Annotated in this window: 112 protein-coding genes, 1 pseudogene and 1 riboswitch (2 of these 114 only partly in view); of the genes and pseudogenes, 71 read left to right on the top strand and 42 right to left on the bottom strand. The window is 63.0% G+C overall.

The window, feature by feature from the left end:
• From gcvP to GC125_RS02430, 5 genes are all read right to left on the bottom strand, one after another.
• Positions 1-1,848, bottom strand: partial view of an aminomethyl-transferring glycine dehydrogenase gene (gcvP, locus tag GC125_RS02410; protein ID WP_151983783.1) — the 5' portion only. Its footprint begins 1,002 nt before the window's first position; 1,848 of the gene's 2,850 nt are visible here — the first part of the coding sequence; it begins with the start codon at positions 1,846-1,848; the stop codon falls past the left edge of the window.
• A gap of 6 nt (positions 1,849-1,854) precedes the next feature.
• Positions 1,855-2,217 (bottom strand): glycine cleavage system protein GcvH, encoded by a 363-nt coding sequence (gene gcvH, locus GC125_RS02415; protein WP_151983785.1) that lies wholly within the window; start codon positions 2,215-2,217, stop codon positions 1,855-1,857.
• Positions 2,218-2,242: 25 nt separating this feature from the next.
• The gene (gene gcvT, locus GC125_RS02420) at positions 2,243-3,385 is read right to left on the bottom strand and encodes a glycine cleavage system aminomethyltransferase GcvT (protein WP_286165333.1); all 1,143 of its coding nucleotides are present in this window, start codon (positions 3,383-3,385) and stop codon (positions 2,243-2,245) included.
• 182 nt (positions 3,386-3,567) lie between these two features.
• Positions 3,568-3,666, bottom strand: a riboswitch (glycine riboswitch).
• A 109-nt stretch (positions 3,667-3,775) separates the two neighbouring features.
• Positions 3,776-6,490 (bottom strand): methyl-accepting chemotaxis protein, encoded by a 2,715-nt coding sequence (locus tag GC125_RS02425; protein WP_151983787.1) that lies wholly within the window; start codon positions 6,488-6,490, stop codon positions 3,776-3,778.
• Positions 6,491-6,525: 35 nt separating this feature from the next.
• Positions 6,526-7,728: an ABC transporter substrate-binding protein gene (locus tag GC125_RS02430; RefSeq protein ID WP_151983789.1), complete on the bottom strand. Its 1,203-nt coding sequence runs from the start codon at positions 7,726-7,728 to the stop codon at positions 6,526-6,528.
• A gap of 287 nt (positions 7,729-8,015) precedes the next feature.
• Between GC125_RS02430 and GC125_RS02435 the strand changes: the two genes are divergently transcribed.
• Positions 8,016-8,438 carry a metallopeptidase family protein gene (locus tag GC125_RS02435; RefSeq protein WP_126007468.1) on the top strand — a complete coding sequence of 141 codons (423 nt, stop codon included), beginning with the start codon at positions 8,016-8,018 and terminating at the stop codon, positions 8,436-8,438.
• Positions 8,439-8,460: 22 nt separating this feature from the next.
• On the opposite strand, the gene GC125_RS02440 is transcribed toward GC125_RS02435, so the two are convergent.
• The gene (locus GC125_RS02440) at positions 8,461-8,667 is read right to left on the bottom strand and encodes a DUF1737 domain-containing protein (protein WP_151983791.1); all 207 of its coding nucleotides are present in this window, start codon (positions 8,665-8,667) and stop codon (positions 8,461-8,463) included.
• Positions 8,664-9,590, bottom strand: coding sequence for an HpcH/HpaI aldolase/citrate lyase family protein (locus tag GC125_RS02445; protein WP_151983793.1), 927 nt, complete (start codon positions 9,588-9,590; stop codon positions 8,664-8,666). Before GC125_RS02445 ends, GC125_RS02440 begins: the two co-directional genes overlap by 4 nt.
• Positions 9,591-9,643: 53 nt before the next feature.
• Here GC125_RS02445 and GC125_RS02450 point away from each other — a divergent pair, with 53 nt between their 5' ends.
• The 9 genes from GC125_RS02450 (at position 9,644) to GC125_RS19885 (ending at position 17,738) form a co-directional block, all read left to right on the top strand.
• Positions 9,644-10,834, top strand: a complete 1,191-nt coding sequence (locus tag GC125_RS02450) for an NAD(P)/FAD-dependent oxidoreductase (protein WP_286165334.1) — start codon at positions 9,644-9,646, stop codon at positions 10,832-10,834.
• 80 nt (positions 10,835-10,914) lie between these two features.
• The gene (locus GC125_RS02455) at positions 10,915-11,166 is read left to right on the top strand and encodes a hypothetical protein (RefSeq protein ID WP_151983797.1); all 252 of its coding nucleotides are present in this window, start codon (positions 10,915-10,917) and stop codon (positions 11,164-11,166) included.
• Positions 11,167-11,277: 111 nt separating this feature from the next.
• Positions 11,278-11,883 (top strand): 3-isopropylmalate dehydratase small subunit, encoded by a 606-nt coding sequence (gene leuD / locus GC125_RS02460; protein WP_151983799.1) that lies wholly within the window; start codon positions 11,278-11,280, stop codon positions 11,881-11,883.
• 44 nt (positions 11,884-11,927) lie between these two features.
• The gene (locus tag GC125_RS02465; RefSeq protein ID WP_199864404.1) at positions 11,928-12,161 is read left to right on the top strand and encodes a DUF2798 domain-containing protein; all 234 of its coding nucleotides are present in this window, start codon (positions 11,928-11,930) and stop codon (positions 12,159-12,161) included.
• Positions 12,162-12,276: 115 nt separating this feature from the next.
• Positions 12,277-15,051: a DNA translocase FtsK gene (locus GC125_RS02470; protein WP_151983801.1), complete on the top strand. Its 2,775-nt coding sequence runs from the start codon at positions 12,277-12,279 to the stop codon at positions 15,049-15,051.
• 101 nt (positions 15,052-15,152) lie between these two features.
• Positions 15,153-15,833, top strand: a complete 681-nt coding sequence (locus GC125_RS02475; protein WP_151983803.1) for a LolA family protein — start codon at positions 15,153-15,155, stop codon at positions 15,831-15,833.
• 100 nt (positions 15,834-15,933) lie between these two features.
• Positions 15,934-16,743, top strand: a complete 810-nt coding sequence (locus tag GC125_RS02480; RefSeq protein WP_151983805.1) for an exodeoxyribonuclease III — start codon at positions 15,934-15,936, stop codon at positions 16,741-16,743.
• An 87-nt stretch (positions 16,744-16,830) separates the two neighbouring features.
• Complete coding sequence (locus GC125_RS02485; protein ID WP_199864405.1) at positions 16,831-17,490, top strand: exopolysaccharide biosynthesis protein; 660 nt, start codon at positions 16,831-16,833, stop codon at positions 17,488-17,490.
• A gap of 77 nt (positions 17,491-17,567) precedes the next feature.
• The gene (locus GC125_RS19885) at positions 17,568-17,738 is read left to right on the top strand and encodes a hypothetical protein (protein WP_199864406.1); all 171 of its coding nucleotides are present in this window, start codon (positions 17,568-17,570) and stop codon (positions 17,736-17,738) included.
• Between the two features lie 67 nt (positions 17,739-17,805).
• Here the strand turns inward: GC125_RS19885 and GC125_RS02490 are convergent, their stop codons facing one another.
• From GC125_RS02490 to GC125_RS02500, 3 genes are all read right to left on the bottom strand, one after another.
• Complete coding sequence (locus GC125_RS02490) at positions 17,806-18,153, bottom strand: hypothetical protein (protein WP_151983807.1); 348 nt, start codon at positions 18,151-18,153, stop codon at positions 17,806-17,808.
• Positions 18,154-18,224: 71 nt separating this feature from the next.
• Positions 18,225-18,683, bottom strand: coding sequence for a cyclic nucleotide-binding domain-containing protein (locus tag GC125_RS02495; protein WP_151983809.1), 459 nt, complete (start codon positions 18,681-18,683; stop codon positions 18,225-18,227).
• 25 nt (positions 18,684-18,708) lie between these two features.
• Complete coding sequence (locus GC125_RS02500) at positions 18,709-19,392, bottom strand: response regulator transcription factor (RefSeq protein ID WP_151983811.1); 684 nt, start codon at positions 19,390-19,392, stop codon at positions 18,709-18,711.
• Positions 19,393-19,514: 122 nt separating this feature from the next.
• Here GC125_RS02500 and GC125_RS02505 point away from each other — a divergent pair, with 122 nt between their 5' ends.
• Positions 19,515-20,054 (top strand): L,D-transpeptidase family protein, encoded by a 540-nt coding sequence (locus tag GC125_RS02505; RefSeq protein WP_286165335.1) that lies wholly within the window; start codon positions 19,515-19,517, stop codon positions 20,052-20,054.
• A gap of 4 nt (positions 20,055-20,058) precedes the next feature.
• Here the strand turns inward: GC125_RS02505 and GC125_RS02510 are convergent, their stop codons facing one another.
• The 5 genes from GC125_RS02510 to tsaD are packed head-to-tail and all read right to left on the bottom strand — an operon-like array spanning position 20,059 to position 23,644.
• Positions 20,059-20,730 (bottom strand): class I SAM-dependent methyltransferase, encoded by a 672-nt coding sequence (locus GC125_RS02510; RefSeq protein ID WP_151983813.1) that lies wholly within the window; start codon positions 20,728-20,730, stop codon positions 20,059-20,061.
• Positions 20,731-21,159 (bottom strand): EVE domain-containing protein, encoded by a 429-nt coding sequence (locus GC125_RS02515; protein ID WP_151983815.1) that lies wholly within the window; start codon positions 21,157-21,159, stop codon positions 20,731-20,733. It abuts the gene before it with no gap.
• Between the two features lie 2 nt (positions 21,160-21,161).
• Complete coding sequence (locus GC125_RS02520; RefSeq protein ID WP_151983817.1) at positions 21,162-21,458, bottom strand: YciI-like protein; 297 nt, start codon at positions 21,456-21,458, stop codon at positions 21,162-21,164.
• 42 nt (positions 21,459-21,500) lie between these two features.
• Entirely contained in the window at positions 21,501-22,553 is a 1,053-nt protein-coding gene (locus tag GC125_RS02525) for an NAD(P)H-dependent glycerol-3-phosphate dehydrogenase (RefSeq protein ID WP_151983819.1), read from the bottom strand.
• Entirely contained in the window at positions 22,550-23,644 is a 1,095-nt protein-coding gene (gene tsaD / locus GC125_RS20195; RefSeq protein ID WP_151983821.1) for a tRNA (adenosine(37)-N6)-threonylcarbamoyltransferase complex transferase subunit TsaD, read from the bottom strand. The genes GC125_RS02525 and tsaD overlap by 4 nt, the downstream gene beginning before the upstream one ends.
• A gap of 85 nt (positions 23,645-23,729) precedes the next feature.
• Between tsaD and hemC the strand changes: the two genes are divergently transcribed.
• The 7 genes and pseudogenes from hemC to GC125_RS02565 all read left to right on the top strand — a co-directional run bounded on the left by hemC (position 23,730) and on the right by GC125_RS02565 (position 30,637).
• The gene (hemC, locus tag GC125_RS02535; RefSeq protein WP_151983823.1) at positions 23,730-24,659 is read left to right on the top strand and encodes a hydroxymethylbilane synthase; all 930 of its coding nucleotides are present in this window, start codon (positions 23,730-23,732) and stop codon (positions 24,657-24,659) included.
• A 4-nt stretch (positions 24,660-24,663) separates the two neighbouring features.
• Positions 24,664-25,362, top strand: a complete 699-nt coding sequence (locus GC125_RS02540) for a uroporphyrinogen-III synthase (protein ID WP_151983825.1) — start codon at positions 24,664-24,666, stop codon at positions 25,360-25,362.
• Between the two features lie 79 nt (positions 25,363-25,441).
• Positions 25,442-26,737, top strand: a complete 1,296-nt coding sequence (locus GC125_RS02545) for a COG4223 family protein (RefSeq protein ID WP_151983827.1) — start codon at positions 25,442-25,444, stop codon at positions 26,735-26,737.
• A 35-nt stretch (positions 26,738-26,772) separates the two neighbouring features.
• Positions 26,773-28,203 (top strand): annotated as a pseudogene (locus GC125_RS20200) (heme biosynthesis protein HemY); the annotation flags it as partial.
• 824 nt (positions 28,204-29,027) lie between these two features.
• A complete protein-coding gene (locus GC125_RS02555) occupies positions 29,028-29,486 on the top strand; it encodes a tellurite resistance TerB family protein (RefSeq protein WP_151983831.1) in 459 nt (152 codons plus the stop codon).
• A gap of 8 nt (positions 29,487-29,494) precedes the next feature.
• Positions 29,495-30,262, top strand: coding sequence for a glutamine amidotransferase (locus tag GC125_RS02560; protein ID WP_151987462.1), 768 nt, complete (start codon positions 29,495-29,497; stop codon positions 30,260-30,262).
• A gap of 84 nt (positions 30,263-30,346) precedes the next feature.
• Complete coding sequence (locus tag GC125_RS02565) at positions 30,347-30,637, top strand: YggT family protein (RefSeq protein ID WP_151983833.1); 291 nt, start codon at positions 30,347-30,349, stop codon at positions 30,635-30,637.
• A gap of 102 nt (positions 30,638-30,739) precedes the next feature.
• Here the strand turns inward: GC125_RS02565 and ppa are convergent, their stop codons facing one another.
• The 4 genes from ppa to GC125_RS02585 form a co-directional block, all read right to left on the bottom strand.
• A complete protein-coding gene (gene ppa, locus GC125_RS02570) occupies positions 30,740-31,267 on the bottom strand; it encodes an inorganic diphosphatase (RefSeq protein WP_151983835.1) in 528 nt (175 codons plus the stop codon).
• 161 nt (positions 31,268-31,428) lie between these two features.
• The gene (locus tag GC125_RS02575; RefSeq protein ID WP_151983837.1) at positions 31,429-31,935 is read right to left on the bottom strand and encodes a GNAT family N-acetyltransferase; all 507 of its coding nucleotides are present in this window, start codon (positions 31,933-31,935) and stop codon (positions 31,429-31,431) included.
• A 255-nt stretch (positions 31,936-32,190) separates the two neighbouring features.
• Positions 32,191-34,020: a translational GTPase TypA gene (gene typA / locus GC125_RS02580; RefSeq protein WP_151983839.1), complete on the bottom strand. Its 1,830-nt coding sequence runs from the start codon at positions 34,018-34,020 to the stop codon at positions 32,191-32,193.
• 125 nt (positions 34,021-34,145) lie between these two features.
• Positions 34,146-36,203: a M3 family metallopeptidase gene (locus tag GC125_RS02585; protein WP_151983841.1), complete on the bottom strand. Its 2,058-nt coding sequence runs from the start codon at positions 36,201-36,203 to the stop codon at positions 34,146-34,148.
• 131 nt (positions 36,204-36,334) lie between these two features.
• Between GC125_RS02585 and GC125_RS02590 the strand changes: the two genes are divergently transcribed.
• Positions 36,335-36,811, top strand: a complete 477-nt coding sequence (locus GC125_RS02590; RefSeq protein WP_151983843.1) for a MarR family winged helix-turn-helix transcriptional regulator — start codon at positions 36,335-36,337, stop codon at positions 36,809-36,811.
• Complete coding sequence (locus GC125_RS02595) at positions 36,808-38,088, top strand: multidrug effflux MFS transporter (protein WP_151983845.1); 1,281 nt, start codon at positions 36,808-36,810, stop codon at positions 38,086-38,088. Before GC125_RS02590 ends, GC125_RS02595 begins: the two co-directional genes overlap by 4 nt.
• Before the next feature lie 5 nt (positions 38,089-38,093).
• Here GC125_RS02595 and GC125_RS02600 read toward each other — a convergent pair whose 3' ends face one another.
• A complete protein-coding gene (locus GC125_RS02600) occupies positions 38,094-38,597 on the bottom strand; it encodes a GNAT family N-acetyltransferase (RefSeq protein ID WP_151983847.1) in 504 nt (167 codons plus the stop codon).
• Between the two features lie 3 nt (positions 38,598-38,600).
• Positions 38,601-39,827, bottom strand: a complete 1,227-nt coding sequence (locus GC125_RS02605) for an argininosuccinate synthase (protein ID WP_151983849.1) — start codon at positions 39,825-39,827, stop codon at positions 38,601-38,603.
• A gap of 170 nt (positions 39,828-39,997) precedes the next feature.
• On the opposite strand from GC125_RS02605, the gene GC125_RS02610 reads away from it, so the two are divergent.
• Positions 39,998-40,639, top strand: a complete 642-nt coding sequence (locus tag GC125_RS02610) for a LysE family translocator (RefSeq protein WP_151983851.1) — start codon at positions 39,998-40,000, stop codon at positions 40,637-40,639.
• Between the two features lie 65 nt (positions 40,640-40,704).
• Here GC125_RS02610 and GC125_RS02615 read toward each other — a convergent pair whose 3' ends face one another.
• From GC125_RS02615 to GC125_RS02625, 3 genes are all read right to left on the bottom strand, one after another.
• Positions 40,705-41,202: a hypothetical protein gene (locus GC125_RS02615; protein WP_151983853.1), complete on the bottom strand. Its 498-nt coding sequence runs from the start codon at positions 41,200-41,202 to the stop codon at positions 40,705-40,707.
• Between the two features lie 10 nt (positions 41,203-41,212).
• Positions 41,213-42,448 carry a dual-specificity RNA methyltransferase RlmN gene (gene rlmN / locus GC125_RS02620; RefSeq protein WP_151983855.1) on the bottom strand — a complete coding sequence of 412 codons (1,236 nt, stop codon included), beginning with the start codon at positions 42,446-42,448 and terminating at the stop codon, positions 41,213-41,215.
• Positions 42,449-42,601: 153 nt separating this feature from the next.
• The gene (locus GC125_RS02625) at positions 42,602-43,105 is read right to left on the bottom strand and encodes an invasion associated locus B family protein (RefSeq protein WP_151983857.1); all 504 of its coding nucleotides are present in this window, start codon (positions 43,103-43,105) and stop codon (positions 42,602-42,604) included.
• Positions 43,106-43,484: 379 nt separating this feature from the next.
• Between GC125_RS02625 and GC125_RS02630 the strand changes: the two genes are divergently transcribed.
• A complete protein-coding gene (locus GC125_RS02630) occupies positions 43,485-44,060 on the top strand; it encodes a sigma-70 family RNA polymerase sigma factor (protein WP_151983859.1) in 576 nt (191 codons plus the stop codon).
• An 18-nt stretch (positions 44,061-44,078) separates the two neighbouring features.
• On the opposite strand, the gene GC125_RS02635 is transcribed toward GC125_RS02630, so the two are convergent.
• The 4 genes from GC125_RS02635 to GC125_RS02650 all read right to left on the bottom strand — a co-directional run bounded on the left by GC125_RS02635 (position 44,079) and on the right by GC125_RS02650 (position 46,232).
• Entirely contained in the window at positions 44,079-44,486 is a 408-nt protein-coding gene (locus GC125_RS02635) for a YkvA family protein (protein WP_353617032.1), read from the bottom strand.
• Positions 44,487-44,549: 63 nt separating this feature from the next.
• Entirely contained in the window at positions 44,550-44,843 is a 294-nt protein-coding gene (locus tag GC125_RS02640) for a 4a-hydroxytetrahydrobiopterin dehydratase (protein ID WP_151983861.1), read from the bottom strand.
• A gap of 39 nt (positions 44,844-44,882) precedes the next feature.
• Positions 44,883-45,476 carry an RNA 2',3'-cyclic phosphodiesterase gene (gene thpR, locus GC125_RS02645; RefSeq protein WP_151983863.1) on the bottom strand — a complete coding sequence of 198 codons (594 nt, stop codon included), beginning with the start codon at positions 45,474-45,476 and terminating at the stop codon, positions 44,883-44,885.
• 111 nt (positions 45,477-45,587) lie between these two features.
• Positions 45,588-46,232, bottom strand: a complete 645-nt coding sequence (locus tag GC125_RS02650; protein WP_151983865.1) for an arylesterase — start codon at positions 46,230-46,232, stop codon at positions 45,588-45,590.
• 84 nt (positions 46,233-46,316) lie between these two features.
• On the opposite strand from GC125_RS02650, the gene GC125_RS02655 reads away from it, so the two are divergent.
• The 4 genes from GC125_RS02655 (at position 46,317) to GC125_RS02670 (ending at position 51,258) form a co-directional block, all read left to right on the top strand.
• Complete coding sequence (locus GC125_RS02655) at positions 46,317-47,039, top strand: ABC transporter ATP-binding protein (protein WP_151983867.1); 723 nt, start codon at positions 46,317-46,319, stop codon at positions 47,037-47,039.
• Positions 47,036-49,606, top strand: a complete 2,571-nt coding sequence (locus tag GC125_RS02660) for an ABC transporter permease (protein WP_151983869.1) — start codon at positions 47,036-47,038, stop codon at positions 49,604-49,606. Before GC125_RS02655 ends, GC125_RS02660 begins: the two co-directional genes overlap by 4 nt.
• Before the next feature lie 208 nt (positions 49,607-49,814).
• Positions 49,815-50,549 (top strand): Bax inhibitor-1/YccA family protein, encoded by a 735-nt coding sequence (locus GC125_RS02665; RefSeq protein WP_151983871.1) that lies wholly within the window; start codon positions 49,815-49,817, stop codon positions 50,547-50,549.
• A 139-nt stretch (positions 50,550-50,688) separates the two neighbouring features.
• Positions 50,689-51,258 (top strand): GNAT family N-acetyltransferase, encoded by a 570-nt coding sequence (locus GC125_RS02670; RefSeq protein WP_151983873.1) that lies wholly within the window; start codon positions 50,689-50,691, stop codon positions 51,256-51,258.
• 21 nt (positions 51,259-51,279) lie between these two features.
• Here GC125_RS02670 and GC125_RS02675 read toward each other — a convergent pair whose 3' ends face one another.
• The 3 genes from GC125_RS02675 to acnA form a co-directional block, all read right to left on the bottom strand.
• Complete coding sequence (locus tag GC125_RS02675; RefSeq protein WP_151983875.1) at positions 51,280-51,651, bottom strand: DUF2794 domain-containing protein; 372 nt, start codon at positions 51,649-51,651, stop codon at positions 51,280-51,282.
• A 373-nt stretch (positions 51,652-52,024) separates the two neighbouring features.
• Positions 52,025-52,777 carry a DUF1223 domain-containing protein gene (locus GC125_RS02680; RefSeq protein ID WP_151983877.1) on the bottom strand — a complete coding sequence of 251 codons (753 nt, stop codon included), beginning with the start codon at positions 52,775-52,777 and terminating at the stop codon, positions 52,025-52,027.
• 211 nt (positions 52,778-52,988) lie between these two features.
• Entirely contained in the window at positions 52,989-55,679 is a 2,691-nt protein-coding gene (gene acnA / locus GC125_RS02685; RefSeq protein WP_151987466.1) for an aconitate hydratase AcnA, read from the bottom strand.
• A 299-nt stretch (positions 55,680-55,978) separates the two neighbouring features.
• On the opposite strand from acnA, the gene ccmA reads away from it, so the two are divergent.
• Genes ccmA through GC125_RS02710 form a run of 5 tightly spaced genes read left to right on the top strand, consistent with a single transcriptional unit; the run spans position 55,979 to position 58,849 of the window.
• Positions 55,979-56,599, top strand: a complete 621-nt coding sequence (gene ccmA, locus GC125_RS02690) for a heme ABC exporter ATP-binding protein CcmA (protein ID WP_151987468.1) — start codon at positions 55,979-55,981, stop codon at positions 56,597-56,599.
• Positions 56,596-57,255, top strand: a complete 660-nt coding sequence (gene ccmB, locus GC125_RS02695) for a heme exporter protein CcmB (protein ID WP_151983879.1) — start codon at positions 56,596-56,598, stop codon at positions 57,253-57,255. Before ccmA ends, ccmB begins: the two co-directional genes overlap by 4 nt.
• Before the next feature lie 47 nt (positions 57,256-57,302).
• Positions 57,303-58,055, top strand: a complete 753-nt coding sequence (locus GC125_RS02700; RefSeq protein WP_151983881.1) for a heme ABC transporter permease — start codon at positions 57,303-57,305, stop codon at positions 58,053-58,055.
• 9 nt (positions 58,056-58,064) lie between these two features.
• The gene (gene ccmD, locus GC125_RS02705; RefSeq protein ID WP_151983883.1) at positions 58,065-58,235 is read left to right on the top strand and encodes a heme exporter protein CcmD; all 171 of its coding nucleotides are present in this window, start codon (positions 58,065-58,067) and stop codon (positions 58,233-58,235) included.
• Positions 58,232-58,849: a DsbE family thiol:disulfide interchange protein gene (locus GC125_RS02710; RefSeq protein WP_151983885.1), complete on the top strand. Its 618-nt coding sequence runs from the start codon at positions 58,232-58,234 to the stop codon at positions 58,847-58,849. The genes ccmD and GC125_RS02710 overlap by 4 nt, the downstream gene beginning before the upstream one ends.
• 6 nt (positions 58,850-58,855) lie before the next feature.
• Here GC125_RS02710 and GC125_RS02715 read toward each other — a convergent pair whose 3' ends face one another.
• The 5 genes from GC125_RS02715 to GC125_RS02735 form a co-directional block, all read right to left on the bottom strand.
• On the bottom strand, positions 58,856-59,533 hold the full coding sequence (locus GC125_RS02715; RefSeq protein ID WP_151983887.1) for a septation protein A: 678 nt from the start codon (positions 59,531-59,533) through the stop codon (positions 58,856-58,858).
• A 78-nt stretch (positions 59,534-59,611) separates the two neighbouring features.
• Positions 59,612-61,042 (bottom strand): signal recognition particle-docking protein FtsY, encoded by a 1,431-nt coding sequence (ftsY, locus tag GC125_RS02720; protein WP_151983889.1) that lies wholly within the window; start codon positions 61,040-61,042, stop codon positions 59,612-59,614.
• Positions 61,043-61,076: 34 nt separating this feature from the next.
• Positions 61,077-62,357: a tRNA (N(6)-L-threonylcarbamoyladenosine(37)-C(2))-methylthiotransferase MtaB gene (gene mtaB, locus GC125_RS02725; RefSeq protein WP_151983891.1), complete on the bottom strand. Its 1,281-nt coding sequence runs from the start codon at positions 62,355-62,357 to the stop codon at positions 61,077-61,079.
• Positions 62,354-63,244: a diaminopimelate epimerase gene (dapF, locus tag GC125_RS02730; protein ID WP_286165336.1), complete on the bottom strand. Its 891-nt coding sequence runs from the start codon at positions 63,242-63,244 to the stop codon at positions 62,354-62,356. Before dapF ends, mtaB begins: the two co-directional genes overlap by 4 nt.
• Before the next feature lie 70 nt (positions 63,245-63,314).
• A complete protein-coding gene (locus GC125_RS02735) occupies positions 63,315-64,352 on the bottom strand; it encodes an MBL fold metallo-hydrolase (RefSeq protein ID WP_502706031.1) in 1,038 nt (345 codons plus the stop codon).
• Between the two features lie 175 nt (positions 64,353-64,527).
• Between GC125_RS02735 and GC125_RS02740 the strand changes: the two genes are divergently transcribed.
• The 16 genes from GC125_RS02740 (at position 64,528) to GC125_RS02810 (ending at position 78,309) form a co-directional block, all read left to right on the top strand.
• On the top strand, positions 64,528-65,058 hold the full coding sequence (locus GC125_RS02740; RefSeq protein ID WP_151983893.1) for a MarR family winged helix-turn-helix transcriptional regulator: 531 nt from the start codon (positions 64,528-64,530) through the stop codon (positions 65,056-65,058).
• A gap of 95 nt (positions 65,059-65,153) precedes the next feature.
• Complete coding sequence (locus GC125_RS19890) at positions 65,154-65,318, top strand: hypothetical protein (RefSeq protein WP_199864407.1); 165 nt, start codon at positions 65,154-65,156, stop codon at positions 65,316-65,318.
• Positions 65,319-65,327: 9 nt separating this feature from the next.
• On the top strand, positions 65,328-66,620 hold the full coding sequence (locus GC125_RS02745) for a sensor histidine kinase (RefSeq protein ID WP_151983894.1): 1,293 nt from the start codon (positions 65,328-65,330) through the stop codon (positions 66,618-66,620).
• Entirely contained in the window at positions 66,599-67,960 is a 1,362-nt protein-coding gene (locus GC125_RS02750) for a sigma-54-dependent transcriptional regulator (protein WP_151983896.1), read from the top strand. Before GC125_RS02745 ends, GC125_RS02750 begins: the two co-directional genes overlap by 22 nt.
• A gap of 251 nt (positions 67,961-68,211) precedes the next feature.
• Entirely contained in the window at positions 68,212-68,694 is a 483-nt protein-coding gene (locus tag GC125_RS02755) for a hypothetical protein (RefSeq protein ID WP_151983898.1), read from the top strand.
• A 244-nt stretch (positions 68,695-68,938) separates the two neighbouring features.
• Positions 68,939-70,519 carry a signal recognition particle protein gene (gene ffh / locus GC125_RS02760; protein ID WP_151983900.1) on the top strand — a complete coding sequence of 527 codons (1,581 nt, stop codon included), beginning with the start codon at positions 68,939-68,941 and terminating at the stop codon, positions 70,517-70,519.
• A gap of 10 nt (positions 70,520-70,529) precedes the next feature.
• The gene (locus tag GC125_RS02765) at positions 70,530-70,868 is read left to right on the top strand and encodes a chorismate mutase (RefSeq protein WP_151983902.1); all 339 of its coding nucleotides are present in this window, start codon (positions 70,530-70,532) and stop codon (positions 70,866-70,868) included.
• 68 nt (positions 70,869-70,936) lie between these two features.
• Positions 70,937-71,344, top strand: a complete 408-nt coding sequence (rpsP, locus tag GC125_RS02770) for a 30S ribosomal protein S16 (protein WP_151983904.1) — start codon at positions 70,937-70,939, stop codon at positions 71,342-71,344.
• 92 nt (positions 71,345-71,436) lie between these two features.
• A complete protein-coding gene (rimM, locus tag GC125_RS02775; RefSeq protein WP_286165337.1) occupies positions 71,437-72,045 on the top strand; it encodes a ribosome maturation factor RimM in 609 nt (202 codons plus the stop codon).
• Positions 72,045-72,746 carry a tRNA (guanosine(37)-N1)-methyltransferase TrmD gene (trmD, locus tag GC125_RS02780; protein ID WP_151983906.1) on the top strand — a complete coding sequence of 234 codons (702 nt, stop codon included), beginning with the start codon at positions 72,045-72,047 and terminating at the stop codon, positions 72,744-72,746. Before rimM ends, trmD begins: the two co-directional genes overlap by 1 nt.
• 172 nt (positions 72,747-72,918) lie before the next feature.
• On the top strand, positions 72,919-73,431 hold the full coding sequence (rplS, locus tag GC125_RS02785) for a 50S ribosomal protein L19 (RefSeq protein ID WP_151983908.1): 513 nt from the start codon (positions 72,919-72,921) through the stop codon (positions 73,429-73,431).
• A gap of 144 nt (positions 73,432-73,575) precedes the next feature.
• Complete coding sequence (locus GC125_RS02790) at positions 73,576-74,379, top strand: transporter substrate-binding domain-containing protein (RefSeq protein ID WP_151983910.1); 804 nt, start codon at positions 73,576-73,578, stop codon at positions 74,377-74,379.
• Positions 74,380-74,432: 53 nt separating this feature from the next.
• Complete coding sequence (locus GC125_RS02795; protein WP_151983912.1) at positions 74,433-75,287, top strand: amino acid ABC transporter permease; 855 nt, start codon at positions 74,433-74,435, stop codon at positions 75,285-75,287.
• Positions 75,266-75,475 carry a hypothetical protein gene (locus GC125_RS02800; RefSeq protein WP_151983914.1) on the top strand — a complete coding sequence of 70 codons (210 nt, stop codon included), beginning with the start codon at positions 75,266-75,268 and terminating at the stop codon, positions 75,473-75,475. The genes GC125_RS02795 and GC125_RS02800 overlap by 22 nt, the downstream gene beginning before the upstream one ends.
• A gap of 68 nt (positions 75,476-75,543) precedes the next feature.
• Complete coding sequence (leuC, locus tag GC125_RS02805) at positions 75,544-76,953, top strand: 3-isopropylmalate dehydratase large subunit (protein ID WP_151983916.1); 1,410 nt, start codon at positions 75,544-75,546, stop codon at positions 76,951-76,953.
• A gap of 105 nt (positions 76,954-77,058) precedes the next feature.
• A complete protein-coding gene (locus GC125_RS02810; RefSeq protein WP_151983917.1) occupies positions 77,059-78,309 on the top strand; it encodes a GGDEF domain-containing protein in 1,251 nt (416 codons plus the stop codon).
• Here GC125_RS02810 and GC125_RS02815 read toward each other — a convergent pair whose 3' ends face one another.
• From GC125_RS02815 to GC125_RS02825, 3 genes are all read right to left on the bottom strand, one after another.
• On the bottom strand, positions 78,310-79,173 hold the full coding sequence (locus GC125_RS02815; RefSeq protein ID WP_151983919.1) for a COG3904 family protein: 864 nt from the start codon (positions 79,171-79,173) through the stop codon (positions 78,310-78,312). It lies immediately after the preceding gene.
• 4 nt (positions 79,174-79,177) lie between these two features.
• Entirely contained in the window at positions 79,178-80,536 is a 1,359-nt protein-coding gene (locus GC125_RS02820; RefSeq protein WP_286165338.1) for a hypothetical protein, read from the bottom strand.
• Positions 80,537-80,661: 125 nt separating this feature from the next.
• Positions 80,662-81,147, bottom strand: a complete 486-nt coding sequence (locus tag GC125_RS02825) for a hypothetical protein (RefSeq protein ID WP_151983921.1) — start codon at positions 81,145-81,147, stop codon at positions 80,662-80,664.
• 339 nt (positions 81,148-81,486) lie between these two features.
• Here GC125_RS02825 and sdhC point away from each other — a divergent pair, with 339 nt between their 5' ends.
• Genes sdhC through GC125_RS02850 form a run of 5 tightly spaced genes read left to right on the top strand, consistent with a single transcriptional unit; the run spans position 81,487 to position 86,017 of the window.
• A complete protein-coding gene (gene sdhC, locus GC125_RS02830) occupies positions 81,487-81,888 on the top strand; it encodes a succinate dehydrogenase, cytochrome b556 subunit (RefSeq protein ID WP_151983923.1) in 402 nt (133 codons plus the stop codon).
• A gap of 9 nt (positions 81,889-81,897) precedes the next feature.
• Positions 81,898-82,278, top strand: coding sequence for a succinate dehydrogenase, hydrophobic membrane anchor protein (gene sdhD / locus GC125_RS02835; RefSeq protein WP_151983925.1), 381 nt, complete (start codon positions 81,898-81,900; stop codon positions 82,276-82,278).
• A gap of 7 nt (positions 82,279-82,285) precedes the next feature.
• Complete coding sequence (gene sdhA / locus GC125_RS02840; protein ID WP_151983927.1) at positions 82,286-84,136, top strand: succinate dehydrogenase flavoprotein subunit; 1,851 nt, start codon at positions 82,286-82,288, stop codon at positions 84,134-84,136.
• 15 nt (positions 84,137-84,151) lie between these two features.
• Positions 84,152-84,931, top strand: coding sequence for a succinate dehydrogenase iron-sulfur subunit (locus GC125_RS02845; protein ID WP_151983929.1), 780 nt, complete (start codon positions 84,152-84,154; stop codon positions 84,929-84,931).
• A gap of 6 nt (positions 84,932-84,937) precedes the next feature.
• Positions 84,938-86,017, top strand: coding sequence for a glycosyltransferase family 4 protein (locus GC125_RS02850; RefSeq protein WP_151983931.1), 1,080 nt, complete (start codon positions 84,938-84,940; stop codon positions 86,015-86,017).
• A 61-nt stretch (positions 86,018-86,078) separates the two neighbouring features.
• On the opposite strand, the gene GC125_RS02855 is transcribed toward GC125_RS02850, so the two are convergent.
• Positions 86,079-86,516 carry an OsmC family protein gene (locus GC125_RS02855; RefSeq protein ID WP_151983933.1) on the bottom strand — a complete coding sequence of 146 codons (438 nt, stop codon included), beginning with the start codon at positions 86,514-86,516 and terminating at the stop codon, positions 86,079-86,081.
• A 152-nt stretch (positions 86,517-86,668) separates the two neighbouring features.
• Here GC125_RS02855 and msrA point away from each other — a divergent pair, with 152 nt between their 5' ends.
• From msrA to GC125_RS19895, 11 genes are all read left to right on the top strand, one after another.
• A complete protein-coding gene (msrA, locus tag GC125_RS02860; protein WP_151983935.1) occupies positions 86,669-87,292 on the top strand; it encodes a peptide-methionine (S)-S-oxide reductase MsrA in 624 nt (207 codons plus the stop codon).
• A 156-nt stretch (positions 87,293-87,448) separates the two neighbouring features.
• Complete coding sequence (locus tag GC125_RS02865) at positions 87,449-87,985, top strand: protease inhibitor Inh/omp19 family protein (RefSeq protein ID WP_151983936.1); 537 nt, start codon at positions 87,449-87,451, stop codon at positions 87,983-87,985.
• A 58-nt stretch (positions 87,986-88,043) separates the two neighbouring features.
• A complete protein-coding gene (zapE, locus tag GC125_RS02870; protein ID WP_151983938.1) occupies positions 88,044-89,204 on the top strand; it encodes a cell division protein ZapE in 1,161 nt (386 codons plus the stop codon).
• A 160-nt stretch (positions 89,205-89,364) separates the two neighbouring features.
• Positions 89,365-90,327 carry a malate dehydrogenase gene (gene mdh / locus GC125_RS02875; RefSeq protein WP_151983939.1) on the top strand — a complete coding sequence of 321 codons (963 nt, stop codon included), beginning with the start codon at positions 89,365-89,367 and terminating at the stop codon, positions 90,325-90,327.
• A gap of 47 nt (positions 90,328-90,374) precedes the next feature.
• Complete coding sequence (gene sucC / locus GC125_RS02880; RefSeq protein ID WP_151983941.1) at positions 90,375-91,568, top strand: ADP-forming succinate--CoA ligase subunit beta; 1,194 nt, start codon at positions 90,375-90,377, stop codon at positions 91,566-91,568.
• 21 nt (positions 91,569-91,589) lie between these two features.
• On the top strand, positions 91,590-92,501 hold the full coding sequence (sucD, locus tag GC125_RS02885; RefSeq protein WP_151983943.1) for a succinate--CoA ligase subunit alpha: 912 nt from the start codon (positions 91,590-91,592) through the stop codon (positions 92,499-92,501).
• A 147-nt stretch (positions 92,502-92,648) separates the two neighbouring features.
• Positions 92,649-95,660 (top strand): 2-oxoglutarate dehydrogenase E1 component, encoded by a 3,012-nt coding sequence (locus GC125_RS02890; RefSeq protein WP_151983945.1) that lies wholly within the window; start codon positions 92,649-92,651, stop codon positions 95,658-95,660.
• A 56-nt stretch (positions 95,661-95,716) separates the two neighbouring features.
• Positions 95,717-96,958, top strand: coding sequence for a 2-oxoglutarate dehydrogenase complex dihydrolipoyllysine-residue succinyltransferase (odhB, locus tag GC125_RS02895; RefSeq protein WP_151983947.1), 1,242 nt, complete (start codon positions 95,717-95,719; stop codon positions 96,956-96,958).
• A gap of 78 nt (positions 96,959-97,036) precedes the next feature.
• Positions 97,037-97,792 carry an SDR family oxidoreductase gene (locus GC125_RS02900; protein WP_151983949.1) on the top strand — a complete coding sequence of 252 codons (756 nt, stop codon included), beginning with the start codon at positions 97,037-97,039 and terminating at the stop codon, positions 97,790-97,792.
• Between the two features lie 41 nt (positions 97,793-97,833).
• The gene (gene lpdA, locus GC125_RS02905; RefSeq protein WP_151983951.1) at positions 97,834-99,240 is read left to right on the top strand and encodes a dihydrolipoyl dehydrogenase; all 1,407 of its coding nucleotides are present in this window, start codon (positions 97,834-97,836) and stop codon (positions 99,238-99,240) included.
• 158 nt (positions 99,241-99,398) lie between these two features.
• On the top strand, positions 99,399-100,508 hold the full coding sequence (locus GC125_RS19895) for a transferrin-binding protein-like solute binding protein (protein WP_199864408.1): 1,110 nt from the start codon (positions 99,399-99,401) through the stop codon (positions 100,506-100,508).
• A gap of 45 nt (positions 100,509-100,553) precedes the next feature.
• Here GC125_RS19895 and GC125_RS02915 read toward each other — a convergent pair whose 3' ends face one another.
• Both GC125_RS02915 and GC125_RS02920 read right to left on the bottom strand, forming a co-directional pair.
• Positions 100,554-101,621 carry a TraB/GumN family protein gene (locus tag GC125_RS02915; RefSeq protein ID WP_151983953.1) on the bottom strand — a complete coding sequence of 356 codons (1,068 nt, stop codon included), beginning with the start codon at positions 101,619-101,621 and terminating at the stop codon, positions 100,554-100,556.
• A gap of 133 nt (positions 101,622-101,754) precedes the next feature.
• A complete protein-coding gene (locus tag GC125_RS02920; RefSeq protein WP_151987476.1) occupies positions 101,755-102,654 on the bottom strand; it encodes a tyrosine recombinase XerC in 900 nt (299 codons plus the stop codon).
• A 211-nt stretch (positions 102,655-102,865) separates the two neighbouring features.
• On the opposite strand from GC125_RS02920, the gene GC125_RS02925 reads away from it, so the two are divergent.
• The 8 genes from GC125_RS02925 to GC125_RS02960 form a co-directional block, all read left to right on the top strand.
• A complete protein-coding gene (locus GC125_RS02925; protein WP_286165339.1) occupies positions 102,866-103,759 on the top strand; it encodes a GNAT family N-acetyltransferase in 894 nt (297 codons plus the stop codon).
• Positions 103,760-103,872: 113 nt separating this feature from the next.
• A complete protein-coding gene (locus GC125_RS02930) occupies positions 103,873-104,565 on the top strand; it encodes a response regulator transcription factor (RefSeq protein ID WP_151983957.1) in 693 nt (230 codons plus the stop codon).
• Positions 104,555-107,032 (top strand): extracellular solute-binding protein, encoded by a 2,478-nt coding sequence (locus GC125_RS02935; protein ID WP_151983959.1) that lies wholly within the window; start codon positions 104,555-104,557, stop codon positions 107,030-107,032. The genes GC125_RS02930 and GC125_RS02935 overlap by 11 nt, the downstream gene beginning before the upstream one ends.
• Before the next feature lie 222 nt (positions 107,033-107,254).
• Positions 107,255-108,208 (top strand): Bug family tripartite tricarboxylate transporter substrate binding protein, encoded by a 954-nt coding sequence (locus GC125_RS02940; protein WP_286165340.1) that lies wholly within the window; start codon positions 107,255-107,257, stop codon positions 108,206-108,208.
• Between the two features lies 1 nt (position 108,209).
• Positions 108,210-108,740: a tripartite tricarboxylate transporter TctB family protein gene (locus tag GC125_RS02945; protein WP_151983961.1), complete on the top strand. Its 531-nt coding sequence runs from the start codon at positions 108,210-108,212 to the stop codon at positions 108,738-108,740.
• A gap of 104 nt (positions 108,741-108,844) precedes the next feature.
• The gene (locus GC125_RS02950) at positions 108,845-110,374 is read left to right on the top strand and encodes a tripartite tricarboxylate transporter permease (protein ID WP_151983963.1); all 1,530 of its coding nucleotides are present in this window, start codon (positions 108,845-108,847) and stop codon (positions 110,372-110,374) included.
• A gap of 82 nt (positions 110,375-110,456) precedes the next feature.
• Complete coding sequence (locus tag GC125_RS02955) at positions 110,457-111,701, top strand: 3-methyl-2-oxobutanoate dehydrogenase (2-methylpropanoyl-transferring) subunit alpha (protein WP_151983965.1); 1,245 nt, start codon at positions 110,457-110,459, stop codon at positions 111,699-111,701.
• A 91-nt stretch (positions 111,702-111,792) separates the two neighbouring features.
• Positions 111,793-112,423 carry the 5' portion of an alpha-ketoacid dehydrogenase subunit beta gene (locus GC125_RS02960; RefSeq protein WP_151983967.1) on the top strand. The gene runs 383 nt beyond the window's last position, so only the first 631 of its 1,014 coding nucleotides appear in the window; its start codon is at positions 111,793-111,795; its stop codon lies beyond the right edge, outside the window.

The following is a 112,423-nucleotide window of genomic DNA, read 5'->3' on the forward strand; positions in this document are numbered from 1 at the left end:
GGCGGCCGCGACGACGACGACCTTCATGCCGACCATCTGCGCGGACGCCGGGTTGGTGCCATGCGCCGAGGTCGGGATAAGGCAGACGTCGCGGTGGGCGTTGCCGTTCGCCAGATGATAGGCGCGGATCGTGAGAAGCCCCGCATATTCGCCTTGCGCGCCGGAGTTCGGCTGCATGGAAATCGCGTCATAGCCGGTGATCTGGCAGAGCTTCTTGGACAGGTCGTCGATCAAATGACGGTAGCCGAGCGCCTGATCGGCAGGCACGAAGGGATGCAGTTCAGAAAATTCCGGCCAGGTGATCGGCAGCATTTCCGCCGTTGCATTCAGTTTCATCGTGCAGGAGCCGAGCGGGATCATCGAGCGGTCGAGCGCCAGGTCCCGGTCCGACAGCCGGCGGATGTAGCGCGTCATCTCGCTTTCGGCGCGGTTCATGTGGAAGATCGGATGCGTCATGTAGTCCGACTTGCGCAGGTGCTTGTCCGGAATGCGCCAGCCCGACTTGCCATCCGCCTTCATCTCCCCGCCAAAGGCGCGCCAGACTTTCTCGATGACGCCCGGCCGGGTGCGCTCGTCGAGCGTGATGGCGATGCGATCCTTGCCGAGCGGGCGCAGATTGATGCCGGCTTCGAGCGCGGAGCGGATGATTGCGCCCTGCAGGCGACCGACATCGACGCTGATCGTGTCGAAGAACACGTCCTGGTCGATCGTGTAGCCGATCTTTTCCAGCCCTTCGGCCAGCATCACAGTGCGCTCGTGCACGCGCTGTGCGATCGCCTTGATGCCGAGCGGGCCGTGGAAGACGCCGTACATGGACGCCATCACCGCCAGCAGCACCTGCGCGGTGCAGATGTTGGAGGTCGCCTTTTCGCGGCGGATGTGCTGCTCGCGCGTCTGCAAAGCCAGGCGATAGGCACGGTTGCCGCGGGCATCCACCGAAACGCCCACGAGCCGGCCGGGGATCGACCGCTTGTACTGGTCCTTGACGGCCATATAGGCGGCATGCGGGCCGCCATAGCCCATGGGCACGCCAAAGCGCTGCGTCGAGCCGTAGGCGATGTCGGCGCCCATTTCGCCCGGCGTCTTCAGGAGCGCCAGCGCCAGCGGATCGGCGGCGACGATGGCGATGGCATTTTCGCCGTGCAGCTTCGAAATCACATCGGTGAAATCGCGGACCTGCCCGTTCGTGCCGGGATACTGGAAGATCGCGCCGAACACCTCAGCCGGATCGAGATCGGTCATGGAATCGCCGATGACGACGTCCCAGCCGAGCGGCTCGGCGCGGGTGCGCACGACGGCGATCGTCTGGGGATGGCACTCGGCATCGACGAAGAAGGTCGTCTTCTTCGACTTGGAGACGCGCTCGGCCATGGCCATGGCTTCGGCAGCCGCCGTCGCCTCATCAAGAAGCGATGCATTGGCGACATCCAGGCCCGTCAGATCGCAGACCATCGTCTGGAAGTTGAGCAGCGCCTCCAGCCGGCCCTGGCTGATTTCCGGCTGGTAGGGCGTGTAGGCCGTGTACCAGGCGGGGTTTTCCAGAATGTTGCGCTGGATGACCGGCGGCGTGATGGTGCCGTGGTAACCCTGGCCGAGCAACGAGACCAGGTTGCGGTTCATGTTGGCGGTTTCGCGCAGCCGGTCCAGCGCCTCGCGCTCGGTCATCGGCGCGCCCCAGGCGAGCGGCTCGGCCTGGCGGATCGCCTTCGGGACCGTTTCGTCGATCAGGGCATCGAGGCTTTCCGCCCCCACGACCTTCAGCATCTCGGCCATTTCTTCGGGTGAGGGGCCGATATGGCGTCGGTTGGCGAAATCGTAAGGCTGGTAGTCGGTGCGCTTGAACGTCATGGCGTTTTATCCAATCAGCTTTTCGTAGGCGTCCTGGTCGAGCAGGCTGTCGGCGGCGGACGGATCGGCAAGCTTCAGCTTGAACATCCAGCCGGCGCCGGTCGGGTCGGAATTGACGAGAGACGGATCGTCGACGATCGCCTGGTTCACCTCGGTGATTTCGCCGGCGAGCGGCGCATAGACTTCGGATGCTGCCTTGACCGATTCGACGGTTGCGGCATCGCCGCCCTTTTCGAAGCTGGCGCCGACATCCGGCAGTTCCACGAAAACGAGATCGCCGAGCTGCTCGGCGGCGTGTTTGGTGATGCCGACGGTGGCGGTATCACCTTCGATCTTCAGCCATTCGTGGTCTTCGGTGAATTTCAACATGGTGCTGTTCCCTGGATGCTCGGTGTTATCGTTTGTAGGTTTGGGTGACGAAGGGCAGGGGCGAGATGACGACCGGAAGGCGCTTGCCGCGCACTTCGGCATAAAGCTTCGTGCCGGCATTGCTCGTCTCGGTCGGAACGAGCCCCATGGCGATCGGACCGTCGACGCTCGGGCCAAAACCGCCTGAGGTAACGCGGCCGATCGGCGCGCCGCCTTCTGCCTCGGCAAAGAGCGGAGCTCCATCGCGCACGGGGGCGCGGCCTTCGGGTTTCAGGCCAACACGGCGGCGCGATGCGCCTTCGTCCAGCTGCATCAGGATGATGTCGGCGCCCGGAAAGCCGCCTGCGCGCTCGCCGCCGGTGCGGCGCGGTTTCTGGATAGCCCATTCGAGGCTCGCCTCGACGGGGGTCGTCTCCTTGGTGATGTCGTTGCCATAGAGGCAAAGCCCGGCTTCGAGCCGCAGCGAATCGCGGGCGCCGAGACCGATCCAGGCGACGTCGTCATGGTCGAGCAGGCGCTGGGCCAAGACGGGCGCATCGGAGGCAGCGACGGAGATCTCGAAGCCGTCCTCGCCCGTGTAGCCGGACCTCGAGACGATGGCGGAAATTCCGGCAAGGTTCGCATCGCGCACATCCATGAACACCATGTCGGCGACGGCCGGATCGAGCGTAGCCAGGACGTCCGCGGCTTTCGGACCCTGGAGTGCGAGCAGGGCACGGTCGTCACGCACGCGCATCTCGCAGCTGTCAGCGAGGTGACGCTCAAGATGGGCGATGTCGGCCGCCTTGCAGGCTGCGTTGACGACGAGGAAGAGATGATCGCCGCGATTGGCCACCATCAGATCGTCGAGGATGCCGCCATTCTCGTCGGTGAACAGCGCGTAACGCTGACGGCCGGGTTTCAATGCGAGGATCGAGACGGGGACCAGCGTTTCAAGCGCACGCATCGCGCTTTCGACCGCGCCGTCCTTAGGGTGAAGTTCGACCTGGCCCATGTGGGACACGTCGAAAAGACCCGCCTTCTGGCGCGTGTGGAGATGCTCGCGCATGACGCCGGTGGCATATTGAACTGGCATGTCGTAGCCAGCGAAGGGGACCATGCGCGCGCCGGCGGCCACATGCATCGCGTGAAGCGGGGTCTTCAAAAGGGGTGCTGCTGCGTCGCCCAAGCGTCATCTCCGGACTGCGCCGGAAGCCCGTGACCCCGAAAAAGGGCGGCAAGGCTCATACGACCGGCGTCGGTTCAACACGAAGGCGGAATGCCTTCGAAACGACGCCCCCTCTGTCCCTTTGCCTGAGATTGTTATCCCTTCGGCGGACGCTTGAGTGAGCGCCTCTCTCCAGAGTCTGTCGGTACCCGATGGTCCTTTTGCCTGAGAGTTTCCGGGGGCGATTGCTCCTTCGGCACCGGTGCTCCCAAGCAGGGTCCGGCTTCTCCCATCGAGTGGCCGCACGTTATGCGAAACCGACGCAAATGCAAGAGCGGATGACGCAAACGGGCGGGCGATCCGCGATCGCCCGCCCGCAGTATTTTTCAAGCTTGCCGCTTCGTCGGTCGTTCAGGCTGCGCGGCGCTGTGTGCTGCGTGCCGGTGCGTCGATGACGAACTGGGCGACGAGCTCGCGCAGCGCTTCGGCCTCGCCGGCCAGCGTATGCGTCGCGGCGGTGGTTTCCTCCACCATCGCTGCGTTCTGCTGGGTCATCTGGTCCATGTGATTGACGGCGTGGTTGATCTCGCCGAGACCCGCCGACTGTTCGCGGGCGGCCGTCGCGATGGTCGCCACTGCGGCGTTGACCTGGACGACATGCTGCTCGATCTCGCTCAGCGCATCGCCGGTCGCACGCACCAGCTTGACGCCGGCCCCCACTTCCGTGCCGGAGCGGTTGATCAGTTCCTTGATCTCCTTGGCCGCGCCGCTTGCACGCCCTGCCAGATCGCGGACTTCCTGGGCGACCACGGCAAAGCCGCGGCCTGCATCACCGGCACGGGCGGCCTCGACACCGGCATTGAGCGCCAGAAGGTTGGTCTGGAAGGCGATCTCGTCGATGACGCCGATGATGCGGGCGATCTGGCCCGAAGCATCCTCGATACGGGCCATGGCCGAGATCGCGTCCTCGACCACGATGCGGGAGCGTTCCGCGCCGGCCTTGGCTTCATCGGCCATGCGGCGGGCGTTGTCGGCTTGCGTTGACGAGTTGCGCACCGTCGCAGTGATTTCCTCGAGCGCCGCTGCGGTTTCTTCCAGCGATGCGGCCTGCTGCTCGGTGCGGCGCGACAGGTCATCCGTGCCGGCCCGCATCTCGGCCGACGCGCTGCTGATCGAGTGGGCGTTCTCCCGCACCATTTCGAGCGTTTCGCTGAGCTTGTGCATGGAGCTGTTGAAGTGGAGACGCAGGCTTTCGAGGCTTGCGACGAATGGCTCGTCGATGCGCACAGAGACGTCGCCCTCTGCAAGACGGGCAAGCCCCTCGCCGAGCGCGTCGACGGCAATCTGCGTCACCCGGGCATCCTCTGCCTTGATGCGCTCGCGTTCCATGCGGCTTGCCTCGCGCTCCGCACGGGTGCCTTCCGCATCCGCCTCCATGCGCGCCTTCTCGATCGCGTTTTCGCGGAAGACGCCAAGCGCGCGGGCCAGCTGGCCGAGCTCGTCGCTGCGGCCGTCATGGGCAATCGTCACGTCGAGCTTGCCATCGGCAAGGTCACGCGTCGCGCCGATCAGGCTGGTCAACGGACGGGCGATACCGCGAGATATGACGAAGAAGCCGATGAGGCCGGCCATGACGAGCACGGCTGCGCCGAGGGTCATGAGAAGATAGCCGCGGGCCTGCAGGCTTTCGGCGAGCGCGGTCGAGTCGGCCGCAATTGCAGCACGTCGTGTGTCCACGACCTGCGCGATCAGGCCGTTCATCGCCACGGTGTCGGTGAAGACCGTATCCACGATCGTGCCGACCTCCTGCGTGATGCCAAGTTGCTGTCCGCGCAGCGCGATCAGGCCATTGGTGCTGTCGGCGAAGGTCTGCAGCTGCGGCAATTGTCCAGCGTCATCCGAGTAACCCGTCGCCTGCATCTTGGTGCCGAGCGTCAGGAACAGGCCGAGCGCGCGATCCTGGAGTGCGCGGATCGCTTCCGGATCGTTCGTCAGCGCGCCTTGAACGATGAGCGCGGTGAATTCGCGCAGCGTCGAGATCATCTCCAGCGTCTCTTTGAGCTGCTTCACCTGGTTGTCGACCAGCTCCGTGATGGTCGCGGTGCTGCGTTCGACGGCCCGCTCGCCGCCGATCGTCAGGTCGAACAGCATGTCGTCGACGGCGTCGATCAATGCGAGGTCGACAGAGTGTCCGACATCGATGAGCTGGGACATGAAGCGGCGAGTCTCAGGCGAACCGCTTGCGAAGAGCGGGTCGCGGCGCATGGTGCGCGCAGCCGTCGGCATGTCGGCCAGCATGGCAAGCTCGGCTTCGATCGGCGGCAGATTGCCCGATGCCTGCAATTGCTCGATGAGGAGCTTCAGGCGATCCGAAGCTGCGATCATGCGATCGTCGAAAGTGCGGGCGAGCGCTCCGTCTTCCGTCAGAAGGTAGCCCGACGTCGCCGCGCTGGTGGACCCGGCTTCGATGCGCAGGCTGAGCAGGCGGCGGAACGTCTGCATGTCGTCGTTGAGGATGCCACCGATGACGTCGCTGGCTTCCACTGCAGCGGACTCGCCGTCGAAGATCAGCGTGTAATAGGCATCGTCGGCAAGCGGCTGAAGCGCCAGCGCAAGGCTGTCATGGAGCGCGAACAGTTCGACGAGGCGCCGGTCGCGTTCCTCGCGGATGACGATGTTCTGACGCGTCAGGCCGTCGAGCTCGTCGAGATTTGCTTCGAAAGCATGTGCGCGCTCGCGCAGCTCGACGACCGCGGGCGCGCTGTCGGCGGAACTGCCCTGGGCCTCCGCGCTCGAGATCAGAGTGCCGAAGGCGGCGGTCAGTCTCTCGAAAGCTTCGGTGCGCTCGGCCTCTTCTTCGGCATTGATGAGTTGCGACGAAGCAATGGTCACGTCGGTGCTGAAGGTGGCAAGCTCGCCGGCGCTGATGACCTGCGGAACCTGCTCTTCGTTGAAGCGCTTGAATTCCGATTGCGCGCCCTGGAACGACACGACAGCAATGCCGATGGCCACCACCGTGAGCACCGAAATGCCGGCGACCGCTGCCGTCAGCTTGCCACGCACGCCTAGCCCGCCGCGCCGCGTTGCGCCGGTTGAAACTGCCTTGGTCTCGTTACGAGTTGCCATGATTTTGGGTCCTGATGGAGTGTCGGGCAAAGCGATCAGCTTTGTGGGCCGGCGAGCGGGCGAAACGCACCGTCAGGGCCGATTTCGGTCAAGAAGACGTCGTCCAGCCCCTGGTTGTCGTCGGGGCCGAACTGCAGCGTGAGGCCATCCATCTCGAAGCTGCCGCGCTGGTGGATGCCGTTCAAAAACGCTTCGCGTGTCGGCTCGGGACCTGCTTCCTCGATCGCCATCGCAGCGAGGCGCCCGGTGATATAGCCTTCCAGGCTGACGAAGCTCGGCTTCGCTTCGCCATTCACCTCGGCAAGCGCTGCCTGGTAGGCTGCGACCAGCGGGTTGGCGTCGTCCCACGGGAAAGGAACGACCTGCGAGACGATGACGCCTTCCCCTTCACCCTCCAGCGCGGAAGCGAGTGCATCCGAGCCGACGAAGGAGATGTTGACGAATGTCGGATCGAAGTCGATGGAGCGGGCGACCTTCACGAATTCCGCGATCGGCAGATAGGCGCCGACCATCACGACGGCCTGTGCGTTGGCCTTGCGCAACTCCAGCAGCGCAGCCTTCACGGCCGTCGTGTTGCGCTGGTAGGTGCCGCGCGCCACAAGCTCCATCTCGCGGCGTTCCAGGGCGGCGACCGCGCCGCTCAGGCCCGCACGACCGAAGGCGTCATCCTGGTAGAGTATGGCGATGCGCTTCAGCTTGCGCTCATCGACGAGAAGCTTCATCCAGGTTTCGGTCTCGGCGTCGTAGGACGCGCGGATGTTGACCACGTTGGCGAGCTTCGGATCGCGCAGGAAGCCGGCGCCGGTAAAGGCGCCGATGAACGGGACGTTGGTTTCCATGGCGATCGGCTGCGTCGCTGCCGACGTCGGCGTTCCGACCGGACCGATCAGACCGAAGACCTTGTCCTGGCCGATGAGGCGCCGGACTTCTTCAATGGATCGTGCCGGTTCGTACTGGTCGTCGCGGCTGATCAGTTCGAGCTGTCGCCCATGGACGCCGCCGGCCGTGTTGATTTCGTGAAATGCCGCCTGGATGCCGAGTTGCATACCGAGCCCGAGCGCACTGGCCGGGCCTTCCAGCGGAGCCGCCTGACCGAATAGGATGCGGTCGGCGAACACGCCGTTTTCGCTCGTTCTTGGCGATGCTTCCTGCGCGAAAGCGGTCGTCGATGCGAGCAGCGCTGTCGAAATGAAGGCTGCAATGGTTCGTGCGCCGCGAAGGCGCCGTGCATGCGACATGAGATTCCCCGAGGATAGCGTGTGTGCAGCATCCCGGGCACGCCGGAGTATCGGCCAACAATCATGTATTCGGAGAGCCCATACCGTCCGAAGCCGACCGGGCTATTGAATGAAATGCATCCTAAAAAAGAATAAACGCGCTACCCATGAATTGATGTCGGTCAATTTACCCGCGAAACGAGCATCTTCGGTCTCGCAGTTCGGGTCCTGTGAGCGGTCCGACGGCGCGCTTTGCCTCTCGCACTACCTGATGCAATCGCCTATATGGCCCCAAAGAAAGGGCACCGATGGCGGAAATGGACCAAACGAACGACTGGACGAGGGCTTATGCGCCTTCGCTTGCGGAATTCGAGTCACTGGCACGCGAAGCCTTCGCACGCCTGCCCGACGAGTTCCGTGCGTTGACCGGCGACGTGATCATCCGGCTGGACGACTTTCCGTCTGACGAAATCTTCGAAGACATGGCCCTCGAAACGCCGTTCGACCTGCTCGGCCTGTTCGAAGGGCGAGGTGTCGGTGAGCGTTTCTCGCTGGAAACCGGTGAGTTCCCCAATCGCATCACGCTCTACCGTCGTCCCATTCTCGATTATTGGGCGGAGAACGAAGAGACCCTCGGCGATATCATCGCACATGTCCTCATCCACGAGATCGGCCACCATTTCGGGTTGAGCGACGACGACATGGAACGGATCGAAGAAACGGTCGACTGACCGGTCGACCCGAAGCCCGCCGTTATTGTTCGCCGAGCTTCATCTCCGGAACGTAGTCGACGCCTTTGACTTCCTTGTAGACGGCCTGCGCGCACTTCATGGTCTTCGTTTCCGCGTCGAAGGCGTAGGCCGGCGAGCCGCTCAGGAGCCAACCCTTGTTCAGCGCCGCCGTCACCTTGTGGCAGAAGCTTGCATCGTCCGGTCCGGTCAGCAGTCGATAGAGTTTCATGTCCGTGCTCCCTTGCGCTCGTTGATTGCGCTGGCCTTGGTCAGCAGGCGTTGCGCATCGATGAGATGCAGCCGTTCCACCATCCGGCCGTCGATTTCAATGACGCCCCTAGTCGCGTTTTCTGGCTGATCGAACGCGGCGACGATGCGTTCCGCATCCTGCCGCTCCTGCGCGCCGATGCCGAAGGCGTCGTTGGCGGCTTCGATCTGGGCCGGATGGATCAGCGTCTTGCCGTCGAAACCCATGTCGCGACCCTGGCGGCACTCGTCGGCGAAACCTTCTGAATCGCGGAAGTCATTGTAGACGCCGTCGACTACATCGAGGCCGAAGGCGCGCGCGGCGAGCAGGATCTGCATCAGCCAAGGCACGAGATACGGCCGGCCCGGGGTCCCACGGACGCCGGTGTCCTTCGCGATATCGTTCGGCCCGACGACGAAGCAGTCGAGCCGCGATCCATACGTTCTGGCCGCAGCGGCAACATGGCCGGCGTTCATGATGCCTTTCGGCGTCTCGATCATGGCCCAGAGGCGCATCGTCTCCGCTGCGTCGGTCTGATCGAGCGCGGAAGCGGCCGTTTGGATGGCTGCCGGATCCTCGACCTTGGGAAGCAGGATCGCGTCGACACCGCCTGCGCGCGCTGCCAGCAGATCTTCGGTTCCCCACCGCGTCTCGAGCCCGTTGATGCGAACGATGCGTTCGCGGCCCTGCAGATCCAGATCGCGCAGCACCTGCCGCAAATTCTCGCGCGCCCCATCCTTCTGATCGGGCGCGATGGAATCCTCCAGATCGAAGATCACGACGTCGAAGGCGAGCGACGGCAGCTTGGCGATGGCACGCTCATTGACCGCCGGCACATAGAGAACGCTTCGACGCGGACGGACGGGACGGGACGGCGGCTGTTCGGCGGATGAGCGATTTGACATGGCGCTGTTTTGCCTTTCAGGCTGCAGCCACGCAAGAGCTTGAGCGAGCACCCGTGATTCTTCCGACGAGCACTTCCACTTCCTCCCGCTTCGACGTCGTCGTCGCAGGCGGCGCGATCATGGGCAGCATGGTAGCGCTCTTCCTGCGGGAAGAGGGTTTTACCGGTTCGATCGCCATCGTCGAGCCAGACCCCACCTATTCGAAGGCTTCCACGACCCTGTCGGCCGCTTCGATCCGCCAGCAATTCTCCGAGCCGGAGAACATCGCGTTGTCGCTGTTCGGGCTGGACTTCATCCGTGGCCTCGTCGATCGCTTCGGGGCCGATGCCGATGTGGGGCTGACGGAGAACGGGTATCTCATTCTCGCAAGCGCCGAGGGTCAGGCGCAGATCGAAGCCAACCATGCCGTTCAGATGGCAGCTGGTGCCGATATAGCCCTGCTGCATTCGGCCGAGCTTGCTGCGCAGTTCGATTGGCTGAACACGGAAGGCCTCGCGGCCGGAGGCTTCGGGCGGAGCGGTGAGGGCTGGTTCGATGCGCATCGCTTGCTGGCGGTCATCCGCGGGGAGTTGCGGCGCCGCAATGTCACCTTTCTGCAAGCGCGGGTCGTCGGGATCGATGTGCAGGATGGCCGCGTGCAGACCTGCCGCCTGGACGACGGGTCGGTGCTCTCTTGTGGAACGCTGGTGAACGCAGCCGGTCCGTCGGCCGGCCGGGTTGCAGCTTTTGCCGGCATCGATCTTCCGGTGGAGCCGCGCAAGCGCACCGTGTTCGTTTTTTCAGCACGCACGATGTTGCCAGCCATGCCGCTGACCGTCGATCCGAGCGGTGTCTATGTTCGGCCGGAAGGAAGCCTCTTCATCACCGGTACGACGCCGCCCGGCGACAAGACTGCCGAGGCCGACGATTTCGAGCCGGATTATCATTTGTTCGACGAGATCATCTGGCCGGTGCTCGCCCATCGCATTCCGGCGTTCGAGGCGATCCGGTTCGAGCGTGCATGGGCAGGTCACTACGAATACAACACACTCGACCAGAATGCGGTGATCGGCCCGCATCCCGAGATCGCGAATCTCCATTTCATCAACGGGTTCTCGGGGCATGGCCTGCAACAGGCGCCGGCGGCCGGCCGGGCGGTCGCCGAAATGATCGTGCATGGTGCATACCGCACCATCGACTGCAGCGCTTTCGGGTTCGGCCGCATCCCGCAGGGCCGGCCGTTTCTGGAGCGCAATGTCATATGACATGTTCGTGAGCCCAACTGCCATTGAAGCGCCTTGATTGCACCTCCACATTGGGAGTGTTGAAACAGGATACCCAATTGATGGACACGCTGCGCAACGCGATCCAAACCGTCATCGGCCTCACCCTGGCCGTTGCATCCTTCGCCATCATGGCCGCTCTCGGTCTCGCCTTCGTCGGCATCGTGCTGGTCGTTGGCCTCAGCGCCGCTCTCGCACTCAAGGTTTTTGGTTCCAACCAGAACCGCCCGGCGATGGCGCGGACGCAGGATGCCCGTCGCAATCGCGAGCCGCGCATCTGGAACGACGGCCGCGGGACGATCATCGACCAATAAGCCTTCGGTACTTCGAGGTTCTCTCCTTCGAGGCGCTAGCGACGTCAAACCTCTTCATTTTCCGGCCGGGCTTTGCTAAAGCGGGCCGGAATTGAAGCGGAGATCAATCCTTTGGAAAAGTTCGACAAGCTCACCGGTGTCGCGGCGCCCCTGCCGATCGTCAATATCGACACCGACATGATCATTCCGAAGGACTATCTGAAGACCATTAAGCGCACCGGTCTCGGCGTCGGCCTATTCTCGGAAATGCGCTATCTGGAAGACGGGTCCGAGAACCCGGACTTCGTCCTCAACAAGCCCGCCTACCGAAATTCGAAGATTCTCGTTGCTGGCGACAATTTCGGCTGCGGTTCGTCGCGCGAGCATGCGCCGTGGGCGCTTGCCGATTTCGGCATCCGCTGCATCATTTCCACGAGCTTTGCTGACATTTTCTACAACAACAGCTTCAAGAACGGCATTTTGCCGATCGTCGTGTCCAAGGATGACCTCGAAAAGCTGATTGACGATGCCGAGCGCGGCTCCAACGCGACACTGACGATCGATCTGGAAGCACAGGAAATCCGTGGCCCGGATGGTGGCGTCATCCGCTTCGAGCTGGATTCGTTCAAGAAGCATTGCCTGCTCAACGGACTCGACGACATCGGCCTGACGATGGAGCGCGCGTCGGCGATCTCCGGCTACGAGACCAAGCTCGCCGAAACCCGTCCCTGGGCCTGAACAATGATGCGGCCCATTGGTGTCGATGCGGAAGAGGTCACGCGGTGACGCCTTTCGTCCCGCGCTGGGCCGCGCCCATCCTGTTTGCCGTCGTGGTCACCTGCATCATGACGTGCATCGTTTCCGGTATCTCCACCGTCTCGGCGGTGGGGTTGTCGGACCCAAGGCTCGGAGCCCTCTGGTTTCAGGCTTGGATACCCTCCTGGCTGGTCGCAGCCCCGATCATGACCGTCGTCGCGCCGCTCGTCAGGGGCGCCATCCAGCGCATGACGCTCTAGAGCTTCAGACACGCTCCCTCTCGCTTCCACACCTCAGTTAAGTGGCCATTAACCATGGCGCGGCTAGTGTTTGCCCGTAATTTGCGCCAATTGCGGCGCGCAATGCGGGTGTGGCATGCGACGAGCAATCGAAGTTGAAAACGGCAGTTTCGGCGGACGCGGACGTGAGAAACCGGGCTACAGCCAACTGGCTGCCCGGCAGAATCAGCGATCGATCTTTCGCATTCCGCCGCTTCTGAAGACACCGCTGCGCATCACCGGCGCGCTGACGATCGTCGCTCTCCTCGCATTCGCGGTAGGCGCATTGGCGACCTGGAACGTCAACGATCCGAGCTTCTCCTACGCCCATGGCGGGCGGCCCACCAATGCGCTCGGCTTTGCGGGTGCCGCGTTCGCCGATCTCGGCATGCAGTTCTTCGGTCTCGGCGCAGTCTTTGCGATGATAGCGCCCGTCTTCTGGGCGATCTTCCTGTTTCGTGGCGTGCCGCTCGTTCCGATCTTCCGCCGCATGATCGCTTGGATCTTCGGCGCGGCTCTCTTCTCCGCAGTGCTGGCCTGCATCACCCCGCCGGCACACTGGCCGCTGCCCACGGGTATTGGCGGCGTTTTCGGCGATATGGTGCTGCGGGTGCCCGCGTCTCTCATCGGCGGCTTTCCGTCCGGCATCTATTCGGTGCTGGTCGGGCTGGTGCTGATCGGCCCTGCAGTCTGGTTGTCGATGTATGCCGCAGTGCTCGTCGATCGCCGCGACGTCTTCGAGGCCGACGACCAGGAAGACTTCGTCGAGGCCGACGAAGAGGATGAGGACGATTTCGAGCCGGAAAGCGGCCGCCTGCTCGCGCTCGGAGCGATGGCACACTGGTGGTACTCGATGCGGGCGACCGCGCGCCGGATCAGCGGCGGTCGGATCGGGAAGGACCGCGGTCGCGACGAGTTCGAAGAGCCCTACGATTTCAACGACGACACCTTCGTCACCCTGGATGGCCGGCGCGAGCCGGAGATGACCGCGCGGGTCGCGACCGTTTCGGCCCGCCGTGCGGAACCTTCGATCGAATTCGATGACGCCATCGATGACGAAGACGCGCTCGATTTCGCCCCCGGTGTTCGCCGTGCCCCGGCACGTCCCGTGGAACCCGCATTCGATGATCCGATGCTCGGCAACGAGCGCGATGATCTGGATGACGATGTCGATCTCGACGACGGGATGATCGAGCCGGACTGGGCGCCTGCGGCTGCGCCGCAGCGCCAGCCGGCCCGACCCGTAGCGGAAGCGCCGGTGGCCCGTGCGGCTGTTCCTGTCCAAAAAGTTCGCAAACCGGTCAAGATCGACCGGGAAGCTCTGGCGAATTCGGGCGACGACGGTTTCGATCTGCCGTCGCTCGAGCTTTTGAATGAGGCGCAGAACCTCGGACGCGACGCGAGCCTCTCCGACGAGATCCTCGAACAGAACGCACGGATGTTGGAGGGCGTGCTGGAGGATTTCGGCGTCAAGGGCGAGATCATCCAGGTGAAGCCTGGCCCTGTCGTGACACTCTACGAGCTGGAGCCGGCGCCCGGCATCAAATCCTCCCGCGTCATCGGCCTTGCCGACGATATCGCCCGCTCGATGAGCGCGATCGCCGCCCGCGTGGCCGTCGTGCCCGGACGTAACGCGATCGGCATCGAACTGCCGAACGCCCGGCGCGAGACGGTCTATCTGCGCGAAATCATCGCCAGCCGCGATTTCGAACAATCCAAGGCGAAACTCGCGCTTGCGCTCGGCAAGTCGATCAATGGCGATGCCGTGGTCGTGGACATCGCCAAGATGCCGCACGTGCTCGTCGCCGGTACCACCGGTTCGGGCAAGTCGGTCGCCATCAACACGATGATCCTGTCGATCGTCTACCGCATGTCGCCGGAGAAGTGCCGGTTGATCATGATCGACCCCAAGATGCTCGAGCTTTCCGTCTATGACGGGATTCCGCATCTGCTGACGCCGGTGGTCACCGATCCGAAGAAGGCCGTCGTCGCGCTCAAATGGACCGTCCGGGAGATGGAAGAGCGCTACAAGAAGATGTCGAAGATCGGTGTGCGCAACATCGATGGCTTCAACCAGCGCGTCGAGCAGGCTTTGAAGAAGGGCGACATCATCTCGCGCACCGTCCAGACTGGCTTCGACCGGGAAACCGGCGAGGCCGTCTACGAGACGGAAGAGTTCGCGATGGAGGCGATGCCCTATATCGTCGTCATCATCGACGAGATGGCCGACCTGATGATGGTCGCCGGCAAGGAGATCGAAGGCGCGGTGCAGCGGCTGGCGCAGATGGCCCGTGCCGCCGGCATCCACGTGATCATGGCGACGCAGCGTCCGTCTGTCGACGTCATCACCGGCACGATCAAGGCGAACTTCCCGACCCGTATCTCCTTCCAGGTCACGTCCAAGATCGACAGCCGCACCATTCTGGGCGAGCAGGGCGCCGAACAGCTGCTCGGTATGGGCGACATGCTCTACATGGCCGGCGGTGGCCGCATCCAGCGCGTCCACGGACCCTTCGTATCGGACGAGGAGGTCGAGGACGTCGTCGCGCACCTGAAGGCGCAGGGCGTACCCGAATATCTCGACGCGATCACTGAAGACGACGAGGACGGCGAAGGCGGTCCCGGCGGGGGTGGTCCGGCAGGAACCTCCAATCTCGAAGGTTCCGACGACCCCTACGATCAGGCCGTCGCGGTCGTGCTCAGAGACGGCAAGGTTTCGACCTCCTATATTCAGCGTCGACTGGGCATCGGCTACAACCGCGCCGCATCGCTGATCGAACGTATGGAAAAGGAAGGGGTGATCGGTCCAGCAAACCATGCCGGAAAACGCGAGATTCTGGTCCCGACCGAGGACGACATCTCGGGTCGGTGACGACGCTTCGACCTTCGGCGGGTGCGGCATTCTCGACGCGCGCGGAACCGACATAGTGGCGCCGCAGTTGACTGTGAAAAAACGCTTCGTAGGAGAAGACGATGACCAAAAGACTCGAAGCAGGATCGAACTCCGCTGCCGGATCGCGGCGCACTTTTCTGAAGGGTGCAGCCGGACTGTTGGCGATGGCGCTGGTGGCCATGCCTATCGCAGCAGCCATCCCCACTCCGGCAGCTGCGCAGAGCAACGAAATCGCCCAGCAGATCGCGAACCATTTCGCGTCCATCAGAACGATGACGGGCGACTTCGTTCAGTTCGGCCCGCGCGGCGAACAGACCGGCGGAACCTTCCACATCGCCCGTCCCGGCAAGATGCGGTTCAATTACCAGGAGCCTTCGCCGATCCGCGTGATCTCGGACGGCGATTCTGTCGTGATCGGCAACCAGAAGCTCGGCACCTGGGACGTCTATCCGCTGAACAGGACGCCGCTGGCGCTTCTCCTGTCGGAAAGCATCGATCTTTCGGCCTCGAACGTCGAATCGGTCAACCAGCAGCCGGACCTGATCACAATCGTCATGTCGGACAGCTCCATGTTCGGCAATTCGAAGATCACCATGATGTTCGATCCCAATACCTATGATCTGAAGCAGTGGACGATGCTCGACGCCCAGAACAAGGAAACGACGGTGATGATCATGAACGTCCAGACGGGCGTCGAGTTCGCCGCCAATGTCTTCGACGTGCCTTATGACGAATTGCGCGGGCGAGGCACGCAGCGCTGAGTTCTGCTTGCGCCATTTGAGCGCTGATCAAGCTTCCGCCATTGCCTCTTAGGCAAGCTGCACGATACATCCCCGGCATTCATCTGCCGGGGATTTCTCTTTGTCGTTTTCGATCGCCACGTGGAACATCAATTCCGTTCGCCTCCGCCTTCCGCTCGTCGAAGCATTTCTCGAAAGCCATCGGCCGGATGTGTTGTGTCTGCAGGAGACCAAGTGTCCGAACGATGCCTTTCCGTTCAAGCGTCTGCGCAAGCTCGGCTACGAGCACATCCTCGCGCACGGGCAGAAGGGCTATCACGGCGTCGCCACGCTCTCGCGCAATCCGATCCTTGCCGAAGAGCGGATGGATTTTGGCGATGTCGGCCATGCCCGTCATGCGTCCTGCGTTATCGCGGCGGGCGCCAAGCGGATACGAATCCACAATTTCTACGTTCCGGCGGGCGGCGACGAGCCGGATCCCGAGATCAATCCGAAATTCGCCCATAAGCTCGCTTATCTCGCGGAGCTGAAACTGGTGCATGCCGAGCGGGAGCGGAGCGAAGGCATATCGTCCATCCTGGTCGGTGACCTCAACATCGCGCCTTTGGAAACCGATGTGTGGTCGCACAAGCAATTGCTGCGCGTCGTCAGCCATACGCCGATCGAAACCGAAGGTTTGCTGCTGGCCCAAAGCTCGGGTGCATGGACGGATCTGATGCGGGTGCATATTCCGCCTGAGGAGAAGATCTTCACCTGGTGGAGTTATCGCGCAAAGGATTGGGGGGCATCCGATCGCGGGCGCAGGCTGGATCACATCTGGTCATCGGCCGATCTTGTCGAGAACCTCACACGGATCGATGTGCTGCGGGAGGCCCGCGGCTGGGAGCGGCCGTCCGATCACGTTCCGGTCATCGCCCATTTCGACCTCTAGACAACCGCTCGAGTTGCGCTCTACGGGCACCAACCACCGGACCCGCTCGTTCAACACCCGTCGGGACAACATCGAAGGCGCATTCATTTGAGCGAGGCAGGGCACGAAGATCGAGCGGAGGCGGATGGAGAAGACTGTGGCACGCTCGCCATGGACGATGACAATCCGCTGCAATCGGTCGTCTCCTGCGTCCGCGCGGCTGGCGGTGGCGACTTCGTTTCGATCGCGGACATTGTCTCCGCCCTCGGTCGGGCATCCTTCGCGCCGCTGTTGCTCGTGCCCGGTCTTATCATCATCAGCCCTCTCAGCGGCATTCCCGGCCTCTCGTCGATCGGTGGGTTCATTATTGCTCTGATCTCGATGCAGATGGCGCTGCAGCGCAGCCATGTCTGGCTGCCGCGATGGATTCTGAAGCGCGAGGTCGGACGCGATCGGCTAAACCGGGCTCTGGACTTCATGGAGAAGCCAGTCCGATTTGCCGACAAGTTCACGCGCCCACGTCTGCAACTGCTGGTCCAGCCGCCGCTCGCGCTGATCCCGCAGTTCCTGTGTGTCGCCTGCGGCGCGGCGATGCCGTTCTTCGAGCTCGTGCCGTTCTCTTCATCGCTGCTGGCGACGGCCGTTACGCTGTTTGCCACGGCACTGGTAACACGGGACGGGCTCTTGGCGCTTTTTGGCTATATCGTTCTGGGAGGTGGTGGTTCGGCCCTGTTCTTCTTCGTCGGCAACGCCGTGGACGCGATGTGAATTCGTCCCTTATTTAAGCGACAGCGCAACATCGAGGCGGCCCATGCGTTATCCCTCCAACCAAGGAGGCCTATAAAATGAACGATTCCGACAAGACGAAGAACCCCGCCAAGGAAAGCCTGGAAGAAGAGCGCAAGCACCAGGATACCGACGACAATCTGGAAGAGGGTCTGGAAGATACGTTCCCTGCCAGCGACCCGGTCTCGGCCACGCAGCCGAAGAAGCACAAGGGCAATGGCGACACGTAAGATCGCCTGATCCTCACAAAAAAAGGGCCTCCGTCTGGAGGCCCTTTTTCATTGAATGCCGGGCGGTTTAGCCGGCGTCTTTGTCTACCGGACGAGGGTCGACTTCCGGATCGGCGCTTTCATCCGGATCAGCGCCTTCATCGATCCCATCTTCGCCTTCGGCATCGTCCTCTTCGTCGAGCTGGCCCGAGCCGCCGACGGGATCGGGCAGTTCTTCGACGTGAAAACCGTCGACGCCGGCCGGCAAATCTTCCAGCTCCTCGTCGGCATAGGGGCGATTGCCCTGCAGGCGGCTTTCCTCGTTGCCGGGCTCGTCGCTATAGGGCCAGCCGTCGTCGATATTGCGTTCGGTGTAAGCCTTGTAATCTTCCTTGCGCGTGGTGGGTTCGCGCTCGCCTTCGGGTCGATCGGACATGCTCGTCTCCATGGTCATCTTCATGGATAGGAAACGCGGAGCTCGGTCGTTTGTTCAGCCGGTCCGGGTAGCTAGCCGCCGAGGCGCGGCGACAGGGCGCTCAGTTCTTCGATCAGGCGTTGAAGATTGGCCTCGATGCGGCGCTGCATGATGGTGCCGAGCTCGGGATATTCCTCGATCATGCGATTGAACAGCGGGCGCGTGATGCGGATCACCTCGGACGATTCCGCCGCGACGGCCGTGGTCTTCCGCTCGGTGAGCGAAATCAGCGCCAATTCGCCGAGAAGCGTGCCGGGCTTGGCCGCGCCGAGCTTGATCGTCCGGCCCTGAGGATCGGTGCGCTCGAGATCGAATGTGCCGCTCGCCACCGCATAGGCGCAGTCGGCCGCAGCACCTTGCCGAAAAAGCACCTGCCCGGCGGGAATGCGGCGCCGTTCGGCGCCAAACGCGACAAGGCGCAATTGTTCATCGCTCAGGTCGCCGAAAATCGGCACGTCGCCAAGAAGCGAAATATCGTCTTTCAGGGACATGAAGCGATGCTCGTCCTTGCGCGCATCACGGTACGATCTTGTATCCGCCGCTCTCCGTCACCAGGATTTCGGCGTTGGATGGATCGCGCTCGATCTTCTGCCGCAGGCGGTACACATGGGTTTCCAGCGTGTGGGTGGTCACGCCGGAATTGTAGCCCCACACTTCTTCCAGCAGGACGTCGCGGGTGACCACCTTCTGGTCCGCACGGTAGAGGTATCGGATGATCGCCGATTCCTTTTCCGTCAGGCGGATCTTGCCGCCGCTCTCATCGGTCAGGAGCTTCTGGCTCGGCTTGAACGTGTAGGGACCGACGGTGAAGGTCGCATCTTCGCTCTGCTCGTGCTGGCGCAATTGCGCGCGGATCCGTGCAAGAAGTACCGCGAAGCGGAACGGCTTGATGACATAGTCGTTGGCGCCGGATTCAAGTCCGAGGATCGTATCGGAATCGGTGTCGTGACCGGTCAGCATGATGATGGGGGACTTGAAGCCACCCTTTCTCAGAAGCTTGACCGCCTCGCGGCCATCCATGTCCGGCAGCCCGACATCCATGATCAGAAGGTCGACCGACGCGCTACGGGCGGTCTGGACGCCTTTGGTCGCCGTCGGCTCTTCCAGCAAATCGAATTCTTCGCAGAGCGCGAGTTGCTCCTTCAAGGTCTCGCGCAGATCCGTATCATCATCGACGATCAGGATGGTGCGAGAGGTCATGGGGCAACTCCTGTGTTCGGTTTGCGCATCAGCGCGTAAAGCCGAATGTTTAGGCGCTTTGCCTTCGTCGTCAAAGTGGTAAATGTGATCGCCGATCCGCCAAGCCCCCGGGACACCGCAAATTGATCGGTCCGTTATCACCATCCGTCATCACCGTGCGCCGCAAGCCGGGCCACGATAGCCGGGGCCTTTTGTCGGTCGGCGGCGGCATCGGCTTCGACGTGGCGCTCGGCAAAGGCGGCATATCGGCCTTCAAGCGCGAAGGCGATGGCGCCACGCCGCGGACCGAAATGGCAGTGCTTCATGGCTATTGGCGCGCCGACAAAGGGCCGCGTCCCGAGACGGCTTTGCCCATGCGGCCTATTCGCCACGATGCCGGCTGGTGCGACGCGCCTTGGCATGCCGCTTATAACCGTCCTGTCAGGCTGCCGTTTCCGCAAAGCGCCGAAACGATGTGGCGGACGGACGATCTCTACGACATCGTCCTCGTGCTCGATTGGAACATCGGTCGGCGCCAGGCGGGCCGCGGCAGCGCCATCTTCATGCATCTCGCGCGTCCGGGTTATCTGCCGACGGAAGGCTGCATCGCGCTGAAGCGTCGCGACATGCTGCGATTGATACAGTTCGTATCTTCGTTCACGCGCGTTGCGGTGATCGGCTGAACCTTTAAGCCGTCGCGCGGAAGCGATAGACGCTCGTGCGCTTCACCTCGGAATCCTCGAGCGCCGTCAGAACTGGCACATCGTAGGTGGCGAGCTTCTCGAGATGATCAACCGGTTTGTAGCTGCGGCCGGGATCGCCCACGAACACGGTAGCGCCACGCGCCGCGAGGGCTTCGAACCAGGGCAGGATCGCTTGCGTCATCGCCCGGTCGTAGAAGACGTCGCCGGCGAGGACGACATCCCAGCCCTCGTCCAGACCGACCAACTCACGCGACGTGGTCTCCATTGTGAGATGGTTGAGCGTGGCGTTGAGCTTGCAGGCGCTGAGCGCCCACTTGTCGGTATCGACGGCCAGGACTTGGTGCGCACCCGCTTTCAGCGCCGCGATCGCGACGATGCCCGAGCCAGTCGCAAAATCCAGCACGGTCTTGCCGGCGACGCATTCCGGATGGTCGAGGATGTAGCGCGCGAGCCCCTGGCCGCCGGCCCAGGCAAAGGCCCAGAATGGCGGCGGCAGACCAATGGCGCCGAGCTCTTCCTCGGTCTTCAGCCACAGATCATGGGCTTCCGTGGCCAGATGCAGCGCGATCTCCGGCACATGGGGCGGGCGTGTCACGCTGGTGTTTTCGCGGATGAAGCGCTCGGCGATCAAGTCGGGATCGGCCGCGTTTTCCATTCAGCGCGGCGGCTTGTCGAGCCCGCCCATGCAGCAGACTTCCAGATATTCGTCTTCCGTCACCGGCTGTACCGAAAGGCGCATCGACGTCACCAACGACATCTCGGCGAGCTTCGGATTGGCCTTCACATCCTTCAGGGTGACCGGCTTCGGCATATCGCGGACGGCGCGGATGTCGACGCATTCCCAGCGAGGATCGTCGATCGTCGTGTCCGGATGGATCTCGCTGCAGACCTCGACGATGCCGACGACTTCCAGGCCTTCATTGGAATGATAGAAGAAGCCTTTGTCGCCGATCTTCATGGCGCGCATGTTGTTGCGTGCCTGATAGTTGCGGATGCCGTCCCACTGCTCGCCCTTGTCGCCTCGGGCCTTCTGCATGTCCCACGACCATTTGAACGGCTCGGACTTGAACAGCCAGTATGCCACGGTCAGCGCGCCTCCGGCGGGTTGAACGTCCAGTTCCACGGAGAAACCTCTACGGTTTCGAAGAGGCCGGCCTTGGCATAGGGGTCAGAAGCCGCGACCGTCTCGGCCTCGGCGAGGTCGGCGCATTCGAAAATCAGAAGGCTGCCGAACGGCTTGCCGTCTTCACCGAGCAGGGGCCCCGCGATTTTCAGGACGCCGTTCGCATTCAACGCATTGAGATGCTCGACATGGGCGGGACGCGTATCCAGGCGCAATTGCAAGGAGCCAGGCTTGTCCCGGCAGATGGCGGCGAAATACATCGGCTTACTCGCTATCGTTGACGATCGGGCTTGAGTGCCGCGCTAATTCGCCCGGGGGGAACGATCCGTCAAGTCTTCGGCCACTTGGTCGGAAGTTGCGTCCTCGCTGCGAAGCGGGCGGCGCATTAGGTGCTCCATGGCTTGGCCTACGGTCAGCCGTCCCTCGATGACATCCGAAACGGCGTTTGCGATCGGCAGTTCGATACCGGCCTGGCGGGCGAGATCGCAGGCGACTGCAGCCGTGAAGGCCCCTTCCGTCAGGGGCTGGCCGGGTTGGGAGAGGTCTTTCGGAGGCACTCCTTGTCCGATGGCGCGTCCGAAGCGGAAATTGCGCGACTGTTCGCTGGTGGCCGTCAGCACCAGATCGCCGAGGCCCGAAAGACCTGCGATTGTTTCCGCCTTGCCACCGAAGGCAGCCGCAAACCGCGTCATTTCGGCCAGACCGCGGGCGATGAGCGCAGCGCGGGCGGATTGGCCGAGTGCGGCGCCATCGACGATGCCGGCTGCGATGGCAAGCACGTTCTTCAGCGCGCCGCCGATCTCTACACCAGCAACATCGCCGCTCGCATACAGCCTGAAACTGTCGCCGGACAGCGCGGCAGACGTCGCCTCGGCCCTCGCGCGATCTGCGGAAGCCAAAGTCATTGCGGTGGGCAGGCCGTTTGCCATGTCGGCCGCAAAGCCGGGGCCGGAGAGAACCGAGATCGGCAGGCCGGGTGCCGCTTCGGCGGCCACCTCTGAAAGGAAACGATGCGATGCGCGCTCGATGCCCTTGGCGCAGATGACGAGTTCGCATTCCGAACCGACATGCGGGCGCAGAGCCCGGATCATCTCGCCCTGCGCTTGAGCCGGCACGGCAACGAGGATGCGGTGGACGCCGGCAAGAGCGGTCAGGTCGTTCTGCAGCTCGATACGCTCAGGAAGGGGGATGCCCGGCAGAAAACGCGCGTTGGTTCGCGTCTCGCGCATTTCCGTGACCTGCGCTGCATTGCGCGCATAAAGCACGAGCGGTTCGGATCGGCTGCGCGCAAGCGTACAGGCAAGCGCCGTTCCGAAAGCGCCGGCACCGACGATGGCGAGATCCGGCGCGCTCACGCCTTCGCCCCGCGGCGACCGGAGCCGATGCGGACCTCGGCGCTCTCGTCGAGTGGCCAGCGCGAGCGCGGCGCGACCTCGGCCGTATCTGCCGGCAAGCCCAGCGCCATCCGTTCGGCTCCGGCCCAGGCGATCATTGCCGCATTGTCGGTACAGAGCTCAATCGGCGCTGCGATGAGACGAAATCCATGGCGGTCGGTCAGCGAAGCGAGCGCGGTTCGGATCGCGCGGTTTGCCGCAACGCCACCGGCAACCACCATTGCGGGTGTATCGATCTCAGGGAAATCCGCACGAAACCGGGAGAGGCCGCGCGAGAGGCGTTCCTCCAGCGTGTCCGTCACGGCTTTTTGAAACGAGGCGCAAAGATCGGCGACGTCCTGCTCCGAGAGCGGAGCATGTTTGGCGGCCTGCTGGCGCACGGCTGTCTTCAGACCGGAAAAGGAAAAATCGAGCCGCTCTTCGCCGCGCATCGGCCGCGGCAGGTCGAAGCGAAGCGGATTGCCCGTCGCTGCGCGCCGCTCCACCTCAGGCCCGCCGGGATAGGCAAGGCCGAGGAGCTTTGCCGTCTTGTCGAATGCTTCACCCAGCGCATCGTCGATCGTGGTGGCGAGCCTTCGGTAGTCGCCGACACCGGCCACGACCAGTAGCTGCGTGTGCCCGCCGGAAACGAGCAGCAGCAGATAGGGGTCCCTGATCCCGTCGGTCAGGCGTGCCGTCAGTGCGTGGCCTTCGAGATGATTGACGGCAAAGAGCGGCTTGCCTGTCGCCGCGGCGATCGCCTTCCCGGTCATCAGCCCGACGATCAGTCCGCCGATTAGGCCCGGACCGCTGGTGGCCGCAACCGCGTCGACGTCATCGAGGGTCGTCTTCGCCCGAGCGAGCGCTTCCGAAATGATGCCGTCCAGCGCCTCGACATGGGCTCGTGCCGCGATTTCCGGCACGACACCGCCGAAGGGCGCGTGCTCGTCGAGCTGGCTCAGGACGACGTTGGACAGGATGTCACCCGATCCATCAGGATTGCGGCGAACGAGCGAGGCCGCAGTTTCGTCGCAGCTCGTTTCGATGCCGAGGACAAGAATGGAATTTGGCATGATGGGGCTTCGTCGACTGTGACCTGGCGATTGCAGGGGCCCGCAATCCCGTTTACCTGTCGTGCGGTAACATGGACGGAGAGGCATGCGAAAGAGACAATACCGCATCGGTACGCGTGGCGGCCCGCTCGCGCTCAAGCAGGCGCATGAACTCAAGGGTCGCCTGATGGCGGCACATGGACTTGACGAAGACTGTTTCGAGATCGTCGTTCTTTCGACGAAGGGCGACCGCATCACCGATCGGCCGCTCTCCGAAATCGGCGGCAAGGGTCTCTTTACGCTGGAGCTCGAAGAGCAACTCTCCGACGGCAGGCTCGATCTCGCCGTACACTCCTCCAAGGACATGGCGACGAAGCTGCCGGATGGGCTTTATCTTTCTGCGTTCCTCGAGCGCGAAGATGTGCGCGACGCCGTGATCGGCCGCACCGCACCTTCGATAGAGGCTCTCCCGGAAGGCGCGATCGTCGGGTCTTCATCGCTGCGGCGTCAGGCGCTCATCCGCCGGCTCAGGCCCGATCTCAACGTAATCACCTATCGCGGTCTCGTCGAAACCCGGCTTCGCAAGCTGGCTGAAGGCCAGGTGGATGCGACGTTGCTGGCATTCGCCGGGCTCAAGCGGCTCGGCATGGAAGAAGTCGTCACGCATCTTCTCGACGTCGATAGCTTTCCGCCAGCGCCGGGCCAGGGAGCGATCTGCGTCGAAAGCCGGATCGGCGATGGCGACGTCGCGCAGCTTGTGGAGCCGGTCGATCACGCTGCGACGCATGCAGCGCTGCTGTGCGAGCGGGCTTTCCTGAAGGAACTCGATGGCTCCTGCCGCACGCCGATTGCCGGTCTTGCGCAGCTCGTCGATGGCACGCTGACATTTTCCGGCATGATCCTGAGGCCCGATGGCAGCGAAGCGCACGACATCAGCGCAGAGGGCGATCCAGTGAACGCCGTCCACATCGGTATGCAGGCCGGGCGCACTGTCCGCGAGCGCGCCGGAGCGGATTTTTTCGCCGACTGGACCTGAAGCCTTGCGCGTCATCGTCACCCGTCCGGAGCCTGGTCTGTCACGCACGATGGCCCGGCTCGGTGCGGAGGGCTACGATGCAGTTGCATTGCCGCTGACACGCGCCAAGTCGCTCGGTGACGGCGTGAAAGCCGTGCAGGAGATGCACCCCGACGTCTATGTCGCGACGAGTGCCGCCGCTCTCGATGCTGCGGCCGATAACCTCGATCTCACCTTGCCGATCTGGACCGTCGGGCCGGCAACCGCGCAGCGTGCCCGAAAGGCCGGGTTCGCCGATGTCCGGCAAGGGCCGGGCGAAGGGCAGGGGCTTGCGCGCGCCATCATCGAAACGGAAGTGCCTGACCTCAGGCTCCTCTATCTCGCCGGTCGGGAACGCACCGCTGGGTTCGAAGACATATTGAAAGCTGCGGGGAGGGCGATCGATGTCGTGGAAGTCTACGATGTCGAACAGATCGACCATGGCGCAGACCTGATCGCCAACACATTCACGGGCAATCCGGCGGTGATGCTCTATTCGGGAGGGGCGGCGCGCGCGCTTGCCGACCAGGTGCTTCATGAGACCGCGATTATTGCTGTGTGCATGAGCGAAAACGTCGCGGCCTCATTGCCCGAAAATTGGCTGGCGACGTGCGTCGTGGCCGAGGCTCCGAACGAGGATGGAATGCTCGCTGCTCTGGCCCGGATTCGGAACCAACGCAGATAAATGCCGTTTATGCATTTCAGTCTCCCCCTTGTCCGTTCTATGATCGGCCTCTTATTTTAGTGACCGATGAGGATTGCCTATGGCCAAGCCCGTGCAGCGCCGCCGCTCCGCCAAATCTGCCGATCAAGTTTCCGGTGTCGACACGACGCCGGCAGGTGCGCGAGCACCCGCCGAAACCGCAATTGTGCGTTCGGCGGAGCATGTGAAGGCGATCGATCTTCAGCGATCCCCATCGGCCAAGGCCGCACGATCGTCAATTCCGACTTCCGCAGCCACATCGGCCGCTGCCCCTGCGACGTCTGCGGCGTCGAGCGCCGGTGCGACAGCCAAGCCATCGCAGCCCAATCCATCGGCTTCATCGCAAGCAACCCGACCGAGTGTTTCGACAGCTCCAGCTGCCGCTGCACAGCATAAGTCGGGCGGCGGTGCCATGGGGCACGGCATCGCGGCCGTTATCGGCGGCCTTGTGGTGCTTGCCGGCCTGGGTGCCTATCAGCTGATGGCTCCGAACGAGGTCGCGGACAGCGGGCAGGCTGACACGGTCGCCTCGCTCGAAGCGCAGATCGCCGAACTGCGCGACAGCGTCGCCGCCATGACGGAAGCAGCCGGCAACGGCGAGCCGGTGGAGGATACCGCGTTGCGCGATGAGCTCACGGCGCTCGGTGAGCGGATCGCTTCGATCGAGTCTGCCGCGACCGACGATATTTCGGCCGATACGGCGGCGGCCAATACCGCTGCGCTCGATGAATTGAGGGCAGCTCTTGCTTCGGAGCAGGAAGCCCGGGATAGCCTGTCGAGCGAGATCGCGAGCCGGCTTGACGCCATCGAAGCCGATGTGGCCGATACGTCGGCTGAAGAGCGTGCAGCACTTGCCTTCGCTGCGGCATCGCTGAAGAGCGCGATCGACCGTGGTGGATCCTTCTCCGCCGAACTCGACGCATTCGCCGGCATCGCGCAGGACAATCAGGCGGCAGAGAGCCTGAGGCCTTTCGCCGATTCAGGTCTGCCGACGCGCACGGCGCTCGCCGAGCAATTTCCGGATGTGGCACGCGCAATGCTCGTGGCGATCAATGTCGGCTCGGAAGATGCCGGTGTTCTCGATCGTCTCATGTCCAGCGCGCTGTCGGTCGTGACCGTGCGGCCGACAGGCAATGTCGAAGGCGGAACGCCCGTGGCCCGGATTGCTCGGATGGAAGCGCGTATCAGCGAGGGTGATCTTGCCGCAGCGCTGACCGAGTGGGAAGCGTTGCCGGAACTCGCAAAGGCTGTTTCGCAAGATTATATCGCACAATTGCGCGGTCGCGCCGAGGCCGATGAGATCACCGATGCCGCCCTCGCCTCGGCTTCGGAAGCGATCTCCGCCGAAACCAACTAAGTCCGCGTGCCAAAAATAAACGTCGGGAGCCGTCCATGATCCGCATCTTGTTCTTCGTCGCTGTCATCCTGGCGCTTGGCCTGTGCTTCGCCTGGCTTGCGGATCGTCCAGGTGAGATGATCCTGATCTGGCAGGGCCAGCGCGTGGAAATGTCGCTGATTGCCGGCATCACCGGCTTTTTCCTGGCGCTTGCCGCGATCGTCTTCCTGCTGTGGCTGGTGCGCACGCTGTTCTCCTCACCGCACCGCGTCAGCCGCTACATGCAGAACCGTCGGCGCGATACGGGCTACAACGCCCTGTCGCGTGGCCTCATCGCGGCTGGCGCCGGCGATGCAGCACTCGCAAAGCGGATGAGCCGTCGCACTCGCACGCTGATCGATGCCGACAAGGAGCCGCTGATCCACGTGCTCGAGGCCCAGACCTACATGATCGAAGGTCGCCACGACGATGCGCGGGCGAAATTCGAAGCGATGTCGGAGAAGCCGGAGACGCGGGCGCTCGGCCTGCGCGGCCTCTATCTCGAGGCTCGGCGCCTCGGCGCATCCGAAGCCGCTCAGCAATTCGCCGAGCGTGCGGTCGAGAAAGATCCGCAGCTTTCCTGGGCAGGCCAGGCAGCGCTCGAATACCGGACCAAGGACGGACAGTGGGACGACGCGATCCGGCTGCTCGACAAGCAGCGCCAAGCTCGCACGATCGAAAAGAGCGAAGCGGACCGCAAGCGCGCGGTTCTGCTGACCGCGCGCGCCATGAACGAGCTGGAATCCGATCCGCGGCGTGCTGCATCGGATGCGCAGGAAGCGTTGCGCCTCGCACCAACGCTCGTGCCCGCCGCCGTCGTCGCGGCAAAAGCGCTCTTCCGCCAAAATGATCTGCGGCGCGGTTCGCGCATTTTGGAAAAAGCCTGGAAGCACAGCCCGCATCCGGAAGTCGGCGCGACCTATGTTCGCGCGCGCATCGGCGATTCGGTGCAGGATCGCCTGAAGCGTGCCCGCAAGCTTGAGGCATTGAAGCCCAATCATCTGGAGTCGCTGACCTTGGTTGGGCGCGCTGCGCTCGATGCACATGATCATACGCTCGCCCGCCAACGCGCCGAGGCAGCCCTGCGCATCTCTCCGCGCGAAGGGCTCTATCTGTTGCTCGCCGATATCGAAGAGGCCGATACGGGCGACCAGGGACGCGTTCGCCATTGGATGGCTCAGGCCCTGCGCGCACCGCGCGACCCATCCTGGACCGCAGACGGTTACGTCTCGGAGCAATGGGCGCCGTTGTCTCCGGTCACGGGCAAGCTCGATGCGTTCGTCTGGAAGGTCCCGGTCGAGCAGTTGTCGGGTCCCGAGCTCGAGGCGCAGCCTTATTCGGTAAAGGATGCCGAGCACGCCATTCAGACCGTTCCGCCGGTCGCCAAGCCGGAGCCGACGCCGCCGGCCCAGCCGCCGCGTACGACGGTTGAAACGAAGCCCGTGGCGGCGACCGAAGCCAAGGCGTCGGCAGCACCTGCAGCGAGCAAGTCGGAAGTCACTCCGCAGTCCACGCATCCCGTCAGGGAAGAGGCTGGTGTCGACACCCGGTCGTCAGAGAGCGCCGAAAAGAAGCCATCCGCTGCCGTCAACGCCTCGGACGAGCGCGGCGCTGTCGTCATCCCGCTGCAGTCGACCAAGGATACGGCGACCAAGGATACGGCGACCAAGCGTGACGACGTGGCCCCTGCCGCACCGGTTGCCGGCACCGTGAAGGAACAGCCCGCGGCGGATCAGAAGACCGCAGGGCCCACACCGTGGTTTCGTCGCAAGCCGGTGGTGACAGAGCCGCTCGATCGTGCCGTCGATACGTCGACCTCCGAAGACAAGCCGGCACCGCGCAGCGACGTCCAGGCGGCTGTCCCTGCACCTCAGGACAAGCCACAAGCGGCGGCCCAAGCGCCGCAGGCGGCCCCGAGGCCAGTCATCGTCGAGAGTGCATCAACGACACACGGCGCGGCAGAATCGGCCAGCACGCCGGCTCCGGTGTCACCACACCGCCCGCGCGTTGTAGAGCGGACTGATCCAGCGCGCACTGATCCGGCAAAGTCGGAAAAGGAGCGTGAAGAGCGCTTCCTGACGCAGCGGATCGACGATCCCGGTGTCCGTCGAAACGAAAACTCCGAAGAGCGTGGCAAATCGCAGTCTTCGCGCTTCCGTCTGTTCTGAGAGGCCTCACTCTAGGGCTGCCCATCAAACAGGCGCGTCACTGTGACGCGCCTGCAACAGTCGATGCATTGCGCGACTCAATTTGATCTGTAGTTATTGGGGCCATGCTCGAGCGTCTCCAAAAACTGTTCCAATCCGTCACCCATAGTGACCGCACCTCGCATCACTTGACGCGGGACGATCCACGCGTGGCTGCGGCGGCGTTGTTCTTTCACGTGGTCGATGCGGATGGCGATATCCAGCCGGGAGAACGCAAGAAGCTTCGCGACGTCGTCGCCGCGGCCTACGATCTCAAGGGCAGTGAGTTGGATGCCGTGCTCAAGGCGGGCGAGAAGGCAGACGATGAAGCTGTCGATCTCTATGCATTCACCAGCGTGCTCAAACGGTCGCTGGATGAAGAGCAGAGGGTCAATTTCGTAGAGCTCCTTTGGGAAGTGGTTTACGCCGACGGCGAGCGCCACGAATTGGAGGAGAATGTCGTCTGGCGCATCGCCGAACTTCTCGGGGTGTCGACCAGACAGCGTGTGTGGGCCAGACAACGCGTGGAAGGCGAGCAGGATTGATGAACTTCATGTCTGGACGACAGGGTTTTGGAGAGAGGGGATTTAATCCCGCACCGCGCATCCTCGTCGTGCTGCACCAGGAACGATCGAGCCCGGGACGGGTAGGTCTGATGCTGCAGCAGGCTGGATTTGCGCTGGATATCCGCCGTCCGGTCCTGGGCGATCCGCTTCCCGATACGCTCGAGCGCCATGTGGGCGCGATCATTTTCGGTGGCCCGATGAGCGCCAATGACGAAGATGAAGGCATTCGGCGAGAGATCGACTGGCTGAAGGTGCCGCTGTCGGAGAACAAGCCGTATCTCGGCATCTGCCTCGGCGCGCAGTTGCTGGTGCGCCATCTCGGCGGCAAGGTCGAGGCGCATCCCGATGGCCTGACCGAAATCGGCTGGTATCCGTTACGGCCGACGCCCGAGGGTGCGGCGCTGATGAACTGGCCGTCGATGGTCTACCATTTTCACCGGGAAGGCTTCGATCTGCCACGCGATGCGACGCTTCTCGCAACCGCCGACGATTACGAAAATCAGGCCTTCCGCTTCGGGGAGAATGCGTGGGGCGTCCAGTTCCACGGAGAGCTGACCCAGGCCATGATGCATCGCTGGGTGGTCCACGGGGCACAGCGCTTCGAATTGCCCGGTGCGCAGCAGGGGCGCGACCATCTTCACGGCCGCATGATCCATGACGGGCCGCTGCGTGCATGGCTGGCGGAGTTCCTGGCGATGATCTTCATGCGCCGGCTCGACCGCGAAATGGACGCCATGGCGGCCCGCCACGGCTGAACGCCATTCGGTGCGGCAGCAGGCGCACTTGCCGGGAAAGATGGGAGTGGCTACATCTCGGCCAGCCCGTAACGGAGAGTGAGAATGATAGCCGTCTTCCAGACCATCGATCTGGCTTTGAGCATCTACACCTGGATCATCATCGGCAGCGCCATCTTCTCGTGGCTCTATGCGTTCAACGTGGTCAATTCCAACAACCGCTTCGTCGCGATGGTGGCAGAATTTCTCTACAAGGCGACCGAGCCGGCGCTTCGGCCCCTGCGGCGCATCCTGCCAAATCTCGGTGGCCTGGACATCTCGCCGATCGTCCTGCTGCTCATCATCTTCTTCATCCGCTCCTTCATGTGGAACACGATCGCTCCGGCGCTCGTATAAGCAGATCATCGACACCGGTTCGGCCGGTGCGTGACCGAAACGAAAAGGGCCGCCGCATCCTGGATGCGGCGGCCCTTTCGCGTTCATACGTCGGGACGGAGATTACTTCCGGCCGCGCTCGATGGCTTCGGTGATATAGCGGCGTGCCGCATCGGCGCCCTGCCAATCTTCCACGCGAACCCATTTGCCGGGTTCCAGATCCTTGTAGTGCTCGAAGAAGTGCTGGATCTGCTGCAGGGTGATTTCCGGCAGGTCGGTGTGATTGAACACTTTCTCGTACCGCTTGGTCAGCGCCGAGACCGGAACGGCAATGATCTTTTCGTCCCTGCCGGAATTGTCTTCCATCAAGAGCACGCCGATCGGGCGCACATTGATGACGCAGCCCGGGATGAGAGGGCGCGTGTTGCAGACGAGCACGTCGATCGGGTCGCCGTCTTCCGACAGGGTGTGCGGCACGAAACCGTAATTGCCCGGATAGGTCATCGGCGTATGCAGGAAGCGATCGACGACCAGTGTCCCGGATTCCTTGTCCATCTCGTACTTGATCGGCTGCCCGCCAACGGGAACTTCGATGATGACGTTGACGTCTTCAGGCGGATTGTGGCCGATTGAGATGGCATCGATGCGCATGGGAACTCTCATGTTGGAGGGAGAACTTTGCCGGGGAAATACCGACAATCACGCGCCAAAGCAACTGTGGCCGCCCGCCCACGCCGTGTCAGGCTTGAGGGAGTGCGACGCTATCGCGCTGAAAGTGCCGTGTGAGCCGACCTCAAAAAGGCGGGCAGAAGCTAAGCCCAGATGAAAGCAATCTTGCCGAGGCGCTTTCCGTCGAAGGTTTCGGTGCCTTCGGCCACGTCGCGTCCGCCACTCTGGCGGTAGAACTGCACGGCGCGGTCGTTGTCCTCGAGCGTCCAGACGACGACGCCGCGGCAGCCGAGCGACGACAGAAGCCGTCGTGCTTCGGTGAAGAGACGCTTGCCCAGGCCGATGCCCTGATATTCCGGGCGCAGATACAGCTCATAGATCTCGCCTTCCTGCGGCAGGGCAGGGGCGCGGTTCAGGCCAAGCGTCGCATACCCTGCGACGGTGCCGCCAACATCGAGCACGAGAATGCTGGTCGACCCATTGATGGCGCGCGTCCACCATTTCACGTTGCGGCGTTCCATCATGGCCCGCAGCGTCTTGAAGGGAATCAGGCCGGAATAGGCATGCGCCCACGCAGCGCGGTGCGTTTCGGCAATCGCCTGCGCGTCGTCGGGCAACGCGGGACGGACATCGATGGAAAGCGTCTTCATGGCACGAATCCTACCGCTTCGGATTCCGCCGACGAAGCGCCTCGGGGAGCAGATGGGCCCTCGCCCACAGCTCATTTGGTCCGACAACCCGAAACAAGTTTAACGCTTCGTTAACGTTTTCGGCAAGAGAGGCCGATGTCCGGTTTTGACGCTTCGAGTTGAATCGAAACGGCACAACGGCCAACATGAAACAGAAAGGGCGGGGATGCGATCGTTCGCATCCCCGCCCTGATTCGCGGCCAATTCCGATGAGGCTTAAGCGGCGCCGGCGGCCGAACGCGACTTCTCGAAGCGCTTGCGCTCGTTGGAGTCGAGATACATCTTGCGAAGGCGGATCGACTTCGGCGTGACCTCGACGAGCTCGTCGTCCTGGATCCAGGAAAGGGCGCGGTCGAGCGTCATCTTGATGGGCGGCGTCAGCTTCACCGCTTCGTCCTTGCCGGACGCGCGCATGTTGGTGAGCTTCTTGCCCTTCAGGACGTTCACTTCCAGATCGTTGTCGCGGGTGTGAATGCCGATGATCATGCCTGCATAGACCTTTTCGCCGGCGTCGATGATCATCGGACCTCGGTCTTCCAGGTTGAACATCGCGTAGGCGACGGATTCACCGGCTTCATTGGCGAGAAGCACGCCCTGAACGCGGCCGGCGATCTCACCCTTGTAGGCCTGATAGGAGTGGAACAGCCGGTTCATGATGGCTGTGCCACGGGTATCCGTCAAAAGCTCCGACTGGTAGCCGATCAGGCCACGCGTCGGCGCATGGAAGACGAGACGAACGCGGTTGCCGCCCGACGGGCGCAGTTCGACCATCTCGGCTTTGCGCTCCGACATCTTCTGGACGACGATGCCCGAATGCTCCTCGTCGACGTCGATGACGACTTCTTCGACTGGCTCCAGCATCTGGCCATTCTCGCCCTTCTGCATCACCACGCGAGGACGCGACACGGCAAGTTCGAAGCCTTCGCGGCGCATGGTCTCGATCAGAACGGCAAGCTGCAATTCGCCACGGCCGGAGACGTAGAAGGAATCCTTGCCCTCGGCTTCCTCGATCTTCAGAGCGACGTTGCCTTCGGCTTCCTTGAACAGGCGATCGCGGATGACGCGGCTCGTGACCTTGTCGCCTTCGGTGCCGGCAAGCGGGCTGTCATTGACGATGAAAGACATGGTGACCGTCGGCGGATCGATTGGCTGTGCCTGCAGCGGTTCGTTGACGGCCGGGTCGCAGAACGTATCGGCGACGGTGCCCTTCGACAGGCCGGCGATGGCGACGATGTCGCCTGCCTTGGCTTCTTCGATGGGCTGGCGCTCGATGCCGCGGAACGCGAGGATTTTCGAAATACGGCCGGTCTCGACAGTCTTGCCGTCGGCAGCCAGCACCTTGACGGCCTGGTTCGGCTTGATGGAGCCGGAATGGATGCGACCGGTGATGATGCGGCCGAGGAAGGGGTTCGCTTCAAGCAGCGTGCCGATCATGCGGAACGGGCCTTCGCCGACCGTCGGCGCGGGCACATGCTCCATGACGAGATCGAGAAGCGGTGCGAGGCCTTGGTCTGACGGACCTTCCGGCGCGGTGTTCATCCAGCCGCCGCGGCCCGAACCGTAAAGAATGGGGAAATCGAGCTGCTCGTCATTAGCGTCGAGCGCTGCGAAGAGGTCGAAGACCTCGTTCACGACTTCTTCCGGGCGGCCATCGGGACGGTCGATCTTGTTGATCGCAACGATCGGGCGAAGGCCGACCTTGAGCGCCTTGCCGACGACGAACTTCGTCTGCGGCATCGGGCCTTCCGCGGCATCGACCAGAACGATCGCGCCATCCACCATCGACAGGATACGCTCGACCTCGCCGCCGAAGTCGGCGTGGCCCGGCGTGTCGACGATGTTGATGCGATGACCCTTCCATTCGATCGAGGTCGCCTTGGCCAGGATCGTGATGCCACGTTCCTTTTCCAGGTCGTTCGAATCCATCATGCGCTCGGCTGTGCGCTGGTTCTCACGGAAGGAGCCGGATTGCTTGAGGAGCTCGTCGACGAGCGTGGTCTTGCCATGGTCGACGTGTGCGATGATCGCGATATTGCGCATGGTCATGGGAATGTCTCGGAATTGTGGGGCGCATGGGATATGAGCGCCAGCCTTCATTTGGCGCGCTCATACATGGTTTTTCGCAAGCGCGAAAGGGGCGCGCGCCGATCAGCGTGCTGCCCCGGTCGAGATCAGGCCGCGTCGGAGGCCAGCCCGCGCTTCCTGAGAAGGGCCTCAGGCGTCGGCAGACGACCGCGGAAGGCCGTGTAGGTTTCTTCGGGATCCACCGCGCCGCCGGCCGAATAGACATGCGTGCGCAGGCGCTGCGCCATCGAGGCATCGAACGCGTCGCCGGTTTCTTCGAAAGCCGAGAAGGCATCGGCATCGAGTACTTCCGACCACATGTAGGAGTAATAGCCGGCGGAATAGCCGTCGCCCGAGAAGATGTGCAGGAAATGCGGGCTGCGGTGGCGCATCTCGATGGCAACCGGCTTGCCGATGGCCTGCAGGCTTGCCGCTTCGAACGCGGCAGGGTCGTCGACGTCCGCGGCCGTGTGGTAGGCCATGTCGATCAATGCGGATGCCGTGTATTCCACCGTCGCAAAGCCTGCGTTGAACCGCGCCGCCGCCAGGACCTTGTCCAAGAGCTGCTGCGGGATCGGCTCACCGGTGCGGTAGTGGACGGCGTGTTTGCGTAGAATCTCCGGCACGGTCAGCCAGTGCTCGTAAAGCTGCGAGGGAAGTTCGACGAAGTCGCGTGATACCGACGTTCCCGACACGGAAGGGTAGGTCACGTCCGACAGCAGCCCGTGAAGCGCGTGGCCGAATTCGTGGAACAGCGTGCGCGCATCGTCCAGCGAGAGAAGGGCAGGCGAACCTTCGCGCGGCTTGGCGAAGTTCATGACGTTGTAGATCAGTGGCAGCTGCCCGCCATCCAGCCGGTGCTGGCTTGCAAAGGCGCTCATCCAGGCGCCGGAACGCTTCGAGGACCGTGCGAAATAATCGGCCAGGAAGATACCGATCGTGTTGCCCGAGCGATCCTTGACGGCAAAGGTCCGAACGTCCGGGTGGTAGGCCTTCACACCCTCCAGAAGCTCGAAGTCCAGATCAAAGAGCCGGCCGGCGACATCGAAAGCGGCCTCGGCGATGCGGTCGAGCTGGAAATAAGGCTTCAGCTCCTCTTCGGTGAAATCGAAGCGCTGGCGCCGCAGCTTCTCGGCGTAGTGGCGCCAGTCCCACGGTGCGATGGGTTCGTTGTTGCCTTCGGCAGCCGCGATGTCGGCAAGCGCCGCCTCCTCATCTGCTGCGCGGCGAACGGCCGGCTCCCAAACCGTCTGCAGCAAGGTGTTCACCGCATCGGGGTTCTTCGCCATCGTGTCTTCGAGCTTGTAGGCGGCGAAATTCTCGTAGCCGAGCAGCTTTGCCTTTTCAGCCCGGAGCTTGAGAATTTCGGCGATCAGCGGACGGTTGTCGGTCTCGCCCGGATTCTCGCCGCGCGCGGTCCAGGCCTTGAACGCCGTTTCGCGGAGATCGCGTCGTTCCGAGAAGGTCAGGAACGGCTCGATGATCGAGCGCGACAGCGTAACGACAAAGCGCCCATCGGCGCCACGATCGCTCGCCGCCGATGCCATGGCGTCGCGCACGAAGTCCGGGAGGCCGGCTAGATCGGTCTCGTCGAGAAGCATGTGCCAGGACTGCTCGTCGGCCAGCACGTTCTGGCCGAAACGCGCACCGAGCGTCGCCAGGCGTTCGTTGATCGAGGCGAGGCGCGTCTGCTCGTCGCCCTCCAGATTTGCGCCGGAACGCACGAAGCCCTTCCAGCTCCGCTCCAACACGCGGAACTGTTCGGTGCTCAAATCCAGCGTCGATGCGTTCTGGAAAAGGGTATCGATGCGCTGGAACAGCGGCTTGTTCATCGCAATGCGCGAATAATGCCGCGACAATTGCGGAGCGATCTCGCGCTCGAGTTCCTGAATGGCCGGGTTGGTGTGGGCGCCGGCGCGGTTGAAGAAGAGCGCCGAAACCCGCGACAGGCCTTTGCCGGCCAATTCCAGCGCCTCGATCGTGTTTTCAAAGGTCGGCGCTGCTTCCGACTGCGCGATTGCCTGGATTTCCGCGTCATGCGCCATCAGGGCCGCTTCGAAGGCGGGGCGGAAATCGTCGTCCTGGATCGCTCCGAAATTGGGAAGCCCGAAAGATCCGGACCAGTCGGAGATGCGGTCGTAGGCGATCGATGAAGCGGCGGTCATGCGTCTATCCAGCTTTGAGAAGGTGTTGATCAGCGATGTAATGATGATGTGATCGGAAGCAAGCGGCGAGCGTCTTGCGAAAGCGCATGGAGGATAATAAGTAAGGCTTACTTTATTGCAGGAAAAGTCCCATGTCACGCACGGTCGATCCAGATTCCCTCGGCTTCGTCATCACCGATGTCGGCCGTCTTCTGCGGGCGGCGGTCGAAAAACGCATTGTCGTCAACGGCACGGACATCACGCCGGGAGAAGCCCGAGCTTTGATCCACATTGCCGCGCTCGATGGTGGACGCCAGACCGTGCTGGCCGAACGTCTCGGCGTCGAGCCGATGACCGTTTCCGGCTATGTCGACAGGCTGGAGCAGCGTGGCCTGGTGGAACGCCGGGTGGACCCGAGCGACCGCCGCGCGCGCCTGGTCTATGCAACGGATGCCGCCGATCAGGTGATCGATGAAGCGCGGGCTGTCGCCGGATCGGTGCTCGGTGCCGCCATGGAAGGCGTGGCGCCTGCCGATAGGGCCGTATTCGAAACCGTTCTTCGCAGCATGAGAGGGTCGCTTCAGGCCATGCTCGGCTGCGATCGTTCTTCGAACGGGCAGGCCGCATGACCGACACCGTCGAACCCACCTCGAAACGGCCGCTGCCCCAGCCCGGGCGCATGTCGGAGCGGCGCACGAGCCTCATTTCCGCATTGCTGGTGGCAATCGGGCCCGTCTCGATGGCGCTCTACACGCCGGCGATGCCGGAGCTGGTCCAGGCCTTCGACAGTTCGAATGCTGCCATCAAGACCACGCTGACTGTCTACTTCGCCGGCTTCGCCGTTGCCCAGCTCGCCGCCGGGCCGCTTGCCGACGCCTTCGGCAGGCGCAAGACAACGCTCGGCTTCCTCTTCGTCTATCTGATCGGTGGCGTGCTTGCGGCTCTGTCGCAGACCGTCGAGACGCTGCTCGTTGCCCGCCTGATTCAGGGCGTCGGGGCTGCCGTCGGCGTCACGGTCGCCCGCGCCATCGTTCGCGACCAGTTCGCGGGCGAGCAGGCAGCGCGGATCATGAACATGGTCGGCATCATTCTCGCCATCGCGCCGGCCATGTCGCCGGCGATCGGCGGCGTCACTCTCAGTCTGGCCGGTTGGCACGCGATTTTCATGTTGATGGTGGGCTTTGGCGTGGTGTCGGCGATCATCGTCTGGTTCGCCATGCGCGAGACGGTCATTCCGAGTACCGCGCTGGCGCGGCCGGCCATGGTGATGCGCGCCTATCGCACCGTGCTCGGCAGTTCCGAATTTCTCTTCGCAAGCCTGACCTGCGGCTTTGCCGTCGGCGCGCTCTATGCGCAGGCAACCATCCTTCCTTTCGTGCTGATCGACAGGGTAGGGCTGACGCCGACCCAGTTCGGCCTGTCGATGTTGATGCAGTCGGGCTCGTTCTTCCTGGGCTCGCTCGTCGTTCGGTATTTGATGCGGGGCAGGAAGGCCGAAGCGCTCGTGCTGCCCGGCCTCGGCTTCATCGCCGGCGGTGCGCTGCTTTTGATCGCCCTGCTGCTGATTGCCGGGGCATCATTCTTCACGATCATGGTGCCGGTCGGCCTCGCCGCATTCGGCATCGCCTTCGTCATGCCGCACATGCAGGTTGCGGGGCTCGTTCCTTTCCCACACATCGCGGGTTCCGCATCGGCGATGATGGGCTTCATCCAGATGGGCTCAGGGCTGCTCGGCGGTTCCATCGCGGCGCTGATCGGCGATCCGGTGCTCGGGATCGGTGTCGTGGTTCCGGCCATGGCAGCGGTGGCCGTCGTCTCCTACGCAGCCTACCGGCGTACCCGGCGGCGGGTGCTGGCAAGGACTGTCGATCCGCAACCGATGGAACATCCAGCGCCGGCTGAGTGAGTCTTTCAGATGGCGTCGAAGGCCGGGTGGTAAGCGACGTTACCGGCCGGTGCGGACCCGGAAAACACGATGCGCTGAAAATATTCCGGCGGGACGTCGCCATACATGAGTGCTGTGTCGCTGCTGAAACCATAGCGACCGTAATAGCCAGGATCGCCGAGCACGACGCAGCCCGCCGCGCCTAAGGCCCTCACTTGGCGCAGGCCATCCTCGACCAGAGCGCGACCGATTCCGCGGCCTTGCCGGTCGGGATGCACCGAGATCGGTCCGAGGCCGTACCAGTCCGGTTGTTCGGGATCGATTGTCACGGCCGAGAAGGCGACATGGCCGACGATGCGTCCGGCTTCGACCGCGACCAGGGATATGACCAACGCCCCGGCATCGCGCAGAGCAGCGACGATCGCCGCCTCCGTGCCGGAGGTGTGCGGCGCACCTTCGAACGCGGCGGTCGTCAGCGCGTCGATCGCGCTCGCATCCCCGGCTGTTTCCGGCCTCAGTTCGAAGGTCATGCCCTATTTCGCAGCGCGATTGCGTGCTGCGAGCGTCCGCAGGCGCAGCGCGTTCAGGCGGATGAAGCCAGCGGCGTCCTTCTGGTCGTAGGCGCCACGGTCGTCCTCGAAGGTGACGAGCGCGTCCGAGTAGAGCGACTTGGGAGACGAACGGCCGGTGACCATGACGTTGCCCTTGTAAAGCTTCAGGGTCACTTCGCCTTCCACATGCTCCTGGCTCCGATCGATTGCCGCCTGCAGCATTTCGCGCTCGGGCGAGAACCAGAAGCCGTAATAGATGAGTTCCGCATAGCGTGGCATCAGCTCGTCCTTGAGATGCGCCGCGCCACGGTCGAGCGTGATGCTTTCGATCGCACGGTGGGCCGCCAGAAGGATCGTGCCGCCGGGGGTTTCGTAGATGCCGCGCGACTTCATGCCGACGAAACGGTTCTCGACGAGATCGAGACGGCCGATGCCGTTGTCGCGGCCGTAATCGTTGAGCTTGGCCAGAAGCGTTGCCGGCGACAGGCGCTCGCCATTGATCGAGACGGCATCGCCGCGCTCGAAGCCTACGGTGATGATCGTGGCCTTGTCGGGAGCAGCTTCCGGGGAAATCGTGCGCATATGCACATATTCGGGGGCCTCGACGGCCGGGTCTTCCAGCACCTTGCCCTCGGACGAGGAGTGCAGAAGGTTCGCATCGACCGAGAACGGGGCTTCGCCCTTCTTGTCCTTGGCGACCGGGATCTGGTGCTGCTCGGCGAAATTCAGAAGATCCGTGCGGCTCTTGAAGGCCCAGTCGCGCCAGGGCGCAATGATCTTGATGTCCGGGTTCAGCGCATAGGCGGAGAGCTCGAAGCGGACCTGGTCATTGCCCTTGCCGGTCGCGCCATGGGCGATCGCGTCGGCGCCGGTCTTTTCGGCGATCTCGACAAGGTGCTTGGAGATCAGCGGCCGGGCAATCGACGTGCCGAGGAGATAGACGCCTTCGTAGACGGCGTTCGCGCGGAACATCGGGAAGACGAAATCGCGCACGAACTCCTCGCGCACGTCCTCGATGAAGATTTCCTTGATGCCGAGCATCTCGGCTTTCTTGCGCGCCGGCTCAAGCTCTTCGCCCTGGCCGAGATCGGCCGTGAAGGTAACCACTTCGGCGCCAAGTTCGGTCTGCAGCCATTTCAGGATGATCGAGGTGTCGAGGCCGCCGGAATAGGCGAGAACGACTTTCTTGACGTCTTTCAGAGCGCTCATGGAATTTCCGCTTCGGAGAGATTGGCAGGGGGTCGAATGTGGCGCGCACTTTATTCAGAACGCGCCTCGACACAAGCCATCGGGGTCGCGTGACGTGGCGAATCGGGTGGCGGAAGGCCGGTTTCGGCGTTAGGGAACGCGCATCACGCTCAAATCCAGGACCGACCGTAATGTCCATCGTTCCCGACTGGCCGACGCTGGCAGCATTTTCTGCTGCCTCGATCTTTCTTGCGATCACGCCCGGACCGGACATGACGCTCTTCATCAGCCGAGCGCTTTCCGATGGAAGGCGGGCCGGTATTGCCTGCATCGCGGGCGCTATGACCGGATGCCTGGTCCACACGACACTCGTCGCGCTCGGCCTGTCGGCGCTGATCGTGGCGTCGCCGACGGCGTTTCTCGTACTGAAGATCGTGGGGGCCGGCTATCTGCTCTATCTCGCCATCCAGGCGCTGCGCCACGGGTCCACGCTCACCGTCGAAACCGGGCCGGTGCGCAAGCGGACATTCTTCAGCAATTGGGCCGTGGGGCTCGGGGTGAACCTGCTCAATCCGAAGGTCGCGCTGTTCTTCATGACGTTCCTGCCGCAATTCGTGTCGGTTCAGGATCCGAATGTCGCGGGCAAGCTGTTCTTCCTTGGCTTTCTGTTCGTCGTGCTGTCGCTCCCGATCGTCGTTGCGATCGTCCTCGGCGCCGAGCGCTTGGCCGACTGGCTGAAGCGAAATACGAAAGTGATGCGGGCCGTCGACTATGGTTTTGCCGGGATATTTTCGGCCTTCGCCATCAAGGTGCTGCTGACACAGGGCCGCTAGAGCAATTTCGCGTTTCCGAACGGTGAACCGGTTTCCACCGTACCTTGGAAACGCTTTAGGCGGATCTACTCCATGCTCGGCCCTGCAGCCTCGCGTTCCATGCGCCGCCGCTTGATCTGGCGGGGAAGCCATCCGCCGGCGTGACGACCCGCGATGAGCCAGTAGGCCACGCCACCCAGCATGCCGGACACGATGATGACGGCGACGAAGCTGATCGAGGGGTTGCTGTCCTGCTGCGGATTGAGGAGCAGGAAGGCCAGGCAGAGCGCGGCGACCACGCCACCAGACAGGCAGTAGAACAGCCAGCCGCGGCGGCGCTGCATCTCCGAATAGAGCGCGATGAACATCGCCGGTATCAAGGATGCGTATGCGACGAGGCCGGCAACGGTGAGCACGCCGATCAGGACGCTGATCCAGGTGCCGTCGCCGGTGATGTTGCGAACGTCCTCGGGCGTCACCGCCCGCGTCAGGAAGGCGAGCGTGGCGCCGGTGACGATGCACGCGACGAAGAATGCGAAGGCCATCATCAGCAGACGCAGAAAGAACAGGAAGAAGCGGTTCACCCCGTTTGCCTCACTCGGCGCCGTGTCCGGCGATCATCATGGATTCCAGAGCCAGTCTTTCCGATTTACGCAGCCGCTCCGATTCGGATTTCAGCTGACCGCAGGCGGCGAGAATGTCGCGGCCGCGCGGCGTGCGGATCGGGGATGCATAGCCCGCATGATTGACGAAGTCGGCAAAGCGCTCGATCTGCTCCCAGTCGGAACATTCGTAGGAGCTGCCCGGCCATGGATTGAACGGTATCAGGTTGATCTTGGCCGGAATGCCCTTCAGCAGCTTTACCAGATCGCGGGCGTCTTCCAGGCTGTCGTTGACGCCCTTCAGCATCACATATTCGAAGGTTATGCGGCGTGCGTTGGAGAGGCCCGGATAGTCGCGGCATGCCTGCAGCAAATCCTTGAGCGGATACTTCTTGTTGATCGGGACGAGCTCGTCGCGCAGATCGTCGCGTACGGCATGCAGCGAAATCGCCAGCATGACGCCGATTTCTTCGCCCGCACGACGGATCTCCGGCACGACGCCCGAGGTCGACAGCGTGATGCGGCGCCTGGAGATCGAAAGTCCTTCGCCGTCCGAGGCGATCAGCAGTGCCTGCTTCACGTTCTCGAAATTGTAGAGCGGTTCGCCCATGCCCATCATCACGATGTTTGAAACCTTGCGGCCCTCGCTCGGCACCATCGTGCCCGGTGCCGCTTCTACATCGGGGAAATCGCCCAGGCGATGGCGGGCAAGGATCAGCTGCGACAGGATCTCGCCGGATGTGAGGTTGCGCACGAGCTTCTGCGTGCCAGTGTGGCAGAAGGAACAGGTGAGCGTGCAGCCGACCTGGCTCGAAACGCAGAGCGTGCCGCGGCCTTCTTCCGGGATATAGACCGTTTCCACTTCGACGGGCCGGCCGGCGCCGCGTGACGGAAAACGCAGCAGCCATTTGCGGGTGCCGTCGTTGGAAATCTGCTCGTCGGCGATTTCGGGCCAACCGATGGTGAAGTTGGCCTTCAGGAGCGCGCGCATTTCCTTCGAAATGTTCGACATGCGGTCGAAATCGTTGACGCCGCGCATGTAGAGCCAATGCCAGAGCTGGCTGACACGCATGCGCACCTGCTTCTGGGGAACGCCGACATTGGCGAGCGCCTCACCGACCGCTTCTCGCGACAGGCCGACGAGATCGATCGGTTCGGCACGCACAGGCGCGCGCTGAGCCAGCTGTTCGCGCTGAGCTGGATCGCTGAGTTCGAGTGTCAAAGCCATGTCAATCTGCCGCTTTCCAATGCGAAGCGCCCCCGCAGATCAAGACTGCGGCGGCGCATTTTTAGCTTTAGCGATGTCGTTGGCGGGCCATGTATCACACATGGGCCGGATCGTCACCCTTGGACACTCAAAGGCCCAAGGGTAGCGCGTCCATCAATTGCAGTTCTGGATTTCGTTCAACGCCGCGGTGACGCCGGAGAGCGAATAGGAATAGTTTGTCTCGGTTCCGCGTCCCGAAACGGCCTGAACCGTCATGGAGGTGCCGCCGCGCATAGCGGTCACCAAGGCCGGCTCTTCCGCCGCATTCTCGACCCAGGCGGAATTACCACGTGAGAACAGCGTGAAGGCTCGACCGTCGACCGTAACGTTGACCTTCGAGGCATCCTGCAGCGGATATCCCATCATGGCCTGAGGTTCGTAGGAGACGTTCTGTCCCGGGCGCTGGGAAACGAGGAAGAAGTTTTCGCCGTGGTTTACGGAGCTTGGTTCCGAACTCGTCGGCACGGACAGGATGTAGCACACCTTCCCGTTGCCGCTGTCGTAGGAATAGGCGCCCCAAGCATTGAACTGATTCATGCGTGTGGGTGATTGGGCGTAGGCGGTCGCCGTTGTCGCCGCCGTGAGCGCGAGTGCGGTGAGAAGTGTCTTCACGAACATGTTATCCTGCCGGTTGCCTGATCAGAATTGACGAAGCGTCGTCCGCCGCAACGCCATTTGGCGGGCAAACAACACCGCTTCGGTTTAATTTTACTTAATCGCGGTTACCAAACTGTAACCCGCCGGTTTTTACCCGCGATCCCATGCTTCCTTCACGAATTCGCCGGGGACATGAAGAGGCCGGCAGCCACACTCTGCCCACCAGTTTCACTCATCGGCGGAAGGCCCGCCGATCCCAGCGGAAACGATGGCGCGACTATGCGGCAAAGAATTCGGCAACAGTTTGACCTTTGCAAAAAGCTGTGTACCTGTCTGGGCTTGGTGCCGGTCCGCAGACTTCAACGATCCCGCACCGCGTAAATCAGGACGACGCCCACGAATGACTGTCGAGTTGAATGAGCGCTTTGCCCGGCTCGCCCGAGCCGTAGCCTTCGAGCGCGACAAGACGGCGTTCGCAGAACTCTTCGACTATTTCGCTCCCCGTATCAAATCCTACCTGCTGCGCCTGAACATGCAGCCGCAGGAGGCCGAGGAACTGGCTCAGGAAGTGATGATCGTCCTGTGGCACAAGGCCGGTCTTTTCGATTCGACCAAGTCGTCGCTCGCCACATGGCTCTTTCGTGTCGCCCGAAACCGTCGAATCGATGCGCTGCGTCGGGATCGCGGTAAGGACCTCGACGCTGAGGACCCGTCTCTTTTGCCGAGTGCGCCGGAGCCGCCTGATCTTCTGATGGATGCGGAGCAACGCGACGAGCGAGTGCGCCGCGCGATGAGCGTGCTGCCGACGGAACAGCTCGAACTGGTCCGACTGGCCTTCTTCATCGGCCTGTCCCACAGCCAGATCGCGGAAGAGACCGGATTGCCGCTTGGCACGGTCAAATCTCGGATCAGGCTGGCTTTCGGGCGGCTGAAAAAGGCGCTCGAAGACGATCCGCGGATCGATACGGACGAGTGACGTCTAAAAATTCGTCGTTCAGAAGGTCGATGCCGTCCCTGACGCGTCGGGCTCTTTTCCGAGCGTTTCGCGGGCTGCGGCATAGTGCGCTTCGGTCATGTGGCTGCGCACTGCGGTGATCGCGGCGGCGAGAACCGCCAGATCGTCGCCGAAGCCGATGATGGCGATGAAATCCGGTACGAAATCGAACGGCAGCACGAAATAGGCGAGCGCAGCCAGCAGCGTTCCGCGAACGCGGGTCGGCGTCTTCGGGTCAAGGGCGCAATAATAGGCGGCGACCAGATCTTCGATGAACGGCACATGTTGGGCCGCGCGCCGCAGGGTTTCGAAGAACTTGGCGCGGACGCGGCTTTCCTGCTCGTGCTGGCCCTGCGTGTCTTCGACCGTCAAAATGTCGGCGATCTTCTTGTCGTCCATAGCCGTCATGCCTCTTCCAACTTCCAACCGCCTCAACAGATCGTGCCCTGAAGCGGGCTCTTCAAGTCTCCGTCAGGCGGCGATGGTGTCCATGAAATGCGCCAGTTGAATGTCCAGCCGGCTCACTCCGCCCACATCGTGGGTCCGAAGCGTCACGTCCACGTTCTTGTACACATTCGACCATTCGGGATGATGATTCATCGATTCAGCCTTCAGCGCGACGCGGCTCATGAAGCCGAACGCCTCGTTGAAATCGGCAAAGACAAAGCGCCGTTCCATCGCGTCGCCCGATGACGACAGCGTCCACTGGGGCAAGCCCGCCAACGCTTCGCGCAAGGCGTCTTCGCCTATCTTCTCGACAGTCATGATCGGTCCAACCTTCCGAGTTTCCGGCTCAGGCGAATGCTAGAGCGGACTGTAATAGGCGCTCGGCAAAAGACTGCCGATGCCCGCCGACGCGTTCGTCTCGTCGAGAGGAAACGCTTCTTCCGTCACATAGGGTCCGCCGCCGACCGAATCACGCGACGACATCAGGACGAAGCGGGTGACTGTGAATGCCGGCGTGTGGAAATCGCCGCGACCTTGAAGGTAGCGCACGACGTCGCTTTCTCTCGCCGTCTTGATCCGTGCCAAAGTCACGTGCGGCTTGAACTTGCGCGGATCGGCCGGCAGGCGCAACCGCTGACACACCCGTTCGATTTCGCCTTGAAGGGCCATAAGTTCGGTTGTCGGCGTGACGCCCGCCCAGATGGAATGAGGTTTCTTGGCACCGAAGGACCCGATGCCTTGGAGCCGCACCGGAAATTCGGTGCGGCGGATGCGGTCGAAGGCGTTGACGATCTCGTCGGCCGTGGGACCATCCACGTCACCGATGAAGCGAAGCGTGATGTGGTAATTTTCCACGTCGATCCATCGCGCGCCGGGAAGCCCGCCGCGTAAGAGGGAAAGCGACATGGTGGTGTCACGCGGGAGTTCGAGGGCAGCGAACAGTCTCGGCATGGAGATCTCCCCGAATCGAAAGGCACTCTCAGCGAATCATGCGGCGAAGCCGTCGACAATCCCTAAATCTTCGGCGTCCACTCTTGCCTTATTGAGGTTTGAACGCGCGCCTCAGGCGTCTGGTTTCAACCGCTGCAGCAATTCTTCCGCTGCAGGAATGAACCGTTCGACCATTACGTCGATGCCGTCTTCGTTCGGGTGGATGCCATCATCGAGATTGAGCGCGGCATCGGCCGCGACGCCATCCAGGAAGAAGGGGTAGAAAACGAGATCGTGCTTGGCGGCAAGGCTTTCAAAAAGGCCATTGAAGCGCTCGGCAAAGTCGGCTCCCATATTCGGCGATGCCATCATGCCCGCGAGCAGCACTTCGATGTCGCGCGCCTTGAGACGAGTTATCATCTCATCGATGTTCGCCTCGGTGCGGGCCGGGTCGATGCCGCGCAGCATGTCGTTGGCGCCGAGTTCCAGAATGACCGCATCCGTACCGTCCGGCACCGACCAATCGAGCCGCGACAGACCCGCCGAACTCGTATCGCCCGATACGCCGGCGTTCGCGATCACGACATCGTGTCCGCGTTCCTTAAGCGCCGCTTCGAGCCGAACGGGAAACGCATAGGCCGCGTCGAGCTGGTAACCGGCCATCAGACTGTCGCCGAAGCCCACGATCTGCAGCGTTTCGGCCCGGGATGCGGTCACGCTTGCCATCAAGGAGACACAGATTGCGAGGAGGAAAGCGGAAAGCCGTTTAACATTCATTGCACCGTTCCTAAATCTCTTTGCGGCCCTGTCGCGTAGACGCCGGGGCAGCCGCCATTTCCGGACATATAGGAAGCTTCCGTCTTGACCCAACACATCATCGATCTCGCCGACGCCGATCTCACCCTCGGAAACGGCGCTTCGTCGGTTCATGTCATGAAGCGGATGTCCCTCAAGATCACTGCCGGAGAATCTGTCGGGATCGTCGGTCCTTCGGGATCTGGAAAATCGACCTTGCTGATGGTTCTGGCGGGACTGGAAAAGATCGACAGCGGTGCGATCACGATCGCAGGTGCCGAGCTGCACACGATGAACGAGGATGCGGTTGCCGATTTTCGGGGCCGGCATATCGGCATCGTGTTCCAGTCCTTTCACCTCATTCCCAACATGACCGCGCTCGAAAACGTGGCGGTGCCGCTGGAACTTGCCGGCCGAAACGATGCGTTCGAGGTGGCGGAGCGGGAGCTTCGGGCCGTCGGTCTCGGCGAGCGTCTGTCGCACCATCCCGGCGAAATGTCGGGCGGCGAACAACAGCGTGTGGCGATCGCACGGGCGCTCGCCCCGTCGCCGGCCGTTCTGATCGCGGACGAGCCGACGGGAAACCTGGATGCCGAAACCGGCCGGCAGATCGCCGACCTTCTCTTCGCAAAGCAGGCCGAGCGCGGCACCACGCTGCTGCTCGTGACCCATGATCCCCAGCTTGCCGCGCGCTGCAACCGGCAGATCAAGGTGCGCTCCGGCGAGATCGTCGATGACGGTCTTGGTCAGGCACAGCCGGTTGCCCAGGCGCGCGGAGCCTATGCATGAGCCAGGCGACAACCAGCCGGGCGGCTTCGAGCCAGAATTTCAAGTTGGCCTTCCGTTTGGTGCTGCGCGAAATGCGCGGCGGCCTGTCGGGCTTCTACATCTTCCTCGCCTGCATCGTGCTCGGAACCGCGGCGATCGCGGGCGTCAATTCGGTGTCGCGGTCGATTACCGAGGCAATCGCGGCCGAAGGCCAGGCCATTCTCGCGGGTGACATTCGCTTCGAGATCGACAACCGACCGGCGACCGGCGACGATCTCGCCTTCGTCGAAGGCCTCGGCGATGTGGCGCAATCCGTCAATCTGCGTTCCATGGCCAGGCTCGAGGATGGCAGCGACCAGTCGCTCGTCGAAGTAAAGGCGGTGGACGAACTCTATCCGCTCTATGGAGCCCTCGTCACCGAGCCGGCGCTCGATTTCGATGCGCGGCATGGTCTTATCGACGGCGCTTACGGCGCGGTCGTCGCGCCGGTGCTTCTCGAACGCATGGGGCTTGCCGTCGGCGATCGCCTAACGCTCGGCAGCGAAACGTTCGAGGTGCGCGCCTCGTTGACCAACGAGCCCGATCTTCTGTCCGAAGGTTTCGCGTTCGCACCGCGTTTTCTCGTTTCGGTCGAAGCGCTCGAAGCGGCCGGGCTTCTCCAGCTCGGCAGCCTTGTCGAATATGTCTACAAGGTCCGCCTGCCGGAGCCGGCGACCTACGACCAGCTGCAGGCTATTCGCGACGAAGCGCGTGCGGACTATACGGATGCCGGCTGGGCGGTGCGTACGAGCGCCAACGCAGCGCCGCAGCTGACTGAAAACATCGAGCGCTTTTCGCAGTTCCTCACGCTCGTCGGCCTGACGGCGCTTGTCGTCGGCGGCGTCGGCGTGGCCAATGCCGTGCGGGCCTTCATGGATTCCAAGCGCGGCGTCATCGCCACCTTCAAGTGTCTCGGTGCGTCCAGCCGCTTCGTAGTCATGGTCTATCTGGTTCAGATCGGCATCGTGGCGCTCATCGGCGTTGCGATCGGCATCGTGATCGGCGCGATCGTGCCGTTCATCGCCGCGGCGTTTCTCGCCGATCTTCTTCCGATCGGCAGTGGTGTGTCGTTGCATCCTGGCGCGCTGGCTCTCGCTGCCGCATTCGGCCTTCTGACGGCACTGGCCTTCGCGATCCTGCCGCTCGGACGCGCGCAGGACGTGCCGGCAACGGCGCTGTTCCGCAGCCAGGGTTTCGACGGCGCCGGCTGGCCTGCCAAGCGCTACCTCGCGGCAACCGCCGTCACCATGGCGGTGCTGGCGGCGCTGGCGATCCTCACATCGTTCGATCGCTTCATCGCAATTATCTTCCTGGCTGCGATCGCATTCTCTTTCGTGGTTCTCCGCTCGGTCGCGGTGCTCATCCAGTGGGCGGCGAGGCGCAGCCCGCGGGTCAATTCCGCAGCGCTTCGGCTTGCAATCGGCAACATCCACCGGCCGGGCGCTTTGACGCCGTCGGTCGTCCTGTCGCTTGGGCTTGGTCTGGCGCTGCTCGTGACCCTGGCGCTGATCGACGGCAATCTGCGGCGCGAACTTGCCGGCAATCTGCCTGAGCGGGCGCCGAATTTCTTTTTCGTCGACATCCAGTCGAGCGAGATCGACCAGTTCAGGGAGATCGTCTCCGCCGCCGCGCCGGAAGGCGACGTCGACGCGGTCCCGATGCTGCGTGGACGGATCGTCGGAATCAATGGCGAGGTGCCGAACCCCGAAGATTACGCCGAGGGTCGCTGGGTTCTTCGCGGCGATCGCGGCATCACATACGCGCCTACGCTTCCTGCCGGCACGACGCTGACGGAAGGAGAATGGTGGGGCGAAGATTATGACGGTCCCCCGCTCGTCTCGTTTTCGGCCGAAGAGGCAGGCGAACTCGGACTTGGGATCGGCGACGCGATCACCGTCAACGTGCTCGGCCGCGAAGTGACAGCCGAGATCGCCAATCTGCGCGAGATCGAGTGGGAGTCGCTGTCGATCAACTTCATCATGGTCTTTTCGCCCAACACGTTTGCCGGAGCACCGCATGCCTGGCTGGCGACGCTGACCGATCCGAGCCTCGACGCGCCTGCGGAAGGGCAGATCCTGCGCGAAGTGACGAACGCGTTGCCGACTGTCACGAGCGTGCGGGTCAAGGACGCGATCGACGTGGTCGATCGTCTGGTGGAGCAGTTGGCCGTCGCGATCCGCGCTGCCGCGGCCGTGGCGCTCATTGCGTCGATCCTGGTGCTTTCGGGTGCGCTTGCTGCCGGAAACCGGGCACGGACGCACGATGCTGTGGTGCTGAAGACGCTTGGTGCGACGCGCAGCACGCTGATCCGCGCGTTTTCCTACGAGTATCTGATCCTCGGACTGGCAACGGCGATCTTCGCGCTTTTCGCCGGCGGGGTGGCCGCTTGGTACATCGTCTCGCGCATCATGACGCTGCCGTCGAGCTTCCTGCCGGACGTGGCGATATCGACGCTCGTGATCGCGATCGTGGTGACTGTCGGGATAGGGCTTGCCGGCACATGGCGGGTTCTCGGCCAAAAAGCGGCGCCGATCCTCCGCAATCTTTAACGTTCGACACACTGCGCGACTATTGGGCGCAGGAGGTTAGCGTTGCTGTCGCGGAAATCGGGGCCAGGCCCGGGGCCGGGGGTCTTGCTCTTGTCTCTGGGAAACCTCATATTATCCACAGGCATGCTGGAGCCCCGCAGCGGCGCCTGGGTTGGTCGATGACACGACCCGACACCGTTTCACTTCCGGGGCTTTGAAAGAGGAAACTATGGCTGACCTTCGTAACTACCAGACCCGCGCGGCCCCGGCCGGGACGCAGGCCGGTGCTGCGATCGACCAGGGCCTGCGCAGCTACATGCTGCGCGTCTACAATCTGATGGCTCTTGGACTGGCGATCACGGGTGTAGCTGCCTATGCGACATTCGCACTGGCACAGAGCAATCCCGCGTTCGCGCAACTCATGTACGCCAGCCCGTTGCGCTGGGTCGTGATGCTGGCCCCGCTGGCACTCGTCTTCTTCCTGAGCTTCCGCATTCAGAACATGAGCGTCGGTGCGGCGCAGACGACGTTCTGGATCTATTCGGCCGTCATGGGCCTGTCGCTTTCGTCGATCTTCCTGGTCTTCACGGGCCAGAGCATCGTGCAGACGTTCTTCATCACCGCCGCCTCGTTCGGCGCGCTGTCGCTTTACGGCTACACGACGAAGCGTGATCTGTCGGGCATGGGTTCGTTCCTGTTCATGGGCTTGATCGGTCTGGTCATCGCCATGGTCGTGAACATCTTCCTTGCCTCGAGCGCTCTGCAGTTCGCGATCTCGGCAATTGGCGTCCTGATCTTCGCAGGCCTGACGGCTTACGATACGCAGGAAATCAAGACGATGTACTATGAAGGCGACACAAGCGATGCCGCCGGCCGCAAGGCCATCATGGGCGCGCTTCGCCTGTATCTCGACTTCATCAACATGTTCATGTTCCTGCTGCAGTTCATGGGCAACCGCGAATAAGCAGAACACGGATAGATGGTTTGAAAGGGCGGCCTTCGGGTCGCCCTTTTTCGTTGAAGTATCGCCGTCGTGAGCGCTGGCATCGGCCCCGAAGCTGCGCTATCTGGCGAGCGACACCGCACTCAATGGTCCTTGCCCCATGTCCTTCTCGATCCGTCCCGCCACGCCCGCCGATCTCGATGCGATCACCGCGATCTATCGCGAGAATGTGGAGAACGGCACCGCGACCTATGAACTCGAGGCACCGGATCAGGCTGAGATGCAGCGCCGATTCTCGACGATCACGGGCAAGGGATATCCTTATCTCGCGGCAGAGAGCGCCGAGGGCGTTCTGATCGGCTACGCCTATGCGTCCGCTTTCAGGGATCGGCCGGCCTATTCCTGGCTTGTGGAGGATTCCATCTATCTCGCGCCCGAGGCCCGCGGCCAGGGCCTGGGGAAGGCGTTGCTGGAGGACTTGCTTATTCGGACAGAGACGCTCGGATTCCGGCAGATGGTTGCGGTGATCGGTGGCGCCCACCCGGCATCGGTCGGAGTCCACCGTTCATGTGGCTTCGACATGATCGGCACGATGCCGGGCACCGGTTTCAAATTCGGCCGCTGGCTCGACACCGTGATCATGCAAAAGGCGCTGGGCGAGGGCAAGGAAACGCCGGCGGAACTGACGCGCTATCCAGGAACGCTCGCGAACGGCATCGCCGGCCGCTAGCTTCTCACTCCACCCTATGGATCAGCCGCGGACGAGCTTGGGTTTCTTGTCCAGCACGCGCAGCACGGTTTCCAACTCATGTCCCCTTTTGAGGATCGTACCGTTTGCTGCCACCACGCTGAATGCGCCTTGGCGACGGGCATTGCGCGGGCATTTCTCGATTCTGTAAAGCGGCACCTCGCTGGTGCGCCGGAATGCGGAGAAAACGGCCTTGTCGCGCAGGTGGTCGAGCGCGTAGTCCCGCCACTCGCCTGCAGCGACCATGCGGCCGTACAGTCTCAGGATCGTATCGAGTTCGCGTCGATGGAACGTGACGGGAAGAGGATCGGTACCGCTCTTGTAGTCCGTCATATGGACGATAGTTGCGCCCTGATCTGGGACGTGATCCGTCATCGGGTCTCCTGGGATTTCCGACCTTGGCCATGACAAGCGTGTGACAGTTTGCCAGCGCATTGCCAAAATGCAAGGAAAAGAAAGCGTTAACAGGCCGATCACGAAAGGCGACGGACAGCCGCACCAAGTGAACCAAAACGGGGTTTTGAGCAGCTTTTGGCCGCAATTGAGCCGCAACGCCGCCCGATTTGGAGACGAGATTGTCATCGTTGCCTCAGACGGCTCGGTCCGGTGACTTTCGAATTCAAAGCCCCCCAGCCCCTCGAAACCGCTGGGCCGAGCCAACTCTCCGAAGCAATTTTCGAAAAGGTCGCTACGGCGGCCTTTTTTTATGGCTGGCGCCTAGTCGGACCGGCAATCATTTGGTTGTCGCCTAGGATTTGATGAGCGCAGCCCCGATAATGGCTCCCGGCGCGCGGTCGTCGACCATCCTCTGCAGCAGGATCGCGCCGTTTCGATTGTCCCAATCGTCGATCATCATATCCGGAAGCGTGATACGCTCGGCGTCCCCCTTCCATACTCCCACGATCTGAACTTCGCGCACGCTGTTCACATAGGTGTAGCTTGCGCCGTCATTCTCACCGGCTTCGATCGGTACGATGTTCTCGCGGTCGAATACGACCAGCATCACATGGGCCTTTCCCTCGCCTTCGCCGACATCGATGACGAGTGTGTCGTCGTCGTGGGCGACGTCGACATCGACGACGAGGCCACGGCCGTCTCGCTCCATGGCCGAGAGGGTGGTGTCGATATGGCCGCGTGAGGCGCCATTGACGTGGTCACGGCCATTGAGGACGGCCTGGGGGGTGTAGACGCTCTTGCGTTCGAAGGTCGTCGCATAGGCCTTCTGGCGGGCCGTGTTCTCGGGTGAGGCGAGCGTGTCCTTCCAGCCGAGATAGTTCCAGTAGTCGACGTGGTAGGCGAGTGCGATCACGTTGCCCTCAGCCGCCAGATCCGCAAGCACGGCGTCGGCCGGTGGGCAGGAGGAGCACCCCTGGCTGGTGAACAGCTCGACGACGCCCTCGGGTTTCTCTTGGGCCTGTGCGAGCGACTCGGGAAACGACGCTTGGCCCAAGGCGAGGGACGCCAGGACCAATGCGCGCGCAATTTCTGATCTGACCATCATCAACTTGACCATTCTGGCGCACGCCATGGCGCATGTCGCCCGGTTCTGAAGCGTCCGGGCTTCCCAATGCGCTCTCCAATCCAGAAAAACGCTACAGGCCGTGCGGATCAAGAAAAAGTCACGTTCGAGTGACGCGCGCGCCCCGAATTCTGCATCCGGGGCGCACTTTGATGTCGAAGCTTGAGGCCGCATCAAACGGCCTCAAGAGATATCAGGCAGCCAGGTCGCGCAGAACGGTCTGCAGAATGCCGCCATTTTCCATGTAAGTGACCTCATCGAGCGTCTCGACGCGGCTGATGATCGTGACGTCCTTGACCGTTCCATCGCCATAGGTGATGCGGGCGGTCTTGGTCTCACGGGGCTTCAGCTTGGTCAGGCCTTCGATGGTCACAGTTTCGTCACCACGCAGGTTGAGGCTTGCCCAGCTCGTGCCCTCTTCGAGAACGAACGGGATCACGCCCATGCCCACGAGGTTGGCGCGGTGGATGCGTTCGAAGCTCTGCGCGATTACGGCGCGTACGCCGAGAAGCACAGTGCCCTTTGCAGCCCAGTCGCGCGACGAGCCGTTGCCGTATTCGGCGCCGGCGAAGATGACGAGCGGAACGCCCTCTTCTTTGTAACGCATGGCGGCGTCGAAGATCGACATCTCTTCCTTCGACGGGTAGTGGATCGTGTATCCACCTTCCTTGCCGTTCGGGCCCATCATGTGGTTGCGCAGACGGATGTTGGCGAAGGTGCCGCGCATCATGATCTCGTGGTTGCCACGACGCGTGCCGTACTGGTTGAAGTCGGCAGCACCGACGCCACGCTCCATGAGGTAGGCACCCGCAGGAGATGCCGCCTTGATCGAACCGGCCGGCGAGATGTGGTCGGTCGTGATCTTGTCGCCGAGCAGGCCGATGACGCGCGCGCCGACGATATCGGTCGTGCCGCCTGCGCCCTTGCCCATTCCAACGAAGTAAGGCGGGTTCTGCACGTAGGTCGATGAATCGTCCCAGGTGTAGGTGTCGCCAGCCGGAACCTGGACGTTCTGCCAGTTCTCGTCGCCACGGAATACGTCGGCATACTTGCTCTCGTAAACGTCGCGCGTGACGTATTTCAGGATGAATTCCTGAATTTCCTTCGAGGTCGGCCAGATGTCGCGCAGATAGACCGGCTGACCGTCGGAGCCTTCGCCGATCGGCTCGGTGGTCAGGTCCTTCTTCACCGTACCGGCAAGTGCGTAGGCAACGACCAGCGGCGGCGAGGCGAGGTAGTTCGCCTGGACGTCCGGAGAGATGCGGCCTTCGAAGTTGCGGTTGCCCGACAGGACGCCAGCGGCGATGAGGCCTTTTTCGTTGATCGTCTTCGACACCGGAGCCGGCAGCGGGCCGGAATTGCCGATGCAGGTCGTGCAGCCGAAGCCGACGAGGTTGAAGCCGAGAGCGTCGAGGTCCTTCTGGAGACCGGCCTTTTCGAGGTAACCGGCAACGACTTGGCTTCCGGGAGCGAGCGAGGTCTTCACCCATGGCTTGGTCTTCAGACCGAGCGCGACGGCCTTGCGTGCGAGGAGGCCGGCACCGATCAGAACCGAGGGGTTCGACGTGTTGGTGCAGGACGTGATGGCGGCAATGGCGACATCGCCGTGGCCGAGATCGTAGTCCTCGCCTTCGACGGCATAGCGCACGTCGATCTGGCCGGGCTTCTTGTACTCTTCTGCAAGCGACGTTTCGAAGCCGGATGCGATGCCTTCCAGCGGGATGCGGCCTTCAGGACGCTTCGGGCCGGCCATGGAGGGCACGACGGTGCCGAGGTCGAGTTCGAGCGTGTCGGTGAAGACCGGATCGGCCGAACCGGCCTCGCGCCACATGCCCTGCGCCTTGGAATAGGCTTCGACGAGCGCGATGCGATCACGGTCGCGGCCCGAAACGGTGAGGTAGTTGATCGTTTCGGAATCGACCGGGAAGAAGCCGCAGGTCGCGCCGTATTCCGGGCCCATGTTGCCGATGGTCGCGCGGTCGGCGAGCGTCATGTTGTCGAGGCCGGGGCCGAAGAATTCGACGAACTTGGCGACGACGCCCTTCTTGCGCAGCATCTGGACGACGGTGAGCACGAGGTCGGTGGCGGTGACGCCTTCCTTGAGCGCGCCCGTGACCTTGAAGCCGATGACTTCCGGCAGGAGCATGGAGATCGGCTGGCCGAGCATGGCAGCTTCGGCTTCGATGCCGCCGACGCCCCAACCGAGAACGCCGAGACCATTGATCATGGTCGTGTGGCTGTCGGTGCCGACGCAGGTGTCCGGATAAGCGACGGTTTCGCCGTCCTCATCCTTCGTCCAGACGGTCTGGCCGAGATATTCGAGGTTCACCTGGTGGCAGATGCCGGTGCCGGGCGGAACGACGCGGAAGTTCTGGAAGGCCTGCTGGCCCCATTTCAGGAAGCGGTAGCGCTCGCCGTTGCGCTCGTATTCCTTCTCAACGTTGTTCGCGAAGGCCTGCGGCGTGCCGAATTCGTCGACGATGACCGAGTGGTCGATGACGAGGTCGACGGGAACGAGCGGGTTGATCTTCTGCGGGTCGCCACCGAGCGATGCCATGGCGTCGCGCATGGCTGCGAGGTCGACGACGGCGGGAACGCCGGTGAAGTCCTGCATGAGCACGCGGGCCGGGCGGTATGCGATCTCGCTGCCGCCGGTGCCCTTGTCGTCGAGCCATTTGCTGACATTGAGGATGTCGTTCTTGGTGACCGAACGGCCATCTTCATTACGCAGAAGATTTTCGAGAACGACCTTCATCGAGAAAGGCAGGCGCGAAACGCCTTCGAGGCCGTTGGCCTCGGCCTTGGTGAGATCGAAATAGACATAGTCTTTGTCGCCCACCTTGAGAGTGGAGCGGCAATTGAAGCTGTCGAGCGATTTGGACAAGTGAAACCCCGTCTTCGTCTGATCAGCCGAAGCTGCCGGGCGAACGCCTATGCGCTTGATCCCGTGAGGGATGCGCGAGGATGCGGGTACGGTCATTTCCGCTGTCCGCCCGTGATCGTGAATGCCTTTTTGGCAGATCATGTTCGGCGCATGGATGGTGATCACGCCGACCGCTGGCGTGGTTGCAGGCCTTATAGATAATTTCTATGAAGGGTGCCAGTGCATCGGGGCAAAATGCGAAGGTTTTCGCAGCGTCGCTGCAAGCTGCCCTCACGGGCAATTTCGCCCAGGGGAAACGCATGCGGCTGATCGCCGACAGACTGACGGCAAGCCGGGGAAGCGAACCGATCTTCGCCGACCTGTCGCTGACGGTCGAGACGGGCGAAGCACTGATCGTCACGGGTCCGAACGGTATCGGCAAGTCCACGCTTCTGCGGGTCATCGCGGGATTGCTCAAGGCCGATTCGGGAACCGTGACGCTGGATGGCGGCCCTGAGGAAGCGGAGACGCTTGCCGAGGCCTGCCATTACCTCGGGCATCGCAACGGCATGAAGCGCGAACTGACGGTAGCCGAGAACCTGAGCTTCTGGCAGCGCTTCATGGCTGCTCCGGCTCTGGCCGTCGAAGAGGCGGCCGATGCCGTGGGGCTCGCAACGGTCCTGTCGCTGCCCTACGGATATTTGTCGGCAGGCCAGCAGCGCCGGATCGCGATGGCGCGGCTTCTCGTCTCGCATCGGCCGATCTGGATCCTCGATGAGCCGACCGCCGCGCTGGACGTCGCTTCGGAAGCGCGATTCGGCGGCATGGTCGAGGCCCATCTGCGCACGGGAGGTCTCGCCCTCATCGCCACCCACCAGCCGCTCGCGATTTCGACGCAGCGCGAATTCGCCATGACGGCCGGCCTGTCGGTGAGCGTATGAGAGCGCTAATCCTGCGCGACATCCGGCTCGGCATACGTGCCGGTGGCGGGGCGCTCATCGGGGTGCTGTTCTTCCTCACTGTGATTGCCGTGGTGCCCTTCGGCGTCGGACCGGATCTCAACCTTCTTGCCCGAATTGGGCCTGCGATGCTGTGGATCGGCGCGCTGCTCGCCTCGCTTCTCGGTCTGGATCGGCTGTTCCAGGCCGACCGAGAGGATGGCGCGCTTGATATCCTGCTGATGCAGGAGCATCCGCTGATCCTCACGGTCTTCGCCAAGTGCCTGGCGCACTGGATCGCAACCGGCCTGCCGCTGGTGCTGGCTGCACCGCTGCTTGCGCTCTTCATGAATGTCGAGCCGCTGGCGATCGGGGCTGCGACCCTTACGCTCGCCGTCGGCACGCCGGCTATCACCTTCATCGGGGCTGTCGGAGCGGCTGTCGCCGTGTCGCTGCCCCGGGGCGGGCTTCTCGTCTCCATCCTCGTCCTGCCACTGACGGTACCCGTGCTCGTTTTCGGGGTGAGCGCCATCTATGCGGCGGTGGAAGAGCCGGCGCCTTTCATGCCGCCTTTCCTCATTCTTGCTGCGATCACGTTGTTCTTTGCCGTGCTCGGGCCCCTTGCCGCCGCTGCGGCATTGCGCGCATCAACCGACTGAGCCGGGCGCGTTGCTGCCTGTCACGATCCGCGATATGAGTTTCAGGAATGAGCGACACGAGCCTATCCATCGGACGCATCGGCGATCTGGCGAACCCCACCCGGTTTCTTGCCCTGGCGGGGCGATTGTTGCCATGGCTCGTGGCCCTGACGGTTATTTCGTTCGCCGTCGGGCTTTGGATGAGCTTCCAGGCGCCTGAGGATTATCAGCAAGGTGCCACCATCCGCATCATGTTCGTCCACGTGCCTTCGGCCTGGCTTGCGATGATGTGCTACACGGTGATGGCTGCCTCGGCGATCGGCACGCTCGTCTGGCGTCACCCGCTTGCGGATGTCTCGGCGCGCGCCGCAGCACCGATCGGCGCTGCTTTCACCGTTCTGGCGCTCATCACCGGTTCGCTCTGGGGCAAGCCCATGTGGGGCACCTGGTGGGTGTGGGATGCGCGGCTGACATCGGTTTTCGTGCTGCTTCTCATGTATCTCGGGCTGATCGCCCTGCAGCGGGCGATGGACGATCCGACGAAGTCGGCGCGGCTCTCGGCGATCCTGATCCTCGTCGGTTTCATCAACATTCCGATCATCAAGTTCTCGGTCGACTGGTGGAACACCTTGCACCAGCCGGCGAGCGTGGTTCGGCTCGACGGACCGACGATCCACCCGTCGATGCTGTACCCACTGCTGGTCATGGCGGTCGCCTTTACGCTGCTCTTCTTCACGCTGCATATGGCTGCCATGCGCAACGAGATCTGGCGCCGGCGGGTCGCGGCACTGCGCCGCCAAGTGGCACGGCAGGCGGCCTGAGGCGGGATCATGCAGTATTTCGGATTTATCTTCGCGTCCTACGCCATCACCGCCCTCGTGCTTGGCGCCTTGGTCGTGTGGGTCATCATGGACCATCGCGGGCGTCGGGCAGAGCTATCGGCGCTTGAAGCGCAAGGCATTCGCAGGCGCTCCGAACGCGCGGGTGACAGCGACCGATGAGCGAAGCCCCGATCGAGGAGCGCGACGAGGCTGCAGGTCCGGCCAAGCGCAACAATGGACGGGCGCGACTGATCGCGCTGCTGCCTCTCATCATCTTCGGTGCATTGGCGGCGGTTTTTCTGGGCCAGCTTCTGTCGGGCCGCGACGCATCGGTCATCCCGTCCGCCCTGGTCGGCCAACCGGCGCCTGTGCTCGAACTGCCGGCACTGTCTGGGCTCACCCGCGACGGAACGCCGGTGCCTGCACTGACGAATGCCGCGATGGACGGGCAACTGACCCTCGTCAACGTCTGGGCATCCTGGTGCGTGCCGTGCCGGCAGGAACACCCGCTCCTGATGGAGCTTGCCGCGCAGGAAGATGTTCAGGTGGTGGGGATCAACTACAAGGACCAGAACGAAAACGCGATCCGCTTCCTCGGCGAGCTCGGCAATCCCTATGATGCCGTCGGCGTGGACGACAACGGACGCACGGCGATCGACTGGGGCGTTTATGGCGTGCCCGAGAGCTATCTGGTCGGGCCAGACGGCACGATCCTCTACAAGAAGGTCGGCCCGTTCTCTCCGGAAACCTATCTGACCGAGCTGTTGCCGGCGATCGAAGCGGCGCGCCAATAAGCCCGATCAGCCCTCGGTCGGCTTCTCCATTGCCTTCTCGGCCGCCTCTTCCTTCGGCTCCAGGGAATGACGCATGATCAGGGGCATCTGCGCCATGGTGAAGGCGATGGTGATCGGCATCGTTCCCCAGACCTTGAAAGCGACCCAGAAGTCAGTCGAGAAGGCGCGCCAGACGACTTCGTTGAGGACCGCGAGGAATAGAAAGAACACGCCCCAGCGAAGCGTGAGCTTGCGCCAGCCTTCGCTGTCGAGCTTGAAGGCGCTGTCGAAGACGTAGCCGAGCAGCGACTTTCCGAAATACAATCCGCCGAGCAGGATCGCCCCGAACATCGTGTTCACGATGGTCGGCTTCATCTTGATGAAGGTCTCGTTCTGCAGATAGAGCGTCAGCGCGCCGAAGATGAAGACCACGACACCGGAGATCAGCGGCATCATCGGCACGGTGCGCAGCAACAGCCAGGACACGATCAGCGACAGGGCTGTCGCGACCATGAAGAGCCCGGTCGCGATGAAGATCGGATCGCCGAGATCGGCCAGCATCGGAAACGTGGATGCCAGCCAGTCGCCGCGCGAATTGGCGAAGAAGAAGACGAGCAGGGGGCCAAGCTCGAGCACGAGCTTGAGGAGCGGGTGCGGCTCGGCCTTCTTGGCCGGTGCCACGGGTTCGATCGGTTCGACGCTCATGCGGGCCTCTTTGATCCTGCTGTTCTCGGTTTGCTGTCTGCACGTCCAAGGCGACGCATTCGTGGCAGCCGACGCATTCTATTTCAGCGGTGTTCCCGCAATCGCTGCCGCAAATTCGCGTGCTTCGAACGGCTCGAGATCGTCGATACCTTCCCCGACGCCGATGAAATAGACAGGCAATTTGTGCTTGGCGGCGATGGCAACGAGGATGCCGCCGCGGGCCGAGCCATCAAGCTTCGTCATGACGAGGCCGTTGACGCCTGCGACGTTCTTGAAGATTTCGACCTGGTTCAGCGCATTTTGGCCGGTCGTCGCATCGAGCGTCTGTAGCACGGTGTGCGGCGCGTCCGGGTCGAGCTTGCCGAGCACGCGCACCACCTTTTCCAGTTCCGCCATCAGCTCCGTCTTGTTTTGCAGACGGCCCGCCGTATCGACGATGACGACGTCAGAGCCGTTGGCTTTCGCCTTTTCGAAGGCGTCGTAGGCGAGGCCGGCAGCGTCGGCGCCAAGCTTGGAGGAGATGACGGTCGAGCCCGTGCGCTCGCCCCAGATCTTCAGCTGCTCGATGGCGGCAGCGCGGAAGGTGTCGCCGGCGGCGAGCGTGACTTTCAGGCCACCGCGCGTCAACTTGGAGGCGAGCTTGCCGATCGTCGTCGTCTTGCCGGTGCCGTTGACGCCGACCACGAGAATGACATGCGGCTTATGGTCGAGATTGAGTTCGAGCGGCCTTGCGACGGGCGCCAGCACCTTTTCGATCTCACTTGCCATGATCTTGGCGACGTCGGCGGAATCGACGCTCTTGCCGTAACGGCCGGAGGCGAGCGTGTCGGTGACGCGCATGGCGGTTTCGATGCCGAGATCGGCGCGGATCAGCACGTCCTCCAGATCCTGCAGCGTGTCCTCGTCCAGCTTCCGCTTGGTGAAGATCGAGGTGATCTGGTCGGTCAGCTGCGCCGAGGTGCGCGAGAGGCCCTGGCGCAGGCGCTGGAACCAGGAAAGCTTCTGAGGCGGCGCAATGTCGGTCAGTTCGGTCGATGGCGCAGAGCCACGCGAAATGCGGATGCCGCCTTCGACGGTCGGCAGAGGTGCCGGGTCGGTGTCGATGCCATCGGCGGTCGCGGTCGATTCGTCGGCTAAGGAAACGGGCTGGGTATCCTCTTCCGGCTCGTAAGCTTCCAGGTCTGTCGAGGCCTCGCCTGCCGTCTCGATGGTTTCGGCGATGGGCTCGGGCGTCTCGATCGGCTCTGCCGCGGCATCTGTATGCAGCGTCTCTGGCGTGAAGGCGGGCGCGCCGTCGATGACGGGTGCCACGGGTGCTTCCACGGGCTCCCGGCGGATCAGCGTGACCGCTGCCACGCTTTCTGCTGTGGGTATGGCCTTCGGCGCAGCGGGTTCTTCGGTTGGAGCGAGCGGGGCAAGCGTTTCCGGAAGCGCGGCCGCTTCGGCCGGCTTTTCCTCTTCCTTCGTGCGACCGAAGGAGAACATGCGCTTCACGAAGCCTAAGGCCATAATCTGTCTTTCAGTCCCTTAGGGGTTCGGATGGTCACGCGGCCGAGCGGTGTCGGATGTCGGCGCTGAGGATGCCGTCATCATGGCCGACGATCTCGACGCCGATCAATGTTCCCTGCTGGCCGAGATGTTCGGGAAAGGATGTCAGAGCGAAGTTCTCGGTGCGGCCGAGGCCGGGCTTTTCGATCAGAAGCGTCTGCCGCGTGCCGATGAGCGACGTCAGATGCGCGCGGTGGGCTTCGGCACCCTTTGCCCGAAGTCGGCGGGCGCGCTCCTTGATGAGCGAACGGTCGAGCTGCGGCATGCGGGCGGCCGGCGTGCCCTCGCGCGGGCTATAGGGAAACACGTGGAGGTGCGAGAGGCCACAGACGTCGACGATCGACAGCGCGTTCTCAAACATCTCCTCGGTCTCGGTCGGAAAACCGGCAATGATGTCGGCGCCAAAGGCGATGTCGGGGCGCAGTCGGCGCACGTCCTCGCAGAAGCGGATCGCGTCGTCGCGCAGATGGCGCCGCTTCATCCGCTTCAGGATCATGTCGTCGCCGTGCTGCAGGGAAAGATGCAGATGCGGCATGAAGCGCGGCTCGTCCGCGATCAGCTGCATCAGATGCTCGTCAGCCTCGATGCTGTCGATCGACGACAGGCGGATGCGGGCGAGATCCGGCACCTGGGCGAGGATGGTCCGCACCAGCTTGCCGAGCGAGGGCTGGCCCGGCAGGTCGGCGCCGTAACTCGTCGCATCGACGCCGGTGATCACCACTTCGATATAGCCGTTGTCGACGAGCCGGCGGACCTGGTCGACAACGGCGCCCATGGGCACCGAGCGCGAGTTGCCGCGGCCGTAGGGGATGATGCAGAAGGTGCAGCGGTGGTCGCAGCCGTTCTGCACCTGAACGAAGGCGCGGGCACGGCCTTCGATCGCGTCGACCATCTGCGGCGCGGTTTCCTTCACCGCCATGATGTCGTTGACGCGCACCTTTGCTTCGGCCGAGACGCCGAAATCGGGCAGCTTGCGGTAGCTCGCCGCCTTCAGCTTCTCCTCGTTGCCGAGAACCACGTCCACTTCGTCCATGCCGGCGAAGGTCGCCGCCTCGGTCTGGGCGGCGCAGCCTGTCACGATGATGCGCGCATGGGGGTTGTCGCGCCGCGCCTTGCGGATCGCCTGCTTGGCCTGGCGCACGGCTTCGGACGTCACGGCGCAGGTGTTGACGAGCACGGCGTTGTTGAGGCCGGCCGTCTCGGCCTCGCGCCGCATGATCTCGGACTCGTACGTGTTCAGCCGACAACCGAAGGTGAGGATATCGACGCCGCTCATTGGGCGGCCTCGCTCTGCTCGGCGTCACGTCTAAAGGTCCCGGTCCTGGGATCGAGCGTACCGGAGAATTCCCATTCGGCCGGGCCGGTCATCATCACATGGTTGTTTTGAAGCCACTCGATGACGAGCGGGCCGCCTGGGACATGCACCGTCACGGTTCGGTCGGTCATGCGCTTGCGGATAGCGGAAACGGCTGCGGCACAGGCGGCAGAACCGCAGGCGCGCGTCAGCCCGGCACCGCGTTCCCAGGTGCGCAGGGTCATCTCGCTGCGCGACGTCACCTGCGCGATCGAGATATTGGCGCGTTCCGGAAAAAGCGGGTGATGCTCGAGGATCGGGCCGAAACGATCGAGCTCGTAGCCCCAGACATCGTCGTCGACCCAAAAAATCGCATGGGGATTGCCCATGGAGGCGACCGAGGGCGAATGCAGGACCGGCGCGTCGATCGGGCCGATCTGCAGCTCGATCATGCGCGTGTCGCGGAATTCCTCAGAGAGCGGGATTTTCTGCCAGTCGAAGATCGGCTCGCCCATGTCGACGGAGATCAGCCCGTCCTCGTGCTCCTGTGCCGTCAGGATGCCTGCGATGGTCTGGAAGGTGAAGAGCGACTTGCCGGTTTCGGCGCTGAGCGCCTGGACGACACAGCGCATGCCGTTGCCGCAGGCCTGCGCTTCGGAGCCGTCGCAATTGAGGATGCGCACATAGGCGTCGGTCAGGTCGCGCTTGGGATCGTGGATCGCCATGATCTGGTCGAAACGCGTTGCTGGATCGGCGGCAAGCGCGATGGCGGCCTCGGGCAATACCTGATCGTCGCGGCCGCGCATGTCGACCACGAGGATCTGGTTGCCCAGTCCATTCATCTTGGCGAAGGGAACGCCGGCGTTCATCGTCTCATCAAGCCTTGTCACTTGCCGGCTTATATGGCCGAAACGGCCTGAGATTACCAGTGCGCGAGGCTCAAGCCTGTCCTGACGGGACGTCCCACACTTCGCCGGGCCGCATCGGGCGGAACCGCTCGCGCGAGATCGACCGCGCGTCGAGTGCCGCGTGGAGCGCGACCACCGGATCCTCGATGCCTTCATTGGTGAGCCGGAAGGTGCCCCAATGGTGGCCGGCGACGTGGGCGGAACGGGAGAGCAGCATGCCTTCCACCGCTTCCTCAGGGTTCTGGTGTTGGCCCTGCATGAACCAGCGCGGCTCATAGGCGCCGAAAGGCAGGATCGCGAGGCGGAAGCCGTCGTATTTTTCCGCTGCCGCGCGGTAGTTGATGCCCGAATGAAAGCCGGTATCGCCGACATGATAGATGCGGCCGCCCGGCGTTTCCACGACGAAGGCCGCCCAGAGCGCCATGCGCCGGTCGCGCGTGCCCCGCGCCGACCAGTGATGCGCAGGCTCCAGGCGAACATTGATGCCCGGTGCGACCTCGACGCCTTCTCCCCAGTCGTGAACCGCGATCCATGCATCGGCCACGCGTTCGCGCACGATCGCATCATTGCCGAGCGGGGTGACGATCAAGGGCCGATGGACGGCGTGAAGGGCCGCAAGCGTATCGAGATCGAGATGGTCGTAGTGGTTGTGCGACAGCAGAACGACATCGATCGGCGGAAGGACGTCGAGGGCGATGCCGGGCTGGTTGATGCGGCGGGGGCCGGCGAAGGAAACCGGGCTTGCGCGTTCCGACCATACGGGATCGGTCAGGATGTTGAGGCCCGCCGTCTGGATCAGCATCGTCGCGTGACCGACCATTGTGACGCGAAGGTCGGAACCGCCGACGCGCTCATCCGGCCGGGCAGGCGGGAAAGGGCTGTCGAACGTCTCGGGCCAGGGCGTCTTCGTCTCGCCTAACTGCCATTTCAGCAGATCGATGAAGGAGCCCGGTTCCTGGCCCTCCGGATTGAAGAAGTAGGTTCCGTCGAAATGATCGCTGACGGGGCCATCGTAATAGGGATTGGCCGAGGCGCGGCGCACACCGAACAGGCCGAAGGCAGCTGCCATGGCGGTTAATCCTGCTGCGGAGAGAAAATGTCGACGTTTCATGCGACGGATATAGGGGCTCGCATGGGAAGCGTCGACCACACGGCCTAGGCCATTGTTCCGATCACAGGAAGTTTATGAGCACATCCTAAGGTGCAGTTGTCCCAGTGCAACGCCGTTGCTAGTTTGATTTGCCATGCAGACACGCTTCGATAAGCAAGACCGGCTTTACCAGGTCATACGCCTCATCCGGCCGGTTCATCTCAACATCCAGCGCACACTCGAAGCGCAACTGGACGGCACCGGCATTTCGGTGGCGCAGCGCGACGTGATGGAAGTGCTGCATGGCTGCGGGCCGATCACCGTGCCCACCGCGACGCGCATGCTCGGCATGAAACGGCAATTCGTGCAGCGCACGATGACCGACCTGATCGAGCTCGGCATGGTCGAGCGGAGACGTTCCAGCCGGCAGAGCCGAGCCTATCTCTGCAAGCTGACGGAGCAAGGCGAGCGCCTGTTCGAGACGGTGCACCAGCGCGAGATGGCATTGCTGCGCCAGCGCCTCGGCGACATCAACATCACCGAGGTCATCGTCGCATTGCGCGTCATGGCCCGTGTCGCCGCCGCCTATGAGGCTGCCGCGGCCGACACGCTGACCATGAGCACCATTGCCAAGCTGCCGGACCATAAGGCGGCGCTGGACGCTGCCGACAGCTCCGCTGTCTGACACGGCGCGAGAGGCTTGCCGCGACAGCGGCTCGGAAAATGTGTTCTTCCGGTTTTGCTTGAATTTCTGATTGAAATCGTCGCACGATGAGGACGATGAGATCGCTTAGGGGTCGTCTAATCGCCGTCTGGCTGCTTCTGCTCGCTGCGGCGGTGGCGATAGCAGTGGTTTTCGTCGCCTTTTATCGTCAGACGATCGAAGTGCAGTTGGCCCGCGCGGAAGATGCAATGTTCGTGGCGTGCGCCGAGATGGGCGAATAATATTCCAGCATGTTGGCTTCTCGACCCGAGATCGAGGTCGTCACGCCCGCCTTGCGGTCGGACCTGACATCGATCGTGGTGGCCGAGCTTGCACGCGTCCAGGGAATGGAAGGCGGCTTCTGGAGCGCTGCCGAGGGCTCGCTCGCCTACGCATACCCGACCTATGCGGGAACTGGCCCGAAAACGGACGTGCCGGCCGCGGAGTTGTCGACGATCGCCGAAACCAACCGCCAAGCGCGCGTCGATGCAGAACCGGTCGTGGTCAGCTTGCCGAACCCGTCACAGATTCTTCTGCTTGCCGCCTGCCCGATGGCTGGACCGTTGCCGGCGATAACCGCATGGACGATGACGCGTGTTCATTCGGCGGGCAGCGCCGCTTACCAAACCTTGCTGGTCGGGCTTGGATTGCTTGCCGGCGTAATGATTTTGTCCGCCATTCTACTGGGTCGTGTCATTTGGACATGGTCGAGGCGGATTGCCTCACTTGAGAAGGCGCTGGCGGAGGAACGCGATACGGGTGATCTGCCGGTACTGCCGGAAACAGGCGAATACGAGCTTGACCGCTTGGTCGGCACGCTCAACCGAGCCCGCAACAGATTGGCCGATGCCCGCGACCGAGCCGCCACGGCCGAGCGTTATGCGGTCGCTGGGCGGCTCGCCGCCGGCATGGCCCACGAAATACGCAATCCGATCGCGGCGATGCGGCTGAAAGCTGAAAATGGCCTCGCAGCCGCCGACGTCTCGCGAAAAGATGTCGCGTTCGACGCCATCGTGCAGCAGATCGCAAGGCTCGACGCGCTCTTGCGCGACCTCCTGTCGATGACTCAGCGCGGAGAACCGCGCCGCGCTTCCGTCGAGATCACGGCCATCATCCAGCGTTGCATCGAGGCAGTCGGCGTCCGAGCGGAAGCTCAGGGCATTCGGCTGACGACCCGCGTTTCGCCTTCTCTATCAAACGGGGCGGTCGCCCAGCTGGATGCCGACCAGATCGTGAGCGGACTGGAGAACCTTTTGGTCAATGCCATCCAGCATACGCCTGCCGGTCGCGCGATCTGGATCGAAGCGCTCGATCGCGGCGGCAAACTGCTTTTCGTCGTCGGCAACGACGGCGCGCGCGTCGATCCCGCCTTGCGGGAAAAGCTGTTCGAGCCATTCGTCACCGGCCGGCTTGACGGCACGGGTCTCGGGCTCGCCATCGTGCGTGAAATTGCGTTGGCACATGGGGGCACCGTGGTTCTGGCGGCGGTGGAAGACCCTGTGCTCTTTGAACTGGAGCTGCCATGGATCGGGCGACAATACTGATCGTCGATGACGACGCGGCCCTGCGCGAAGGGCTCGTGGAAACGGTCGTCGGTCTCGGTCATGCAGCGATCGGCGTCGACAACGGAGAAGCGGCATTGGCAGCGCTTGCGGTTTCGGCAACCGTTGTCCGGGCAGTGCTTCTGGATATGCGCATGCCCGGTCAACTGGACGGGATTGAGACACTGCGAAGGATCCAAGCCTTGGCCTCGCCCCCGCCGGTGACGGTGCTGACAGCTTTCGCAAGCGCTGAAAACACGATCGAGGCCATGCGCCTTGGCGCGTTCGACCATCTGACCAAGCCGATCGGCCGGGCCGATCTCGCCCATCTCCTCACGCGCATGATCTCGCAACCGGCATCGATGCCACGTCCGACGGTCGAAGATGCGGAGGAGGAAAGCTTCATCAGCGTCAGCGACGCCATGCATCGGGTGCAAAAGCTCATCGGGTTGTCCGCCGCGAGTGACGCGACGGTTCTTGTGCTGGGCGAGACGGGGACGGGCAAGGAGATGATCGCCCGCGCTTTGCATCGCCATGCGCCTGCTCGGCGCGAGCGGCCCTTCGTGGCGATCAATGCAGCGGCAATTCCAGTCGACCTGCTGGAGAGTGAACTTTTCGGCCACGTTAAAGGCGCCTTTACCGGTGCGGTCGCCGACCGCCCGGGTGCCTTTCGCGATGCCGATGGCGGTACGCTTCTACTCGACGAAATCGGCGACATGCCACTTTCAACCCAGGCCAAGTTGTTGCGGGTTCTGCAAGATGGCATCGTCACCCCAGTAGGTGGGCGGCCGCAACGGGTCGATGTCCGTCTGGTCGCCGCCACCCACCGCGACTTGCCTCAGTTGGTCGATTCAGGCGCGTTTCGTGCCGATCTCTATTACCGCCTGAACGTGGTGCCGATCGTCCTGCCGCCGCTCAGGGAGCGGCTGGCCGATATCGTGCCGCTTGCCGAGTATTTTCTTGCACGGGCCGCCCGCGGCGGCATGCGCAAGCACCTGACTCCAGCGGCTGCCGCGCGGCTCCTTGCGCATCCGTTTCCAGGCAATGTGCGCGAACTGCGCAACGTTCTGGAGCGCGCGATGGTTCTGGGGCAGGGCACCACGATCGACGCGACGGAACTCGTACTGGATGCGCCGGGAACAAAGTCCGTCGTAGGGCCGGAATGGCTGAGCGGCGATCTCGCCGGGGCGATCGAACGGCTTGAGATCGCGATGATCCGCAAGGCTTTAAGTGAAGCCCAGGGCAATCGCTCTGCTGCGGCGCGCACTCTTGGGATCCACCGCCAGCAGCTCTACGCCAAGATGGCGCGCTATGGCATCGAACAGAGCGAACCGTCCGGTTGAAGGACAGGCGCTGTCATCATGCTTGACAGTTCTTCCAGTCGCCAGGCGATTTACCGTTGCTGCATCGGCGATGCCGCTCTGGCACGGACTTTGCTCATTCAAATCTGGGTGATTGGATGATTGACGGCCCGCGGAAGCCTTCGATCGGCGGTCCAAACTTCCTATCGGCCCGCATCTCGTCGTTGGGCGCTGGTCCGACGGCAAATGTCACCACGTGCGCAGCTCGCACGCAACCGGAAGGATCGACGGCAATGCGGATGCAGATTCGGGACGCAGCGTTGATGAGCGAAAACACCGGCACCGCCATGTCAGCATTCCTCCGGGTCGACCCGCATCCCGATGGCTCATGCCGCTACCAGGCGGGTTTCATTGACGCGGATGGCAATATTTGCGGTGAGGTCGTTCCGTTGTCGCAGGAATGCGTCGAAAGCGCCGTTTTCGCTCACCAGGAATTCACGGTCATGACCGATACGCGTGGAGATGTCTCGCCATGTCCGATGAAAGCCTCCGAGGGCGTGCTGGAGCTGATGTTCGCCGAAGGCCGGCTGGCGATGAGGCCGGTTGACGAAATGATCCGGGAGGCACTGGAACTTGCCTTCAACGAGCCGCCGGAAGAATTGCTGCAGGATCTGGCCCTGTTGCGGCGACGTCTGCAGGACAGCCTCGCCCATGTGGATGATGCGATCACCGACTGTCTGTCGCGCTCGGGCACGGAGCAGTCGGGGCGGCACTGACAGGGGCAGTGCAGGGCAAGACTTGACTTTCGCAGCCATATCCTGTTGAAGCGGCGCAATTCCATGCGACGAGCGTAAGCTTCGAAGCCGCCGACCGGGACCCGTCAAGGTATAAAGAGAGCCCGGAGGTCAACACCCGACAGCGCGATGCGCCCTCGGGTGCTTTCGTGCTTTGGCTTGCATTCGGGTGCGGACATAACGACCTTCGAGGCTTCCCTGTTTCGATGGTTCCGAGGACTGAGCAATGTTCGATAATCTCCAGGATCGCCTGGGCTTCATTCTGAACGGCCTGACAGGCCGTGGCGCGCTGTCCGACAAGGATGTCCAGGCAGCGTTGCGCGAGGTGCGCCGTGCGCTTCTGGAAGCCGACGTAGCGCTGGAAGTGGCGCGCGATTTTATCGATCGTGTCCGCGAGAAGGCCGTCGGCGCCGAGATCGTCAAGTCGATCAAGCCTGGCCAGATGGTCGTCAAGATCGTGCATGACGAGCTGGTCGCCATGCTCGGCTCCGAAGGCGTCACGCTCGATCTCAATGCGCCCGCACCCGTCGTCATCATGATGGTCGGCCTTCAGGGTTCGGGCAAGACGACCACATCGGGCAAGATCGCCAGCCGGTTGACGAAGCGGGACAAGAAGAAGGTCCTGATGGCGTCGCTCGACACGCGTCGCCCGGCCGCCCAGGAGCAGCTGAAGCAGCTCGGCGAGCAGACCGGCGTCGACACGTTGCCGATCATTCCGGGCCAGTCGCCGACCGATATCGCATCGCGTGCAGTCCAGGCGGCCCGTCTCGGCGGCCATGACGTCGTCATCCTCGATACCGCCGGCCGCACGCATATCGACGAGCCGCTGATGGTCGAGATGGCGACCATCAAGACCAAGGCCAACCCGCATGAAATCCTGCTGGTCGCCGATGCGCTGACCGGTCAGGACGCCGTCAATCTGGCACGCAACTTCGACGAGCGCGTCGGCATCACCGGCCTCGTGCTGACCCGCATGGACGGCGATGGCCGCGGCGGTGCTGCACTTTCCATGCGTGCCGTCACCGGCAAGCCGATCAAGCTGATCGGTGTCGGCGAAAAGATGGACGCGCTGGAGGAATTCCACCCCCGCCGTGTCGCCGACCGCATTCTCGGCATGGGCGACATCGTCTCGCTGGTCGAGCGCGCTGCCGAAACCATCGACCAGGAAAAAGCCCAGGCGATGGCCGACCGGATGAAGGCCGGCAAATTCGACCTGAACGACCTTTCCGATCAGCTCAAGCAGATGTCCAAGATGGGCGGCATGGGCGGCATCATGGGCATGATGCCAGGCATGGGGAAGATGAAAGACCAGATGGCTGCCGCCGGGTTTGACGACAAGATCTTCGGTCGCCAGCAGGCGATCATCTCGTCGATGACCCCGACTGAGCGCGCCAATCCCGATATTTTGAAGCACAGCCGCAAGAAGCGCATCGCGGCCGGCTCCGGCACCAACGCCGCCGACATCAACAAGCTTCTCAAAATGCATCGCCAGATGGCGGACATGATGAAAGCCATGGGCGGCAAGGGCAAGAAGGCCGGCATCTTCGGCAAGATGATGGGCGGCCTCGGTGGCGGCATGGGCGGTGGTCTCGGCGGTCCAGGCGGCATGATGGGCGGCGGAATGCCCGACCTTTCCAAGATGGACCCGAAGCAGCTCGAAGCCCTGCAGAAGCAGGCCGAAGCCGCCGGTCTCGGCAAGGGCATGGGCGGCATGGGTGGAATGGGCGGTGGCGGACTGCCCGGGCTTGGCGGCCCGCGTCTGCCCGGCCTCGGCGGGCTCCCGGGCCTGCCCGGACGGAAGAAGTGAGGGGAGCGGCATGAGCGAGCCAAGCGCGATCGAACAGCTGAAGGGACTGCGCAAGTCCATCGACAACATCGATGCGGCGTTGATCCACGTGCTTGCCGAGCGCTTTCGCTGCACGCAGGCGGTCGGTGTGTTGAAGGCAACGCACGGCCTTCCGGCCTCTGATCCGAACCGCGAGAGCCAGCAGATCGAACGCTTGCGCAGCCTGGCGCGCGATGCCGAGCTCGATCCGGATTTCGCAGAGAAATTCCTGAATTTCATCATTCAGGAGGTCATCCGCCACCACGAGGCAATCGCTGCTTCGGCCAATGGCGCGGTGACGGAGAATTCCGCTCCCTCCGGAGCGGCCTGAAACCTAAGACTTTTAACCAAACCTCTTCGCCGCAGACGCGGCAGCCACGATCGCAAGGAGTATTTGACATGGCACTGAAGATTCGTCTCGCCCGCGGCGGCGCAAAGAAGCGCCCCTATTACCACATCGTCATTGCCGACGTGCGCTCACCGCGCGACGGCCGCTTCATCGAGAAGGTCGGCCGCTGGGATCCGATGCTGTCGAAGGAAGAAGGCGCCCGCGTTCAGCTGAACGAAGACCGCATCAAGCATTGGCTCGATCACGGTGCGCTGCCGACCGACCGCGTGCTGCGCTTCCTGGACGAGGCCGGCGTTTCCAAGCGTGAGGCCCGCAACAACCCGGACAAGGCGAAGCCCGGCAAGAAGGCCCAGGAGCGTCTGGCCGAGAAGAAGCAGAAGGAAGACGAAGCAGCCGCCAAGGCAGCCGAGGCTGAAGCTGCAAAGAACGCTCCGGCTGAAGAAGCCGCTGCGGAATAAGGCTTTCGCCGATCTTCGAGACTTTGAACGGGCGGCCAATCGGCCGCCCGTTCGTGTATGATGAGGCAATGCTTATGAGGGACGGCGGCGACATGAAATCCAAGCAGATGCTGCTGATGGCACGGATCGGCGGGGCGCACGGCATCAAGGGCGAAGTGCGGGCGCAGGCCTTCACCGGGGACCCGTCCGCAGTCGGAGATTACGGGCCGCTGACTGCCGCCGACGGCCGGACATTCGAAATCCTCAAGGCAAAGCCCTCCAAGAACATCGTGCTGTTGACGATCAAAGGGGTTTCGGACCGCAATGCCGCCGAGGCGCTAAACGGGCTGGAGCTCTTCATCGACCGCGACACGCTGCCGGATGATGCGCTCGACGATGGCGAGGTCTATCAGGACGATCTAATCGGTCTTGCGGTGAAAGACGCTGAAGGCACGGCCCATGGCTCCATCATCGCCGTGCATGATTTCGGCGCCGGCATCGTGCTGGAGATCAAGCCGGATCGTGGTCCGAGCGTCATGATCCCGTTTTCGGAGGCTGCCGTCCCCGAACTTGACGTCGATGCCGGCTGGCTGCTGGTCGATCCGATCGCCGCAGGCCTCGTCGACGATGGCGAGGGCGAGCGCAGTGAGGAGGAAGCCGCCTCACGCGCAAATCCAGGCAGCCGCAGACGGCGTCCGCCGAAGGACACGGGAGCGGACTGATGGCGTTTCGCGCCAGCATCCTCACGCTGTACCCCGACATGTTTCCCGGCCATCTCGGCACGTCTCTCGCGGGCCGGGCGCTCGAGCGCGGCGACTGGAGCCTCGACACGGTCCAGATCCGCGATTTTGCCGAGGATCGGCACCGGACCGTCGATGACACACCGGCCGGTGGTGGCGCCGGCATGGTGCTGAGGGCCGACATTTTGGCGCGCGCCATCGACCATGCGTCTCCCGCGAGCGACCCGCGACCGCGCCTGCTCATGAGCCCGCGCGGCGAGGTGTTGCGACAACCGATGGTGCGGGAATTGGCCGAGGGCCCCGGTGTCGTCATCGTCTGCGGTCGGTTCGAGGGCGTGGACCAGCGGGTGATCGAGGCGCGCGGCTTACGCGAAGTCTCGATCGGCGACTATATTCTTTCGGGCGGAGAGCCTGCGGCGCTCGTTCTTCTCGATGCGATCGTCCGGCTGCTGCCGGGGGTGATGGGCAATGCCCTTTCCGGCCAATCCGAAAGCTTCGAAGACGGACTTCTCGAGTATCCGCATTATACGCGCCCGCAGCTCTTCGAAGACCGTTCGATCCCCGAGGTGCTGACATCAGGCGACCATGGCGCAGTCGCGCGGTGGCGCAGGGCGGAGGCTCAGAAACTGACCGAGACCCGTCGGCCGGACCTCCTCGCGGAGAAAAAATTCCACGGCGAATGATGACATCTGCCGCCGCTTGGTGTAACGACCCGGCGCGAAGGGTAATATCTCTTCGCGACAATCAAGCAAAGAACCGTGCATCGCTTCCGCCGCAAGGCACACGACCCGGCGTCCTGTCACAAAGGGTCAAACAAGCGCTCTGGCTGTTTCAGAAGAACGAAAGGTCATCATCATGGATATCATCCGTGAACTGGAAGCCGAGCAGGCAGCCAAGATCGAAGCGACACGCAAGCTTCCCGAATTTTCCCCCGGCGACACGGTCCGCGTCATGGTGCGCGTGACTGAAGGTACGCGTACACGCGTGCAGGCCTATGAAGGCGTCGTCATCGCCCGCTCCGGCGGCGGCATCCATGAGAACTTCACGGTTCGCAAGATTTCCTATGGCGAAGGCGTCGAGCGCGTATTCCCGGTCTATTCGCCGCTGGTCGAAGCCGTCGAAGTCGTGCGCCGCGGCAAGGTCCGTCGCGCGAAGCTGTACTACCTGCGCGATCGTCGCGGCAAGTCGGCCCGTATCGTCGAGAACACCGGCACGCGCGCCCGCAAGCTGAATGATGCCGAGCGCCAGTCCGCTGCCGACGAAAAGGCACGTCTGGAAGCTGAAAAGGTTGCTGCAGCCGAGGCTCTGGCCAAGGAAAAGGCCGCCGAAGACGCAGCAAAGAACGACGCAGCTGCTGCTTCCGAATAAGCCTTCGTTAGAAACAATCGGATTTCGAAAATGGCGGCCATTGGTCGCCATTTTCATATGGACGTCGCAGCGCGGATGGCGGTTGCTTGCTTCGCAGCTTGCCGCCGCTAGGATGGGCCAACCGATCGCCTCAGGAGCCCGACCATGATCCGTTCCACACTGCTTGGCAGTCTCGCCGCCATCGCCACCGTTCTGGCCCTGCCGAATATGGCCGTGGCCCAGGAACTGCCAGATCTCGGTGGCCGCGAGATCGTGGTCGTCACCGAAAACGCCTATCCGCCGCTGCAGTTCGTCGACCCGATGTCGGGCGATGCGATCGGTTGGGAATATGACGCCGTGGCGGAGATCGCCACGCGGCTCAACCTGACGGTGACGTACCAGAACACCAGTTGGGACGCGATGATCCAGGCCGTCTCGGACGGCCAGTACGATATGGGCATGACGGGCATCACGATCACCGAGGAGCGCGCGCAGCTCGTCGATTACTCCGATCCCTACATGCGCTCCGAGATGTTCATGCTGGTGCGGGCGGATGAAGACCGCTTCACGGACGCTGCCGGCTTCACGGCGTTCGAGGACGGGCTCGTCGGCGCCCAGGCGGGCACGACCCCATTCTATGTCGCGGTCTACAACGTTCTCGACGGCAACGAACAGAACCCGCGCATCCGGCTGTTCGAAACGTTCGGCGCTTCCGTGCAGGCGCTGAACACGGGTGACGTCGATCTCGTGCTGACCGACGGGACTGCGGGCCGCGGTTACGTGAATGCGTCCAACGGTGCGCTGAAGCTGATCGGCGACCCGCTCGGCACCGAAGATTTCGGCTTCATCTTCCCGAAGGGCTCCGATCTCGTCGCGCCGATCAATGCCGCGATCGCGTCGATGCGTGCCGACGGCACGCTGGAGGCGCTGACGACCAAATGGTTCCTCGATTACGAATTGGGCAACTGACACTTGCCGCATCGTTGGAGTAACGGCCTGAGCGACGGGCAGGGCGCTGCCTGATGGCCCATGGTGGTGCGCCGGCGGGCGACAAGGACTTCCCTTACTGGCTGATCGCAGCGGGTGCGCTCGCCATCGGCATTGCGGTGCTGATCGCATCGAACGATCTCTACGCCCAGGTGCTGACGATCGTCTCGCGGGGTCTCTGGATCACCATCTTCGTGACGATCGTGGCGTTTGCGCTGGCGACGCTGCTCGGTCTCGGGCTTGCGCTCATGGCGCTGTCGGGATCGGTCGCGCTGCGTCAGATTGCACGGTTCTATGTCGAGATCATCCGCGGCGTGCCGGTACTCGTCCTGCTGTTCTACATCGCCTTTGTAGGCGCGCCGGCTTTCGTCGTCGCCTGGAACGCCGTCGCCACGCCACTGCGCGAAGCCGGGCTCGTCGATGAACTGCTGGTTCGGGACGTCTCGCTGCTCTGGCGGGCCATCATCGCGCTGACGATCGGCTACTCGGCCTTCATCGCGGAAGTCTTCCGGGCCGGGATCCAGTCGGTCGATCCCGGCCAGGTGGAGGCGGCAAAGGCGCTGGGCCTCAGTCGTTGGCACCGGTTCCGGCTGATCATCCTGCCGCAGGCGATCCGCACCATCTTGCCGCCGCTTGGCAACGACTTCGTCGCGATGGTCAAGGATTCCTCGCTCGTCTCCGTGCTCGGGGTCGCCGACCTGACGCAGATGGGCAAGGTCTACGCGTCGGGGTCGTTTCGCTTTTTCGAAACCTATTCGATCGTCGCCTATCTCTATCTGCTGCTGACGGTCGGCCTTTCGATCGGTCTGAGGGCGCTCGAGCGGCGGTTGCGCCGTTCGACGGGGCAGCCGGAGGATCGACGGGGTGGATGGCGCCCGAAGCTCCACTGATTGCCTCTCTGCTCGAAGATTGGTATGAGCGGCGCATGAATTTCGACCGATCCGAGACGACAGAGCATCTGCGTGGGAAAATGCGTTTTCCGACGACGCTCAGCTTTGCGCCTCTGCATGATCACAAGCGCCTGCCGGGCCGCTTTCACGCGCGGTTGACCGGCGCCGATGGCAGCGATCTCGGCTGATCCAAGCCGCCGCCTGCTTCATGGCGAATGCCGCCCATTGCCCTTTTCAGTTTTGACGGATGAACACCATGTCCAAGCCCACGACGCTTTACGACAAGATCTGGAACGACCATCTGGTCGACGAACAGCCTGATGGCACTTGCCTGCTCTATATCGATCGCCACCTCGTCCATGAAGTGACGAGCCCGCAGGCTTTCGAGGGTCTGCGCCTGACCGGCCGCAAGGTGCGCCAGCCGGAAAAGACGCTCGCCGTCGTCGACCACAACGTTCCGACCACGCCGGACCGCGCGCTCGGCATCAAGAACGAGGAAAGCCGCATCCAGGTGGAGGCGCTTGCCAAGAACGCTGCCGATTTCGGCGTCGAGTACTATGATGCCGCCGATATCCGGCAGGGCATCGTGCACATCGTCGGTCCGGAACAGGGCTTCACGTTGCCCGGCACGACGATCGTCTGCGGCGACAGCCACACCTCGACCCACGGCGCCTTCGGAGCGCTTGCGCACGGTATCGGCACGTCGGAAGTCGAGCACGTGCTGGCCACCCAGACGCTGATCCAGAAGAAGGCGAAGAACATGCTGGTGCGCGTCGACGGGCAGCTGCCCGAAGGCGTGACGGCGAAAGACATCATCCTCGCCATCATCGGCGAGATCGGCACCGCTGGCGGCACCGGCCACGTCATCGAGTTCGCCGGCGAAGCGATCCGCGCGCTCTCGATGGAAGGCCGCATGACCGTCTGCAACATGACGATCGAAGGCGGCGCCCGCGCCGGCCTCATCGCGCCGGACGAGAAGACCTTCGCCTATATCAAGGACCGTCCGCGCTCTCCCAAGGGCATGGCGTGGGACATGGCACTGGACTACTGGAAGTCGCTCAAGACCGATGAAGGCGCGCATTTCGATCGCGTCGTCACGCTCGATGCAGCCAGCCTGCCGCCGATCGTGTCATGGGGTTCGTCGCCTGAAGACGTCATCTCGGTGAGCGGTGCGGTACCGAACCCGGATGAGATCGAGGACGAGAACAAGCGTATCTCCAAGTGGCGCGCGCTCGAGTATATGGGCCTGAAGCCGGGAACCAAGATCACCGACATCACGCTCGACCGCGTCTTCATCGGATCGTGCACCAATGGCCGGATCGAGGATCTGCGCGCCGCCGCGAAGGTCGTGGAAGGCCGGAAGGTCGCCAGCACGGTGGAAGCCATGGTCGTGCCGGGTTCGGGCCTCGTCAAGCAGCAGGCCGAGCAGGAAGGCCTCGACAAGATTTTCCTGGATGCCGGCTTCGAGTGGCGCGAGCCCGGTTGCTCCATGTGCCTTGCCATGAACGACGACCGGCTGAAGCCCGGCGAGCGGTGCGCCTCCACGTCCAACCGCAACTTCGAAGGCCGTCAGGGCTTCAAGGGCCGGACGCACCTCGTGTCGCCGGCCATGGCTGCTGCGGCTGCCGTCGCGGGCCATTTCGTCGACATTCGCGAGTGGCACTGAATTTTTATCCGCGACCCGTTCTGGGACGGGTCGCGGATGTTGGCGTTTACCTGGCCTTAGCCTAACGGGCGTAAGCTCCGCCCCATTCACTCGGGGAATGAGTTTTTGGGCGCGTCTCTACTTTTGGCCATCAACGTGGCGCTCGGCGTCGCCATCATGGTCTCGTTTCTTGCCTTCGGGCTGTTCGACCGTAATCAGAAACCGGCGCTCTGGTGGTTTGGGGCTTGTGTCGCGGGCGTCGCGTCGGGGCTGATCGAATATTCGATGCCATCGGTCGAATATACGGCGATCGCCCGCCTCGCGATCTTCACCTGTTTCGCGATCTGCCTGGCATGCGTATCGATCGGGCTCTGGCTGCGCTATCTGCGTCGGATCCCCGTCGTGCCGATCACCATCGTGCTCGTTGTGGCAATCGTCAGCTACATTCTCATTTCGGAATTGCCGCGCAGTTCGCTTCTTCGCGCCTTCATCTATCAGGGCTCCTATAGCGCCATCGCTCTTGTCGGCGTGTTCGCCGTCTGGAAGGGCATGGATCGCAGTGCGCTCGATCGCACCCTTTTTTCGGTCCTGCTGATCTTTGCGCTGAACTTCCTGATGAAGCCACCGATCATGGTTCTTCTGGGCGGCAATGGCGGCGTCGCGCAAGACTATCTCTCGACCGATTATGCGATGGTCAGCCAGACGATGATGGCGATCGTGACCATTCTGACCGCCTTTGCGCTCGGACTGCGGACGATGGCCGATATCCTGGGCACCATCCAGAAGCGTTCCGACATCGATCGCCTCTCGGGCGCATTGACCCGTGATGCGTTTCATCGGGAGGTTTCCCGCAGCCTGTGGCAATCGGACCGGGAACGCACGCCGAAGGCGCTCATTTTGTGCGATCTTGATCATTTCAAGTCGGTCAACGACACGTTCGGTCATCAGGTTGGCGATCTTGTCATCGCCCAGTTCGGCGCGCTGCTGGAAAGCTTCCGGCGGCCTGGCGATGTCGTCGGACGCATCGGAGGCGAAGAGTTCTGCGTTCTCCTGCCGCGCTGCGACGAGGGAACCGCACGGCTTTTCGCGGAACAATTGCGGTCGACCTTCGAAACGCTGGATGCGACAGGCGGGCGTTCCGTTCATCGCTGCACCGCGAGTTTCGGCGTTACCGAGATGCGGCCGGGAGAGGCATTCGAGGCAGCATTCTCACGCGCCGACAAGGCTCTTTACGAAGCAAAGAGCGCCGGGCGCAACTGTGTACGCTCCGCCCGACCGGACATCGACGGCCAGGATGCAGCCGCTCAAAACGCCATCGAGCAACATGAGGTGCCGAAGCGGCGCAGCTTCGCCGTCGGTGGCCGGATGCGGCGCTGATCAGGGGTCGATCGCTTCGGCGGTGGCCGTTGCGGTGACCATCTCGTATTCCAGCAGTTCTTCCGGGCTCAGATAGTAGAGCCGGTCGGGTGGGGTATCCAAGGCATGGAGCCAGAAGCCCTGGTCGATGCCCATGGCCGACAGGTGGCGGCTGACGCGGGCGGTCACGTTCTGGGCGCGCGACATCGCCTCGGCGGAAGATACAGCGCCATCGCTGACGCCATAGACCTGATGCACGCCGATAACGGCTTCAGGTCCGGCGCTCCGCTCCACACCGCCTGCCATGACGAGCGGACAGGACGAGGCGCAGAGATCGCCGCTTTCGACTCGTGTCGAGAACCCGTTGTCGCGAATGATCTGAGAAATCCGTAGCGCATCGTCGACCGAGCCGCCGGGCGAATTGAGCACGATCGTCGTCACATACTCGCCCCGGGCGTCGATTTCCGTCTCGAAGCGAGCGGCTGCTCCCGGATCGATCGCTCCTTGCAACCGCAGCACGCCGCCGCCGATCAGGTCGAAGCTCGCGGCATTCTTCAGGATGTCCGGCTCGGTGGTGATCTGGTGCGGCGGGGCCGGTGCCTCTCCGTCGCTGAGCGCGGGCGGGAGCATCGTTTCCAGCGAACCGGGCGAGGCCGGCGCTTCCGGTATGCCATTGCGCAGTTCGCCGAGATCGAGCGCGAGAACGACGACCGAACCGAGCAGGATGAGCCGAAACGCCCAGCCCAGCACCATGCCGTCATCCAGCCTATCGGCAAGGGAAAGCCGCGGCTTGTCCGACGGCGGCGCGCCGCCGGCATCATTGCTGTTGGCCGGATCGAGATCTTTTTCAGGGAGTTGCACGCTCAGGCGCGCGGGCGCTGCCATGGCGTCAGCTGCCTTCCTTGCGGGTGCGGGGATTTCCGGCATGAACGATCGGCATGATCTTGTCGCTCACCCGAGACGGCGCTTCGGATTGGGTCTCAGAGCGCTCCGTCGTATCCCTTGCGGCGGCTGGCGCGGGCACATCCTCCTGCCGATCCGCTTCCGGTTCGGGTGCCGGCGGAATGGCCGCGAGCGCGCGATGGACTTCCATGGCGGCGATCAGATCCGCCGCACTCACGCGCTCGGCGTAGGGCAGGCGTCGTTCCGCATCGCGCAGCACGGAATGGGCAACCGCGAGCATGAGAACGAGCACGGATGGCAGCAGGTCGATAGAAATCGCGCCGGCCCAGCTCGGGATGAAATCACCGGCATAACGAAGCACCGCCTCTGCGCTCGACATCGGCACGAACCGGCGTTCCTGCACCGGCTCGCGCGCGAGGATGTCGTCCGCTGCCTGGGACAGAACAAGCGACTGCGCCGCGACCGATTCCTGGATCGACCCCATCACCCGGTCCTGGCGGTCGACGAGGCCGAGATCCTGCCCGTCGGCGATCGGCGCGATGAAGCCGAGCGACAAATCCTCGGCAGCGCGTTTGACCGATGGCGCAACGGAGGTCTGCTCCATGGCGGCGATGACACCGGCGAGCATGACGGCATTTTCAGCGAAAGAATCGGCGCGTGGCTCGATGGTTCCGCTGGCCGAAACGAGCGAGCGCATGGAAGCGAGATGCTGCTGGCCGGTCTCGAACAGCGTTTGGGCTTCGTCGCGCGATGCGGTGATGCTGCCTTCGAGTTCGCCGAGCTGGCTCGACATCTGGCTGAGAAGCTGCACGACACTGCCCGAACCGGAGGTGCCGGTGAGCGCACCGCTATCCTGCTCCTGCTCGGCAAGCCGGCCAAACCGTTCCGAGGCCAGTTGGATGTCGGGCAATAGGCTCTGGGCGGCGAGCGCGTTCTCATGGGCGCGGTCGAGGTCGGCCGTATAATCCTGCAACGTCACGGCAAGGTGCTGCTCGAGTGCCGCCGAACCGGCAAGGGCGGCAGCGTTCAACCATGACGACATGGCGATGATCATGACGCTGCCGAGTGCCATGATGCCGAGAAGCGCGGCGCGTGCGGACGCTCCGGCCACGTGCGGGAAGAGCCGCATCAAATAGGTCCAGAAGGCGTAGATGCCGACGGACACGGCAGCGGAGTAGATGATCGCGGCGAAGAAGACGATGGTCGCCGTGCCGTCGAGGATGCCCCTGACACCGAGATAGGTGTAGACGCCGCTTGCGAGGGCCAAAGTGGCAAGCGCGAATCGCGACATCGTCTCGAGCTTACCGAGAGCATCCCTCAAGTGAGTGACAGTGGCACCTGACATCTTTTCCAACCCCGACGACAATTCGCGCTCAGTTTCGGCCGAAACGGGACGAATTCAAGGCCACTTCGCAACGAGGAAAAGGCTGCTCATCACGGTTTAGTCAGCGCGGAGAGCTGCCAGATGCATCACTGCGGCCGGATCACGCATACACCGGCCTCGTCGGCGCAGGCCGAATTGCCGCTGGCCGGGTTCACGACCTTCGGGCCGGACGGGTTGCGAACGACATTGTCCGTGTCCGACGCGAAGCCGTCATTGCGGTCGATATAGAAATAGTTGCCGTTTCCGCGGTCACGCGATCCGGAGATATTTCCGGTGTAGGTGCCGCCGCTGGTGGACGGGCCCGAGGCTGCGCGACGATCGATGGTGACGCCACTCGTGTTGCGGTTGGGACGATCTCGGTCACGCCATCGACCGTGATGGCCACGGTCGCGATCCCTGTTCCAGCGTCCGCGATCATCGCCCCGGTCGCGCTTGTGGTCATAATGCACGCGGCCGCTCGCGCCGTTCGGCAGATTCGGATTTGCCTGCGCAAACGCGATCGTCGCGGGCATTGCTGCAAATGCGAGAAACGCTGCCGCTGCCGCTGACAGAATTCGCAAACGCTGAGACATGTCGAACTCCTAAAACTCGGCCACCCAAAACCCTTTGAAGAGCTGAAGATGGCTTCGACAGGGCATAATGTCACGCACAGCACGCCGATTTGTTGCAATATCGTTAAGAGGACAACCGGCGCCTTACCTCTCCGGTCAAGTGTTGACAATTTGTAGGCGGTTTCAATCGATTTACCGCAAGCCTCTGATTTTCCGAGCTTTCGCGTCGCCCTATTTCGACCAAAGTGGACAAAACGCGCTTTGACGCGCTGCACATAACAGATTAAAACGCTTCCAAACTTTCAAGGAGCCGCTTCCCGCTTCGGCCTTCCGCGCCGAGGGAAACGTCATGAGGTCATAATGGCAAGCGCGACAGGAACGAAGCGAGAGCGCCCGCTTTCGCCGCATCTCACGATCTATCGACCGTATCCAACGATGGTGATGTCTATCGTTCACCGCATCACCGGCGGCGCGCTTTACGTGGGCACCTTCTTCGTTGCGTGGTGGCTTGTCGCCGCCGCATCGGGTGAAGCCTATTTCAACTGGGTAAATGGCATACTGGGTTCGGTCCTCGGCCTCATCGTGCTGTTCGGCTATACCTGGGTGCTCGTTCACCACATGGCAGGCGGCATCCGCCACCTCGTATGGGACACCGGCAGGGGTCTCGAGAAAGAGACTGCGACCACCTTCGCCTGGGTCACGCTCGCCGCATCCGCATCGTTCACCGTGATCATCTGGATCGCGGTCTTCATCGTTCGCTAGGAGGCGTCCATGTCCTTGCGCACCCCACTCAGCCGCGTTCGCGGCCTCGGTTCCGCCCGCGAAGGCACGGAGCATTTCTGGCGCCAGCGCCTCACGGCCGTCGCCAACATTCCGCTGCTCATCTTTTTCGTCGTCTTTCTCGTCGCTCATGCCGGGGCTCCCTACGAGGAAGTGACGGCGTCGTTGTCCAATCCGATCGCCGCCGTCCTCATGGGTATGGTCCTGGTGTCCGCACTTATTCACATGCGCATCGGTATGCAGGTGATCATCGAGGACTATATCCACGGCGAAGGCGCCAAGGTGGCGCTGCTGATGCTCAACACATTCTTCACCGTCCTGGTCGGCGCACTGTCGATCTTCGCGGTTCTCAAGCTCGGCTTTGGAGGCTGAACGCTCAATGGGTCAGACAAACGGACATGCGGCACCGGGCCAGAACGGCCGTGCCTATGAATTCGTCGATCACGCATTCGACGTCGTCGTCGTCGGTGCCGGCGGCGCCGGATTGCGTGCAACGCTCGGCATGGCGGAGCAGGGACTGAAGACAGCCTGCATCACCAAGGTGTTTCCGACGCGCTCGCACACGGTTGCGGCGCAGGGCGGCATAGCTGCCAGCTTGCGCAACATGACGCCGGACAGCTGGCAGTGGCACATGTACGACACCGTCAAGGGCTCCGACTGGCTCGGCGACGTGGACGCCATGCAGTATCTCGCCATGGAAGCGCCGAAAGCGGTCTATGAGCTCGAGCATTACGGCGTGCCGTTCTCGCGCACGGAAGACGGCCGCATCTACCAGCGCCCGTTCGGCGGACACATGCAGAATTTCGGCGAAGGCCCGCCCGTGCAGCGCACCTGTGCCGCGGCCGACCGTACCGGCCACGCCATTCTGCACACGCTTTATGGCCAGTCGCTGAAGAACAACGCCGAGTTCTTCATCGAGTATTTCGCCATCGACCTGATCATGTCGGACGATGGCCAGTGCACCGGCGTCATCGCCTGGAACCTGGACGACGGCACGATCCACCGCTTTGCGGCCAAGATGGTCGTGCTCGCCACCGGTGGCTACGGCCGCTCCTATTTCTCCGCCACCTCGGCCCACACCTGCACCGGTGACGGCAACGGGATGATCGCGCGCGCCGGCCTGCCGCTGCAGGACATGGAGTTCGTGCAGTTCCACCCGACCGGCATCTACGGCGCGGGCTGCCTCATCACCGAGGGCGCACGCGGCGAAGGCGGCTATCTGGTCAATGGCGAAGGCGAACGCTTCATGGAGCGCTATGCCCCATCGGCCAAGGACCTTGCCTCGCGCGACGTCGTCTCGCGTTGCATGACGATGGAGATCCGTGAAGGCCGCGGCGTCGGCAAGAACAAGGATCACATCTACCTGCATCTCGACCATCTGGATCCGGCCGTTCTTCACGAACGCCTGCCTGGCATCTCGGAAAGCGCGAAGATCTTCGCCGGTGTCGATGTGACCAAGGAGCCCATCCCGGTTCTGCCGACCGTTCACTACAATATGGGCGGCATTCCCACGAACTATTGGGGCGAGGTGCTGAACGCCAATTCGGAGAACCCGGGACGTCTGGCGCCCGGTCTCATGGCTGTCGGCGAAGCCGGCTGCGCGTCGGTCCATGGCGCGAACCGTCTCGGCTCGAACTCGCTGATCGACCTCGTCGTCTTCGGTCGCGCCGCCGCGATCCGCGCCGGCCAGATCATCGACCGCGACAGCGCGATCCCGTCGATCAACGAAGCGCAATCCGAGCGCATCATGGAGCGTTTCGACAAGCTGCGTCACGCCAACGGCTCCTCGCCGACGGCAGAGGTGCGCGGCACGATGCAGCGCATCATGCAGGAAGACGCAGCCGTTTTCCGCACGCAGGAATCGCTGGAATCCGGCTGCAAGCGCATGAGCCAGCTCTGGGGCGCCCTCGGCGACCTGAAGGTCACCGACCGTTCGATGATCTGGAATTCCGATCTCGTCGAAACGCTCGAGCTCGAAAACCTCATGGCCTGCTCGATCACGACGGTCTACGGCGCGGAAGCCCGCAAGGAAAGCCGTGGCGCTCATGCCCGTGAAGACTTCAAGGACGGCCCGCTCGGCGGCCGCGACGACGACAACTGGCGCAAGCACACGCTTGCCTGGGTCGACGACAGCGGTGGCGTCAAACTCGACTATCGCCCCGTGCACACGGAGCTGATTGCCGAAGGCATCTCGATGGAGAAGATCGCACCGAAGGCGCGCGTCTACTGATCAGGAAGAACCAATATGGTTGAACTCGCACTCCCCAAGAACTCGCAGATTTCCGAAGGCAAGACCTGGCCGAAGCCGGCGGGCGCCGAGAACCTCCGCGAGTACAAGGTCTATCGCTGGTCGCCGGACGACGATGCCAATCCCCGGATCGACACGTATTTCGTCGATGTCGACGATTGCGGTCCGATGGTGCTCGACGGGCTTCTGTGGATCAAGAACAAGATCGATCCGACGCTGACGCTGCGCCGCTCCTGCCGCGAAGGCATTTGCGGCTCGTGCGCGATGAACATCGATGGCACGAACACGCTCGCCTGCACGAAGGGCGCCGACGACATCAACGGTGCCGTCAAGATCTATCCGCTGCCGCATCTGCCGGTGGTCAAGGATCTCGTGCCCGATCTGACGACCTTCTATGCCCAGCACCGGTCGATCGAGCCCTGGTTGAAGACGGTTTCGCCAACGCCCGCCAAGGAATGGAAGCAGAGCAAGGACGACCGGGCAAAGCTCGATGGTCTTTACGAATGCATCCTTTGCGCCTGCTGCTCGACCTCGTGCCCGAGCTACTGGTGGAACGGCGACCGCTATCTCGGCCCCGCCGTGCTCCTGCAGGCCTATCGCTGGCTGATCGACAGCCGCGACGAGGCTACCGGGGAGCGTCTGGACGACCTGGAAGATCCGTTCCGTCTCTACCGTTGCCACACGATCATGAACTGCGCTCAGACCTGCCCGAAGGGCCTGAACCCGGCGAAGGCCATTGCGGAAATCAAGAAAATGATGGTCGAGCGGAGGGTCTAGCAACCCTTGAGGGTTCTGACACTCAACAGGGGCCGATCGCGGATCAATCTATCGATCGAGCCTATCCTCGAAAAGCGCGGCGTCGAGTTTCGTCACGTCGCGCTCGACGAGGTGGAGCGCCCGAGCGGCGGAAAGACCGCGCAAAAAGTCCAGAGCTACTTTTCGCGCGCGGCCATCCGGCACGTCAGTCAAGCGATCGAGGAGTTTCGCCCCGACCTCGTGCATGTGATGGCCGGTCGATCGACTGCGCTGCTGGCCGTGCAGGCGATGCGACCGCGCCCCGACATTCCCATCGTGCTCTATCATGGGGCGATCGGCGGGCTGAACGTGTTCAGCCCGATCGAATGGGCGACCTATTTCAATACCCGCATCGCCAAGATCGCCGTGCCGTCGCATGCACTGGTCAACAACTGGCTCGGGCGGCCCTTGCTCGGCAGGCTGATCGGAGCAGACCGGCTTTCGGTGCTGCCGCACCCCGTCGAGGTGCCGGAACTGCTTGGCGATGCAGAACGCTCGAAGCTGCGCGCTGCCTTCGGGCTGAAGCCGCATGACATCGTCATCGGCTCCGTCTGCAGCATCAGGCCTGTCAAAAATTTGGAATTCCTGGCACGCGTCGTGCGCGATCTCGGGGCGCCCTACAAGCTTTTGATCATCGGGGGCGGTGACGCCGGCGAGATAGAGGCGCTGGAACAGATCGGCGGCGACAGCATCGACGTGGCAGGCTTTCGCCCAGGCGCGGCCAAGCTGATGCCGATATTCGATATCTATGCGACGCCAACGCGTCCGGCGGGTGAATCCTTCGGCTTGGCACCTGCGGAAGCCATGGCTGCCGGCGTGCCGGTCCTGACGATGAATTTCGGGGGGACGGCCGAGATCGTCGAACACGGTGTATCCGGGTTCTCGCTCGCGGCCGATCCCGCCGACTGGGCTGCGGCCATCGCTCAGCTGCAGGACCCGGACGTCAGGCACCGCATGGGCGAAGCGGCGCGGGAACGGATCGAGCAGCGCTTTTCGCCTAGCGTCATCGCGGATGTCTGCGAGGATTTGTACAGGCTGGTGGCGTCCCAAAGTTCCAAGCATGCATGAAGACGCCGTCGGCGACCTAGCCGACGGCTTCTTCATCATTCAGCTCAGCATAACAGGTAGATCAGGCGAGTTTGGCGTCGAGCGTGACCTTGATGGCACCGTAGGCCTTGGAGACCGGGCAGGTGTCTTTTGCCTGCTTGGCAAGCCTTTGAAAGTCATCTTCGCTGATGCCGGGAACGCTGCCAACCAGAGTCAGCACGCTTTCCGTGATCTCGAAACCACCACCTTCAGCTTCCTGCACGTTCACGACGGCCTTGGCATCCAGCTTGTCGGCCGGCGTGCCGTTCTCGGCGAGAAAGTGCGAGAGCTGCATCGCGAAGCAGCCGGCATGGGCAGCTGCCATCAGTTCTTCGGGATTGGTACCAGACTTGCCTTCTTCGTCCTGGAAGCGGCCCTTGAACGAGTAGGGGGTCTTGGAGAAGACGCCACTCTGGGTATCGAGGGTGCCTTTGCCATCGACGAGCGCACCTTGCCAGATGGCGTTTGCGTGCCTTTTCATTCCAATCACCTCTTTGTTGGGGAAATCCGTTTCAGAAACGATCGTGTGGCGGTGCGGTTCCGACCCCTTCATCACACGCTCGTGCAAAGCGTTGAATTGCAAAGCGCGATCGGGGGACTAGTTTGAATGCCATGGTCGAAGGAGGATTTCCCATGCGCTTGCCCATCAATGCCGCCATGTTGCTCGCCGGTGCAGCCACCGCCATCCTGTTTGCAGGCGGCGCGTCTCAAGCGCAGGAGCAAGCCAAGGCCATCTTTGCCGGCGGCTGCTTCTGGTGCGTGGAATCCGATTTCGACAAGGTCGCAGGCGTAACCTCGACCGTCTCGGGCTATATCGGCGGCTCCACTGAAAATCCGACTTACGAGAATCACACGGCGGATGGCCACCGCGAGGCGGTGGAGATCACTTACGATCCCTCCGAGACAGACTTCGAGACGTTGTTGGCAACGTTCTGGCGCACGGTCGACCCGACCGACGACGGCGGCCAGTTCTGTGACCGCGGCTTCAGCTACACGACGGCAATCTATGCGGTCGACAGCGAGCAGGCAGCATCGGCCGAGCAATCCAAGGCTGAAGCCCAAACGGCACTGGGTGAAAACATTGTGACCGAGGTGGTCGAGGGCCAGACCTTCTGGCCAGCGGAAGACTATCACCAGGATTATTACGTCAAGAATCCGGTCCGCTATAACTACTACCGACGCGCTTGCGGCCGCGATGTACGCTTGCTCCAGCTCTGGGGCAATGAGGCCATGCAGGGTGTCATGGCCAAGAACTGAACACCAACTGTACCATTTTGTTGCAAAATGCGCACAGGGTCGCTGCTTCTCGTGCCCGCACTTCTTGCAAAATGGACCTTTGATCCCTCTTATGGGTTGCGAAGGGCAGAGGGTCGGTTAAAGGCCCCGCGCGTAGGCGTTGCAAGGAGACCATGAATGCGCATTTCCATCGCCGTCACGATCGCAATGGCTGGTCTGGCGATCGCCGGCTGTCAGCGGACATCACCCGGACCGATGCCACAGCAGCAGGTCGCGACGTTGCCGCCGCCGCTAAACCCGGCGCCGCTCGGAGGCGTACAGTCGAACCAGTTGCCGCCGCCGTCGGCAAGTGATTTCCCGACGGCACCGGCTTCCACGGCAACCGATCCTGCCGCTGCCAATCAGGCTTTCGAGACTGCAGCCGCTTCGGCGCCCGCGGTGTCGCGCGAAGCTCTGCTCGGCACGTGGCAGACTGCCGTCAATGGCGGCAATTGCCAGCTGGCGCTTTCCCTCACCCAGTGGACCGGCGGCTACCGGGCAGCGTCGCTGCGTTGCCCGGGTGAAGCGGCAAACATCGCTTCCTGGGATGTTTCCGGCAACCAGGTCGTGCTCAACGACCGGGACGGCAACAACGTCGCACGGCTCTACCAGGCCGGCGGCCAGAACTATCAGGGGACGCTCACCTCGGGCGGCTCGATCACGCTCTCGCGCTGATTGGTGCGCCGGCCCCCGCTCCAGGGTGGCCGGCGGATTGCCCTCTCGGTTTGGCTGAATGGATACCAGAACATATGTGAGCGTCACCGAGCGTTATGAAGCGCTCTGCGATGCCGGTCGGATCGAACGCGACGCGCGGCAGGAGAAGCTGGCGCGGGCGCTGGACCGTGTCCTGACCGAAGTGCGGGAAAAACGGGTTTCGACGAAATCCAGTGCGCTCGGCTGGTTGTTCGCCAAGCGCCGGCCCGTGCAGGACTACCCCAGAGGCCTCTACGTCTTCGGCGGCGTCGGTCGCGGCAAGACCATGATGATGGATCTCTTCCTGTCAACGCTGCCGGTCCGGCGCAAGCGGCGGGTCCATTTTCACGATTTCATGTCTGACGTGCATGGCCGGATCCAGGCGCACCGAACTGCCCTGAAGCGCGGTGAGGTCAAGGAAGACGATCCGATCCCGCCCGTGGCCCGTGCCATCCACGAGGAGGCCTGGGTTCTCTGCTTCGACGAATTTTCGGTCACCGACATCGCGGATGCGATGATCCTGGCGCGGCTGTTCGAGCAATTGTTCAAGCTCGGCACCGTGCTGGTGACGACGTCGAACGTCCACCCGGACAATCTTTACCGCGAAGGTCTCAATCGCGACCTCTTCCTGCCTTTCGTCGACCTTTTGAAGACACGGGTCGAGCTGTTCGATCTGGATGGCGACACGGACTATCGGCTGCTCAAGCTGACGCGCCGGCCGGTCTACATGACGCCGCTCGATGCGAATGCCGACGAGATGTTCGATCAGGCATGGACGGAGCAGGTGGAGGGGCTGACCGTCAAGCCAGAGAAGATCAAGCATCGTGGTCGGGAAATTCTGGTGCCGGCCGCAGCCAACGGTGCTGCCCGGTTCAGCTTCGACGACCTGTGCCGAAATCCGCTCGGGGCGTCGGATTATCGCGCCATCGCCGACCGATACGAAACGATCTTCGTCAGCCACGTGCCGGTACTCAAGCGTGCGGAGCGCAATGAAGCCAAGCGGTTCATCATGCTGATCGACACGCTCTACGACATGAAGGCGCGGCTGGTGGTGTCGGCTGCGGCCGAGCCGGATGCACTCTATGCCGCAAAGGATGGCACGGAAGGCTTCGAGTTCGCGCGCACGGCGTCACGCCTGATCGAGATGCAAAGCGTGGATTATCTCAAGGAAAGTCGGGAAAGGCATCGCCCAGCCGCTTAAAATACTTACGTTTACGTAAATCGCTGAGTATATAACCGTTTGAAATCGTTGACGGTCAAAGTTTTGGTTGCCATTTTTGGCTCAGCCGTCTATCCCCGGGCGACTTTTCTGGGGAGTTTCAAGGCTCCTCTATGGCTCCATAGACAGGGGATATCCATACATGGCGCGTAACAAGATCGCTCTCATTGGTTCCGGCATGATCGGCGGCACGCTTGCCCATCTGATCGGCCTCAAGGAACTCGGGGACGTCGTGTTGTTCGACATCGCCGAAGGCACGCCGCAGGGCAAGGCGCTCGACATCGCCGAAAGCTCTCCGGTCGATGGCTTCGACGTCAGGCTCAAGGGCGCGAACGATTATTCTGCGATCGAAGGTGCCGATGTGTGCATCGTCACCGCAGGCGTGCCGCGCAAGCCAGGCATGAGCCGCGACGACCTTCTGGAAATCAACCTCAAGGTCATGGAGCAGGTCGGCGCAGGCATCGCGAAATACGCGCCCGACGCATTCGTCATCTGCATCACCAACCCGCTGGACGCGATGGTCTGGGCGCTGCAGAAGTTCTCCGGCATGCCGAAGAACAAGGTCGTCGGCATGGCCGGCGTTCTGGACAGCTCGCGCTTCCGCCACTTCCTCGCCGAGGAGTTCAAGGTTTCGGTCGAAGACGTCACGGCATTCGTGCTGGGCGGCCACGGCGACACGATGGTGCCGCTTGCACGCTACTCCACCGTTGCCGGCATTCCGCTGACGGACCTTGTCGAAATGGGTTGGGTCACCAAGGATCGGCTGGAAGAAATCATCCAGCGCACCCGTGATGGCGGCGCCGAGATCGTCGGCCTTCTGAAGACCGGCTCGGCCTACTACGCGCCGGCTGCATCCGCGATCGTGATGGCGGAATCCTACCTCAAGGACAAGAAGCGCGTTCTGCCTTGCGCGGCGTATCTGTCCGGTCAGTACGGCGTCAACGACATGTATGTCGGCGTGCCGACTGTCATAGGCGCCGAGGGTATCGAGCGTATCATCGAGATCGAGCTGAATTCCGCCGAGCAGAAGGCCTTCGACAAGTCCGTCGAATCCGTTGCCGGCCTGTGTGAAGCCTGCCGCAAGATCGCCCCTTCTCTCGCTTGATCCGGCTTTCGTCCGATCTGGCAACCTGAAACCACAGGAACCAACCCATGAATATCCACGAGTATCAGGCCAAGCGCCTTCTCGGCACTTTCGGTGCGCCGATCGCCGAAGGGGTCGCCGTCTACTCCCCTGAGCAGGCGGAAGAATGGGCAGCAAAGCTTCCCGGACCGCTCTATGTGGTGAAGAGCCAGATCCATGCCGGCGGTCGCGGCAAGGGCAAGTTCAAGGAACTCGGCCCTGACGCGAAAGGCGGCGTTCGCCTGGCGAAGTCCACGGAAGAAGTCGTCGCCTTCGCCAAGGAAATGCTCGGCAACACGCTGGTGACGAAGCAGACCGGCCCTGCCGGCAAGGTCGTCAATCGTCTCTACATCGAAGATGGCGCCGACATCGAACGCGAGCTTTATCTCTCGATCCTGGTCGACCGTTCGGTCGGCCGCCCGGCTTTTGTGGTTTCCACCGAAGGCGGCATGGACATCGAGGCCGTCGCCGAAGAAACGCCGGAGAAGATCGTCAACGTCGCGATCGATCCCGAGCAGGGCGTGACGGACGCAGACTCCGCAAAGCTGTGCGATGCGCTGGAGTTGAAGGACGAAGCACGTGCCGATGGCATGACGCTCTTCCCGATCCTCTACAAGGCGTTCATGGAGAAGGACATGAGCCTTCTCGAGGTGAACCCGCTCATCGTCATGACGAACGGCCGCCTGCGCGTGCTGGACGCCAAGGTGTCCTTCGACGGCAATGCGCTCTTCCGCCACGACGACATCCGCGAGTTGCGCGATGAGACCGAGGAAGACGCCAAGGAAATCGAGGCCTCCAAATGGGACCTCGCCTATGTGGCGCTCGACGGCAACATCGGCTGCATGGTCAATGGCGCCGGTCTCGCAATGGCGACGATGGACATCATCAAGCTTTACGGCAAAGAGCCGGCTAACTTCTGCGACGTCGGTGGCGGCGCAGGCAAGGAGAAGGTCGCGGCTGCCTTCAAGATCATCACCGCCGATCCGAAAGTCGACGGCATCCTCGTCAACATCTTCGGCGGCATCATGAAGTGCGACGTCATCGCCGAAGGCGTGGTTGCTGCGGTTCAGGAAGTTGGCCTCAAGGTGCCGCTCGTCGTGCGCCTCGAAGGCACCAATGTCGAGCTTGGCAAGAAAATCCTCAACGAGTCCGGACTGGCCATCACGGCTGCCGACGATCTCGACGACGCGGCGAAGAAGATCGTCGCTGCGGTCAACGGATAACGGATTGAAGGATCAGGATTGATGTCCATTCTCGTCAACAAAGACACGAAGGTCCTCGTTCAGGGCCTGACCGGCAAGACCGGCACGTTCCACACCGAACAGGCGCTCGCCTACCACGACACCAAGATGGTCGGCGGTATCCACCCCAAGAAGGGTGGTGAAACCTGGACCGGCGCCGTGAACGGCGCTTCGCGCGACCTGCCGATCTTCGCCTCGGTCGCTGAAGGCAAGGAGCGCACCGGCGCCAACGCATCGGTCATCTACGTTCCGCCGGCAGGCGCCGCGGACGCGATCATCGAGGCGATCGACGCCGAAATCCCGCTGATCATCTGCATCACGGAAGGCATTCCGGTTTCCGACATGGTGAAGGTGAAGGCGCGGCTCGACCGTTCGTCGTCCCGCCTCATCGGCCCGAATTGCCCCGGCGTTCTCACGCCGGAAGAATGCAAGATCGGCATCATGCCGGGCTCCATCTTCAAGAAGGGTTCCGTCGGCATCCTGTCACGCTCGGGCACGCTGACCTATGAAGCCGTGTTCCAGACGTCGAACGAAGGCCTCGGCCAGACGACCGCCGTCGGCATCGGCGGCGACCCGGTCAAGGGCACCGAATTCATTGACATGCTTGAGATGTTCCTCGCCGACGACGCGACGGAATCCATCATCATGATCGGCGAAATCGGCGGTTCGGCCGAAGAAGAAGCCGCCCAGTTCCTGAAGGACGAAGCAGCCAAGGGCCGCAAGAAGCCGATGGTCGGCTTCATCGCCGGCCGTACGGCGCCTCCCGGACGCACGATGGGCCATGCCGGCGCCGTGATTTCAGGCGGCAAGGGCGGAGCTGAAGACAAGATCGCTGCCATGGAATCGGCCGGCATCCGCGTTTCGCCGTCGCCGGCGCAGCTTGGCAAGACGCTGGTCGAAGTCCTCAAGGGCTGACTTTTGCCGAAGGGCGTCCGGGTTCATTGGAAATCCGGGCACCCGCCCCGCGACGGGCACATTCGTCGCACAGAACGGGGCCGCGTGCCGAGCGCGCGGCAACACCCGAATCAATGAAGGAGGCGGAGCGATCCTCCGCAGGCACCGATGGCCAGGCAAGACGCCAACGAATTCTTTCAGTCCACGTCGTTCCTCTATGGCGCGAATGCCGCCTATATCGAGGAGCTCTATGCCCGCTACCAGGATGATCCGGCCAGCGTGGATGGCGAGTGGCAGGCCTTTTTCGGTGCGCTGAAAGACGAGCCGGATACGGCGCGTAAGGCAGCGGACGGCGCTTCCTGGAAGCAGAAGAACTGGCCGATCCACGCCAATGGCGAACTGGTTTCCGCCATGGACGGCGACTGGGGCCGCGTCGAGACGCATTTCGAGAAGAAGATCGCGACCAAGGCTTCCGCCGCCGCGGCTGTACCTGCCGCTGCCGGCCAGCAGGCGCAAATGACCAGCGAGGAAGTGCTGCGCGCGACGCGTGATTCGGTTCGCGCCATCATGATGATCCGCGCTTATCGCATGCGCGGCCACCTCCATGCCAAGCTCGATCCGCTGGGCATCGCGGAAGAGAACGAGGATTACAACGAGCTGTCGCCGGAGGCCTATGGCTTCACCGACGCCGACATGGATCGCAAGATCTTCCTCGATAACGTCCTTGGCCTCGAATACGCGACCGTGCGCGAGATGCTCGACATCCTGAAGCGCACCTACTGCTCCACGATCGGCGTGGAATTCATGCACATCTCCAATCCGGAAGAAAAGTCCTGGATCCAGGCCCGCATCGAGGGGCCGGACAAGGGTGTCGACTTCACGCCCAACGGCAAGCGCGCCATTCTGCAGAAGCTGATCGAGGCGGAAGGCTTCGAGCAGTTCATCGACGTGAAGTACAAGGGCACGAAGCGTTTCGGCCTCGATGGCGGCGAAGCGCTGATCCCGGCGCTCGAGCAGATCATCAAGCGCGGCGGTCAGCTCGGCCTCAAGGAAATCGTTCTCGGCATGCCGCACCGCGGGCGCCTCAATGTGCTCAGCCAGGTGATGGCGAAGCCGCACCGTGCGATCTTCCACGAGTTCAAGGGCGGGTCGTTCACGCCGGAGGATGTCGAGGGTTCGGGCGACGTCAAATACCACCTCGGTGCATCTTCGGACCGGGAGTTCGATGGCAACAAGGTCCACCTGTCGCTGACAGCCAACCCGTCGCACCTGGAAATCGTCAACCCGGTCGTCATGGGCAAGGCGCGCGCCAAGCAGGATATTCTTTCCGGCTCGCCGCGCGACGAGATCGTGCCGCTGGAGACGCGGGCTCAGGTTCTGCCGCTGCTGCTGCACGGCGATGCGGCCTTCGCGGGCCAGGGCGTCGTTGCCGAATGCTTCGGCCTGTCGGGTCTTCGCGGACACCGCGTTGCCGGTACGCTGCATTTCATCGTCAACAACCAGATCGGCTTCACGACCAATCCGCGCTTTTCGCGCTCGTCGCCCTATCCTTCCGACGTGGCGAAGATGATCGAGGCGCCGATCCTGCACGTGAACGGCGACGATCCGGAAGCCGTCGTCTACGCCGCGAAGATCGCGGCTGAATTCCGCATGACGTTCCACAAGCCGGTCGTCATCGACATGTTCTGCTACCGCCGCTTCGGCCACAACGAAGGCGACGAGCCGGCGTTCACGCAGCCGAAGATGTACAAGAAGATCCGCAGCCACGAGACCGTGGTGCAGATTTATTCCAAGAAGCTGATCGAGGAAGGCCACATCGATCTCGGCACGTTCGAGAAGATGAAGGCCGACTGGCGCGCGCATCTGGAACAGGAATTCGAGAGCGGCCAGTCCTACAAGCCGAACAAGGCCGACTGGCTGGACGGCGTGTGGTCGGGCATGCGCGTTGCCGACAATCAGGACGAGCAGCGTCGCGGCAAGACCGCCGTTCCGATGAAAACGCTGAAGGATATCGGCCGGAAGCTGTGCGAAGTGCCGGAAGGCTTCGAGACGCATCGCACGATCCAGCGCTTCCTCGCCAACCGCGCCCAGATGATCGAGAGCGGCGAAGGTATCGACTGGGCCACCGGCGAAGCGCTTGCCTTCGGCTCGCTTCTTCTAGACGGCCACCCGGTCCGGCTCTCCGGCCAGGATGTGGAGCGCGGCACCTTCTCGCAACGTCATTCGGTTCTCTACGACCAGCAGAGCGAAGACCGCCATATCTCGCTGAACAATCTCGCCAAGGGCCAGCAGCTCTACGAAGTCATCAACTCGATGCTTTCGGAAGAAGCGGTGCTCGGGTTCGAATATGGCTACTCGCTGTCGGAGCCCAATGCGCTGACGCTTTGGGAAGCGCAATTCGGCGATTTCGCCAACGGCGCGCAGGTCATCTTCGACCAGTTCATCTCGTCGGGCGAGCGTAAGTGGTTGCGCATGTCGGGCCTCGTCTGCCTTCTGCCGCACGGCTACGAAGGCCAGGGTCCCGAGCACTCCTCGGCCCGTCTGGAGCGCTGGCTGCAGATGTGCGCGGAAGACAACATGCAGGTCGCGAATTGCTCGACGCCGGCTAACTATTTCCACATCCTGCGCCGGCAGATGAAGCGCGACTTCCGCAAGCCGCTGATCATGATGACGCCGAAGTCGCTGCTGCGCCACAAGCGTGCGGTGTCGACGCTGTCGGAACTGTCGGGCGACACGTCCTTCCACCGCTTGTTGTGGGATGATGCGGAAGTTCTGAAGAACGAAAAGATCAAGCTCCAGAAGGACAGCAAGATCCGTCGCGTCGTCATGTGCTCCGGCAAGGTCTATTACGATCTTTACGAAGAGCGCGAGTCCCGCGGCATCGACGACATCTACCTTCTGCGCCTGGAGCAGCTCTATCCGTTCCCGGCCAAGGCGCTCATCAACGAGCTGTCGCGCTTCCGCGGTGCCGAAATGGTGTGGTGCCAGGAAGAGCCCAAGAACATGGGCGCCTGGGCCTTCATCGATCCCTATCTCGAGTGGGTGCTCGCGCATATCGACGCGAAGTACCAGCGCGTGCGCTACACCGGCCGTCCGGCTGCCGCTTCGCCGGCAACGGGCCTTATGTCCAAGCATAAGGCGCAGCTCGGCGCCTTCCTCGAAGATGCGCTCGGCGACTAGCCGGGCGTGATCCGTCTTTCATCTCGACCCCCTACCGAACGGAAAAGCTGACAGCCATGGCCACCGAAATCCGCGTCCCGACATTGGGCGAATCCGTATCCGAAGCCACGATCGGCACCTGGTTCAAGAAGGTGGGTGATACGATCAACGCCGACGAGCCGCTGGTTGAGCTTGAGACCGACAAGGTGACGGTCGAAGTGCCGGCACCGGCTTCCGGCACGCTGACGGAAATCCTTGCCCAGACGGGCGACACCGTGGAGGTCAACGCGCTTCTCGGCCAGATCGGTGCCGGATCGGGCGCGGCGCCTGCCAAGACGGAAGAGCCCAAGGCGGAAGCGCCGAAGCCAGCCGAAGCGAAGCCGGCTGAAGCCAAGCCTGCTGCCGAGCCTGCCGCGAAGTCCGGCGACATGCCGCCCGCACCTTCTGCGGCCAAGATGATGGCTGAAAAGAACGTTTCGGCCGATCAGGTTTCGGGCAGCGGCAAGCGCGGCCAGGTCCTTAAGGGCGACGTGATCGACGCCATCAACAAGGGTGGCTCAGCCGCACCGGCTGCAGAAGCACCGAAGGCACCGCGTCCTGCTTCCAGCGAAGCCGACGAGTCGCGCGAAGAGCGCGTGAAGATGACGCGCTTGCGCCAGACGATCGCCAAGCGCCTCAAGGATGCGCAGAACACCGCTGCCATGCTGACCACCTATAACGAGGTGGACATGACGGCGGTCATGGACCTGCGCAAGAAGTACAAGGATCTCTTCGAGAAGAAGCACGGCGTGAAGCTCGGCTTCATGGGCTTCTTCACCAAGGCCGTGACGCACGCCCTGAAGGAGATCCCTTCGGTCAACGCCGAGATCGATGGCAACGACATCGTCTTCAAGAATTTCTGCCACATCGGCGTCGCCGTCGGCACCGAGAAGGGCCTCGTCGTGCCGGTCGTGCGCGATGCGGACCAGATGTCGATCGCCGAAATCGAGCAGGAAATCGGCCGTCTCGGCGTTGCGGCTCGCGACGGCAAGCTCGGCATGGCCGACATGCAGGGCGGCACCTTCACCATTTCGAATGGCGGCGTCTACGGTTCGCTGATGTCCTCGCCGATCCTAAACGCGCCGCAGTCGGGCATCCTCGGCATGCACAAGATCCAGGAGCGTCCGGTCGCGATCGGCGGTCAGGTCGTCATCCGTCCGATGATGTATCTGGCGCTTTCCTACGATCACCGCATCGTCGACGGCAAGGAAGCCGTCACCTTCCTGGTGCGCGTCAAGGAAAGCCTCGAAGATCCGGAGCGTCTCGTTCTCGACCTCTAGGATCGAGCGGGACGGCGCCGCCGCGCATGCAGATGTGACGCGGCGGCCGCGTTCCGGACGGACAGGAAGGGCAGCGCAATGAACGGCAAGTCCCCGTCACTGCTCGTCACCGGCGGAAGCCGTGGCATCGGCGCTGCCGTCTGTCGTCTTGCTGGCTCACGTGGCTACCGCGTTGCGGTCAACTACGTTTCCGATGAACAGGCGGCTAAAAGCGTGGTCGCCGACATCAAGGCGGCGGGTGGAGAAGCTTTCGCGGTAGCCGGTGATGTCGGCCGCGAAGCAGACATTCTCGCGATTTTCGGAGAGGTCGATCGTCGCTTCGGCCGACTTGATGCGCTGGTGAACAATGCCGGCGTCGTCGACCGCATGGCGCGGGTCGACGAGATCAGTCTCGATCGGCTGGAGCGTATGTTCCGCATCAATGTGACAGGCAGCTTCCTCTGCGCTCGCGAAGCGGTCAGGCGCATGTCGACGCGGCATGGCGGACAGGGCGGGGCGATCGTCAATCTGTCGTCGGCCGCTGCACGTCTCGGCTCGCCCGGCTGGTACGTCGACTACGCAGCGTCGAAAGCCGCGATCGAGACCATGACGAAGGGTCTAGCGCTCGAGGTCGCTGCCGAAAAGATCCGCGTCAATGCCGTTCGTCCCGGCATCATCGACACGGAAATCCATGCTTCGGGCGGCGAGCCCGACCGCGTTGCCCAGGTGCGTGACGGTCTTCCGATGAAGCGCGAAGGCACCGCCGACGAGGTGGCGCGCGGCATTCTCTGGCTGCTTTCGGACGAAGCCTCGTACACGACGGGTACCGTCCTCGATATCACCGGTGGTCGCTGAACGCGGACCGCCGGCCTCAATAAACGAAAGGATTTCATTCAATGGCTTACGATGTCGTCGTCATCGGTTCTGGACCGGGTGGATATGTCTGCGCCGTAAAGGCCGCGCAGCTTGGTCTCAAGACCGCGATCGTGGAGAAGCGCCCGACGCTTGGCGGCACCTGCCTGAACATCGGCTGCATCCCCTCCAAGGCGATGCTGCACGCTTCTGAAGTGTTCCATCAGGCGGGCCACACCCATGCCGAGCTCGGCGTCGAGGTCGGAACACCGACGCTGAACCTGCCGGCGATGATGGCGCACAAGGATGCGGTCGTTAAGGCCAATGTCGATGGCGTCTCCTTCCTGATGAAGAAGAACAAGATCGACGTCCTCGTCGGCACCGGCAAGGTGCTTGGCGAAGGCAAGCTGTCGGTGACGACGGATGGCGGCGAAACGCAGGAAATCGAGGCCAAGAACATCGTCATCGCGACCGGCTCGGACGTTGCAGGCATCCCGGGCGTCGACGTCGCCTTCGACGAGAAGGTGATCGTGTCCTCGACCGGCGCGCTGGAACTGGAGAAGGTGCCCGGTCACCTGGTGGTTGTCGGGGGCGGCGTCATCGGACTCGAACTCGGCTCGGTCTGGGCGCGTCTCGGCGCCAAGGTCACCGTGGTCGAGTATCTCGATTCGATCCTCGGCGGCATGGATGGCGAGATCTCCAAGCAGTTCCAGCGCATGCTGGCCAAGCAGGGCCTCGACTTCAAGCTCGGCCAGAAGGTGACGGCCGTCACGCGCAAGGATGCGGGGGCTTCCGTCACGTTCGAGCCAGCCAAGGGCGGCGAGGCGCAGACGGTCGACGCAGACATCGTGCTCGTGGCAACCGGACGCCGGCCTTATACGGAAGGGCTCGGTCTGGAGGATGCAGGCGTCGTCATGGAGAAGGGTGGTCGCGTGAAGATCGATGCGCACTTTCAGACTTCGGTTCCAGGCGTCTATGCAATCGGCGACGTGGTCGCGGGCCCGATGCTTGCCCACAAGGCCGAGGACGAAGGCGTGGCCGTGGCCGAGATCATTGCCGGCCAGGCCGGCCATGTGAACTACGAGGTTATTCCGAGCGTCGTCTACACCCAGCCGGAAGTTGCCTCCATCGGCCGCACCGAAGAGCAGCTGAAGGCCGACGGCGTCGGCTACAAGGCGGGCAAGTTCCCCTTCACCGCAAACGGCCGTGCCCGCGCGATGCTGGCCACAGAAGGCTTCGTCAAGATCCTCGCGGACAAGGATACCGACCGGGTGCTCGGCGTGCACATCGTGGGTGCCGGTGCGGGTGATCTCATCCACGAGGCAGCCGTGCTGATGGAATTCGGCGGATCGGCGGAAGATCTGGCGCGCACCTGCCATGCGCACCCGACCTTGTCGGAAGCGGTCAAGGAAGCTGCCCTCGCGACCTTCTTCAAGCCCATCCATATGTAAGCAGATCGGAAGCGGCGTCTTCCATAAGACGCCGCTTCCTCACCTGTACGGGTGATTGTTCCCGTACGCGCTCTGTCGTCTCTCTTGTCCCGCAACGCGTGCGCCGAACCTGAAACAGGCGGCGCGCGCCTCAACATATGGGCTGGGGACGACAGACAATGACCATGAAAATTCTGCCGATGCTGGCGCTGGTGCCAGTACTGGCTCTAGCAGGCTGTGGCGGTTCGACCACCACCGGATCGATCGGGCCTGGCGGCGGTGCCGGCGGCGCGCCGGGCGGTGGCGGTGCAGGTGGTGGCTCAGGTGGCGACGCCGGTGGAGGTGGGTCGGGCGGCGGAACCGGCAGTGCGATCCGCGGCGTTTCGACGAAGTTTTCGCGCGCGCAGCAGCCGATCCCGACACCGGTGCCGATTTACGAGCAGGGCAAGTTCGCCTACGTGCCGACCGGCGATCTCGTGACCTCGACCGCTCCGATCGAAGGCACGGCAGACCTGACGACGGCGAAACAGGACGATGGCTCGATCACGGTCACGACCGGCGGTCTCTACCGCGATGGCTCAGCCGTTCCAGGCGTCACGGCCAATGCGCAATATCCGGCACGCGGAACGTCGACGACCAATGCGCAGCAATCCGAGTTCATCGGAAACGTCGGTGCGTCCGTCGCCGATGTGATGGTCACCTATTACGACCACGACCAGAACGGCAGCGACGAGTTCTTCACGATCGATCATCACCAGGACCGGGTGAACATCACCCAGCCAATCGACACGATCAGCATCTTCTACGGCGGCGACTTCGCACCGGCTTCAGCCGTTTCGGGCCGCACCGGAACGGCGACGTTCACCGCGACGGATACCGGCAATGCCGACAAGGGGGCGGCCTATGTGCGGGTGGCGACCGGCACGGGTATTTCCAACAGCCAGGTCGATTATGGCGGCGACGTGCGCATGGTGGCGGATTTCGGTGCCGGGACAGTCGATGGCGAGATCACCAACCTACGGCGCTTCGGCAACCAGCAAGCAGCGGACTTCTCGCTGCGGCTGGATGGCTCGCAGATCAACGGTCAGCATTTCGACGGCGGGTCGGTGACCATGCTGCAGGGCGCGACACCGGTGGCAAGCTTCACCGATTCCGCGGTGACAGGCTCGTTCCTCGGCCAGAACGCGGATGCCGTGGGTGGTGTCTTCCAGGCCAACGGAACGCGCGGCGGCCAGGACGTGTATCTCGGCGGCCAGTTCATCGCGCAGGAGGGTCAGACGACCAACTGAGCTTTCGACGGAATGGCTGGGGGCGGCGGCTGATCGGCCGCCGTCTCAATCGGCGCGTTCGACCGAATAGCCGGCGTCGCGCAGGAGTTCGATCACGCCTTCGTCCCCCGGAAGGTGCAAGGCACCGACCGCGATGAACGCGCGGCCGCCATCGAGAAAGGGTTCGGCGCGCTCGGCCATGATGCGATTGCGGGCAAGGACGATCCGCTCTTCGAAATCGGCGTAGCCCTGCGCGTCTCTTTCATGACCCTCAGGAGCGGCTTCGCGCAGCATCGGCATGATCATGCCGGTGTCGCCTGCAACGTAGAGGTCCGTCATCGTCGCCGTCACGTCCTCCAGTAGGGGGCCTAGCGAAAGCGTTTCGACCAGACCGCGCACGTGAAATTCGAGCGACAGGCTGGCCATGGCGTCCAGTTGCTCGGCGATGGTTTCGAGCCCATCGACCGCCTTGCCATCCTCGAGCGCCTGTTCGGCCAGCATCTGGTCGAGGAAGGCCGCACCTTCGGCTTTTCGGGCGTGTTCGCAGGCCGGAAGCGCAATGAGACCGGCGATCATCCAAGGCTTCATGTGCACGAGAGCGTCGACGGGCAGACCAAGCTCATCGAGCCGGGCTTCGACCAGAGCGAAGTCTTCGTCGCTCATCACCGAACGAAGCGTACGCCCATCGGTGAACATCGTCAGCTCGGGTCGGGCAATCAGCGCTGCCTGGGCAACGGCAGGGTCGAGGATTTCGTCGGTTTCGATGACGACCGTTTCCGATGCGTCCAGCGCTTGGCTCACGGTATCGGTCAGTTCCGTCACACGCGGGTCGGCGACATGCATCGTGCCGAGAAGATAAGAAGCAACGCCCTCGTCGTTCTCGACGCGCCACAAAAGCCCTTCGCCATTGGGCGTTGCAGCCGCCTCTTCCAGCAAGGCCGGCAGGCGCGGGTCGTCCTCGACGCGCATCCGGTCGATGAGGTTCTCGCCGCCGCATGCGGCGATCTGTTCCTGCGCATCGGCGCGGTCCAGCGTTCCCAGCACGAAGAGCAGGCTCAGCGCCATGATGAGGTGTATCAATCCGAGAAGCCCGATGACGCCGCGCGCCAAATGCTCTTCCGTGGCGGTTTTCATGCGTGCGATCACGAGACATCCCGAGGCTGTTGATCGCTCTGCGATAACACCCGGCCGCGCAAGAAATCGTTAATGCCACTCCCTTCTGGCGTTTCCGGACAGTGAACCGGTGCCCACTTCTCCTGGCAACGCTCTAGGCGCGCGGATGGGCTGCCCGGTAGGCGGCAAGGAGCCGGGCGCTGTCGACGCCGGTATAGATCTGGGTGGTGGATAGACTCGCGTGCCCGAGCAGCTCCTGGATGGTCCTGAGGTCGCCACCGCCGGCCAAAAGGTGGGTTGCGAAGGAGTGGCGCAGCGCATGAGGCGTCGCCGTGTCGGGAAGCCCGAGCGCCGATCGCATCTTGCGCATTTCCTTCTGGATGATCGCCGCATGCAGAACGCCGCCCCGCGCGCCGCGAAAGAGCGGTTCCGGCGCCGCCAGATGATAGGGACAGAGTTTTCGGTATTCGGCGATCGCCTGTCGGGTGACGTCCATCAGCGGGACGAGCCGGGTCTTGCCGCCCTTGCCTTCAATGCGCAACGTGGTCGTGGTCGGGCCGACCGACGCAGGTGTCAGCGCAAGCGCTTCCGAGATTCGAAGACCGCAGCCGTAGAGAAGCGTCAGCAGCGCGGCGTTGCGGGCTGCGATCCAGGGTTCGTCGGACATCTGGCCGTCGAGGTTCGCGACGGCCACGGCCTGCTCCTCCGACAGCGGCTTCGGCAGGCTGCGTCCGGTCTTGGGTGCGCGCACGTGGCGGGCGCCTGCTGCGTTCACAAGGCCTTCCCGCTCCAGATGGCGCAGGAACGAGCGGACGCCTGCGAGTCCGCGTCCAAGCGTGCGCGCCCCGGCCCCATCGCGGCGACGACTGCCGAGAAAGGCGCGCAGATCGGTGGGACGCAAATCTGCGAGATCGCGCAACGAGGGAGTGGAACCTACGTGCCGGTTCATGAATTGGAGGAATTGCCGCAGATCACGCTCATAGGCATCGAGCGTGTTCGCCGAAAGACGCCGCTGCATGCTCAGGCCATCAAGCCACCGCTGACGCTGCATCATCACATCCGGCGCGGCTGGGAGCAGGTCGGTTGTCACGATTCGTTACGCTCGCGAAATGTCATTTGATATCCGGTGGCTTTCCTCGAAGCCTCCGCGACAATGGTTATATAAGGGTTACGATGCTAGGTAGTGCTGTCGGAAAAGCGGCTGTCATGCTGTCTTTACAAGAGCATGCGATGTCCGGTTGGACGCGATAACGGGGACGTTTATGGTGCAGAAGCGCGATATTCACGGCGTGGTTGATGCCATTGCACTGTTGTCCCAAGGCCGTCCCGGGCACATCGTCGATGAACTCATCGCCGAACGTGGACAGCGTCTCGTCAATAATCCGCTCTGGCCGGTCATGCGGCCGTTTCTCTACAGTGTGCTTCACTACGGCACCGCGCTGCAATTCGCCGACGCTGTTGCCAACATGCCGGGCTTCCAGGCGTTCGAGTATGCCAGCTCCCGGCTGAACCTGAATGTAGAAGTGAAGCGCGGAGAGCGCATCCCCGAAAAGGGCGGCTTCATCATGGTCTCCAACCACCCGACGGGGATCGCGGACGGCATTGCCGTCTTCGATCTTTTGAAAAACCGCCGTCCCGACATGATGTTCTTCGCCAATCGCGACGCGATTCGCGTGAATCCTCGCTTCGTCGAGATGGTCATTCCGGTCGAATGGCGCGAGGAACACAAGAGCAAGTTGAAGGCGCGCGAAACGTTGCAGCTGACGACGCGCGCCGTGAAGGAAGAGAAGGCCACGGTTCTGTTTCCGTCGGGACGCATCGCCTATTGGGCGAACGGCAGGCTCAACGAACGGCCATGGAAGTCGTCGGCGATCTCGCTGTCGCGCAAATACGGCCTACCGATCCTGCCGGTCCACATGACGGCACGCAATTCCGGCCTGTTCTACTGGCTGTCGAAATGGTCGACCGAGCTGCGCGACATGACGGTCTTTCACGAGCTTCTCAACAAGAAGAGCCAGACTTTCGAATTCACCATCGGTGAATTGCTGCAGCCGGACCAACTCGAGGGAGATCCGGCGGCTGTCACCAAGGCGCTCGAGTATCACTCCGTCTTCGGTCTGAAAGCGGATCCGGACCGCGCGTTTCGCGTCCAGTTCTGATCGGTTTTCGCTGCCGATCGATCCCTTCAAGTGAGAATTGCTTTTTGCGGGCTTCGGCTTGAAAATCCGCCACGCTGCGAATGCCGCGGCCAAGGGAGGGATCAATCAGGCCGATGCGCATTCTGCTGGTCGAAGACAACCGCGATCTCGGCGAAGCGGTGGAGGGACGTCTCAAGCGCTCCGGCCATTCGGTCGACTGGGTGCGGGACGGGGAAGCGGCGCTCGCTTTTGCCCGCGACGCGTCGTTCGACGCCATCGTTCTCGATCTCATGCTGCCGGAGCGAGACGGAATTTCGGTGATCTCGGCGCTGAGGAGCGGCGGCGACGATACGCCGGTGCTCGTCGTGACGGCACGCTCGGAAATCGACGACCGCGTCAGCCTTCTCGACATGGGTGCCGACGACTATCTCGTCAAACCATTCGACCTGCGTGAGCTGGAAGCGCGGTTGCGCGCACTCATGCGTCGGCCGGCGGGACATTCCAGCAGCCGAATGGTGCTCGGCGATTTGGTGATGGAGACCGCGGCGCACAGCGTAAGCGTCGCGGGCGTGCCGGTCGAGATCGGCCGACGAGAGTTTCGACTGCTGGAGATTCTGATCTCGCGCGCCGGCCAGGTGGTCGCGAAGGAGCGACTGATGCAGCAGCTGTTTTCGATCGACGAGGATGTCGCGGTCAATGCGCTTGAGCTCTATGTGTCGCGCCTGCGCCGCAAGATCGAGAATTCCGGTGTGTCGATCCTGACCGTGCGTGGCATCGGCTACCTTGCAAGGGCCGATGCAGAGGTTCGGCCCGCCGATGCGCGCTGACAGCTTCTCGATCCGCCGACGGATCACCGCCCTTGCAGCAATCCTTCTCGTCGCCGCAGCTCTGATCCTGCTCGTCTTCATCAGGGATTATGCCGAGCGCGCTTCCGATCGCGCCTTTGACCGGTTGCTCGCAGCCTCGGCGCTCACCATCGCCGGCGCGGTGCAGATCGAGGACGGCGACGTCACGGTGGAGCTTCCCTATGCGTCCTTTGCAATGGTTTCGGGCGACGACCGCGTCTTTTATTCGGTGCGTGCGCCGGATGGGTCGCTGGTCACCGGCTATGACGATCTTGCTGCCGATATGCCGCTTGCGGAAACGCTCGATGCGGAGTTCGACGATGTGCGTTACGGCGGCGAGGTGGTGCGGGTCGCAAGTGTCGGCCGCCTGATCTCGACGGCGGACGGGACCGGCTGGGTGACGATCCGGGTCGCCGAAACGCAAGGCGCGCGCGAAACGCTGTCGCGCGAGATCGTCAACAATGCGCTGGTGCCGCTGCTGGTCCTGACCCTGCTGGCTGCATGGCTCGTCTGGTATCTCATCCGGCGCACCTTCGCACCGCTGCTCACGCTGGAGCGCGAATTGCGCGCCCGCTCGCCCGACGATCTCTCGCCGGTGGACATTCCCGTACCGGTGGAAGTGCGCCACGTGGTCGGCGCGCTGAACGAGTTCATGGCACGGCTGAACCAGTCGATGGTGCGCCTCAGCGAGCTGGTGGCGGAGGCGGCCCACCAGGTGCGAACGCCGCTGGCGTCGCTCCGCGCCCAAGCCGAGGTGGCCATGGACGAGACCGATCCGGATGCCATGCGTGCCCGGGTCGAGCGGATCCATCAGGGCGCCGTGCAGTCGAGCCAGCTCGTCACCCAATTGCTGATGGATGCGACCGTATCGCATCGCCTGGACCTCAGGGACGTGCAGGTGACAGTGATCGGTGCGCTGGTCAACGAGGTGGCGCAGCGGCTCGATCCGGACCAATTGATGCGCATCGGCGTCGAGATGAAACCCGACGTCGCGGACATCGGTTTTCCCGCCGATCGCGTGGTGATGCGCGAGATGCTGAAGAACGTCGTCGACAACGCGCTCGCCTATTCGCAGGGCGATGTGACCATCCGCGTGGAACGCGCAAGAGAAGAGAACGGCGACGTGCTGAAACTGTCCGTCCTCGATAAGGGGCCCGGTATTCCCGATGCGGAGAAGGACACTGTCGTGGAGCGTTTTCGTCGGGGTGCGAGCGCCGGAAATCAGCCGGGTTCGGGGCTGGGGTTGGCGATCGTGCGCCGCGTGGCCGAGGCCCATCGCGGGCGTCTGACGCTGAGGGACCGCGCCGGGGGCGGGCTCGTTGCCGAAATCTGCCTGCCGCTTTCCGGGCGCGGAAGCGATCGCCGTGAAGGTCGCGCCGGACGAGGGGCCATCCCTGCGGCGATCGCGCTTCTGGTCGGCGCTTGCCTTCTTCCGTCGCACGAAGCGGCCGCCGAGCCTCTGGTCTTTCCCGCTAGAGCCGCGGAAAAGGCATCGCTGACGATCGTGGGGACGACGGATACGCGACTCTTTACGCTGTTCGTGGAGGCCTTTCAGGAGCGCTACCCAAACGTCACCGTCCGCTACGACGAGACCGACACGCTTTTGATGTACGAGAACTATCTCGCCGGGCAACTCGATCCTCCGGCAGATCTGATGATCAGCTCATCGTCCGATCTCCAGGTCAAGCTCGCCAATGACGGGCACGCGTCGCGGCATGATTCGGCCGTTTCGTCGATGCCGGATTGGGCCACGTGGCGCAACGAGGTCTTCGGCTTTACCTTCGAACCGGCGGTGATCGTCTACAATCCTGACTTGATCTCTCAGGACGAAGCGCCACGCACGCATCTGGCCCTTGCGGAGTTTCTGGAAAGCAATATCGGTCGCCTGACGGGAAAGGTCGCAACCTACGACATCGCAACGAGCGGGGTTGGTTATCTGCTCGCGGTTCAGGACCAGCTGATCTCATCGCAGTTCTGGCGCCTTGCTTCGGCGTTCGGCCGGACGGGCGCCGTGCTCAGCGGGTCGAGCCCCGATATTCTCGACCGGGTCGATGCCGGCGAACTGGCGATCGCTTACAACGTGCTGGGCTCCTACGCCTTCGCGCGGCAGGCGGAGGGGGCGAATATCCAAATCATCGTGCCCGACGATTACGTGCTGGTGCTGACTCGAAGCGCGGTGATCGCACGCGATGCGCCGAATGCGGAAACAGCGAGGCTCTTTCTCGACTTCCTCCTCTCCGACGCGGGCCAAGCGGTGGCAGCGGGACCGACGGCGCTCGGTGCCGTCAGGGACGGCGTGCGTGGGCTCTGGACCGCGGCGAACATCACCGAGATGGGGCGAGGCGCGGTGCAGCCGATTGCGCTCGGCCCGGCGCTCATGGTCGCGCTGGACCAGCAGCGGCGTGCCCGCTTTCTGGAAACCTGGCGCGGGATCGTCTCGCCTCCCTGACGATTTGGCTTGAGGACCGGCCTGAGCTTCGACCCGAGAAATGGCTGACAGGTGGACGACAGGTTGGCGTGTTAACTTTTGTCGTGATCGGGTCTGGGAGGGCCTCAACGATCCTTGGGAGGAGGTTGCTCAGCACCCCGCCCGTCTGACGGTTTCATTGCCCTTCCAGCCGTTCGAAGCGACGCCGCATGGCGTCCGAAACAGAACATTTGGGAGGTCATCTTGAAGAAAACCATTTTCGCTGCTGCTTTCGCGGCACTGCTCACCAGCACATCCGCTTTCGCGCAGATGGACGAACTGAAGATCATGGCGCCTGCGGCGCCCGGCGGCGGCTGGGACCAAACGGCCCGCTCGATCCAGTCGGTCATGCAGGCTGAGGGCCTCGCCTCCAACATCCAGGTCGAGAATGTCGCCGGCGCCGGCGGCACGATCGGTCTCCAGCAGTTCGTCAACCGCTCCGCAGGCGACCCGACGGCAACGATCGTCGGCGGCTACGTCATGGTTGGCGCCATCATCGCCAATGCCGCTCCGGTCACGCTCGAAGAAGTCACGCCGATCGCCCGCCTCACGGGTGAATATGTCGTGGTCATAGCACCGGCCGATAGCGAAATCGACAATGCCGAAGACCTCGCCGAAGCCATGCAGGCCGACCCCGGCTCCGTCACTTGGGGCGGTGGCTCCGCCGGCGGCGTCGACCACATCGCGGCCGGTCTCTTCGCCCAGGCAGCCGATGTCGACCCGCGCGCCTTGAATTACATCCCGTTCTCCGGTGGCGGCGAAGCGCTTGCGGCCATTCTCGGCGGCCAGGTCACGGTTGGCATTTCCGGCTACAGCGAGTTCGCATCGCAGATCGAAGCCGGCGAAGTGAAGGTGATCGCGATCACCGCTCCGGAGCGTCAGGACTATGTCGACGCGCCGACTTTTGCCGAACAGGGCTTCGACCTCGATGTCCAGAACTGGCGCATGATCGCAGCCGCTCCGGACATTTCGGATGAAGAGCGTCAGGCACTGACGGATACAATCCGGACGATGTCGGAATCCGAAGCCTGGGCCACCGAACTCGAAACGCGCGGCTGGGTGAACACCTATCTCGATGGCGAAGAGTTCCAGACCTACCTGAACCAGGAGATCGAGGCGACCACCGCCATCCTCTCCGACCTCGGCATCAGCCAGTAAGATGGCGACGCACGAACAGGGCGGGGCCGGCACACGCCGGCCCGACGAGGCGGCCCGTCGCAAGTTCGACCTCGGTGGATTGGCGATCGCAATCGGGCTGTTTCTGTTCTCGGCCCTGATCGCGCTCGATGCGTCCTCCTATCCCGAACGGCGCAGTTATGCGCAGATCGGGCCGGAGATATTTCCTTACATCGTTGCTATCGGCATCGCCGTTTTCGGCGCCCTTACGTTCGTGATGGCGCGGCGCGGCGACTTTCCCGACCGGGAAGCCTTGAATTGGGTTCCGGTGATCTGGATCATCGGGGCACTCGCCGGCATGACCGCGCTGCTCTATGCGGGCGCCGGTTTCATCATCGCGTCGGGGGTGCTGTTCGGTGGTGCCGCGCGCGGTTTCGGCCGCAAGCCGGTGATCCTGACGGTGTTCGTCGGGGTGGTGATCTCCGCGCTGCTCTACGTGCTCTTCCGCCAGGGCCTTGGCCTGTCGCTGCCGGCCGGGCTGATCGAGCCGTATCTCAACGCGCTGTTTCGTTAGAGTTGGCGTTTCCGTCTTTGCAGAATTGCAGCGCGCCGCACGAAGCCTTTGACTTTCAGGCTTGAGCCGGTGGTCGCTGCCCAAACGAGAGTATTCCGACGGTCATGGATACGTTCGCGCTTCTTTTCGATGGTCTGCTCATCGCAGCACAGCCCGCCAATCTCGGCTTTGCGCTGCTCGGCGTGCTGCTTGGCACGGCTGTCGGCGTCCTGCCCGGTCTTGGACCGGCGCTGACCGTTGCACTTCTGCTTCCCGTCTCGCTGTCCTTCGGGGCAACGGGCTCCATGATCATGTTCGCCGGCATCTACTACGGCGGCATGTATGGCGGGGCGATTTCCTCGATCCTCCTGAATACCCCCGGCGAGACCGCGTCGATCATGACGGCGCTCGAGGGGAACAAGATGGCGAAGGACGGTCGTGGCGGCAAAGCGCTCGGCGCTGCGGCGATCGGCTCCTTCTTCGGCGGCACCTGCGCGACGCTCGGCCTTGCGATCATCGCACCGCTGATGGTCAAGGTGGCGCTCTCCTTCGGACCGGCGGAATATTTCGCCCTGATGGTGCTGTCGTTCCTCACGGTGTCGGCTGCCTTCGGCGGATCGCTCATCAGAGGTCTGACGGCGCTCTTCATCGGCCTGTCGATCGGCCTCGTCGGCATCGACAGCCTGACCGGCCAGGCTCGCCTCTCCTTCGGCGTTCCGCAGCTTCGCGACAACATCGATATCGCCATCATCGCCGTGGGCCTCTTCGCCATAGGCGAGACGCTGTTCATCGCTTCGCAGGCGAGCACGATCAACGAGAAGCTTCAGGCCGTGAAAGGCTCCGTCTGGCTGAGCCTTGCCGAGCTGAAGCGCTGCTTCAAGCCGTTCCTGCGCGGCACGGGCCTTGGCTTCCTGTTCGGCCCGCTGCCGACCGGCGGCGCGGAAATCCCGACCTTCCTCTCCTACTCGTTCGAGCGAAAATCGGCCAAGGGCATCGCCCGCGAGGAGTTCGACAGCGGCAAGGGAGCCATCGAAGGCGTTGCCGGCCCCGAATCAGCCAACAACGCATCGGCTGCCGGCACGCTCATCCCGCTTCTGACGCTCGGCCTGCCCACCTCGGCGACCGCTGCCGTCATGCTCGCGGGCTTCCAGCAATACGGCCTGCAGCCTGGTCCGCTGCTCTTCACCAGCAACCCTCAGCTCGTCTGGGGCCTGATCGCCAGCCTCTTCATCGCCAATTTGATGCTCGTTCTCCTGAACCTGCCTTTCGTCGGCATCTGGGTGAAGCTGCTGACGATCCCGCGCCCATGGCTCTATGCGGGCATCATGACTTTCGCCTCGCTCGGCATCGTCGGCGCGCAGGGCTCGGCCTTCGCTCTGATCCTGCTGCTCGTCTTCGGCATCATCGGCTTCATCATGCGCCGCTTCGATTATCCGCTGGCACCGGTTCTCGTCGGGGCGATCCTCGGGCCGCTGGCGGAAGAGCAGCTGCGACGCGGCCTGATGATCAACCAGGGTGATTTTTCCTTCCTTTTCACCTCCTGGATCGCACTGACGATTTACGCCGTCGCCATCGCGGCCGTTGCAGGCCCCATTCTCTGGACGAAGCTTTCCAAGCGTGGGCGGGCTGCTGCCGAGGCGCTGCACGAACAATGATCTGACGACTGATTGCGCGCGGGCATGGATTTCGCGCGCAATCGCCTCTACCGTTCGGGAAGGACATCGAACGGAGGTGCTGATGGCCGGAATTCAAACCGGAAACGGGCCGCTTCAACTGCATGTACCGGAGCCTTCAGTCAGGCCCGGCGACCAGCCCGACTTTTCCTCGGTCAAGATCCCGCAGGCCGGAACGGTCGAGCGACCTCCGGTCGATGTCGATCCCCGCGATATACGCGATCTCGCCTTCTCGATCATCCGCGTGCTCAATCGGAAAGGCGAGGCCGTCGGTCCGTGGGCAGGCAGCCTCACCGACGAGGAACTGCGCGACGGCCTGCGCGATATGATGACGCTGCGTGCCTTCGATGCCCGCATGCAGACGGCGCAGCGGCAAGGCAAGACCTCGTTCTACATGCAGCACATGGGCGAGGAAGCGGTCTCCTGCGCGTTTCGCAAGGCCATGGAGCCGGGCGACATGAATTTCCCGACCTATCGGCAGGCTGGTCTTCTGATCGCCGGTGGTTATCCGATGGTCGACATGATGAACCAGATCTATTCCAACGAAGCCGACCCGCTGAAGGGCCGGCAGCTGCCGATCATGTATTCGTCGAAGGAGCACGGATTCTTCTCCATCTCCGGCAATCTCGGCACGCAATTCATCCAGGCGGTCGGCTGGGCGATGGCGTCGGCGATAAAGCGCGACACGCGCATTGCTGCCGGCTGGATCGGTGATGGCTCGACGGCGGAAAGCGATTTTCACGCCGCACTTGTCTTCGCCTCCACCTATCAGGCGCCCGTCGTGCTCAATATCGTCAACAATCAATGGGCGATCTCGACGTTTCAGGGCATCGCGCGGGGCGGATCCGGAACGTTTGCGGCGAGGGGCCTCGGCTTCGGCCTGCCGTCGCTGAGAGTGGACGGCAACGATTATCTCGCTGTCCATGCGGTAGCGAAATGGGCGGTCGAGCGGGCGCGCCGCAATCTCGGGCCAACCCTGGTGGAATACGTGACCTACCGCGTCGGCGCGCATTCGACCTCCGACGATCCGTCCGCTTACCGGGCGAAGACCGAATCCGATGCTTGGCCACTCGGCGACCCGGTCATCCGGCTGAAGAACCATCTGATCGTCAAAGGGCTCTGGAGCGACGAACGCCACAAACAGGCCGAGGCTGAAGTCATGGACAGCGTCATCTCTGCCCAGAAGGAGGCCGAGAGCCACGGTACGCTGCATTCGGGCGGCAAGCCGTCCACCCGCGACATGTTCGAGGGCGTCTACGAGACGATGCCGCCGCATCTGAGGCGCCAGCGCCAGGAGGCGGGGGTCTGATGATTTTCAGTGTCGAGAACGCGTGCGGCGGTGCCCTGCCGTCACGGTCGGGCGCGTCCCGTCCAGGCATCCTGATCAAGGGAGTTCGCTGATGGCGCGCATGACGATGATCGAGGCAATTCGGTCGGCCATGGATGTTTCCATGGAGCGCAATGACGACGTGGTCGTGTTCGGCGAGGATGTCGGCTATTTCGGCGGCGTTTTCCGCTGCACGGCGGGCCTTCAGCAGAAATACGGCAAGACGCGGTGCTTCGATGCGCCGATATCGGAACTGGGCATCGTCGGTGCGGCCATCGGCATGGCGGCCTACGGCCTCAGGCCCTGCATCGAGATCCAGTTTGCCGACTATGTGTATCCGGCCTTCGACCAGATCGCGTCGGAAGCCGCGCGCATTCGCTATCGCTCCAACGGCCAATTCACCTGCCCGATCGTGATCCGCATGCCAACCGGGGGGGGCATTTTCGGCGGGCAGACGCACAGCCAGAGCCCGGAAGCGCTGTTCACCCATGTCTCGGGTCTGAAGGTCGTCGTTCCGTCCAATCCGGTCGACGCGAAGGGTCTGCTGATCGCGGCGATCGAAGATCCGGATCCGGTGATCTTCCTAGAGCCGAAGCGGCTCTATAACGGGCCGTTCGACGGGCATCACGACAAGCCGGTTACGCCCTGGTCGAAGCATACGTTGGGCGAGGTGCCGGAAGGGCACTTCACTGTGCCGCTCGGCA

The organism is Rhizobium sp. EC-SD404, from assembly GCF_902498825.1.
Lineage (GTDB): Bacteria > Pseudomonadota > Alphaproteobacteria > Rhizobiales > Rhizobiaceae > Georhizobium.

What these genes read in the sequence shown, in the direction of transcription:
- GC125_RS02565 (WP_151983833.1), top strand. Translation starts at nt 30,347, where the DNA reads ATGATAGCCGTCTTCCAGACCATCGATCTGGCTTTGAGCATCTACACC.
- GC125_RS02920 (WP_151987476.1), bottom strand. Translation starts at nt 102,654, where the DNA reads ATGATGCAGCGTCAGCGGTGGCTTGATGGCCTGAGCATGCAGCGGCGT.
- GC125_RS02915 (WP_151983953.1), bottom strand. Translation starts at nt 101,621, where the DNA reads ATGAAAACCGCCACGGAAGAGCATTTGGCGCGCGGCGTCATCGGGCTT.
- ftsY (WP_151983889.1), bottom strand. Translation starts at nt 61,042, where the DNA reads ATGGCCTTAGGCTTCGTGAAGCGCATGTTCTCCTTCGGTCGCACGAAG.
- GC125_RS02555 (WP_151983831.1), top strand. Translation starts at nt 29,028, where the DNA reads ATGCTCGAGCGTCTCCAAAAACTGTTCCAATCCGTCACCCATAGTGAC.
- sucD (WP_151983943.1), top strand. Translation starts at nt 91,590, where the DNA reads ATGTCCATTCTCGTCAACAAAGACACGAAGGTCCTCGTTCAGGGCCTG.
- mtaB (WP_151983891.1), bottom strand. Translation starts at nt 62,357, where the DNA reads ATGAGCGGCGTCGATATCCTCACCTTCGGTTGTCGGCTGAACACGTAC.
- GC125_RS02625 (WP_151983857.1), bottom strand. Translation starts at nt 43,105, where the DNA reads ATGTTCGTGAAGACACTTCTCACCGCACTCGCGCTCACGGCGGCGACA.
- GC125_RS02435 (WP_126007468.1), top strand. Translation starts at nt 8,016, where the DNA reads ATGGCGGAAATGGACCAAACGAACGACTGGACGAGGGCTTATGCGCCT.
- GC125_RS02670 (WP_151983873.1), top strand. Translation starts at nt 50,689, where the DNA reads ATGTCCTTCTCGATCCGTCCCGCCACGCCCGCCGATCTCGATGCGATC.
- GC125_RS02635 (WP_353617032.1), bottom strand. Translation starts at nt 44,486, where the DNA reads ATGACGGCTATGGACGACAAGAAGATCGCCGACATTTTGACGGTCGAA.
- sdhD (WP_151983925.1), top strand. Translation starts at nt 81,898, where the DNA reads ATGTCCTTGCGCACCCCACTCAGCCGCGTTCGCGGCCTCGGTTCCGCC.
- thpR (WP_151983863.1), bottom strand. Translation starts at nt 45,476, where the DNA reads ATGCCGAGACTGTTCGCTGCCCTCGAACTCCCGCGTGACACCACCATG.
- GC125_RS02765 (WP_151983902.1), top strand. Translation starts at nt 70,530, where the DNA reads ATGAGCGAGCCAAGCGCGATCGAACAGCTGAAGGGACTGCGCAAGTCC.
- GC125_RS02510 (WP_151983813.1), bottom strand. Translation starts at nt 20,730, where the DNA reads ATGGAAAACGCGGCCGATCCCGACTTGATCGCCGAGCGCTTCATCCGC.
- trmD (WP_151983906.1), top strand. Translation starts at nt 72,045, where the DNA reads ATGGCGTTTCGCGCCAGCATCCTCACGCTGTACCCCGACATGTTTCCC.
- GC125_RS02640 (WP_151983861.1), bottom strand. Translation starts at nt 44,843, where the DNA reads ATGACTGTCGAGAAGATAGGCGAAGACGCCTTGCGCGAAGCGTTGGCG.
- GC125_RS02715 (WP_151983887.1), bottom strand. Translation starts at nt 59,533, where the DNA reads ATGAGCGTCGAACCGATCGAACCCGTGGCACCGGCCAAGAAGGCCGAG.
- sdhC (WP_151983923.1), top strand. Translation starts at nt 81,487, where the DNA reads ATGGCAAGCGCGACAGGAACGAAGCGAGAGCGCCCGCTTTCGCCGCAT.
- GC125_RS02585 (WP_151983841.1), bottom strand. Translation starts at nt 36,203, where the DNA reads ATGACCGCCGCTTCATCGATCGCCTACGACCGCATCTCCGACTGGTCC.
- GC125_RS02900 (WP_151983949.1), top strand. Translation starts at nt 97,037, where the DNA reads ATGAACGGCAAGTCCCCGTCACTGCTCGTCACCGGCGGAAGCCGTGGC.
- GC125_RS02445 (WP_151983793.1), bottom strand. Translation starts at nt 9,590, where the DNA reads ATGTCAAATCGCTCATCCGCCGAACAGCCGCCGTCCCGTCCCGTCCGT.
- GC125_RS02790 (WP_151983910.1), top strand. Translation starts at nt 73,576, where the DNA reads ATGATCCGTTCCACACTGCTTGGCAGTCTCGCCGCCATCGCCACCGTT.
- rplS (WP_151983908.1), top strand. Translation starts at nt 72,919, where the DNA reads ATGGATATCATCCGTGAACTGGAAGCCGAGCAGGCAGCCAAGATCGAA.
- GC125_RS02665 (WP_151983871.1), top strand. Translation starts at nt 49,815, where the DNA reads ATGGCTGACCTTCGTAACTACCAGACCCGCGCGGCCCCGGCCGGGACG.
- GC125_RS02935 (WP_151983959.1), top strand. Translation starts at nt 104,555, where the DNA reads ATGCGCGCTGACAGCTTCTCGATCCGCCGACGGATCACCGCCCTTGCA.
- GC125_RS02700 (WP_151983881.1), top strand. Translation starts at nt 57,303, where the DNA reads ATGAGCGACACGAGCCTATCCATCGGACGCATCGGCGATCTGGCGAAC.
- GC125_RS02750 (WP_151983896.1), top strand. Translation starts at nt 66,599, where the DNA reads ATGGATCGGGCGACAATACTGATCGTCGATGACGACGCGGCCCTGCGC.
- GC125_RS02950 (WP_151983963.1), top strand. Translation starts at nt 108,845, where the DNA reads ATGGATACGTTCGCGCTTCTTTTCGATGGTCTGCTCATCGCAGCACAG.
- GC125_RS02440 (WP_151983791.1), bottom strand. Translation starts at nt 8,667, where the DNA reads ATGAAACTCTATCGACTGCTGACCGGACCGGACGATGCAAGCTTCTGC.
- leuC (WP_151983916.1), top strand. Translation starts at nt 75,544, where the DNA reads ATGTCCAAGCCCACGACGCTTTACGACAAGATCTGGAACGACCATCTG.
- GC125_RS02800 (WP_151983914.1), top strand. Translation starts at nt 75,266, where the DNA reads ATGGCGCCCGAAGCTCCACTGATTGCCTCTCTGCTCGAAGATTGGTAT.
- GC125_RS02610 (WP_151983851.1), top strand. Translation starts at nt 39,998, where the DNA reads ATGTCCATCGTTCCCGACTGGCCGACGCTGGCAGCATTTTCTGCTGCC.
- GC125_RS02680 (WP_151983877.1), bottom strand. Translation starts at nt 52,777, where the DNA reads ATGATGGTCAGATCAGAAATTGCGCGCGCATTGGTCCTGGCGTCCCTC.
- ppa (WP_151983835.1), bottom strand. Translation starts at nt 31,267, where the DNA reads ATGCGCATCGATGCCATCTCAATCGGCCACAATCCGCCTGAAGACGTC.
- tsaD (WP_151983821.1), bottom strand. Translation starts at nt 23,644, where the DNA reads ATGCCAAATTCCATTCTTGTCCTCGGCATCGAAACGAGCTGCGACGAA.
- GC125_RS02425 (WP_151983787.1), bottom strand. Translation starts at nt 6,490, where the DNA reads ATGGCAACTCGTAACGAGACCAAGGCAGTTTCAACCGGCGCAACGCGG.
- zapE (WP_151983938.1), top strand. Translation starts at nt 88,044, where the DNA reads ATGGATACCAGAACATATGTGAGCGTCACCGAGCGTTATGAAGCGCTC.
- GC125_RS02795 (WP_151983912.1), top strand. Translation starts at nt 74,433, where the DNA reads ATGGCCCATGGTGGTGCGCCGGCGGGCGACAAGGACTTCCCTTACTGG.
- ccmB (WP_151983879.1), top strand. Translation starts at nt 56,596, where the DNA reads ATGAGAGCGCTAATCCTGCGCGACATCCGGCTCGGCATACGTGCCGGT.
- msrA (WP_151983935.1), top strand. Translation starts at nt 86,669, where the DNA reads ATGCGCTTGCCCATCAATGCCGCCATGTTGCTCGCCGGTGCAGCCACC.
- GC125_RS02630 (WP_151983859.1), top strand. Translation starts at nt 43,485, where the DNA reads ATGACTGTCGAGTTGAATGAGCGCTTTGCCCGGCTCGCCCGAGCCGTA.
- GC125_RS02710 (WP_151983885.1), top strand. Translation starts at nt 58,232, where the DNA reads ATGAGCGAAGCCCCGATCGAGGAGCGCGACGAGGCTGCAGGTCCGGCC.
- GC125_RS02500 (WP_151983811.1), bottom strand. Translation starts at nt 19,392, where the DNA reads ATGACCTCTCGCACCATCCTGATCGTCGATGATGATACGGATCTGCGC.
- GC125_RS02455 (WP_151983797.1), top strand. Translation starts at nt 10,915, where the DNA reads ATGGACACGCTGCGCAACGCGATCCAAACCGTCATCGGCCTCACCCTG.
- GC125_RS02520 (WP_151983817.1), bottom strand. Translation starts at nt 21,458, where the DNA reads ATGTATTTCGCCGCCATCTGCCGGGACAAGCCTGGCTCCTTGCAATTG.
- GC125_RS02475 (WP_151983803.1), top strand. Translation starts at nt 15,153, where the DNA reads ATGACCAAAAGACTCGAAGCAGGATCGAACTCCGCTGCCGGATCGCGG.
- GC125_RS02815 (WP_151983919.1), bottom strand. Translation starts at nt 79,173, where the DNA reads ATGGCAGCGCCCGCGCGCCTGAGCGTGCAACTCCCTGAAAAAGATCTC.
- hemC (WP_151983823.1), top strand. Translation starts at nt 23,730, where the DNA reads ATGCGAAAGAGACAATACCGCATCGGTACGCGTGGCGGCCCGCTCGCG.
- GC125_RS02855 (WP_151983933.1), bottom strand. Translation starts at nt 86,516, where the DNA reads ATGAAAAGGCACGCAAACGCCATCTGGCAAGGTGCGCTCGTCGATGGC.
- GC125_RS02945 (WP_151983961.1), top strand. Translation starts at nt 108,210, where the DNA reads ATGGCGACGCACGAACAGGGCGGGGCCGGCACACGCCGGCCCGACGAG.
- sdhA (WP_151983927.1), top strand. Translation starts at nt 82,286, where the DNA reads ATGGGTCAGACAAACGGACATGCGGCACCGGGCCAGAACGGCCGTGCC.
- GC125_RS02740 (WP_151983893.1), top strand. Translation starts at nt 64,528, where the DNA reads ATGCAGACACGCTTCGATAAGCAAGACCGGCTTTACCAGGTCATACGC.
- GC125_RS02545 (WP_151983827.1), top strand. Translation starts at nt 25,442, where the DNA reads ATGGCCAAGCCCGTGCAGCGCCGCCGCTCCGCCAAATCTGCCGATCAA.
- GC125_RS19885 (WP_199864406.1), top strand. Translation starts at nt 17,568, where the DNA reads ATGAACGATTCCGACAAGACGAAGAACCCCGCCAAGGAAAGCCTGGAA.
- GC125_RS02660 (WP_151983869.1), top strand. Translation starts at nt 47,036, where the DNA reads ATGAGCCAGGCGACAACCAGCCGGGCGGCTTCGAGCCAGAATTTCAAG.
- GC125_RS02735 (WP_502706031.1), bottom strand. Translation starts at nt 64,352, where the DNA reads ATGGCAGCTGCCTTCGGCCTGTTCGGTGTGCGCCGCGCCTCGGCCAAT.
- odhB (WP_151983947.1), top strand. Translation starts at nt 95,717, where the DNA reads ATGGCCACCGAAATCCGCGTCCCGACATTGGGCGAATCCGTATCCGAA.
- GC125_RS02745 (WP_151983894.1), top strand. Translation starts at nt 65,328, where the DNA reads ATGTTGGCTTCTCGACCCGAGATCGAGGTCGTCACGCCCGCCTTGCGG.
- GC125_RS02490 (WP_151983807.1), bottom strand. Translation starts at nt 18,153, where the DNA reads ATGTCCGATCGACCCGAAGGCGAGCGCGAACCCACCACGCGCAAGGAA.
- GC125_RS19890 (WP_199864407.1), top strand. Translation starts at nt 65,154, where the DNA reads ATGAGATCGCTTAGGGGTCGTCTAATCGCCGTCTGGCTGCTTCTGCTC.
- GC125_RS02820 (WP_286165338.1), bottom strand. Translation starts at nt 80,536, where the DNA reads ATGTCAGGTGCCACTGTCACTCACTTGAGGGATGCTCTCGGTAAGCTC.
- typA (WP_151983839.1), bottom strand. Translation starts at nt 34,020, where the DNA reads ATGACCATGCGCAATATCGCGATCATCGCACACGTCGACCATGGCAAG.
- gcvH (WP_151983785.1), bottom strand. Translation starts at nt 2,217, where the DNA reads ATGTTGAAATTCACCGAAGACCACGAATGGCTGAAGATCGAAGGTGAT.
- lpdA (WP_151983951.1), top strand. Translation starts at nt 97,834, where the DNA reads ATGGCTTACGATGTCGTCGTCATCGGTTCTGGACCGGGTGGATATGTC.
- GC125_RS02650 (WP_151983865.1), bottom strand. Translation starts at nt 46,232, where the DNA reads ATGAATGTTAAACGGCTTTCCGCTTTCCTCCTCGCAATCTGTGTCTCC.
- GC125_RS02930 (WP_151983957.1), top strand. Translation starts at nt 103,873, where the DNA reads ATGCGCATTCTGCTGGTCGAAGACAACCGCGATCTCGGCGAAGCGGTG.
- GC125_RS02675 (WP_151983875.1), bottom strand. Translation starts at nt 51,651, where the DNA reads ATGACGGATCACGTCCCAGATCAGGGCGCAACTATCGTCCATATGACG.
- GC125_RS02595 (WP_151983845.1), top strand. Translation starts at nt 36,808, where the DNA reads ATGACCGACACCGTCGAACCCACCTCGAAACGGCCGCTGCCCCAGCCC.
- GC125_RS02825 (WP_151983921.1), bottom strand. Translation starts at nt 81,147, where the DNA reads ATGTCTCAGCGTTTGCGAATTCTGTCAGCGGCAGCGGCAGCGTTTCTC.
- GC125_RS02590 (WP_151983843.1), top strand. Translation starts at nt 36,335, where the DNA reads ATGTCACGCACGGTCGATCCAGATTCCCTCGGCTTCGTCATCACCGAT.
- GC125_RS02890 (WP_151983945.1), top strand. Translation starts at nt 92,649, where the DNA reads ATGGCCAGGCAAGACGCCAACGAATTCTTTCAGTCCACGTCGTTCCTC.
- GC125_RS02845 (WP_151983929.1), top strand. Translation starts at nt 84,152, where the DNA reads ATGGTTGAACTCGCACTCCCCAAGAACTCGCAGATTTCCGAAGGCAAG.
- rpsP (WP_151983904.1), top strand. Translation starts at nt 70,937, where the DNA reads ATGGCACTGAAGATTCGTCTCGCCCGCGGCGGCGCAAAGAAGCGCCCC.
- ffh (WP_151983900.1), top strand. Translation starts at nt 68,939, where the DNA reads ATGTTCGATAATCTCCAGGATCGCCTGGGCTTCATTCTGAACGGCCTG.
- GC125_RS19895 (WP_199864408.1), top strand. Translation starts at nt 99,399, where the DNA reads ATGACCATGAAAATTCTGCCGATGCTGGCGCTGGTGCCAGTACTGGCT.
- GC125_RS02605 (WP_151983849.1), bottom strand. Translation starts at nt 39,827, where the DNA reads ATGAGCGCTCTGAAAGACGTCAAGAAAGTCGTTCTCGCCTATTCCGGC.
- GC125_RS02430 (WP_151983789.1), bottom strand. Translation starts at nt 7,728, where the DNA reads ATGTCGCATGCACGGCGCCTTCGCGGCGCACGAACCATTGCAGCCTTC.
- GC125_RS02755 (WP_151983898.1), top strand. Translation starts at nt 68,212, where the DNA reads ATGCGGATGCAGATTCGGGACGCAGCGTTGATGAGCGAAAACACCGGC.
- GC125_RS02470 (WP_151983801.1), top strand. Translation starts at nt 12,277, where the DNA reads ATGCGACGAGCAATCGAAGTTGAAAACGGCAGTTTCGGCGGACGCGGA.
- GC125_RS02575 (WP_151983837.1), bottom strand. Translation starts at nt 31,935, where the DNA reads ATGAAGACGCTTTCCATCGATGTCCGTCCCGCGTTGCCCGACGACGCG.
- sucC (WP_151983941.1), top strand. Translation starts at nt 90,375, where the DNA reads ATGAATATCCACGAGTATCAGGCCAAGCGCCTTCTCGGCACTTTCGGT.
- GC125_RS02865 (WP_151983936.1), top strand. Translation starts at nt 87,449, where the DNA reads ATGCGCATTTCCATCGCCGTCACGATCGCAATGGCTGGTCTGGCGATC.
- dapF (WP_286165336.1), bottom strand. Translation starts at nt 63,244, where the DNA reads ATGAACGCCGGCGTTCCCTTCGCCAAGATGAATGGACTGGGCAACCAG.
- GC125_RS02495 (WP_151983809.1), bottom strand. Translation starts at nt 18,683, where the DNA reads ATGTCCCTGAAAGACGATATTTCGCTTCTTGGCGACGTGCCGATTTTC.
- GC125_RS02955 (WP_151983965.1), top strand. Translation starts at nt 110,457, where the DNA reads ATGGCCGGAATTCAAACCGGAAACGGGCCGCTTCAACTGCATGTACCG.
- ccmA (WP_151987468.1), top strand. Translation starts at nt 55,979, where the DNA reads ATGCGGCTGATCGCCGACAGACTGACGGCAAGCCGGGGAAGCGAACCG.
- GC125_RS02560 (WP_151987462.1), top strand. Translation starts at nt 29,495, where the DNA reads ATGTCTGGACGACAGGGTTTTGGAGAGAGGGGATTTAATCCCGCACCG.
- rimM (WP_286165337.1), top strand. Translation starts at nt 71,437, where the DNA reads ATGAAATCCAAGCAGATGCTGCTGATGGCACGGATCGGCGGGGCGCAC.
- GC125_RS02600 (WP_151983847.1), bottom strand. Translation starts at nt 38,597, where the DNA reads ATGACCTTCGAACTGAGGCCGGAAACAGCCGGGGATGCGAGCGCGATC.
- ccmD (WP_151983883.1), top strand. Translation starts at nt 58,065, where the DNA reads ATGCAGTATTTCGGATTTATCTTCGCGTCCTACGCCATCACCGCCCTC.
- rlmN (WP_151983855.1), bottom strand. Translation starts at nt 42,448, where the DNA reads ATGGCTTTGACACTCGAACTCAGCGATCCAGCTCAGCGCGAACAGCTG.
- mdh (WP_151983939.1), top strand. Translation starts at nt 89,365, where the DNA reads ATGGCGCGTAACAAGATCGCTCTCATTGGTTCCGGCATGATCGGCGGC.